We start from the raw sequence: 115343 nt of genomic DNA, 5'->3' as shown, positions 1-115343 counted from the left end.
AATGGCGGCTATGTTTTTCCTGCAGCGTTAACATTCGGAACTACCCTGATCATTCGTCCGAGACAAGATCGTGTTATCGGGTTTGCTTCAACCAATTTGGCACTTCGCAAACAAATTTCCATAGATGACTTGAGCTACCAAGAAGCGGACGACTGGATCAACTATCCTAAAGGTATTTTCGTGCACTTGGCCAAAGAAGGTTTCCCGGTTACACAGGGGTACGACCTTCTATTCCATGGTGAAATCCCGAATGGTGCTGGACTTTCCTCCTCAGCTTCTATTGAAGTGGTTACAGCTTTCGGCTTGCTGACACTTGAAAATTATCCGATTGACACTGTGAAAATTGCTCTTCTCGCACAAAAAACAGAGAACCAATTCGTTGGTGTGAACTGTGGCATTATGGACCAATTCGCTGTTGCAAATGGCAAGAAGGATAACGCGATCCTGCTCATGTGCGACACGTTGGAATATCGCCATGTGCCTTTCCAAAGCGGCAGCTACAAACTGGTTATCGGAAATACGAACAAACGCAGAGGGCTCGTAGATTCTGCTTACAACGAGAGAAGAAGCCAGTGCGAGCAGGCTGTGACTTACTTGCAGAAGCAGTTCCCAGCTATTACATTGCTAGGTCAACTGAACTTGGCGCAGTTTAACGAGTTCAAGCACCTGATTCCGGACGAAACGGTTCGTCGCAGAGCGCAGCATGTTGTAGAAGAAATCGACCGTGTTCTTCAATCAATTGAAGTGCTGGAAGCGAACGATCTTGAAGCATTTGGCAAGCTGATGATTGGTTCTCATGACTCCCTGCGTGACCTCTATGAAGTTACAGGCGTGGAACTGGATACTATGGTCGCTGCAGCGCTCAAAGTTCCTGGTGTGCTTGGTGCACGGATGACCGGGGCAGGCTTCGGCGGATGCACAGTTTCCTTGGTCCATGAAGACAGCGTTCAAACATTTATCGAACAAGTGGGCAAAGAATATACAGACAAAACAGGCCTAACACCAAGTTTCTACGTATGTGATATCGGCAATGGTGTTGAGCAAGTCGGGGAGGCGTTGTAAGATGGCTATTTTGGTAACAGGTGGAGCGGGATATATTGGATCTCATGCCGTAGCAGAACTGCTGGCCAAAGGCGAAGAAGTCGTGATCGTGGATAACTTGCAGCAAGGTCACCGCAATGCTGTGCTGGGCGGCAAGCTTTACGTGGGGGATTTGCGCGATGGAGATTTTCTAGATACGGTTTTTACGGAAAACAGCATTGACGCTATTATCCACTTTGCGGCTAACTCGCTAGTTGGGGAAAGCATGACGAATCCAGCGAAATATTATCACAATAATGTGTACGGAACGCTTTGCTTGCTTGAAAAAATGACACAATACGACGTGAAAAGAATCGTCTTTTCCTCGACAGCAGCCACCTACGGGGAGCCTGAAAATATCCCGATCCTGGAGAGCGATCGCACATTGCCGACGAATACGTATGGCGAAACGAAGCTGGCTATGGAAAAAATGATGAAATGGTTCGATACAGCACATGGCATCAAATATGTATCGCTTCGCTATTTTAATGCAGCTGGCGCGCATGCAGGCGGTAAAATCGGGGAAGATCATAGTCCAGAGACGCATTTGATCCCGATTATTTTGCAAGTGGCACTTGGTCAAAGAGCGCATATCTCCATCTTCGGAGAAGACTATGCGACAGCTGACGGCACTTGTGTAAGGGACTATATACATGTTAGTGATTTGGCTAGCGCCCACGTACTTGCTGTTGAGAAGCTCCGCGGCGGAGCGGACAGCAATATTTATAACCTGGGGAACGGCACAGGCTTCTCGGTCAAAGAAGTAATTGATATTGCCCGCAAAGTAACTGGGCATGCGATTCCTGCTGTGATCGAACCGCGCAGAGGCGGTGATCCCGCTACGCTGATCGCATCTTCCGATCGGGCGAGAACCGAGCTTGGCTGGAAACCGACACGCGATTCCCTGGAAGCCATCATCGAAAGCGCGTGGAACTGGCATCAAAACAACCCGAACGGCTACGAAAAGTAGGGCTGCATATAGATCTGTTAGGCAGAAAGGAAAGTGGCACATGGAACACGCATTGAAAGCGTCGCAGCATACAGCATTAGTGATCGAAAGGCTCCTGCAGTTCGCCAAGCAAAATGGGCTGGTTGAGCACCTTGATGTGTACACATCAAGGAATGCTTTACTCGATCTATTCGGACTTGCTGAGCCCTTTCAAGGGGAGGTGCCGGATGAGAAGTTGGCGAGTCCCGTTGCCGTTTTGGAGGAGCTTTTGGATGCTGCCTATGAAATCGGCCTTCTAGAAGAAAATACGACGACTTACCGTGATTTGTTGGATGCACGCATTATGGGGCTCTTAATGCCCCGTCCTTCCGAGGTTGTTCATCAATTCTGGAATACGGCGAAATCGACTAGTGTTGAAGCGGCCACGAATTATTTTTACAAGCAATCGATTGATTCCAATTACATTCGTATGGACCGTATCCAGAAGAATGCTTATTGGTTAGCCGAAACACCTTATGGCCATCTTGAGATCACGATCAACCTTTCCAAACCGGAGAAAGATCCCAAGGAAATTGCTCTTCTCAAAACGCTGCCGCAAAGCAGCTACCCCTTATGTCTCCTGTGTGTGGACAATTTAGGTTATGCAGGCCGTGTGAATCACCCGGCTAGGCAAAACCTGCGTGTCATTCCACTGGAGCTGGACGGTGAGAAGTGGTACTTCCAATACTCGCCATATGTGTATTACAACGAGCACAGCATTATTTTCCATGAGAAGCACATTCCGATGAAAACGACGGCGAATACGTTTTACCGTTTGCTGGATTTCATTGAGCAGTTCCCGCACTATTTCATCGGGTCCAATGCGGATCTGCCGATTGTGGGTGGCTCGATTCTGAACCACGATCATTTCCAAGGCGGTCGCCACCAATTCCCGATGGAAATAGCGCCAAGTGAGAAAGTATTCTCACATGCGAACTTCGCAGGCGTGAAAGCAGCCATCGTCAAATGGCCGATGTCGGTTCTTCGCTTGAGCGGCCATAACAAGCAGCAGCTGTACAAGCTGGCCAGCAAGCTGCTCGAAGACTGGCGGGCCTACAGTGATGCGGAAGCGGACGTCCTCGCCTTCAGCGAGAAGGACGGACAGCGGATCCCGCATAACACGATTACTCCGATCGCCCGCAACAATGCGCGCGGCGAGTACGAGCTTGACCTGGTGCTGCGGAACAACCGCACCAGTGAAGAGCATCCGGATGGCATCTTCCATCCGCATCAGCACTTGCACCACATCAAGAAGGAGAACATCGGCTTGATTGAGGTCATGGGGCTGGCCGTATTGCCAGGCCGCCTGCAAGAGGAACTCGCGGATATCGCGAAGATCCTCACCGGCGAAGCCGAATTCGGCAGCGAGATCCAAGCGGAAGCCGCTCATCCGCTGCACAAGCATGAGGAGTGGATCGCGTCGCTGCTCGCGAAGCAGGGCGCGTCGCTGACGCAGGATGAAGCCAATGCGCTGCTGCAGGCGGAAGTCGGCAGCAAGTTCATGGACGTGCTGCTGGACGCAGGCGTCTTCAAGCGTGATGAAGCCGGGCAAGCGGCTTTTGAACGGTTTTTGACCGCTGCAGGCTTTGTGCAGCCATAAATAGTTTAAACTCCCTGGTCATGGTGACCGGGGAGTTTTTTGTGCACGCCATGCTTTGAAACTAAGGCCTCATTTTAGTAAACTGAGAAAGTGGTGATCGGGATCAGGATTCGTTGCGAACTGAGGAGGCGAAGTGGATGGAGAGCTTCAAGGCATTAGTTGTTGAGCGCGCAGATGGTCAATTTGCTGTCGAGGTCAAAGAGCTGACATTGGAGGATCTGCCAGCAGGAGAAGTAACGATTCGTGTTAAATATACGAGTATGAACTATAAAGATGCGCTGGCCTGCAGTCCGTCGGGGCGTGTCGTAAGAACTTATCCGATGGTGCCTGGGATCGATTTGGCGGGTACTGTGGTTGCTTCGTCGGACAGCTGTTATCGGGAAGGTGACGACGTGCTGGTGACCAGCTATGAACTGGGCACAGGGCATTATGGCGGCTTCAGCTCATTCGCGCGCGTATCGGCAGATTGGGTAGTTCCTCTTCCTTCGGGACTATCGCATCGGGAAGCGATGATTCTTGGTACGGCAGGCTTTACCGCGGCGCTTTCAATTCAGTGGCTTGAGAACAATGGGCTCAATAAGGACAAAGGGCCTGTGCTGGTGCGAGGTGCGACCGGCGGTGTGGGAAGCAGCAGCGTGTCCATGCTGGCAGGACTGGGATACGAAGTGGAAGCGAGCACGGGGAAATTCGCTGATCATGCGTATTTAGTGGAGCTTGGCGCGAAGCATGTTATCTCCCGTGAGGAACTATCCCCGCAAGTCCAGAAGCCGCTGAATAAGGAATATTGGGCTGGAGCTGTTGACCCTGTCGGGGGCAATTCACTGGCGCATGTGCTCAGCAGGATGCAATACGGCGGCTCCGTGGCGCTGAGTGGTTTGACAGGTGGCGGCGAGTTCAGCGCGTCGGTGTACCCTTTTATTTTAAGGGGCGTGAACATATTAGGCATTGATTCGGTGTACTGTCCCATGGCGATTCGCAAGCCTCTTTGGGAGCGCATAGCGACGGAGTTGAAACCGCCGTTATTGGAGCGGACTGTTTATAAAGAAGTGACGCTGGAGGAAGTCGAGGCGGTCGCCGGCGAAGTTTTGAACGGGCAGGTGAGAGGGAGAGTGCTTGTCCGGTTATAGGGTTATAGGGTTATAGGGTTGCAGGATCGCAGGATACGGCGATAAAAGTGCTTGAAAGGGAGAGGTCGACGTTGAAGATGCGAGTTTCGGCTGTGCAGTACCATTTGCACACGATACATAGTTTTGAGGAGTTTGCCGCGCAAGTGGAGCATTATGTTAAAATAGCCCAGGAGTTTGAGGCGGATTTTGTCCTATTTCCGGAGTTGTTTACTACGCAACTGATGTCCATCGGGGACGACAATGGAAAGGCGCTGCCGATTGAGGCTTTGCCTGCCTACACGGAAGCTTACCGCAGCCTTTTTCAAGGGCTGGCTCAGCAGACGGGCATGCATTTGATTGGTGGCACTCATATTATTGCAGAGGAAGGCAAGTTGTATAATACAGCCTTTTTATTTTATCCAGACGGACGAATCGGGGAGCAGAAAAAGCTGCACATTACCCCTACTGAGGTCAAGGAATGGAATATGGGGGCTGGAGATTCGCTCCAGGTTTTTGATACGGATAAAGGCCGCATCGCCATGCTGGTCTGTTATGATGTGGAGTTTCCCGAAATCGTACGGATGGCAAGGGCTCGCGGAGCGGATGTCCTCTTTGCGCCGTCTTGCACGGATGATCGCCATGGCTTTCATCGGGTGCGTTATACGTGCCATGCCAGAACGATTGAGAATCAAATCTATGTGGTAACGACAGGGACGGTCGGGGCCTTGCCGACAGTTGACTTCATGCGGGGAAATTTCGGGCAGGCAGCGGTACTTACGCCTAATGATGTCCCTTTTCCGCCAAAAGGCATCTTGGTTGAAGGTGAGATCAACGGTGATATGGTCGTTACGGCTGATCTGGATTTGGACCTTTTGACCCTAGTGCGGGAAAAAGGTTCTGTCACCACTTGGCGTGACCGCCGAACGGATTTGTATACGGACTGGTCCTAAACAAGGGTGGGCAATGAGGAGGTGCTTTAGCGGCATGGCAGCGTTTTATATGAAAAAGATGTTCGTCTTCGACGGTGACAAGCCGATTGAGGCTGTCATTCGCACATATGGCCAGGAGGACTTCGCCGCGCTCATTCGGGTACAGCAGGAAAGTTTTCCTCCGCCCTTTCCTTCGGAGCTTTGGTGGGATGAAGAACAACTGACCGAGCATATCACACGGTTTCCAGAAGGGGCGCTCTGTGTAGAAGTGGCTGGCGAGATCGCAGGATCCCTTACAGGTCTTCGTGTTAATTATGAGGAAGCCGATGCCATTGACCATAGCTGGTCTACGATAACGGATGAAGGTTATATTCGTACGCATCGACCGGACGGAGATACCCTCTACATTGTAGACATTTGCATACGGCCTGCGTACCGCAAGCTTGGGCTCGGAAAGTGGATGATGCAGTCCATGTATGAAGTAGTTGTGCATCTGGGGCTAAGCAGGCTGCTTGGCGGTGGCCGGATGCCCGGATATCAGCGATATGCCGACAAGTGGAGCGCAGACGAATATGTCCACGAAGTGATGGAGGGGAACGTGAAGGACCCTGTGCTTACGTTCTTGCTGCGATGCGGCAGGACGCCGGTGCAGGTGGTGCCGAACTATCTAGAGGATGTGGAGTCGCTGAACTATGCGCTTCTGATGGAGTGGCGGAATCCGTTTCGGCCATGAAGCAAAAGCTTTGGACAAACTGAGAGGAGTGACAAGATTAGATGGAGTACATCCGCATAACAAGTATTGATAATCCTTTATTTCGCGCGATGCATGATTTGATGAAGGAGGTATTTCCTCCGGAAGAGGTACTCGAATATTCTTTATGGAAAGAGCCGTTGGAGGACCCGGGCATCCGTGTATTCGTAGCGGTGCATGAAGGTAAAGTGGTGGGTACGACAGAGTATCGCTACTATGACGATTTTCAGGTAGCGATGACCGATTTCACGATTATCGGTCAAGCAGGGCTTGGTATTGGGCGGTTCCTGGCGCGTAAACGCTGGGCTGACTTGGCGGCTTTGGCCTTAGAATCGGGTAAGCCAATGCTTGGGATGTTCGCCGAAATCTATGATCCTTATCGGATCGAGGGGCATGCTTTTGGCGGCGTGAAGCCGATGGATCCGTACGTGCGACGTGAAGTACTGTCGCATCTAGGGTATAAGCGGATCGATTTCCCTTATGTTCACCCGTCATGGGAGAACAATGGCGAAGCCGTAGAGGAGCTTGATCTCTGCTTCCTGCCGACAGATGAGGAGGCTGCGGAGCTTGATGCCGCGATCGTTGTGGAGTTCCTGAAGCGCTACTATGCGATTCTGGCGAACAAGCCGCAGGCCTGGCATGACATGGTCGCTGGTTTGGAGCAGCGGACGGCTTTACCGCTTTTGCAGCTCTAAGAGGCGGCGCGGCTGTCCTGCAAGGTTGGATGGGTCTTGGAGGGCCGGCCCCTATGGCTCCCTCTGTCCTTACCCAGCCTTTACCCTCTGCCCGTTACGAATCCAGTACCCCCAGCCCTTTACGAACTCAGTACCCCCTATTCGAGCAAAAAGGTTCATTTTAAAAAACTAACGAATTCCAGGTGCGTTATTCCCCGCAAAAGCTCACAATCCCGCCCAAAAACTACTACATAACGCCGACTGAGCTCGTTAGATTTTCAAAGTAGCCATTTTCGTACGTATAAGCATCATACGGTTCGTTAACGCATGACATGGTCGCTGGTTTGGAGCAGCGGACGGCTTTGGCGCTTTTGCCGCTCTAAGAGGCGGCGCGGCTGTGCTGCAAGGTGGATGGGTCTTGGAGGGCCGGCCCCTATGGCTCCCCCTGTCCTTACCCAGCCTTTACCCTCTGCCCGTTACGAATCCAGTACCCCCAGCCCTTTACGAACTCAGTACCCCTTATTCGAGCAAAAAGGTTCATTTAAAAAAACTAACGAATTCCAGGTGCGTTATTCCCCGCAAAAGCTCACAATCCCGCCTAAAAACTACTACATAACGCCGACTGAGCTCGTTAGATTTTTAAAGTAGCCAATTTCGTACGTATAAGCATCATACAGTTCGTTAACGCATGACATGGTCGCTGGTTTGGAGCAGCGGACGGCTTTACCGCTTTTGCCGCTCTAAGAGGCGGCGCGGCTGTGCTGCAAGGTGGATGGGTCTTGGAGGGCCGGCCCCTATGGCTCCCCCTGTCCTTACCCAGCCTTTACCCTCTGCCCGTTACGAATCCAGTACCCCCAGCCCTTTACGAACTCAGTACCCCTTATTCGAGCAAAAAGGTTCATTTTAAAAAACTAACGAATTCCAGATGCGTTATTCCCCGCAAAAGCTCACAATCCCGCCCGAAAACTACTACATAACGCTAACTGAGCTCGTTAGATTTTTAAAGTAGCCAATTTCGTACGTATAAGCATCATACAGTTCGTTAACGCATGACTGATGGTTTGTGCCCGCAAGTAACTTACATTTGCGAAGGGGGACAGTCCTCACGCCGAAAAACCCTTCAGTTCCACATACGGTGGTGGACGGAAGGGTTTTTGGCTTGAATGGGGCAATCTCAATCATGTGGCTTACGCGACCAGCCACGATGAATCTTGCGGACGGCAAACAGATAGATGATCAGCGGCGTGGGCATTTGGATGATGCCCCAGATGCCCCAGAACCAAGGATAACGGGCGCTGCGCTTGCGCGCATCAACGAACAACCAAGTGCTTTGACTGAGCAAAAGGATTGCCAAGCTGATCCAAGCCCACAGAGGCAATGCGTCCCAATTAGGATTATTCATGCGTATCCACCTGCTTTCGAAGAATTAACCATGCTAATGGTGCAATTAAGGCGGCAGCTTGCAGCAATGTGAAGGCGATTGGCTGAGCAGTCGCTGTTACATACAAGAGATATAGCAGGACAAGCGCACCCAGCCAAAGTTTAAGCAAATCGCTCAGCAGTTTCGAGCGTTGTTTCTTTGTTGTCGCGGCTACTTGTTGTTCGAACCAAGATGCGGTAGGGGAAGAGGATGGAAACATGCGATCGAGCGTGCTCAACCCTTCTTTTAGCGATTGAACGATTTGTTCATCACTGGGTCCCCCACCTTGCTCAACTCGCGCATGCGCCTCAGCCGCGCCATCCCGCTGCAATTTCCCGGTAAGCCCATCAGAAGCAGCCTCCTCGCCCCGGGAAGGCGGTTTCTTGCTTGTATCCATCTAACCTAACTCCTTCCGTACTTGTTTCAATGCATGATGCACCCTGGATTTGGCCGTGCCTTCGGCGATGGCGAGTATGCTGCCGATTTCTTCATAGGTGTAGCCATAATAATGTTTCAGAATGAGCGGGATGCGGCTATCCTCGGATAGTTCCGTTAAAGCATTCAACACATCAGGCCAATCCTCATGCTGATTCCCTGCCTGCCACTGCATGTAGCGCAAGGACTGCTGCTGCTCTTCCTGCCACAGCTTTTCACGTTTGCGGCGCCTGCCTTGATCAATGTAAAGACGAGTAGCGATGGTCATGAGCCAAGAAGAAAACTTGGAGGATTTCTCATTGTAGAGCGATATTTTCTCAATGCTTTTGATCATCGTTTCTTGTGTGAGATCTTCGGCCATGGCCGGATGCATCGTGATTTTCAGCAGATATTTATAAACAAAATCATAATGCAGTTGGAGCAGCTGAGACAGTGCGGCATGGTCTCCCCGCAGAGCCTGGCGAATAAGTTCATGCTCTTCCAAGTGTTCTCGACCATCCCCTCTGTCCGTTTGAATGCCTAAGTAATACGCACAGCTCCGGTGAATCGTTCACGGTCTGTAAAATATAGCTTTAATTATTTATTAGCTTACCACTTCCGCCAGAAGGCATGTATAATGACAGCAGATCGATAATTGGAAAGTGGAGGACAATCTATTGAAACAAGGCATTTTAGCGAGAGATGGCCTTTCACCTCAGGAGCTGAAGGAAGTTCGGAAGCTTTGGGAGGTATGCAATCGTCAGGAAGATATTGAGATTAAGTTGAACTGGAGCACTTTATCAGATCGACCGCCTGGGGTGACGAATGACTTTTTATTTTACCAGAATGACCGCATTGTCGGGTTCTTGGCCATATATAGCTTTCTGTCTACGGAAGTGGAAATTAGCGGGATGGTGCATCCGGATGCGCGGCGGCAAGGAATTTTCCGTCAATTGGTCCAAAATGCCATGGCGATCTGTCGACAACGGCAGATTCCTAAGCTGATTTTCATTAATGAACGAGGCGCTGAGAGCGGTAAGGCGTTCTTGACGAATCTGGGCGCAACGTATAGTTTCTCTGAGTACGTAATGGAGTTTAAAGGGACTGCACCCGTGCTTCTGCCTGCCGCAGGCGAGCAAATTTCGATACGCTTGGCAAGCGAGGCGGATACGGAACTGCTGGTGAAGCTGAATATGGCGGGGTTCCAGATGCCGGAGCAGGATACGAGAGAGTATGTTAGTCAGACGATTAATGGCGAGAAAGAACGGACCTGGATTGCGGAGGTTGGCGAGTCCAAGGAGCCAGTGGGCAAAATTGGCGCTATGGTAGAAGCCGAGGGCATGGGGTTTATCTATGGTTTTTGTATGCTGCCAGAGCATCGTTCCAAGGGATACGGACGCCTAGTACTTAGTCAGACGATAGCTGAACTGCAGGAGCGGGAGCAAGCAACCTACATCAAGCTTGAAGTAGCTGTGGAGAATGAGAAGGCACTTGGTCTCTATGAATCCTGCGGGTTCAGAACCAAGAATGCGAATGACTACTATGAATGGATTCTTGGCTAAAAGCAAAAGGATAGAGCGGCAGCTTGCGCTGCGTTCTATCCTTTGTCATTATCAATGATAAATAAGTTCCGAAGAGCCGCTAATGATCGTGCCCGTATTTTGCCCCATGCAAATCTCTTTCATAGATCCAGGCTTATCGAAGTTAAAAACATGAATGGGAATGTGATAATCTCGGGCTAGAATGAAGGCGGACTGGTCCATGACCTTCAAATTGTTGTGGATGACATCATTGTAGTGGAGTGACTTGTACTGAACGGCTTCTTTATGATGTTTGGGATCTTTATCGAAGACGCCGTCAACGCCTTGTTTGGCCACGAGAATGGCTTCGCAGTTGACTTCGATGGCTCGTTGGACCGACGGGTAGTCTGTCGTGACAAAAGGCTGTCCGTTGCCGCCGGCGAAGATGACGATGTACCCTTTCTCCAGGTGATGAATGGCTCTAAGCCGGATAAAAGGTTCGGCCACGGAGGCGATTGGAATAGCGGTCATGACGCGTACTTCCGCTTCGGTCTTCGCTTTCAAAACGCCGCGCAGCATAAGGCTATTAATAACTGTCGCCAGCGTACCGATATTGTCGGCTTCGGCTTTCTCGATCCCCCAGCTTTCCCCCATATTGCCGCGGAAAATATTGCCTCCGCCAATGACTAAGCACACCTCGACACCTAATTGAACGACCGTCATAATCTCATTCGCAATGTGATCCAGCTGCGTGGGATCGAAACCAAACTCGCTATTGCCCGCGACAGCACCGCCGCTCAGCTTGATGAGGACCCGTTTGTACCGCATATCCCGTTCTCCCTTCCAATGAGAAAATCTGCGAAAAAAAACACTAAGGCAATGAATGCTCTAGTGTTTCCGTTAAAAATTATTGTACCTGAATCACGAGGATGAATGCAATTTCTGCGGCACACGCATGTGTACGAGTAGCCCAATAATCACGAGGAGCAAGAGGGAGCCCAGCGCTACGCGGCTAGCCATGTTTCCATAGGAGGCAAGCGCCCACGTAATCGATCCGTACAGAGCGGGACCGACGATGGAGGACACTTTTCCGGAAAAGGCGAACAGTCCGAAGAACTGGCCGCGTTTCTCCTCCGGCGTTAATTGCACGATAAGCGTCCGTGAAGTTACCCACATAGCGCCCATAGATACGCCGTACAAGCTGCCTGCGACCCAGAATAAGCTCTGGCTAGTGGCTAGAGACGCTATGGCAATAGCGATAATCAGGATGAAGGCGACGATCGTCACAGCTCTTTTGGGACCGAGGCTGCGGGTCACATAACCGAAGAGGAACGAACCTATGATGCTAGATATCGTAGAAACCAAATAGAGCAGAATGAATTGTCCGGTTGTGAATCCCATGACCGTGTTCGCGTAGATAGCCATCACTGCTATTGCGGTGGCAATGGCATCATTGAAGAAGAAGTAGGCGATCATGAACAGGAAGGCTGCCTTGTAATTTCGTGCTTCTTTGAACGTAAGCCAGATTTCCTTATACCCGCTGAGCAGCGATTTTTTCTCACCGGCCGCTTGAATAGGCTTCTCTTTGTAGAAGAGCATGATTGGCAGGGAGAAGAGCAGGAACATCAGCGCGCTGGGGATGAACGTGTTCTCGAACTGATTCCCGTTAATCAAGGGATAGACGACAAGTCCGACTAAAGTTCCCACGTAGCCAACGGCTACGCCAACACCGGAAATAATCGGGATTTCGCGTGTATTGCCCAAGTCTGAGATCATGGAATCGTAGAAGATTAAGCTGGAGTTGTAAAAGAATTTGGCGATCATAAAAAAGAGAATGACGCCTAGTACGGATGTGTTAAGGCCCAGCCACTGCTGCTCCGTATCCCATATAGCTGAAGCCCCCATAAGCAGTGTGGCTGCTATGGCGATTAGGGTAAAAGGAATCAGATAGGCTTTCTTCTTGCCTGTTCGGTCGATCCAAACCCCGAATAACGGCGAGAGCAGCACGAGGAAGAAGCTGGATATCGCATTGGAGTAAGTGATGAACGTGCTGGCGATCTGGTTTAATTCTTCGCTTTTGCCTAACGTTTCTTTGAGGTAAAAGGGATAAAAGACAGTTACGATATTGGAGGAGAAAATCGTATTCGCGAAATCGTACATCGCCCAAGCGAAGATGGGCAAAGAAAAGAACAGGGTCCAGACATTGCGTGCCTGTCTTTGGTTGGAAGCATATTCGAGCTTTGCCAATGGGTTCACACCTTCTCTCACATACTTATATTTATCTAGTATATTGGCTGCCGGGCAGAGAAATCCCTCTCCTTTTACAATAAAAAAATCTCTCCATCCGAGACACCGGAAGGAGAAATTCGCTGATCTTAGGAGTCTGAATGCGGCTTCTTGATTTCGACCTCGATCATATCCATATTTGCTTTCATTTCGATGATATCAATACCGTTGCGCTGCAGGGTTGTGGATAGCGATGCTTTATCTTGGGTATGGAAGACGTAAGCATTGCTCTGCTTGGTTTCCAACAAGTGCTTCGCCACCTGGACGAGTCGCTCCATGGAGAAAGGCTTTTTGAGATACTTTTGAATATCTTTCTCATGATAATCATGCGGCTGGTCCAGCGCTGTTGAAACGATCACAGGCGTTTGATAATACACGGGATGATGGGATAGATCAGCAATGAAATCCCAACCTGTTTTGGACCCTTCCAGATGAATATCGACGATGAATAGTATAGGCTCTCCTATACAGCGGCTTAGCGCGATAATGCCTTCTTCCGCGGAACGCAGCTGGATAGAGGGAAGATTGAACTTATTCAAAGCGACTTGAATCAGCTTGGCTAGATCATCATCATCTTCGAAAATAACAATTTTCCCATCCATCGTGGATATGTGGAATTGATCAAAGACGACGCGGAACGTCGTGCCTTGCCCCATCTCAGACGTATAGGAGATTTGGCCGTTATGACCTTCGACAATTTCTTTGACAATCGCAAGGCCTAACCCCGTACCGCCAATTTGTCGGCGATCAGAATTGTCGACACGGAAAAATTTCGAGAACATTTGCCCTTGTGCTTCCTCTGGAATGCCAAGACCGTAGTCCTGCACCGATATGATCACTTTCCCTTGTTCCACGGTCAGTCGAATATCGATGCGGTCTGCGCCCGGTGAGTACTTGATGGCATTGCTGATCAGGTTGTGGAACACCTGACGCATCCGATCCGCATCGGCGCGAACCCATAATTCATCTTCCTGCTGATGGATAAGGATGCGATGGTTTTGCTTATCCTGCCACTGATCGGCAATTTCCTGCGCCGTCATCACCAGGTTAATCGGTGAGAAGTGATACAGCTGACGACCGGATTCCATACGCTGCAAGTCCAAGAAATCGTTAATTAAATTCGATAGGCGGTGCGCTTCTTTGTAGATGGTCTCCATGTATTTCTTCTGTTTATCTTGCGATAGCTCACGATGCAGGAGGATCTCAATGAATCCGAGTACGCTGGCCAGCGGCGTCCGCAGTTCGTGGGAAACAATGCTGATGAACTCATTTTTCATCTCATCAATACGTTCTTCTTCGGTACGGTCGCGGAATACGAACAAGAAGCCCTGTTGTTCCGTATCTTCACTTACAACGGTTGCGTACAGCTCCGCATATTGGGGCTGCTCATCCAACATGAAGCTGAAACGCTGCGTCATATGGGAATGGGAGCCGTCAATTAGGGCCTCAATGGATGTAGCAACGCCAATGAAGCTTGTTGTTTCAACCGCGATTTCGTGACAGCTTTCAACCAAATTCTCGCCGATCCGTTCGTTCAGGCCGAAATAACGGTTCATGCGATGATTGGAGAAGAGAATGGTGCCGTGGGAGTCACACATCATCATGCCTTCGTGAGCAGATTCCAAAATATTTTGAATCAAATCACGCTGTCCTTCAATAAGCTGTTTCTCCGCCGTCAGTTGGTCATTCAGGGCAGCCAAATTGGCTGCTTGTTTGAGTCGTTCATCATTCATTACCTGGGAATAGAAAGCTAAGCCGAACTGGCGCACCAAGCCTTTGGTCAGGCGTTCATTACTCTCGTGAAGATAGGAACTCTGGTAGCTGGTTAACAACAAGAAGCCGATGACCGACTGTTTATCATCAAAAAGCGGGATATACTGGTCGATAGCCCGTATCATGCTGCCGTGAATCCCTTGTTCATGCCCTGACACATCGCGTGAGTGATAATTCGGTATGCCTTCATCAAATACGCGCTTCGCAGGACCAAAAAGCTCCTTCTGATGTTGCTTAATGTGATTCTTGGGATATCCAATAGAATGAATGACTTCATAGGACGTATCATCTTCGTTCTCAGGACGTTCCAGCACGACCAAAGCGGCATCCTGGGCCAATGAGTTGAGCAAGGCTGGCAGGGTTTGCTTCAAGAAATCTTTCAGCTCCACATAACCCGTTAACTTCTCCTGGTAGGAGGAAATGAGTTCCAAGTCGCGCTCTCTCTCAGATAATTTGGCCAAGGTGACCTGCTGCTCTTCCTGCTGAGCGATAATCTCCTCATTCTGCGTCTCCAGGCTCTCTGCCATATAGCGGTAGGTTTCCTCGCTTTTTCGCAGCTCTTCCTCCGCTTGAATAGCTCGAAATGAGATGAAGATCGATAGACTGCCTGCGATCAAAGCAATAATACCGCCGACGAGTGTAATCATTCGGGAGGTTTGACCGGCTTTCAGCGAGGCTGTGTAGGCATCTGATGTAATTTGATCGATGGTTTTCTCGATGCTGGTATGAATCATGCGATAGCGGTCCATCATCGTTTTGCCTGCCGCTATTCGAGCTTTGGCTTCCTCGCTTTTTCCGGCGCGTATCAATTCTAATTGCGAATCATAGTGCTTCTGCAAATTCGTAATAGCCGGGATGGCTTGCGTATCCATAATGAGCTGTAAGGTCGGATATTTCTTATCGTAGACGCGAATATTGTCTAAATCATCTTCCAATTGTTTTTTTCCCGTTGTATAGGGCTCTAGATGTTGTTCAATGGAAGTTAGCAGGAACCCACGGATCGCCGTTTCTTGATTAATTAAATCCGTCAATAAACTGTTCGTTGTGGTAGCAATAGGAATCGACTCATTCACGATCGCATTATTTTCGCTTTCCATATTCCGTGATGCAATGTAGTTGGAGACACTTACGAACGCCAGTAAGACTACAATTAAGATAACGTATAGCAGAGAGATCCGAGATTTCGTGAATGTCTTCATAAACGAAGGGTCACCTAGATTCTAATAGGATGGGATGAAATGTATCTAAATTCGACAAACACGAACAAAATCCTCTAAAAAACGATAATGTTATGTTTTCTTCCATGAATCCATTGCAAGAAATGTCGATGTCGTTTACAATACTATTCATTAGAGGATTGATGTTATGTTTGAGAACATTAATCTTTGCTTGAGGAGGGCGCACAACCGTGCAGTTTAAAGACAGCAGGATTCCGCCAAAACAGGAAGTACGTCCATTCTTCCAACCCATCCTTTCCCTGCAAAGCCAAGAAATTATTGGTTACGAAACATTGGGAAGACGGGTACGGGAAGGCCAGGTAGAGAGTTTAGGCCCATTTTTCAAAGATCCCGACATTGCGGAAGAGGAGCATCTTCTCATTGACCGGTACTTAAGAGAGAGGGCGATTGAGCGGATCGCTAGCGTCGATGACGAGAGTTCGCTGTTCATTAACTTAAAGCCGTCATGGATTTACAGAACCTATAAGCGGACGGGCGTTCTACCGACCATTGAATTGTTAAGGAAATACCAAATAAATCCAGCGCGTATCGTAATTGAAGTAACCGAAGAAGAGTTTACCGGGAAGCTTCAGGAGCTAACACAGATCGTAGAGTTATATCGGCAATTCGGCTGTACGATTGCGATTGATGATGTGGGCAGCGGTTTTAGCAATTTCGACCGGATAGCCAGCTTGCAGCCCAAGATCTTGAAGATTGACCTTAATATTTTGAAAAAGAGCGTCATTCACGCTGGCTACAAGGCTTTGATGCAGTCCTTCTCCATCTTGGCGGCTCAAATGGGTGCCTCGCTCCTCGTCGAAGGCGTCGAAACGAAACAAGAACTGCACAGCGCGCTTCAAGTTGGCGCTAGATATGTGCAAGGATTCCTTTTCTCGAAAGCAGAACCTGATTTCCAGAACAAAGCTGTCTTCAAAGCCATGCTGAAAGAAGAGATGAACATCTTTGGCCAGAGCGAATTCCAGCGTTACAGCCGTATCTTGGCTATTCATCAGAGCTTGGATGCGCTCATTCATGATGCCGTTCGAATCGCAACCCCGGAAGATGCGGATCACGTGATCGAGAACATGATCAATAACGTTCCAGATAATTGTATACGAATGTACATATGCGTAGGAGACGGCTACCAAGTCTCTTCTAATTATACCCGCAAAGAGGAAGCTTGGAGTAAAGATGAGAGCTACCGCGGGGCGAACTGGACGTGGAGACCCTATTTTATCTCCAATATCCTCATGATGAACCTGCAGGAGCAGGGCATTCTCTCTCAAGCCTATACAGACTTGGATACGTCGCATCAGATTCAGACGTACTCCTGTGCTTTGGGAGAGGGGTATTATTTGTTTTTGGATCTGGTCATTTAATTGTAATAAGGACTCATGGAGGCTTTCTGTGGGTCTTTAAGTGTTCTACAAAACCTAAGACAATTATTGACTGAAAACCGCTGTCTTAGTATAAATAATTAATTGGAGTATGCCGCTAATGGGAGCGCATTCCCGATTGTTATTGCAAATATGGGCTTTATTGGGACAATAACCGTGGCTGGGCTTTCACAGGAAGAGGATCACGCATTCGAGATCACGGTATTAAAGGGGTTTTTAAACAAGGAAGTGTAAGTAGGGGTTGTCACACCAAGAGATCAACCTGAAGTCAGTCTCTTGCAGTTGCTTTTGCTAACTGGAAAACATCCCGTTAATTTGGACATTTCTCCAAGGGGGGTGGCAGTTACATGGAAAATCTCCTGCTATTTCTGCCGATTTCTCGCCGAATAGGATTTTTCTACCGAATTAGAGGGAGGTTTTCCCACTAGATGACGGTTTATAGCTATTTACAGCGAAATAGCAGGAGGAATTCCTGTTAGATTTAAGTTCGAGGCTGCTCTCGAGGTTTGCACCCTTAAGAGTCAGCCACTTTTTTGTACCATTTTCAAATTGGTTGCAAGATTTCATCAATAAGTTTCAATTCGTTTGCAGTAAACTCCAAGCGATTGAGCGCTGCCACATTTTCTTCAATCTGGCTTACTCTGCTGGCACCAACTAGAGCTGAAGTAACACGATTCCCACGCAAAACCCATGCGAGAGCCATTTGAGCCAGTGATTGCTCTCTAGAAGCCGCTAATTCGCTTAACTGGCGGGTCTTGTTTATAATCTCATCGGTGATTTGTTCAGGTCTTAGAAATCTGTTGCCACTGCCAGCTCTTGAATCAGCAGGTATTTCCTTCAAATACTTATTGGTCAAAAGTCCTTGCGCCAAAGGGAAGAAGGCAATGCTGCCTACACCTTCATCCACAAGCAAATCAAGCAATCCGTCTTCTTCAGGAGTACGATCCAGCATGGAATAAGCGGGTTGATGAATTAAACAAGGAGTGCCTAGCTTATTCAATGCATCGATTGCAGCCTTGGACTCTCGGGCATCGTAGGAGGAAATGCCGACATAGAGAGCTTTCCCTTGACGCACAAGCAGATCGAGTGCGCCCATCGTTTCTTCAATAGGAGTATTGGGATCAGGTCTGTGGTGATAGTAAATATCCACATAATCGAGTCCAAGACGTTTCAAGCTTTGATCCAGGCTCGCTACCAAGTACTTTTTGGATCCCTCATCCCCATAAGGGCCAGGCCACATATCCCAACCGGCTTTCGTTGAAATGACCAATTCATCACGGTGAGAGGCAAGATCCAGCTTAATGATTCTGCCGAGATTTTCTTCGGATGAACCTCCAGGCCAGCCATAGTTATTCGCCAGGTCAAAGTGGGTGATGCCAAGGTCAAAAGCGCAGCGAACCATCTCGCGAGAGTTATTGAAGACAAAGCCGTCTCCGAAATTATGCCACATCCCGAGCGAAATTGCTGGGAGCTTCAAGCCGCTTTTACCCACTCGATTGTATTTCATGCCGTCGTATCTAGTGCTGCTAGGTTGATAATTCATATTGCCTCCTGAAGTAAACAATTTGATGGTTAAGGAGTTCCGTTAATCCAATAAGTAATGAAATTCTGAGTTTCAGTGGCATCATTCATTGCGCCTTCAAACCACCAAACACCAGAGCCCGCAACCTTGGCCCCCTCGGAGATAGCGTTATTAACTGCGATAGAATGATTCAAGGCATTCTCGTAAGGCTGATGCCATTGTGTAAGTCGAGAGACGCCTTGCCCGAGCGGAAGCAGTTCGCAATTCGTCGTGCTTAACGCGTTGCTGATTCTTTTCACATTATCCTTGATCGCTAACTGGTAAGATGCCGCATCGGTTGTATACGGATTTGCAGGATACGGGTTCGTTCCGCTTGTATCGCCCGTATCATAATCCATAAATACGATCATATTCAGCAAAGCGCCAAATTGCGTTAATTCACTGTCCGGCATGTATAAGGAGAAAGGGTTGCCACAAATGGATAGATGTTTCGTTGGACCAATAGCATTTCGGACCTTCTGGATCAAAAGACGATAGTCGCTGCTTCTGGCGCCAGGTCCAAGCGGCTCGAAATCAAGATTAATGCCGTCTAAACCGTAGGTATTGACTAGCTCTGCAGCTTTGGCGGCAATTCGGTCATGCATCGTTGCTTTACTGATCGTTGGTGTATGTAGAACACCATTATTATCGGTGTAAGGTACGGTTTGCACATGAAGGAAGCTGTTTCCATTAATAGAACCGATTAATTTCATAGTGGGATCATAGGCTCTGGATTTCGTTACCCAATTGGCAAGCTGAGAGTAGGCGGCTGAATCAAAGGTTCCGTCTACAGCTCCCCCGACTGTATCCTCATAGGTAGCTGTCCCTGCAACTCTGTCAAAGAAACCGACATCGATCATTTGGTACTTGATTTTATAGGTCTGCATGTTAGTAAGTACATTTTGGATAAATGTATTCGTTTGGGGTGTCATGACCCACTCAGGGTTCGTATAGGTAATATTATTTTGCCTGTAAGCAGAATCAACGGTCCAAGCTTGAACCTCAACATAATGGTTATAGGCGTTAGCGCTGCTTCCATTCGAATAAATCCTTAGATATCTTGCGTTTACCGGAGCGAAGGTAATGGCTTTACCTGCACTTGTCTCGGCATATTCTGCATCTGTTCCAGTGCCTAATGCAGCAGAATTATTGGTATCATTGTTGAAAACGGTTGTTGTTCCAGTACCGAAAGTGGAGGAGTTCGATAATCGAACGATGACATCTTTATAGCTTCGGCCATCGGCATAATAATGCCATAGGTTTACTTTGTTGATGTTATAGCTGGCACCGAAATCAATTTGAATATACTTCAAACCGGTTGCGGCCTCAGCGAATGAATTGGAATTGGTCGTGATCCCGTCAGTAGCCAATGGTTTATTAGTTACTGTTGCATTGGAAGTCAATGTTTTCCCTGCGGCTACATTTTGGCTGGCGGCCGAAGCGTCCGGCGGAAAGAGATTGAAACTAAAAGTGAAAGCTAGAGTAAATACCATAAGTGTGGAAATCGATAAAGATATGAGTTTCTGCATATTATGTACCCTCCATGTTTAGTTTTTGACTACAGCGTACTTGATTTTCGCCCCTCCCCTGACTAAAGTGTATGCGCATTCAAAGTTCGCAATAATTAATTAATCCAATGCACAAATTAAATATAAAATTTGGATTTACATTTGTCAATAGGAAAGAAATTAAGTATTCATGCCGTGCGATTGTGCAAAATAACAAAATTGTGTAGAATAGTCCAGTGTACCAATTAATTAATAAAGCCCGCTATTGCTGAGTTTACGAACATACCAACGTAAGTAATATACAAATAATGACATATGATATTCGTGTTAATAAAATACAAAAGGCAAAGGTGGATTAGCATGAGAGAAGTAACTGGTAACCTACAGTTAATGAAAAAAATTAATAGCTCTTTGATATTAAATTTAATTCACCGCGAAGCGAGTGTGTCGAGGGCGGAAATTTCTCAAAAGTTAAAACTGAGCCCGACGACCGTTTCAGCACTTGTTGACGAGCTCATCAAACAAGACTTAATTGACGAGATTGGAGAGAAGACTTCGCAAGGAGCAGGCAGAAAAGCGATTGCACTAGAGATCAGTCGAGATAAGGGCTATATTATTTCTATTGGTTTGGGGAACAACCACTTTAATGCCGCATTGATCAACTTTCATAATGAAATTGTATTTGAATATCAAGAGCCAGTTCTCAAAGGCAATGAACGCATCCTTCAATTTATTAAAAAAGCAATTGATAAATTATTAGGTTTAAGCATGATCAAAGACCCCGCGCATATTCGCGGGATCGCCATTTCTTCGCCTGGCATTATTGATGAGCCAGGGGAAACAATTATTACATCCGCACTGCTGCAGATCAATAACCTGGAAATCAAAAAAATACTTGATCTTGATTACAATTATCCGGTTATTGTCGTCAACGACGTTAAAGCGGCTGCCTTTTCCGAATATTACAGCGGTGCGAGAAACACGGACAATTTGTTTTTCTTATCCATCGATTATGGCATTGGGACGGGGCTCATCATTGACGGTAAAATCTATAAAGGATATAAGGGCGCTTCAGGGGAAATCGGCCATATCCAGATTGATCCGAATGGACTGCTTTGTCAGTGTGGGCGAGTAGGATGCATAGAGACGGCCTTAACTGAACCGTATATCTTGCTGAGGGCGCAAAATGCGGCGCGGAAAGGTGATTTGACGCGTGTTCCCGAAACCTTCGACGAGTTCTTGAAAATGTATGAAAAGGGCGAAGACTGGGCGGTAGAAACAATGAGAGGAACATGTTTTCTTATCGTCCAAACACTGGCGGCTTTCATTAATTTCATCAGCCCGGAAGTGCTTGTTTTATCCGGATGGGTCACCCGTTCCGAGAAAGTCATGCAGCAGTTGAAATTAGATTTATCCCAGTTTCCCTTCCCGATTCCTTTCGATGAGTCCAGGGTCGTACAAGCTTCATACGGCGAACGAAATTTCCTTATTGGCGGGGCTACGCTAATGCTTCATGAATTATTCAGCACGTACCTTTAAGTGAAACGCATAGGTAGAATGAAATACTCTTCCAGCCAGTGGAGGGGTATTTTTTTCATATTCTAGGTAAAAAAGGACTTGATTTTAAATGAAATTCAGATTACATTATTAATAAGTTTAGTGGACGAATTAATTATTGCGGGAGGGAATTATGACAATTCAAGTTGGGATGATGGATGAAAATCCGCAAATAAATGCTGAGTCTATGACGCTCGAACAGAAGATTGGGCTGATGTGTGTTGTCGGAATTCCTTCTTATCAAGTAGAGAAGTCTTTCTATGAAGCCATAGAGCAGCGTCATTACGGCGGGATCGGACTTTTCCCTCACAATATTACCAATAAAGAGCAGGTCGCTCAAATAAATAGGGATTTACAAGTATACATATCACAATTTGAAAAGGCAGTTCCTTATTTGATCTCCATCGATGAAGAAGGAGGCACACTCTCCAATTTTATTGATTTCTTCCCTACAGTGCCTGGCAATCGTGCGATTGGACTAGCTAATGATCCTCAACTGGCGTATTTGTCTGGCCGATTAATTGGAAGTCAGCTGCATTCGTTGGGGGTGATGATCGATTGGGCGCCTGTGCTTGATGTGAATACGAATCCGCTCAATCCCGTGATTGGCGTACGCTCATACGGAGAGGACCCTGCTATAGTCGCTGAGTACGGCACAGCTTTCATGAAAGGAATGAGAGAATCCGGTGTATTAACGACGGCAAAGCATTTTCCTGGTCATGGAGATGTGCACGCAGACTCCCATGTTGAGCTTCCTTCTTGTGAATTGACGCTGGAGCAATTATACCAAGAGGCTCTAATTCCTTTTCAACATGCTATCGCTAGCGGCATTGATGCCATCATGACGGCTCACTTGGTCTTTCCCAACATTCCGGCATCCAACCAACTGCCAGCCTCCCTCTCACCCTACTTTATTAATCAACTGTTAAGACAGGATTTGGGTTATGACGGCGTCATTTGCACAGATGATATCGAAATGCACGCGATTAAAAATAATTATATTCCCGAAGAAATCGGGGTTATGGCTGTTCAGGCTGGCAATGATCAAATTCTTATGTGTCATACCCCTGAATTTCAAAACAAAGTGTATGACGGGATTCTCCAAGCGGTGCAGACCGGAGTTATTAGCGAAGATCGCATTAATCAATCGATCCGCCGAATCCTGAAGTTGCAACAATCGATGAAGCGATGCCGAGCAGAAGCTAGTCCCATTCCAAGTTCAGAGTGGGAGGAGCTTGCCTTGCGAATTGCGGAATCCTCCATCGTGATTGATCGTGATCCTGCGCAGTTACTTCCGCTGAAAGAACAGAAATATCTACTCATTCTGCCTGAATCGCAGAAGTTAACGCAAGCTGACACCACCTACACGAAGGAACTATCTCTAGCCAAATGGTTAAGTGAAAGCCAAGTGCGCTATGACATTGTATATACATCTATGGAACCTAGCCCAGAAGAGAGACTTGAAATTGAACGACAGCTTGCAGAAGTAGATGCCGTTATTCAGGTAACCAGAAATGCTCACATGTTTCGCAATCAAGTCGCTGTCGCAGAAATGTGTGCACAGAGGAAGCCGCATATTTGTTTGATTATTCGCAATCCGTATGACGCTGAGTATCTGCCAAAGGAAAGTACGGTAGTCCAAATATGTTCGGCAACGGATGAAAGTATGAAAGTTTTGTGTAAGCGTTTTCTAAGAGGGGGATGCTAAGATGGCTTTCGTGCAAGCTACGAAGAAATCCAAAATAAAGGCAAGCGTTGACGATCTAGTAAAGAACAAATGGCTTTACATCATGTTTTTACCGGTCATGGTCTGGTACATCATTTTTACGTATTGGCCTATGTTTGGCGTTGTGATTGCCTTTGAGAAATATAATGCAGTCAAGGGCATATGGGGGAGCGACTGGGTTGGACTTAGGAACTTTCGACAAATTTTTACGGATCCCTATTTTTCGAGAATACTGAAGAACACATTCCTCCTCAACATTTATGGTCTCCTGTTCGGTTTTCCTATGCCAATCATTTTGGCGCTATGCTTTAACGAAGTCAGAAATATGGTTTTTAAGAAAATTACGCAAACCCTTAGTTATTTGCCTTATTTCATTTCCACCGTCATCGTATGCGGGTTCGCACTGACCTTTCTTTCACCAAGCACAGGCGTAGTTAATCTTATGCTCAATAAATTTGGCATTGAAAGCATTTATTTCTTGCAGGAGCCGGGCTATTTCCGAAGTATTTATGTATTTCTTGGCATTTGGCAAGGGATGGGTTTTTCCGCCATTATCTATATCGCCACTCTTTCCGGGATTAGTCCTGAGCTGTATGAAGCTGCGAAAATAGATGGCGCTAACCGTTGGAAGCAGCTTTGTTATATTACATTTCCCAGCTTAATCCCCACGATTACGATCATGCTCATCCTAAATATGGGCAGCATGTTGAGTGCGGATGTTTCCAAAATCATTCTTCTATATAACCCAACTACGTATGAAACAGCGGATGTATTAAATACATACGTTTATAGACAAGGCTTGCTGGGCAGCAATTACAGCTATGCTACGGCTATTGGTTTGTTCCAAGGTCTCGTCGCTTTCATCCTCGTATTTGGCGCCAACTTATTCAGCAAAAAAGTCAGCGAAACATCGCTTTGGTAGGAGGAGGGCAGCGATTATGATGGAGAAACGAAAATTAGATTCGGGAGATTTGCTATTCAGTACCATCATTTATGTGTTAATTATCTTGATTTGTGTCGTTACGGTATATCCGTTCATTTACGTGATTAGCCTTTCGATCAGCAATACAAGCAATGTGATGCACAATGATGTATTGCTTTTGCCCAAAGGCTTCAATCTGGCGGCCTATAAAGCGGTGTTAAGCTACAATGGGATATTTGTTGCCTATGCCAACACACTGTTTTACACCATTTTCGGCACGCTGCTAAGCTTGCTGTTGACCGCATTCGCCGCTTATCCTCTATCACGGAAAGAATGGAAATTTCGCAACGTCGCCACGATATTCTTAGCTATTACGTTATGGTTTGGCGGCGGCATGATTCCTTTCTACCTGATGATGAAGGATATGCATTTGTTGAACTCCCGCTTGGGCGTGCTGTTGTATGCGGCTATCTCAACCTTCTATATCATCGTCATGCGGACGTATTTCTCCAGTCTTCCCAAAGAATTGGATGAATCAGCGAAAATAGATGGCGCCAGCGATATCCGAATTTTTTTCCAAATTGTGATCCCGTTATCCAAGCCGGTTCTAGCTGCAATTGGGCTCTACTATGCGATTGATAAGTGGAACTCCTTCTTCTGGGAAATGATTTTGCTTAATAAAGATTCCATGCTGCCTGTTCAGGCGCTGTTGGTTCGCATTATTCGCGACAGCTCATTTGACAAAGAAATGCAAACAGCTTTAACCCACAATGTTGAAGTACTGCCCATCACGATACAGTATGCCGCTATTATTGTTACATCGCTTCCGATTATTCTAGCTTATCCTTTCCTACAAAAATATTTTGTGAAAGGGGTGATGATTGGGGCAATCAAAAGCTGATCGATTATAAATTTCTGTTCGGTTCCATTTTGTTCAAATAAAAAGGAGGTTGACCATGTTTCAAACGACAAAGAAATGGTTATCAACGGCACTAGTTTTATCGACAGTTACACTGATTGCGGCTGCATGCGGAAGTTCAACGGACTCCCAAGCGGATGTAACCAATTCTCCTTCAGGTTCTGCGTCAGCGGCTGCAACTGCCGGGCAAAAGCCTACTAAGCTTACCGTTTTCATCGCCAGCCGGACGACCGATGCCTTGTATACGAATGAAACATTGATTTGGAAGGAACTTGGTAAAAGGCTGAATATTGATTTTGAATTTATTACCGGAGATAAAAAAACGATGGCCGCCAAGCTTCCGCTTATGGTAGCCTCGGGGGACTATCCGGATATCGTGTCGGGTTCGATTGCTGATTTTAACAAATTTGGCCCACAAGGGGCATTCATTCCACTCAACGATTTGATCGCAAAAAAAGCTCCTACTATTACGAAGTACTTAGTGAATGACAAAGATGCCAAATCGCAGACGATTGCTTTCGATGGCAATTTATACTCCGTCCCTATGTTGTCGGCTGTTCGTTCATCGGAAGGCCCGCTCATTCGTCAAGACTGGCTGGACAAATTAGGGCTCCCACTTCCGGAAACGATAGACGATTGGCATACTGTGCTCAAGGCATTTAAAGAAAAGGATCCTAACGGCGACGGCAAAAATGATGAAATTCCGTTCTCATCCGTAGAAACCTTTTATTTGAATTTCGCTGACGCATGGGGCATTGATTTGAATGCGGACAGCCGGTGGATGCAGGAAAATGGGAAAATGATCTATACGCCGATTGATCCGCGCACCAAAGAGTATTTGACCACGATGAATCAATGGTATAGCGAAGGCTTATTCGAGAAAGAGCTGCTATCCAGGCAGGAAAAGGATTGGCAAACGTTGATTTTCAACAATAGAGTGGGGGCTACGAATCACTGGATTGGGTTTGTGGCTGGATTTAACGACATGCCAGAAGTGAAGAAAATTCCGGGCTTTCACTTTCAAGTTACGAAGCCGCCTGTGTTACATAAAGGAGATAAAGCTTTAACCGATCGTCAACAGCAGATTACGGTGCCTTGGGCATGGGCGATCAGTAAAAATAACAAAAACGTGGACGTAACCATGAAATTATTTGAATACGCCTATAGCAATGAAGGTCAAACGTTGTTGAACTTCGGCGTTGAAGGGGACACCTATACGAAGGGGAGCGATGGTACCCTCAAGTATACGGATAAAATCGCCAAAAATGTGGACGGATCTGCCAAGGCGCTTTATCGTATAGGCGCGCAACCTTTGCTCGGCTTCCGGCAAGATCCACAGTATGAGAAGGCTTCATGCGTAAGTGTGGATAGCTGCAAACAACTGTTTAACTATGTAGACAATAATTATTTTAGAGATGCGATCCCGACTTTGAAATATTCCGATGCGGATATGGATGATTATAATCGGATTACAACGCAAATTAATACGTATGTGGATGAAATGCTCAGCAAGTTCGTGGTTGGTCAAGAACCGCTTAGCAAATTTGATGCTTTCGTAACGAAGGTAAAATCAATGAATTATGATCAGTTGGAAAAGATTCAAAATAAAGCTTATGCGAAGTATAAAGAATTAGCTAAGTAAAGCATAAAGCGTATTTTACCGTGTAGACGATAAAATACGCTTTTTTGCAAGCCTGGATCCCCAAGGCCAGGCTTATGACTAAGAAACTTTGCCGTTTACTTCATTTCCCAATTGGTCACTTGAACAACCGCTGCATCGGCATTTTTCAAATCGGTTTCTCCGTTTTTCAGAAGCGTGCTCCACTGCTTGACGCGGTTCTTGCCATTAGGAGGCTGGTTATAGTCGTTGGTATCTACAATTAAGGTGCGTTTGGCGTAGAAATTCGTCATGAAAGTCTTCTCGTCTTTACTGGTGCCAGAGCGTGAAAGAACACCCTCGAGACTGCCTGAATCCCCAGTGGAGCCTTGATTTAGCGCTGTATCGACAAAGGAGCCGATCGTTAAAGCGGAATTGAAACCGCGCTGACGTGCCTGCTGTACGCTATATTTAATATACACGTCATAGAAGGTGCTCCAGATAGCATCACGCCATTTGCTATTGTTCTGCAACGCATTTATCTTACTAACGAAGGTTTTCTCATTATCGGTAATTTCCAGAATGGCACCTTTCATAGTTCCATGGACGCCCGCTCTCGCCAGTCCGCCCTGAATAGAAGGGTTGCTTGCTCCGCTGACTTCGTCATATTTCTTGAACAAGGCAGGACCATCCGGATTCGGATCGTTGGCTCCGCCTGTAGTAGCGCCGAAAATACCGATGGTGTAACCGCGTTTATCCGTCAGCTTCTCGCAATAACCATAAAACTTGGTCCAATCCAGTGAATCTTGCTCAGGTTTGTTGACAAGCTTCATGATATTGTCCCATTGTTCACCGTCAAGGCCTGTATTGGCCATCAGAAATTGCAGCGTTGCCGGCGAGAAATTAGCATCGTGCGGGTTTGCTTTAGCTGCCACTGTCTCCGAAGCAGGATTCCCTTCGGCAAAGGCTTGCGGTTGAAGCGGGACTGCGGCAGTGAGCAAAGTTGCAATAACGGAAGTGCCTACCAGAATCGAAAAGAGTGATTTCATCTTACCTTTAGCTGATTTTAAATTGGACATTGTTCATTCCTCCTAAGATCATATATAAGTTGTAAGTATCAATTCTTTTCCTTGCCTAGAAAGTTGAAGCGCTTTAACTTTTCAATGCAAAAATTCTTCTGTCTTAATTATTGTAGTGCAGGAAATCATCTTCCTCCTTCCCGGAAGTATAAACGTTTAAACATTTAAAATGAAAACGATGTCATCAAGTTGTAGGATGACCGATCACTTCCTTAATTTACCATAGGCGCAGTCGGTTGGGAAGCATTATTTTCGATGCGTTGGTGAAATCTTTAGGGTGAACCCACCGACCTAACTACCAATCCAGATGGAGCACTTCTTTATCATGATGATTGATGCATCAATGGGAGGGCAGTGCTTATCGGTGTGCTCCGTTGGATAAAACCATTAGAATGGCGTTTTCGGCAGCGGTGAGTGGGCCTTCAGTGGATAAATCCACTGGAATAGCCCAAAATGAGGATTTCACAGCGACATTGGCAATTTTCATTGGATATATCCAGCGTAGGCGGCAAAAAGGTGCCCTTTTGCTTAAAAACGCTGTATTAATCCAGTGTAGCTTGAGAAGGGACTTACATTAGTGGGAAGACAGATTTCCGCAAATGAATAAAGCCCCACGCTATCTGCGGTGAAATAGCACCGAGAAGTGTGGGACTTCAATATCTTACTAGGACAAAGACAAATTCTAAGCCTCGACCCACTCGCGGCGCAGCGAGAACAAATCGCGCAGCTCGTCGGTCGACAGCTCGGTAATCCAGTTCTCGCCGGAACCGACGATCTGCTGACTGAGGCCGAGCTTGCGCTCGATCATCTCATCGATGCGCTCCTCCAGCGTGCCAAGCGTGACGAACTTGTGCACCTGCACATGGCGCGTCTGGCCAATACGGAAGGCGCGGTCCGTCGCTTGGTTCTCGACGGCGGGGTTCCACCAGCGATCGTAGTGGAACACATGATTCGCCGCCGTCAGGTTGAGTCCGATGCCGCCGGCCTTCAGCGAAAGAATGAACACATTGCGCTGCTCTTCCGCCGGCAGGCTTGCGTCCTGGAAGTGCGCGATCATGGCATCGCGCCCCGCTTTGGGTGTTCCGCCGTGCAGGAACAACACCTTCTCGTCAAGCTCTTGCTGCAGCACATGCTGGAGCAGGTTGCCTGTCTCAACAAATTGCGTGAAGATCAGGCATTTGTCACCTTCTTGGCGCAGCTCCTGCACCATCTCGAGCAGGCGCTCGAGCTTGTTGGAGCGTCCGCTCCATGGGGCGCCAAGCCCTTCCTTGAGCAGCAAAGCAGGGTGGTTGCACACCTGCTTGAGCTTCGTGAGCGCGGCGAGAATAAGGCCCCGCCGCTCCATGGCTGAGAGCTTATCCAGCCGATCGAACATATCTTGGATGTAGTTCTCATACAACGAGCCCTGCTCGGCTGTAAGCGAGATGAACGTCTTGGACTCGTTCTTTTCCGGCAGATCCAGCTGAATCGCGGGATCCTTCTTCTCGCGACGCAGCAGGAAGGGACGGATCAGCTTCTGCACTTTGCCAATCGTTTCGCTATCGCGTGTCTTCTCGATGGCGTTCACATAGCGATGCGTGAATTCACGAACCGTGCCGAGATACCCGGGGTTGGCGAAATCGAAGATCGACCACAGCTCGGTAAGCCGGTTCTCGATCGGTGTTCCCGTCAAAGCAATACGGTGGAAACCGTCCAGTCGGCGAATGGCTGTAGCTTGTTTCGTATACGCATTTTTGATATTTTGAGCTTCGTCCAAACAGATCGAGTTCCAGGTTATTGCGCCCAGTTCACTCTCATCCAGATGGGAAAGCGTGTAGGATGTCAAAACCAAATCGGCCTTGCCAACGATCTCTTCCTGAAAAGCAGGTCCCTTCAAGCGCTGAGGACCATAGTGCAAATGCACCTTCAACGACGGTGCAAAGCGCTTGAGCTCCATCTGCCAATTGCCCAGTACAGAGGTCGGGCAAATGAGCAATGAAGGCGTAGCCGGCTTTTCGCTCTCTTTGACCGTGAGCAAATAGGTGATCCACTGGATCGTTTTCCCGAGCCCCATGTCATCGGCCAAACAGCCGCCTAAGCCGAATCGGCGAAGGAATAACAGCCAAGAAATCCCGTCCACTTGGTAGTGGCGCAGCGATCCTTGGAAGCTGGGCGGAGGCTCGATGGTAGGAATCGCCGAGGTCTGGGTCAACTGATCGACCATGTGGCGCAGTTGTTCGTTCAGCTCGACCTCCATCTCGATGTAGCGCATTGCGTCGGGATCGTCTTCGGCGGGCAGTAAGCCTGCGGCATCTCCGGCGAAGTGCAGTTCAAGCACATCGCGGAAGGAGAGGCCCTGCTTCTTCTGCACCTGTTTCATAATCTGCTCGACTTGCGCCATGAACAGCGGGTCGAGCTGAATCCAGTTGCCGCGAATCTGAATCAGCTTGCGCTTCTCCTCGAGCAGTTGACGGAATTCCTCTTCCGTCAGCTCGAGATCACCAACAGCCAGCTTCCAGTCGAACTGCATCAGCTGGCTGAGTCCGAACATCGTCTCCCGTCCAGAACCGACGGAAGACTTGATCTTCGCGCGCAGCTTGGGCCGCAGCTTGCGGATGCGCTCCCACCAGGCCGGGAGGAACACACTCGTCCCGGCCTCTACAAGCCGCACGCTTCCCTCTGCGAGGAAGCGCCAAGCCTCCTCCTCCGTCAACGTCTGACGGAGGACGCCTTCACCCGCATCCAGCCACGGCAGGATGCGGACCCACTTGGCCGCGTCGCGTTCGACGCGGCCGATCTCGGGCAGCCAGGCCTCCGGCAGCGGCTGCTCGCCCAGGACCGGCTCGCCGCTGGGCGTGACGGTGCGCAGCACCTCCGGCGCCAGCCGGTCCTGCAGCAGCACGCGGAGCTGCCAGCCTGCGCTGTGCGCCAGATCGGGCTCCGTGAGCTGCACGCAGGTGCGCATCGGCGTCCGGTCCTGGCGCCATCCGATGGCGACGAGCCAATCCTCCTCGTCGAGCCACAGATCAGCGCCAATCTCGCCGCGGCGCATCAATGGATACGCGGCTTCAAGCTTGCGCAGATTGTCTTTCATGATCCCATCGGCGTCCACCCACTCGGGGATGAGGGCGTGAATCCACCGTGAAACCATCGGCGATTCCAAGGCTTGCAGGTCATCCGGAAGCTGGAGCTTCCAGCCGATCTCACCGGCTTTCCATTTCTCATAATCCGGCATGAAGCTGCCGGAGGCCAGTGCCTCTTGAACAGCCGGCGCCAAGCGAATTAGATCCGCGCAATCCTGCTGCCAGCTTAGCTGCAGATGCTGAACGGGCTGCGGGTCGCTGAAATAGTCGAGCGCTTCCAGCGGTCCCAGCTCGATGCCTTCGCGATTCTGCCATTCACTCGGTTCCATGAAGGTACCGAAGAAGGAGGAGCGATGCCAGGCAAAGAGCATGTTTTTCAAATCAAGAGCATCCCAAATTCCGCCGTTCTCGCGGGTTCCCCAGAGAAATAAAGAACCGTTCGGCAAGGAGCTAACGTGGACGGTCAGCGCGCTGGTTTCGATCATCGAATCCATTTTCCTTTCTTGAGCTCTTCTTGGAAAGCACGCAAGCGCGAAAATTTATCCGCCAAGCGATACACATAATGCTCCCAGCGATCATCTTGGCCTAACTGTTTATAGAGGCTGTGCAGCTTCTTCAGAAGCCTTACAGCCGTTTTGTAAGAAGCTCGGTTTTTCTCCAGAACAGCCCGTTCAGCAGCTTGATGATACAGCGGGAGAAGCAGCGCGGCATCATGTTCTTCAATCGCTTTAAGCTCCATCCCATATAAGCTAAGAGGCGAAATGCGGTTCGCCAACTGCAAATCGACCCATTGCCGGTACCGTTTCGTTTGCAGGAGGTAAGCCGTGTAATAGTAGTAAGAACGAGGCAGCAGTGTCTCCATGACCTGAACCCACTCGCTGTCCGAATCCAAATGTTTGGTTGTATCCAGCCAGAACTGGCAAAATGTGCGGAAATCGTCGTGATTGGCATTCGCAATCGACTTGAACAGAAAGCGAAGCCACACTAACATGAGATCCCACTGTTTTTGGTTGTAGTAGTGATTCAGGTAGAGGAAATAATCCTTGGAACTCGGCTGAGCGAGTTGGTCCAGACGTTCGAAAGCGCTATCGGTATCGCCTTGCATGATGTCAAAATGGGCTCTTGCGGCGATTAACGTATCTTTTTTGCGGGCGGTAAGTTCCTTCTTGGCAAGCAGAGTGTCCAGACGCTGAATTTCCTCTTTTTGTGCTCCTGCTTGAGCCGCCAGCTTCCACCAGATGAAGCGGTAGACGAACAACCAGTCGATAGGGCTATCCTTGCCTTGCAGGGCGAATTCGCCGAGCATTTTGAGGGTAGCCAGCCAGTGCTTAGGCTCTGCCAGGAAGGAAGCCGGAATGTCGATGCGGTCAACGAATTCAACCAGCTTATCCTCGCAGTTCTTGGCGGCTATTTTGCAGCCATTTTCGTGATAAAAGGATAAGTAGGAGCTTTTCGTTTCTTGATAAAACTGCTCGATCTTACGCATCATGAAAAGCACGATATGGCACAAGTAAATCTCGCGGGTCGTACTTTTCCAATTCGCGGCGAAGGGCGGCAGAGACTCGAGCGCTGAGTCATAGAACGTCTCAATGGAATGTTGATGGGAAATGGAGAATCCATGGAATTTCCCCTCGAAGAAACGATGCCAGTCGATAGGCATTGTTTCTTCCATAGGTACGTTAGCCTGTGCGGCAGCTTTCCGTTCCTGCGCCAATGCGGCGCTGCGGATCGGTTTTTTGCGCGTGTTTATTTGTTGTTTTAACTGTTGAAGCACCAGTTCAGGACGGCCATAAGGGGCGTAAAGGCTGAAAAATGTCGCGCCAATATGCTTGCAAAAGCCATCGTAAGAACAGCTGCACTCGCTAGTTGAGAAATTTTCTAAATTCAATGTCGTGGTATTGACCTTCTTGCCAGCGACAGTTGCCTGAATGCTAGTGCCCTTCAGGTCCACTTCGGTCACACGACCTTTATGATAGTACTCCCAGCCCTGCTCCAGGACGACAGCGTCGAAATGCAGCGGGATTTGCTTGATTAGGTAGTTCATTCGATTTTTGGGAATCTGCAGTTTCAGCATGTGTGCTTTCCTACCCTCCGAGCGGTACATTCCTTCTTCCATAGTAACAGATTTTTTCCGAAATTGCCCATTTCCATAGTTTATGCCAAAGGGTATTTTTTTAATCGGGGCAAAAGGGGTTAACCCTGCATTTGGACCTATAATATGATAAAGTAAAGGGATAAGGAAAGTTGCTGAAGGGAGACTGTGCGCATGGGTGTTAAGTTTGGCAGAGAGTACAAAGACATTGTCACAGATTTCGTACGTGGAATTGAACTGGTGAACGGATTTTATGAATTCCTGGAAATGAATGCGGACGATTGGGATGCCCTCGATAAGGATGAACAGGAAGAATGCCTGCGTACGCTGGCTGACGATATTTTTTATGCTTTGGGCAGTACGCCTGTCATGCAGGTTGGGGCGGGCTCTGTGCGCCATGATGCAAGCAATCACGTTCTTAAGGTACATGACGGCGAGAAACTGGTTTCGGTTATTTATTTGGTCTAAAACACGCAGAACTGTGATATAGAAAGGTGTAAAGAAGCTATGCTGGATGGAGCAAGAAAGGTATTGCAGCAGGTCTATGGGTACCCGGAATTCCGGGAAGGTCAGAAAAATATTATCACCAACTTGCTGGAGGGCCAAGATACATTAGGCATCATGCCAACAGGCGGCGGTAAATCGATCTGTTACCAGGTTCCTGCCATGCTGATGGAAGGCGTGACCTTGGTCATTTCGCCGCTTATATCCTTGATGAAGGATCAGGTGGATGCTCTGAATGTGCTCGGCGTTCCGGCGACCTTCATCAATAGCACGCTGGAAGCCAGAGAAGTCGAACTACGGATGCAGGGGGCAATGCAGGGCAAGTACAAGCTGCTGTATATTGCGCCCGAGCGCTTGGAGTCTGAACGGTTTCGCGCGCGGATGGCGGCGCTGAATCTGCCGCTCGTGGCCATTGACGAGGCGCACTGTGTCTCGCAGTGGGGGCATGATTTCCGCCCGAGTTATGTCAGCATAGCTCCGTTCATTCGCGAGCTGCCGAATCGCCCGATCGTGGCGGCCTTTACGGCTACAGCGACAGCCGAGGTTACGGCTGATATTGCAAGACTGCTTGATTTGAATGAGGCGGGTATTTTCATCAACGGGTTTTCCCGGGATAATCTGGAACTGACGATTCTTCGCGGGGAAAACAAGCGGGATTATATTCAGAATTATGTGAAGGAACATACGCACCAGCCCGGTATTATTTATGCCGCTACGCGCAAGGATGTGGAAGAACTATATGAGCTTCTGCGCAAAAAAGGCTACGCCGCCGGCAAGTATCATGCGGGTTTAACGGATGACGAGCGCTCCTATATGCAGGAGGCGTTTCTCTATGACGATATTCGCGTGATGATCGCGACGAACGCCTTCGGGATGGGCATCGACAAATCCAACGTCCGCTATGTCATTCATTATAATATGCCGAAAAATATGGAAGCTTATTATCAGGAAGCGGGACGCGCCGGGCGTGACGGGGAGCCAAGCGAATGCATTCTGCTGTTCAGCGCGCAGGATATTATGACGCAGAAGTTCCTGATCGAGCAGAACCAGCTCTCGCCTGAGCGCAAAGCGAACGAATACAAGAAATTGCAGACGATGATCGATTATTGCTATTCGCCGCGCTGCTTGCGCAACGTCATTCTGCACTATTTTGATGAGACGAATATTAAGGATACCTGCGGCAATTGCAGCTCTTGCAAAGATGATCGCGATACAGTGGACATTACCGTGGAAGCGCAGAAAATTTTCTCCTGCATTCGCCGCATGGGCGAGCGGTTCGGGATCTCCATGGTCGCCTCCGTGCTCAAAGGCTCCAAAGCGAAAAAGATTCTCGACTACCGCTTCGATCGTTTGCCGACCCATGGCATTATGCGGGATCTCGCTGAGAAGGAAATTTCGGATCTGATCAATGTATTGATCTCTGAGGGGTTCATGCAGCTGTCCGATGGGCAGTATCCGGTCGTGAAGCTGATACAGCCGGCAGCCGAAGTGCTGCAAGGGAAGCTGCAAGTCAACCAGAAGGTACGCAGGCAGCCTGTGCGTGCGGCTGCCGCTGTCGACAATACATTGTTCGAACAGCTTCGTCTGCTGCGCCGGGAAATGGCTGCTCGCGAGAAGGTGCCTCCGTATATTATTTTCTCCGACAGCACGCTGCGTGAGATGAGTGAGATATGTCCGACCACCGAGGCCGCCATGCTGCGGATCAAAGGTGTCGGTGAAGTAAAGTATCGTAATTACGGCAAGCCATTCCTGGAACTGCTTCGCACCTATGCGGGAGAGAGCGATGTTGGCGCTGTCGCCTATGATTTTGAATAAGGCTGGGAGGGGAAGGTGCGTGAAGCTAGAGGACACCGACATTGCGGCGAGTCTTGCGCTCTTAACAGGCTGGACAACCGACGATCAGAAGTGGATTGTGCGTAAATACCGTTTTGCGGAGTTTATGAAGGGCATTGGCTTCGTGAATGAAGTCGCTCGCCTTGCTGAAGCCGATGACCATCACCCTCTCATTGCCATTGATTATAAAATGGTGACACTGCGCCTAACCTCGTGGCATGCAGGTGGTCTAACAGAGCTTGATTTCAAGGCGGCTGCTAAATTTGATGCGGCATTCGCAGAGATGAATTAAGGGGTACTGTTGTACACCATGCAATGAAAAGCGGAAATCCCTGTAGGCGTCCATCTGTCATACGTATCGGTTATGATAAAACCAGCTCGCTGGTAAGTCTGAATGGCACGCTCGTTCCAAACGAGCACCTCAAGATCGATCTCCTGTTGTGGCGCTTTGTTCAGAGCTTCCTTGATCAACAGCTGAACAAAGCGGGTACCCAGCCCGTCTCCTCTACCGCAAAGATCGGGACGAAGGCCTAAGCCTAATCGAGTAACTCCGATGATCGGGAAGAATTGAACGAAGCCAACGAGCTGCGCTCTTTCGTTTACAACACCTCTGTACTGCTCGGCTCGAATCTGCAGGTCTGCGAACTCGGTTTGCTCTTGCAGCATCGTGTCCCAGGCTGGCCAGTTGTAGATCTCGTAGGGGGCAGAGTATTGCCATGTACATAGCTCCTCGCAGTAGGCGTCTGTTAACGGTACGATGTGCCAAGGCAAGCTCGATTTGCTGGTATGTGCGGGTTGAATCACGCTGATAGTCACCCTTTCTTTTGGTTGGAGGTTCACATGGATTGGCGTTTAGTTGTTCTGATTCCTACATTCACTGCGTTTTCTATGCTGCTGTTGGGATTAACTCTATTTCGAATTTCTTTATCTAAAAAATGGCCCTTGGTGCTGCTTGCTGCATTCATCCTAGCCAATGTGTTTAGTTTGCCTGTTTTCCTTGCGTATACCGAGGCATTGAATCCGATGCTTATTATTTTATCGCAGGCTATCCTGATTCAAGTTATTTTTCGACTCAAAATTCTCCATGCTCTCATGGTTGTTTTCTTGGGGGCGCTCGGGTACACGATTTATTTGGCCATTGTTCTATTGATCACTTGGAGCCTAACGAATATTCCGCTAGCTGATTATTTTGGCAGGTTGGACAGCTCTTATTTCTATTTTAAAATCGTGGCTGCTTTACTGGCGGATTGCACTGCCTATGTACTGGTTCAGCGACGAATGGGCTTCACCGTGCGTGTGGAGCTTAAACCAACCAAGTATGAGCGTTCCAGAAAAAATATGTTATTGCTTGTCTTGGTGTTTACATTCCTCTTATTTTCGTCAACGTATTATGCAGTTAACCTGGAATTCACGTACATTTTCTATTTCATCGCCGGCTTCTGCTTATTACTGGGGTGGATCCTCTATCTCCTTTATCGCAAAGAAATGGAGGACATTTAGTAAGCGGAATATGGGGTACAATGATAAATAGGCAATTAGAAACAGGAGGTCAGCGTTATGACTCAGGTTACAGTTCGCGAAGCGGTTATGCAAGATATTCCGCAGTTAAAAACGTTAATGCTCGCTTATATCGTGGATTTCTACCAGTATCGCCAGCCCGAGGACGACAAGCTGAGTGGCTTGATCCATACGCTGCTGGAACAGAAGGAAGGCATTCAATTCGTCGCGGAGACAGAAGACGGCACACTGGTCGGCTTCGTGACTCTATACTTCACATTCAGCACCTTGCGTGCTTCCAGAATTGCCATTATGAACGATCTGTACGTTGTGGAGGCTGAGCGTGGACAGGGAGCGGCGCAGAAGCTGTTTGCAGCTTGCAAAGGCTATGCGGCCAGAAACAGCTATGCGAATCTCACTTGGACAACAGCCAAGGATAACTTCCGCGCGCAAGCCTTTTACGATAAAATAGGTGGAGATCGAAGCGATTGGCAGACCTATTCCGTTAATCCGACAAGTGGGATAGGCGATTAATTAAGGGATGAAGGAAGGTGGCATGCACCAGTGGAAAATATCGTAAGCCAGACCTGGCTGCTTGGACAGCTAGGTGATGCAAACATCGTCATCGCGGATTGCCGCTTTGCGCTAGGGAAACCGGAATCAGGCAGACAGGATTATGAGCAGGGTCATATAGCAGGAGCTGTGTACGTCGATCTGGAAAAAGATTTATCCGGTGCCAAAATGGCGCACGGAGGCCGGCATCCGCTCCCTGATCTGGGAGCCTTCTCCATCCTCGTTGGCAACCTCGGCATCGATGGAACGAAGACCGTCGTGGCCTATGACGATCAAGGCGGCGCCATGGCTTCGCGCCTATGGTGGATGCTGAAATTCCTCGGCCATTCCGAGGTGTATGTCCTTGATCAAGGGTACACAGCTTGGCAATCCGCCGGTTACCCGGTAACGGACGAAGTGCCTGCGGTGTTCCCGCGGATGTTCTCACCGAAAGTGCAGCGTTCCATGCTGGCGAGCATGGATGAGGTCAAGGACAAGCTCGGTCGTCCTGGCACCGTGCTTGTGGACTCGCGCGAAGAGCGCCGCTACCTCGGCTTGGAAGAGCCGATTGATGCGGTTGCCGGACACATCCCCGGCGCGCGCAATTACTTCTGGAAAGGCGTGCTCGGCGAGAACGGCGCATGGTTGTCCGCCGCGGAGCAGGAGCAGCACTTTGCCGGTTTGCGCGATGCGGAAGACATCATCGTGTACTGCGGCTCGGGCGTGACGGCATGCCCGAACGTGCTGGGACTTAGCGAAGCTGGGTTTGATAATGTGAAGCTCTACAGCGGAAGCTGGAGCGACTGGATCTCATGGGAAGACAACCCGATTGCGACGGGGGAAGAGTAATAACGTAAAGATCGCGTCCGATGGGCATTGGGTGAACAATGAATGACAAAACAGAATCTGTTCTCTACCGGGACGGGTAGCAGTATGATGTACCAGCGTTTATTCAGTTTTTGGATAAGTCATTGAGCTTCCCTGTGTTCGATTGAAACCCAAAAGTTCAATCTATATTTGTTGGTGCGTGGTGCGGCAGAGGTGGAAACGAGTTACTTGGTGCGGTGAGCGATACTAACTGGTGGTGCGCGCGGCTAGCAGCTGCGCCCCTTTGCTGCCGCTTCTTCAGCTGAGGGAAACATTGGACTTATCCAGTGTTTCCCTCGTTTTTGCGCTTCAAAACCTTATTTCATTGGGTTTTTCCAATGGAATTTGCAGAATCGGCCCTTATTCTACTAAAAGATTGGATAAATCCAGTGAAAGGTTGATTTCAGCAGCTTTAAAGCCGATTTCATTGGATTAATCCAATGAAATCGGCTTTAATAGTCTGAACTAATGAAGCGCTGTAAAAAGCGTTCTCCCGCCAGGTGGTGGGAGAACGCTTTTTGGAGTTTACCTGTGTGAACGGTTACGTTCTCTCCACTAACAACGCCAATTAAGGTGCCTGGGATAACGCCCGCAGTTTTCGTTCCATCCTATACTTTGGAGTTTGTTAATGTAGGTGCTGAAATCGTCAATTGTTTGGCTGTTATTACGCCTGTCTGTACTGTAATGTTAGCAGGCGGCAAATAATTTCCTGCATCTCCCCCCGAAAGGGCATAGGATACGGTAATCAACTTGTCTGTTCCTACCTGTGTATCATTATAAGCTCCTGCACCTTTACTGGGGTTGGGGGGGATTAATTTGTCTGTCTGTCTATCTGTCTGGATTATCCTAACGAACTGTATGATGCTTATAGGTGAGAAAATGACTCCTTTGAAAATCTAACGAACTGAATTGGCCTTATGAGGTAGTTTATAGGCAAAAAGGCGAGCTTTTGCGTGGAATAGATAATCTGGAATTCGTTAGATTTTTTAAATGAACCATTTAGCTCGAATAAGGGTTATTGAGTTCGTAAGGGCAACTCGCGCTGGCAACTCGCGTAAGGACAGCTTCAAAAGATCAGCTCTTGAAGAGGAGCTCCCATAGGGGCTTCTCTCAAATTCCCGAGAGGTTCGCCCCTTTGTTTGTCAATCAGGTGAGCCGATCATCTTCAGCTCCCTAGTTATTCTCATTGATTTCGTGAACACCGCCGGCGAATACTTTCTTGGACAGGACGCCTTGGGAGATGAAGGATAGAAATAACAAACTCAGCAACCCCCACCATCCGAACGACTTGAAAATATCCTCTGGAACGATCAACGTATTGCCCATATAAACAAGGAACAATGCCCCTTGAAGCACTCTAAATGATCTGGCGTCGATCGCATGCTTCCATGCCACGAGCCTTTCATCCACTTCTTGAACCATCGTTTTTCTCATCTTTTTTGGGGATCTCTTTATTCTGGTGAGCTTAATAAAATAGGCAAATGCTGCACTAAACGGTATGACTGACAATCCGATCAGAGCCTTGTAATTGGTTACAGGACTATGATCCATAAGACCGAAAAGGATACCGAGTGCCAAAAGAAGGATACCTACAATCAGTGCCGCGCCCGTAATGACTTTCGCTTCTTTAACTACTTTTTCCGTATTCATCCATCATTCCTCCCAGAATAAGTCGTTCAAAGTTTTATTGAGAGCCTTGCATATTGCCATACATAATTTGAGGCTTGGATTGTAGTTGCCTGTTTCGATTAAATTGATTGTTTGCCTTGTCACTCCCACAATCTCAGCTAATTGTTCCTGAGACACATCGGACTCGATTCTGGCGATCTTCATTTTTTTGTTTTTCAAGAAACTCATTCTCCTTTCCACTCAATTGTATGTATCGCATTACTAAATGTCAAATATAGATTACATTTTGTAACAAAAATAAATGTCGTTTTCGTCGGAGCCATAGGCGAGTTTTTGTGTTCACTTTTCTCGGACAAGCAATTGGCTTCATGCAAGTGCTATAATCAGGGGTAGACTGACGCGAGTAGAAAGGTGATAGCGATGAGTGTAATTCGGCTGGAGAACGTTACTAAGAAATATGAAGATTCTATGATCTTTCGCGATATTTATTTTCGAGTAACCCAAGGTGAGCGTATTGGTCTCATCGGACGAAATGGTGCCGGCAAGTCGACGGTTTTCAAGTTGATTATGGGGAAAGAAGAGCCAACGGCTGGCAAGGTGGAAATAGATCCACAGGTTAAAATAGGGTATTTCTCTCAATTCTCCGAACTGCGCGGAAGCCTGTCCGTTCAACAGGAGCTAGAAATGTGCTTTGAGCAGGTTGCTCTTATTGAGCGTGAACTGCAGGAAGTTGGAGACAAGCTGGGTGTGGTGACCGATGATGCTGAAATGGAGCAGCTGTTGACTAGACAGGCTGAGCTCTTCGAACAAATGGAGCATTTGGATGGCTGGAATGTACCTGTTGAAATTAACACAGTTCTAACGAAGCTGGGGTTCAACGAAGTGATGCGCAATCAGCCGATTGATGAATTGTCGGGAGGTTGGAGAAACCGCGCAGCGCTCGCTAAGATGCTAATTGAGCTGCCGGATGTTGTTTTGCTGGATGAACCGACGAACTATTTGGACATGGAAGGCATAGCTTGGTTGGAGCAGTGGCTGCATCGTTTCAACGGCGCTATGATTCTGGTTTCACATGATCGACAATTCATTGATAAAGTAGTTACCCGCACTATCGAGATCGAGAACTATCATTTTCAGGAATATGAAGGGAATTACACCGACTACATCCGCAAAAAGAAGATGCGCAAGAAGGAGCTCGACCGCCAATTCGAGTGGGAGGAAGAGCTGCTCCTTATGGAATCAGAGGCGATTGACAGCCGTGCAAGCAGGAAGTCTTCGAAGGATCGATTATCCCGCCAATTGGCCGATAACAAAAAGCGGATAGAACCTCATCCCGTCAATGTGCTAATCACGGATATTTATGAAAGATTGCGATTTCCGGACAAGCTGTGCGAAGTCCAAAAAATCAGCCAGACTTACGACGGTCGGTCCATCTTTGAGAATGTGAGCTTCGACATTCAGAAGGAAGATCGCCTAGTCATCGTTGGTCCTAACGGAAGCGGGAAGTCTACGCTCATCAAGGTGCTGACAGGGCAGGAGCAGCCAGAGTCCGGCGGGGTGGTCTGGGAGAAGGGCGTCAGCTACGCTTACTTCAACCGGATGTGGGATGAACTTAATCCTAAGGATACCGTTAGTCACGCTGTGAACACGTACGGATTGGGGCTGGATGCCCCGCGGAAAAAGGTGAACAAATTTCTCGCCATGCTGCAATTCTCGGAGATGGATCTCAGCAAGTTCATCGGGAACCTATCCGGCGGGCAGAAGGCCAGGGTTGCCTTAGCCAAATGCCTGCTCTCCGGTGCAGCGGTGATCATCTTAGATGAGCCAACCAACCATCTGGATCTAACGAGCATTCAGGTCATGGAGCAGGCTTTGATCCATTTCCCCGGCGCTGTCATCACGGTAAGCCATGATCGGTTCTTTATTGATAAAATCGGGACGAAAATGTTGGTCTTCGACCCGGTTACGGGGGTAAGCGAGCAGAATCTATAGATCAATGTTTCACATATTGGGTTGTTGGGTTGGGGCAGGTCAGCGCAGGCTGGATCTGTCGCAGCCTTTTTTTTGCGTTGTTTTGTGCTCTTCTCTGCCTTGCTCTGCGGAGTTTGGTTTTTCTTGGTTTTTTAAGGTTTTATGTGGTTTAATTTGGGCTGGATTGAATTGTCTTGTCTTGTCTTGGAGCTGCTACACGTCGATGCCCATTGGAAAATGTACAGTAGAATTCCTCGAGTAGGTGACTGTCAATGCTCTACATTGGAAAACATCCATTCAAATAGCTGATTAGCACGAGTATTATTGGTTTTGGGGAGATTCTACTGTAGAAATTCCAGTGACGCAGATCTATCTTGCATATTCCTCATATTTCACTGCACAAAATCCAATGGGTCCAATATTTCCTCCGCAGACAGCTATACTCACATTAGATGCTCCAGTGTTCCAACGAAAGATTGCAATCCAACGTACAAGTTATTTACAAAATCAACGTATGAAGCAAACAATCCACAAACAAAGGGCAGATATACTTACTTTTGTATGAGTAAATGTATGATTTATTTTACTATTGTGCGTCCGTCGTTAGTTTGGCACCAAATCATCACCAAACAGAGGAGCGAGTACAACCATGTTTAAGCGGCAAGTTTCCAAACGATTCAAATTAGCGGTGAACAAGGCAACACTGATTTTTCTGTTGCTCTCTGTCATCATAGGTGTTCTTCCGCCTGAAGGTTTAGTCACAGCGGAGAGTGTTGCACCTAAGAGTGTGGTTATAGAAGATTTTGAGAACAACCTTAGCGATGATGTTTTGATCCAGAAAAGAAATTTCTCCGGTGCGATGAGCTTGGAGTCCGATCCCAAACATGTCCGTTCCGGCAATAATTCCGTCCGGATTGATTATGATTACATAGGGGTTAAGGAAAATCCTTCTTACGTCTACGTGGGGCCAGCAGCTGGCGCTATTCCGATTACAGGGGCTCCCAAGAAGATCGGTATGTGGATTTACGGCAACAATGATGGTCATCTTATTTTCAGCAAGTTCAGAGATAGCGCAGGCAAGTCATTTGAAGTGGAGTATTTGGACGAGAATGTCGGTGTGAATTGGACAGGGTGGAAATATATCGAAGGCGCACTGCCAACGAATAGGCCAACTCCGTTTACGCTTGAAATTTATATGCGAATTGAGCAATCTATTTTTGATAAGAAAAACAAAGGTACGGTATGGGTCGATAACGTTCGTCTTATTTATGAAGATGATGCGAATGAAGATATGACGGTTCCCAAGCTTGACATGCAATCGCCGGGTAATAACGCGGTCTTAGAAACAAACCGCCCGCTTATTCAATTAAACGCAACAGATGATAAATCAGGTATTGATCCGAGTTCAATCCAAGTGGATATCAATGGTCATCCTGTTAACGCTGCATACGATGCATCATCAGGCAATATTCAATATCAATCAGCAACTGCAATGGCAGGCGGTTATCATACGGTTCATGCGGCTGTGTATGATCGATCTGGCAATCCAGCGGAAATCAACAGCACTTTTTTCATTCGTGATGGTGTTCAGTACCAACTAGAAGCACCTAATGAAGTTATCAGCAACAAGTCGTTCCAGTTGAAGCTTCAGGTCAAAAACGCAGATGAGTTAAAAAACTCTTATGCGAAGCTGAACTATGATCCCCAAACATTGGAAATCAGCTCGACGGAACCCAAAGTGACGGAATCCTTGATCACTCGCAATGAGATTGACAATGCCAGGGGAGAATACCAATTCGAGCTTAAGGGATTGAGCAAATCTTCTATAGCAGCGGATGGCACGCTTGTTTCGTTGAATATCAAGGTTAAACCAAGTGCCAAGATGGGACGCGGCGAGCTGTTCAAATCGATTGGAATGAGTGATGGCAGTGTTCAGCTTACCGTAGGAGAAGCGGTCTATGCATTGGCGCAACCTCATAGCTATACCATTGGATTTCCCTATGTGCTCACAGTCAAAGGGAGTTCCTTAAATACGAGCAGCACCATTCGTGTTACCGATGATGTCGGTGTGCCAGTGGAAGGAGTTTCGGTAATACTTCCTAATTCACTTAACCCTAAATCCTACGTTAAAGTGAAAGCAGCGGAATCCTTTTTATATGCAAATGCTGATGCTAGTTCAACTAAGATTTCTTCCGCTTTGCAGGCAGCGCAGTATTTTTCGAGTGGAGTTACTAGTGCAGGATTTACTGCTGTCAATTTACCTAATGGAAAAGGCACAGCTTGGATACCTAGCGCTGACGTCGAGCTCGGGCTCTTAACAGAGAAATGGGGCAAAACGGACGCAAATGGCGAAATTCGGACGAATTTAACGACGCTTGCTTTACTCAGCCTAGATCTTCAAGCGGTGAATGGGGATAAAGTCAGCAAAGTACTAACCCTTCCCATCGTCCCGCAAATTGGCGCAGATGAGCCAGAGTATGTTAGAACTTATGTGACAGAAGATATGAAAACAAAGATGAGTATCGTTTGGAGAACAGCCCCGCGTGCAGGGGAAGGGTTCATTCAATATGTGAAAGACAGTGAATTTAAAGATTTCGAGCAATCTAATATTTTGCAGCAAGCGGCTGCACCGGAACTGCTATTAGCACCTGATCGCACAGGCGAAGCTTTATTTCATAAGGGGCTTCTGCAAGGTCTTACGCCAGGAACATCTTATCGTTATCGTGTAGGTTATCCAGGGCATTGGAGCGCACCGCAAGTTTTTAAAACGGAAGCGGCCAAAGCAGATTCATTCTCATTCTTATTTGTTACTGATTCACACACGAATAGTGAAGAAGCGCTTCTGATTCACCAGAATTTGATGCAAGGCGCCTTCTCTGTCTTCCCCGATACGCGATTCGTTATGCATGGCGGCGACATTGTGGATGATGGCGGGATTATGAGCCAATGGGAACAGGATATGAAGGCTTCTGAAAAGTATAGTGGAAGTGTTCCCTCTGCTTATACAATGGGGAATCACGATGTTAAAAATGGTGGCAAGCAAGTGTTCACCTCGGCCCTTGGACTGCCTGGCAACGGCATGGAGACACAGGAGCATTTGACGTATTCGTATGATTACGAGGATACGCACTTTATCGTTTTGAATTCGGAAGCGGATGAAGTTGATATGAAAAAGCAAGCTGCATGGCTTCGCGAAAATATCAATGCCAGCAAGAAAAAATGGAAGGTAGCCATGTTCCACCGACCTGCTTATCATACAGAAGATGGACGCGGTCCTGAACTCGTTACTTATTATCTGGCACCTGTTCTTGAAGAGCTTGGTGTAGATTTGGTGCTTGTAGGTCACGATCACGCCCTAGCTTGGACGTATCCGATGAAAAACGGCTTACCGCTAAAAGATGGCAGCAAGGGTACGATCTATCTCGTTGGGGGATCCTCAGGCTGGAAATTCTACGATGCTGTAAAGCATGATTACTTGAACTATTTATATGATGATAATTTACCCGTATATTCAGCCATCAGCATCAGTAATGACCGAATCTCGATTGAAGCAAGAACGACAGATGGGACCAAGCTGCAAGCTACGACCATTGAAAAAGCGAGGACGCAAGACCCCGATTCGAACCTGGGCACAAATCCAGGTACAGGTACAGGTCCTGTCGTGCCTGTTACACCTGATCCGACTGTCAAACCTAAGCCTGATGAAAAGCCTTCAGCACCTATTTTCGCTGATGGCGTTAAATCTAATCAAATCAAAGAAGCCTACGGTGCTCGTTTGGCACAAGAAAAAGTTAATCCTACGAAGTTGGCATTTACAGATGTCTCCAATCTATGGAGCACCAAAACGATTACCACCTTCTTGAAACTAAAGGTTATTGACGGTTATCCAGACGGTACCTTCCAACCTAACGGAAGCATTACCCGGGGCGAGTTTGCGACAATTGTAAGCAAAGCATTTGGTGTAGTGAAGTCAGCTTCAACTGCTAACCAATTAAGTGACGTAGAACAACATTGGGCTAATGAGGCTATTGCTGCGTTATCTTCTAACGGGATCATTTCGGGTTATCCGGATGGCACATTTAAGCCGGATAGAGAAATCAGTCGTGCTGAGATCATTGCGATTATTTCGAAAATTGTCAATTTTAACAATGCGAAGAAACTAAACAGTGGTGTGGCATTTACGGATACCGCGAATTCATGGAACAAGGAGCAGATTGCAAAAGCAGCTGAAGCGGGTTTAATTCAAGGCATCGCTGCGAATACATTCGCGCCGGAGCAGTCCGCAACTAGAGCCGAAGCGCTCACAGTTATGTTTAATGCGATTTGTCTGGACCCTGAACTCAAAGCGATTATGGATCAATTGAGTGGAATGTAAGTTTTGGCGATGACATCTAAATGACAAAGAAGCTAAGCAGCTATTATAGTGCTTAGCTTCTTTGTTTTGGAGGTTTTCGGTCTTAGGTGGCATCTAATGAACTGTAGGATGTTTATCGACGAGAAAATGGCTACTTTGGAGATGTAATGAACTGGATTGGCGTTACCCGGCAGTTTATTGGCCGAATGGGTATCAATTGCTTGAAATAGCGCATCTGGCATTCATTCGATTTTCAGAATGAGCGATTTTGGCCGAATAAAGGTTATTGAGTTCATAAGGAAGCTTGCGAAGGTGCAGGCAACAAGGCCCGTGTGACTTCCATTCAGCGAGAAAGGCAGCTTCGGATTGGGTGTAACTCAAGATAAGAGTCTCCAAAGGCTTCTATTATCCCAAATGAGTCGGTTTTGGCGCGCTTAAGAGCTTCCAGGGGCTCTTATTTCTTGGTTTGGAGGAGGTTTGAGGGAAATGGACGGGGATAAGAGTCTCCAAAGACTCCTATTCCCCCAAATGTGCCACTTTTGACGGGTATAAGAGCTTCTAGAGACTCTTATCATTGTAGGAGGGCGGTGGCACCAAGCGGCACTAGCTGCAGCTAATGAACCGTATGATGCTTATCGGCGAAAAAATGGCTGCTTTGGCGATCTAATGAACGGAATCGGCGTTATGGAGCTGCGTAGGAGCGGGATTGTGAGCTTTACTCGTCATAGCGCAGCTGGAGTTCGTAAGATATTTTGATCGAAAAAGGGCTGTTGAGCTTCTAAGGCATATATAAAAATTGACATATAAATCGTCTTGGAGCATAATACTTCGTATACGAAGTAATTGGAGATGAGGAGGACCTCTTGAACGAACAACAGCGTGTTATGCAAATTTTTCAGGCTTATCGGGAAGTAAATCAGGCTTTTTTTCAAGTGATGGCTAAGGTTGCTCAGAAGCATGGTCTGACACCCCTGCAGCTCATCGTGCTCCGCATATTGAAGGAATTCCCAGATATTAAGTTAATGGAGCTGTCTGAGAAGCTTAATCTGGGCAATAGCACCACTAGCGGGATTGTCGATCGGATGGTTAAAGCGGGGATCATAACGCGTGAACGCACCGAGTCGGACCGCCGGGCTATGACATTGAAGCTATCGGACAAAGGTACAACGCTATGGGAGGAGTCCAACGATACGCGACTGATGCTGCTCAGACCCTTGTTAGGTTTGTCGGAGGAGGACCAGCAGCAGTTTCATCGTATACAGACTGAGATTTTGACGATTTTAAAGACTATTAAAGGAGATGTGCTGCATGACTAGCATGACTAACCCTGCGCTGCGCAAAGGGCCCATTATGGCCTCTCTGCTCATCGCCGCATTCGTGGCGCTATTAAGTCAAACGGTATTGAATGTTGCGCTGCCCAAAATGATGGCGGACCTGAATGTGAATGAAGGCACCATTCAATGGCTGTCCAATGGCTACATGCTTATGAACGGTGTACTCGTTCCAATTAGCGCCTACCTGCTTAACCGCTTTACGACGCGAAAGCTGTTTCTTACGGCCTCATCTTTATTCGCTATCGGCACGATTATTTGCGCATTATCAGGCAATTTTGGCTGGCTGCTCGGCGGAAGACTCGTGCAAGCTGTCGGTGCCGGCATTCTGATGCCGCTGATGTCGGTCGTGGTCCTAACGATCTTCCCAGTCGCGGAGCGCGGTAAAGCGATGGGCATGATGGGCATTGCCATGATCTTCGCCCCAGCGATCGGTCCCACGATGTCGGGGTGGGTTGTTGAGCATTACGATTGGCGGGTACTATTCTATATCGTTCTGCCGCTTGCGATCCTCGCCGTTGTGTTCGGCGCTTTCTCCATGAAGGACGTTATCAAAACGTCCAATCCTAAGCTCGACGTGCTGGGTGTCATCCTGTCCACCATCGGTTTCGGCGGTATTCTTTATGGATTCAGTGATGCCGGATCATCGGGGTGGGGGAGCGGAAGAGTTGTTGCCTGCCTCGTTCTGGGCGGTCTATCGCTGCTGCTCTTCATCATACGTTCACTAAGAGGTAAGACGCCTTTACTTGAGTTCCGTGTCTTCAAGTTTCCAATGTTCTCTCTCACAACATTGATTAATGCGATTATCACAATGGCTATGTTCTCAGGTATGATTTTGCTGCCGATTTTCCTGCAAAACATTCGGGGCTTCTCACCGCTGGAGTCTGGCTTGCTCTTGCTCCCGGGAGCTATTCTGATGGGGATTATGTCTCCGATTACGGGGATGATTTTCGATAAAGTCGGGGCTCGCTGGTTGGCTGTCATCGGTCTTATCATTATGACCATCACCACATATGAGTTCACCCAGCTTACGGCGGAATCGACGTATAACCACTTGATGTTGATTTACACGCTGCGGATGTTCGGGATGTCGATGCTCATGATGCCGATCCAAACAGCCGGTATGAATCAGCTGCCGCGGCGCCTGAATGCGCACGGTTCGGCCATGTCGCAGACGCTGCGAAACGTTTCTGGCGCGCTGGGAACAGCGCTGCTGGTCACGTTCATGACCAACAAAGCGGCTTCTCACGCCAAAGAGTTAATCATTTCAGGACAGATTGATCCAAGCAATAAGGCCAAGATGGCGGAAATTTCGCAAGCCGCGACCATCTATGGGATCAATCATTCCTTCGTCATCGCCACATGGCTGAGTGTTGTCGCTCTCATACTCGCTTTCTTCATTCGCAAGGTTCAGCCGCATGATGAGTCCGTGGAAGCAGTTCCTGTGCCCAGCGCGGCAAAATGACAAAGAGGCTTCTCACCAGGTTAATCTCCTGGTGAGACAGCCTCTTTTTTATTGCCCGCTCATGCGGAAGTAATACAGGTTAGCAGTTCAATTCTACCGATAATCATTCTCAATGGCAATGACCTTGTCCACATAAGGCGCTCTCCGGTCTACGCAAGGAAGCCGCAGAGTTACCGAAGTCCCAATACCTAACCGGCTGTGAATCCGAACGCCATATCCCTTGCCATAGTGCAATTGTATACGCTGCCTCACGTTGCGAATGCCATAGCCGGCCTTCTCTTGATCCTCATCTTCTGCATGCAATCGCCGCAACGTGTCAACCGTCATGCCGACCCCGTCGTCGATAACGCGAAACTCCAGATCATCACCGATCTTCTGACCTGTGATTCTAATGTGGACGCGGTCTCCACACCAGGCATGTTTGAGTACGTTTTCCAAAAATGGCTGCAGGATTAACTTCACCATCTCATATTTCAACATAGCCGGATCAACCTCGAAGAGCACGTCGAGCCGGTCTGTATATTTCGCTTTTTGAATGTCCAAATAAGCTTTGGCTTGTTCCAACTCGTTAGCAACAGGAATAATCGTACGACCTTCATTTAACGACAGCCGATAAAATAGGGCCAAATTGCTAACCATCTGATGCAGCTGCTCGACATGGCCGAACTTCGCCAGTAGGCTGATGGAAGAGAGGGTATTGTAGAGGAAATGCGGATTGATTTGCGCTTGCAGGGATTCGAGCTCGGCTTCTTTCTTCTTTAACCGGGTGACATACACCTGTTGGATCAAGGTATCGATATGCTGAACCATATCATTAATGGACTCAGAAATCGTCGAGAACTCATCGCGGCCCTTGAAGCGTATACGTTTACGGAAATCTCCGTTGCGAAAGGAGTCCAGCACCATCACGATGCGGGAAACCCGTCTGGAGAAGTAGCCGGACAGGAAGATGCCGACACAGACAAAAACCAAGAAGCTTACGGAGCCAATGCCCGCTGTTAGCAATTTGACTTTGCGCGCATCCTTTTCGACCCATGCTTTGGGGATGCTGGTGATGAGCTGCCAATCCATATCCCCGAAAGGTTCTCTGATGGTAAGGAAATCGGCCTCTTTGGCTCTCTGCCCAGAAGCGGAAGCGGGTGCTGTGCCGCGCTCAAAGAGGACTTGACCGCTGCCAGTTTCAATTCGAACCGATGTGCCCTCGCCAAAATCAGGCGAAACCGTCTCGAACAAATCCGACAATTTGACGGTAAGCCGCATGAAACCAATATCCATCGTCGATTTGGATTTGGCTGTGTCAATGATCCGTCGCAGCAGCGAAATATTGCCGAACTCCGTATCTCGCTCCACTTGCTGCCACACCATAGTCTCGCCGTAGGTCTCAGCGGGGAATTCTAGGTACCATTTGCGATCCTCGATACGCTTCAAATGGTACAAATCGTAGCTTTTCCCCGCATACGTTAACGGATCGCTGTCGTTGTAATGATTGTAAATCTCGGGCAGCGTTTCGTTGCGCAAGTAAACAACAAGTGATGTGCGGCGGTTCGTCGATTTCAAAACACTGTTGAATTTGGGCACCAAATATTGTGTCGTGGATTCGTAACTGTACCAACCTTGCTGATACTGCCTTAATCGCGCTGCAATGGTGTCGTCATAGTACATCATGTCGGATAATCGTACGGTATCCATCATTTTGAAGCGGATATTGTCTTTCATTTGGCTTAGAGCAGCCTGCACGTTGTCGCTCGTTTTCTTACGGGCGGAGTCGACGAATATCCAATTGGCAAAATAGCCGAAAACGAGGACATGAATCAATGTTAAAACGAGATAAGAGATCATTAATTTGTAGCCAAACGGGATGAATTTATGTTCTTCGGCCGATGCTTTATAACCCATTGCGGAATTCCACCGGAGTCATCCGGTACGTTTCTTTGAACTGTTTGCTAAAATAGGGCATATACCGGTAGCCGACCTGATCGGCCACCTCATAAATCCGCAGCTTGGGATTGCGCAGCAGTTCTCCAGCTTTCTCCATGCGCAGCGCCACCAGGTATTCGTGAAAGGTCTGGCCTGTGGCTTCCTTGAATAATTGGCCTAGATAATTAGGGGAGAACTCGATGCGGTCCGCCTCTTCTTTCAGTGTCAAGGCCTGATCCAGACGTTCCCGCATCGAGAGGATCATTTCCTGAATCAGCTTCATATTCTTGCCGCCAACAGCTGACTTGAAGAGAGGATCTGTCTCGGGCAGTCCCTCAGAACCAAGTGTATTGGCTGCCAAGAGTCTTTGGGTATCCACCTCGAATTGGCCACGCCGGACCGCTTCATCCAGATCGGAGCGAATAAGGGTCAGCGAGCCGATAAGCTCCTCTTCATTCATCGGTTTCAGCACGTAGCTGTAAGCTTTCAGCGCCAATGCTTCCTTGACATAATGGAAGTCTCGGTATCCGCTAACAAAGACGACCCTGACCTCCGGAAATCGTGCTCGAACGCGTTTGGCCAGCTCCAGGCCGGACATATTCGGCATATTCACATCTGTTACGAGCACGTCAACCTTCTGATGTTCGATCAGTTCGCAAGCCGAGAACCCATTCGTTACCGCACCGACGATTTCCATACCAAGCGATTCCCAAGGGATGAAGGTTTGCATACCCTCCAAATCCAACGTTTCATCGTCCGCAATTAATACTTTATACATAAGGTGTCCCCTTCCGAATGATAGAACCTTTCATCCTATGGAAAGGGGGTGCGCCAGTTGGCGCACCCTGTCCATTCCTTATTTTTTCTTCATCTTGGCCTCGTTTTCCTTCCATTTCTTGGTCAAATAATCATGCAGTTTCTGAACGCCCAGAGATTGGGCATCTTTCTCGCCCTTGGCAAGGATTTCACCGACTTCTTGCTCACTTTTCGCCAATATGGCTTGGCCGCGAACTTTTTTGTACAATTCGATCCAACGTTCGCGGATAATGCCTTCCTCACTGTCTTGCGGTGGCTCGATACCGCGCATTGCCGTTAAATCCATATGGGTTTTCCAGGTAATCGCATCTTGATATTTCGTTTCCCAGGAACGCTTCTCTTCAGGCAAGGACAATTCGGCTTTGACTTTGATTTTATCATTTAAGGTAGCGTTTCCAACGAATTGGAGGTCATTCGTGGCATTCATGTTTTTGGTGCGGTCCTCCGGTTCAGCGAAAAACTTGTCTGTCAGGTTCGGCAGACCGTCAGCATCCGTGCCTTTCCAGTACGTTCCTTCGGGTCCCCAGATGATATCCCGCGTGCCTTCTGGACCCGTCATCCAATCCAATGCAGCGAAAATCTTCTCAGGTTCTTTGGCCTTAGCTGTAATGGCCGCAGCATTCCAACCTAGACGATCATAGTGGGCAACCATGATTTTGTTCTTATCCAAACCGCCTTTGTGAATCGGCCAGATCATGAAATAACCGGCGTTTGGATCATTTTTGATCAATTGCGCGTGGCCTTTGGACGCGTATTCAATAGCCGTCACGTCGGCGTACACGGCAACGCGACCTGTATTGATTTTCTCGCGGACTTGATCGACGGTTTGCGTCAGAGCATCCTGCGTCATTAATCCTTCGCGATGAAGCTTGTTCACATAGACCAACGCTTCTTTGTAGACAGGATCAGCGAAGAGCGAAGTGAATTTGCCGTCTTTGGGCACGGCACGCAGCGTACCGGCAAAGCTGGCCGGGTTATTCTCTGCGAACGCTGAGTACAGAATATCGACACCCTTGCCTTCTTGCGCTTGCCCAGGCTCGAATGGAATGATGGCAGGATATTTCTCTTTCACCAATTTGAGATACGCATACAAATCATCGGTCGTTTCCAGTTTAGGTTTGCCGAGTTCATTATAGATCTTTTTGTTAACGACATACCCGGCATTGCCGGTCGGTTTATTCGTGTACCAGTTCGGGAACATGTAGAGCTTGCCGTCTTTGGCGCGGAGCATATTGAGAATCTCATCTCCGGCCCATTTCTTCAAATTCGGATATTTATCCAGATAGGGATCGAGAGGGACTAATGCGCCATTCTCTCTCAAGCGTTCGAACTTATCGCGGTCTCCCCAGATAACATCCGGCAAGTCTCCGCCGACAATCAGGGTGTTCAGCTTGGCTTCCGCATTCCCGCCGGAGTTAACCGAAGTAATGGTAAGCTTCTTGGCCTCTGCCACGCTTTTGGAGAACATGTCTTTTCCCCATTGCGGCATCGTATACCAGTCATAATGTCCATACACAGAGAAGCTGAAGGGTTCACTGCCCAGTTGCCAGGCGGCTGACGCTGCTTTCGTGGTTGGCGCCGTTGTTCCGGTTGTTCCTGGTGACGTACTAGCCCCGGATTGCGGCTTCTCGGCGCTGTTGCACCCAGCGATAAGGGCCCCAAGTGCGACCAGTAAAGCAAGTGATCCAGTACTCTTTTTCAATGTAATCTTCATGTACGTTATACCCCTTCCCATTCTTTAGTGTTCTATGCTCAAAGCGAAATGCCCTGCAGCCTTCTTCAATTACTCTTTTAACGAACCGACAAGCACGCCTTTTACGAAAAAGCGCTGCAAGAAAGGATAGACAATAATAATGGGAAACGTGGTCACCATCATCGTCGCCATAATGAGCGATTTGGTTGTATAAGTTTGTGTCTTGGCTACAAAGCTTGCCGCAGCGCTATCTGAGACCAATTCCCGTGAAATGTTGGAATCAATGGTTCTTTTCAGCAACGTCTGTACAGGAATTAAATGCTCATTATTGATATAGATGGAGGCCACAAACCAGTCGTTCCAATGGGCGATGGCCGTAAAAAGCGCAAGGGTTGCTACAACAGGCCCCGACAGAGGAAGGACAACACGCAGGAATGTGCCCCAATAGCCGCAGCCGTCAATACGGGCCGCATCTTCAAGCCCTGCCGGAATTTCCCGGAAAAAGGTGCGAAATATAATCATGCTCCACACGCTGATAATCGAAGGGATGATATAGACCCAGAACGTATTAAACATGCCTAGGCCGCGAATTAGAATGTAGGTAGGGATGAGTCCGCCGCCAAAATACAGGGTGATAATGGCGAAAATCATATAATAGCGGCGGCCGATTAGCTCCTTGCGGGACATGCCGTAGGCGAAGATGGCCGTTCCTGCAATGGTAAGTAACGTTCCCGAGATCGTCCGGGCGATAGAGATACCGAAGCCTGTCAGAATACGGCTGTCCTTGAGCACATACCCGTAATTCTCGAAGGTAAATTTACGCGGCCAGAAGGTGATACCGCCCAAGGTTGTATCCATCCCTTCATTAAAGGAAACGATCAGCGCGTTCCAGAACGGATAGAAGGTGACGAAAGCGAGCAAGGCAAGGGCGATATGTACAAGAATTTGAAAAATGCGATCATCCATAGCTGTTTTCATCATAGGCCTCCTTTTACCATAGACTGTTGCCGGATCGTCGCGCCCAGAAGTTAGCAAGCGTAAGCAGCCCGACACTGACCACGGCCTTAAAGAGTCCAACGGCGGTTGCAAAGGAATAGCGGTTCAACCTAATGCCCAGACGATACACATAGGTATCGATAACGTCCGATACATCGCGCAGGGCAGGATTGACACCTAGCAGCAATAAATCATCGAAACCAGCGTTGAGCAAGTTGCCAATGGCGAGAATGAAGAAGATCACGACAACGGGCAGAATACATGGAAGCGTTATCAAATACATCATTCGAAAACGGCTTGCCCCATCCATCGCAGCAGATTCGTATAAATGCGGATCGATGGAGGCGATGGCAGCCAGATAAACGATGGAGGCGAACCCGATTTCCTTCCATACGTTCGTAGTCACAATAATTGTCCAGAAGTAATGCGGAACGGATAGATAGGGAATTGGCTGATCGATCACGCCTATGCCTTGCAGCAGCATATTCAGACTGCCGTTATCGGTAGAGAGCAGCGTGATGGCGAAGTTGGCTACGATGACCCAGGAAATGAAATGCGGCAGATAAGTGATCGTCTGAACGATCTGTTTGAACCATTTGTACCTCACTTCATTCAGGAGAATCGCAAGCAGAATCGGCGCCGGAAATCCAAAGAAAAGTTTCAGGAAACTGATCACAAGTGTGTTTCGCATGACAACATAAAGCTCAGGTGAGTGGAAGAAGTCACTGAAATGCTTGAGACCGACCCAAGGGCTGACCCAGAATCCTTTGAAAACGGAGTAATTCTGAAAGGCGATAATTACACCGTACATCGGGAAATAACTGAATACGAGAATAAGTGCGAGTGCGGGAAGCACCATGAGCTGCAAGGACCATTGGCGAAGCCATGCCGCAACTAGCGATGTGCGGAGGCGGGCCGGTGGTTGATCCGTGCGGATCATAGCTGGGGGTTCTCTCAAACCGACCACCCTTTCTATTGGGTTGATGTTGATATGTTCCCATCTTAACGGGTAAGGGGAAGCCCCGCCTACTGGTATAAACAATGAAATCTGATACAAATCAATGAACCGAATGAATTTGTATGGATGCACAAAAGCGGAGGGCTGATTCGCTTTTTTCGATACGGCGTATTCATAATTTCAATTTTACTTATTCCAGCCCTGCATCTATAATCTAATTAAACCTAGTTGTATACGGGGGATTAAATATAATGCTACCGACTGAGGCAGAGTACACTTCGTGCAAACTGATCAGGAAAGGTCCTGGGAGAATAGGGAGGATAAGAAAATGAAAAAGAACTGGAATTGGAATTATGCCGCTGTGGGGTTGTCATTATTAGCTATAACGGTGCTTTCCGCATGTGGAAGCAGTACGAAGGTCAACACAGCTGCAAGTTCGGCCGCCGTCAGCGCAGCGCCAAAGGGGAGTGCGGCGCCGTCTGCCGGTACAAGCTACCCAACAAGACCGATTCAAATCTTGGTGCCATTCTCTGCGGGAGGAGCAACGGATTTATCCCTTCGCGCATTGGCGCCCAAGCTGGAGAAAATTCTCGGACAGAAAGTTGAAGTCATTGATAAACCGGGCGGAGCAGGCGCATTGTCTATGAATGAAGTCATCAAGGCTAAGCCGGATGGCTACACGGTTGGTTTTACATCCGTTGGTCCAGGGATCATTACACCACTAACAACTGAAGTTGGTTATACGACCAAAGACTTCGATGCTGTGGGAGGCTATATGGATAACCCGTATGCATTGGCCGTTTCTGCCGATAGCAAATACGGCACGTTAGAGGAACTGGTTACAGATATTAAGGCAAATCCCAATAAGGTGAAAGTCGGAACAACTGGACCCTCCTCGCCATCTTACATTGGCCTTCAGCAATTCGCCAAGACGCAGGATTTGAAGTTCCAGCTAGTGCCGTATAACGGTGGGGTTGATGCTGTTAATGCGCTGCTAGGGCACAATTTGGACGCTATTGTTAACGTAGATTCCGAAATTCTTTCTTACGTGAAAGATAAGAAGTTCAAGGCGCTTGCGATCGTAACGAAGAAACGCTCGGCGATTCTGCCGGATGTGAAAACGTCCGATGAGCAGAATTTCAAAGGCTTGACGTTCGCTCCGCCTCCAGGAGGCTTGATCGTTCCTAAGGGAACGCCGGCTGATGTAGTCGCGAAGCTGAGCGATGCGTTGAAACAGGCAACCGCTGATGCGGATGTGAAAAAGAGTTTCGATAATATCTTCATCGAACCGATCTTCAGCTCTGCAGCGGAATTCCGCAAGGCCTACGATGAGACTGCAGAATTCTATGCGCAAAATCTGAAGAAATAACGCTGCCATACATGCGGCGATAGGAGCGGGAGTAGGGCGCTAGAAGCCTCTGCTCCGCTTCTTATTCCTAGAGAGGATACTTCCTATGAAAGCTTCTCGCTATGCTGCGCTAGCCAAAAGCGCTGTCCCCTTCGCAGTGGGACTCTTTTTTTTCATTTTATCGCGTCGATTATCTTTCGGTACCTGGAATGACCCGGGGCCGGGCTTCTGGCCAACCTGCTTGAGTGCGCTTATTATGCTCGTCTCGCTGCTGCTGTTCTTTATGGATAGAAGGGTTGAAGAGGAAGAGTCGTTCACCTGTGATGCGCGATTCCCGCTGTATGGCTTGATTAGTTTGGCCATCTTTATTCTTCTTTTTGATCAAATTGGACTTACTTTGCCTTGTTTGGCTGCCTTTTTGTTCTGGATTCGATTTCTCGGCAAGGAGAGCTGGCGCAGTTCCATTCTCGTCTCGCTTGGACTAACGGCTGCTATCTATGCCATTTTCGCCTGGGGTTTGGACATTCCTTTTCCCGATGACAAGCTGCTTCATTTATTTGGATAAGGGGGTCCCTATGGATACATTACATGCAATGCTTTCTGGCTTCCAAGATGCCATGACCTTTCATAATCTGCTGTACTGCTTGATTGGGATTCTCGTCGGCAACGTCATTGGCGTACTGCCAGGGCTGGGTCCAACTGCGACGATTTCGCTATTGCTGCCTTTCGCCCTCACGCTTCCGCCGGAGAGTTCGATCATCATGATGGCGGGTATTTATTACGGTGCCATGTATGGCGGTTCGATTACCTCTACACTGCTGGATCTCCCAGGCGAAGCTGCGTCCGTCGTGACGACGTTAGACGGCTATCAGATGACAAAGCAGGGAAGAGCGGGGATTGCTCTAGGCATCGCTGCCATAGGGTCCTTCGTTGCAGGAACGTTCTCTGTTATCGGACTAAGCTTCCTCGCACCCGGACTTGCCAACTTCGCAGTGCGCTTCGGGGCTCCCGAGTACACCGTTCTTACAACGCTGGGCATTCTACTGGTGGCCTATTTAGGGACCAAATCGTTTATCAAAAGCGCTATCTGCGCCTTACTAGGTTTACTGATTGCCACCATCGGTCAGGATCCGATTACAGGATCGATTCGATTGACGTTCGGCTCAACGAACCTGTTGGGCGGCATAGATTTCGCGGCTATTGCGATGGGCGTGTTTGGTGTTGGGGAAATTCTATACAACTTGGAAAATTTGTCGAAGGGAACTACGGTCACTACGAAAGTAGGTCGGATCTGGCCGACGATGAAGGATTTTGCGCAAGCCAAATGGGCGATAGTGAGGGGATCGATCATTGGCTTCCTGGTGGGCATTTTACCCGGTGGCGGCTCAATTATTGCGACAGTGGCGTCCTATGGGGTAGAAAAACGTTTGTCCAAGACGCCGGAGCGATTCGGCAAAGGGGCAATCGAAGGTGTAGCTGGACCGGAGTCTGCGAATAATGCCGCAGCAGGGGCGGCTTTCATCCCCCTCTTAACGTTGGGTATTCCTTCGGATGCCGTTATGGCGCTCATTTTTGGAACATTGCTGTTGAACGGTGTGACACCTGGACCTCAGCTGATTTCGGATCATCCCGATCTATTCTGGGGAGTCGTGTCTTCCATGTATATCGGCAATGTCATGCTGCTTATCCTGAATCTGCCGTTTGTTGGCCTGTTCATTCAACTCCTGCGGGTGAAGAGCAGCATTCTGATGTCCTTCGCGGTCATTCTTACCATGATCGGCGTCTACAGTCTAGGCAACGACAGCTTCAATATGTGGGTAGTTTTGTTCTTCGGCATTCTGGGGTACATCATGCGGAAGGCCGGCTTCGATCCTGCTCCGATGGTGCTTGCGTTCGTGCTTGGGAAAATCCTCGAGAGTTCTTTCCGACAAACGATGCTGTTGTCCAACGGAGACTGGGGCATTTTCGTCACTCGGCCGCTTTCTGGAGGTTTAATTGGACTCATCGTTGTTTTGATTGGTTATTCTGTCTTCCGATGGTTCTGGCACAAAAGGCGCAGCGCCTAGCCGTTGCCAGCGCTTGCCGTTGTTCCTTGGGCAGCCAGCATGCTCAGCTCCTGACGCAGGTAGGAGGCCAGTTTACGGGCAGCTGCGCTGAGAAGCTCGGTATCTTTTTTGATCAAAAGTCCCGTAATCAGTCCCCCATCGAGGTTCTCGATTCTTTTCAGAACGGTGCCCTCCGGTGGCGGAGTGACCGTGATCATGGGTACGGCGGCAAGACCGTATTGGACTTGGACATAGTATTTGAGCGCAGCCATATTGCCGATTTCGATTTTGCGGTATGGCGTGGCACCTTTCTCATGGAGCGAAGTTTCGAGCTTCCGCCGGAAGGGGCAGGTCGCATTGGTCAGCAGAATGTGTTCATTTTGCAAATCGCTTAAATAGACGCGCTTCTTCTTGGATAAAGGGTGTACTTTGGGCAAAAGGAGCACGATCTCTTCCACAAACAGCGGTTCGAAATTCGTGCCCAACCCGCTTTCCGGTGTAGCGCAAATGGCAAAATCGACCGTGCCGTCGCTAACCATTTGATTGAACATATGGCTGTTATGAATTTTGATATTGATCTCGACATTGGGATATAGCGCAGCGAACTCCTTGATAAGCATAGGGATGCGATAGCTGGCGGTAGGCTCCATAATACCGATATTGACGGTACCTTTCTCGCCATCGTTCAGATCAGTCATCGTTTGTTGCAGATCATAGAAATCTCGGATTAGTTGATCAGCTTTCTTGATGAATACTTCCCCCGCATGGGTTAGACGAATGCTTTTCCCTCGTTCCAGGAGCTTGACGCCGAGGTCGTCCTCTAGGTTCTGGATTTGTTTGGTGACAGTGGATTGTGCATACTTGAGCTCCTTCGCGGCTTGCTGAAAGCTGCCCGTACGAACGATGACTTGGAAAGTGGCTATGCCTCGAATGTCCATGTGATGTGGTCCTTTCGTCAAGAAGGATTCGATAAAAGGAAATCGACTCATTCCTTTTTTCAATTATACAAAACTAGTTAACAGTGCTATTATAGCACCAATAACAATTAAACACACTGATTTACTGGGATATAAAATTGCGCGCATGGAGGAATGCACATGTCTACAACACAGAACAAGGACAGCTTATATTTAAGGTCCAATTATGCCAAATACGCCGGTAAATTCGTACCGTATGCTCCAGAAACGTTCAAGGCGTTCTCGGAATTCAATAAGCTAGCTATGCAGGAAGGCGCATTATCCGCCAGGTTCAAAGAATTAATTGCGATTGCCGTAGCGCATGCCACTGGTTGTCCCTATTGCATCGATATTCATGTCACAACAGGGCATAAGCTGCAGTTGACCAAGGAAGAGCTGTTCGAAGCGATCGCAGTGAGCGCCTTAGTGAAGGGTTATTCTGCCTTCTATCACGGCATCAATACGTTGAATGCCTTGCAAGAGAACCCGAGAGATGAACTTTACAGCCGCTCCAGCTTGCCGTTGTTGGAACAATTCGAGAACATCAACGAGCAGTTGTATACCTCTTTACTTGAATTCCGTCATCAAGTGCTGCAAGGTCAACGCGTTAGCCGCAAGGAAAAAGCCATTATCGCTGTCGCTATCTCACATATTACGGATTGTCCGTATAGCATTGAATTCTCCACGCAGCTAGCCAAAGAGGAAGGCGCCACAATCGCAGAAATTGCCGAGACGGTTCTGGTTGCTACTGCTTTGAAGGCCGGCTCGGCGCTGGCCCATCGAATTAATACCTACAGTGCCTTCGTTCGGGAAGATGAGAAGAGCCATTAAGGGAAGGTGAGCGACCATGTCGGAAAAGCAAATGAAGCTGGGGGCAGCGCTTCTGGCGACGGGAGAGCAGATGGCTTCTTGGCTGTATCCAAGCACGCCTGCAGATGCTGCTACAAGCCTGACTCATTATAAGCATATGGTGCATAAAGCCGAAGAGGGCAAGTTGGACTTTGCCTTCATTGCGGACGGACTGTTCATCAATGAGGTGACGATGCCGCAGTATTTGAACCGCTTGGAACCCGTCACCGCCTTGTCCGTGCTCTCCGCCTACAGCAGCAAAATCGGTCTTGTAGGGACCGTCTCTGCAACCTATAGCGAGCCGTTCACGGTGGCTCGCCAGTTCGCATCGCTGGACCTGCTGAGCGGGGGGCGAGCCGGTTGGAATCTGGTGACATCGGCGCTTGACGGCGCTGCGCTTAATCATAGCCGGGAGCAGCATCCGGCTCACGATCAGCGCTATCAACGTGCGGATGAGCATCTTCAGGTGGTACGCGGGCTGTGGGATTCGTGGGAAGAGGAAGCATTCCTCCACGACAAAGAGTCCGGCGTATTCTTCGATCCCGAGAAGATGCATCGCCTGGATCACAAGGGCAAGCATTTCGCGGTTCAGGGTCCGCTGAACATCGGCCGCTCCCCGCAGGGGTACCCGGTTGTGTTTCAGGCGGGCTCGTCCGAGGCCGGGAGAGAGCTGGCGGCCAAGGGCGCAGATGCTGTGTTCACCGGCATGGGCGGCGTGAAGACCGTAGAAGAGTCCAAACGATTCTACGATGATGTCAAAGGCCGTCTTGCCCAATACGGCCGAAGCCCCGACGAGTTGCTGATCCTGCCAGGCATCGCGCCTGTTGTCGGTGCGACGGAAGCTGAGGCAGAAGCCAAATACGAGAGGATTGCAGGCCTCATCAGCATCGAGAATGCTCTTCGTTATCTCGGAAGGTGGTTCAACCATTTGGATTTCTCCACCTATCCACTGGATGAGCCTTTTCCCGAGCTTGGGGACGCGGGCAGCGAGAATTACAAGAGTGTCACGGACAATATCAAACGCACGGCCAAGGAAGAGGGGCTAACGCTCCGTCAGGTCGCGCTGCGCAATGCAACGCCTAGAGGACCGTTGGTCGGCACGCCCGAGCACATTGCAGATGTGCTGGAAAGCTTTTTCCGGGCAGGAGCTGTCGATGGGTTCATCCTGTTAGGCCATGTTTTGCCTGAGGGCATTGATGATTTCGTTCATCATGTTGTGCCCATTCTGCAGCAGCGAGGCCTGTTCCGTCAGGAGTACGAGCACGATACGCTGCGCGGGCATCTCGGCTTGGCTATTCCGGAAAATCGATATGCGGCGAAGAGATCGGACAAGGATTTAATCGATGCCGTTGGCATCCATTCGGCTGAATAAAGGAGAAGGATTAAATATGAAACATGTCGTTACGAATGAATGGCTGTTAGCTCATTTATCAGAGGCTAACTTAATTATTGCTGACACCAGATTTGTTCTTGGACAGCCTGAAGCGGGTCGGCTAGCTTATGAAGAGGGCCGTATTCCTGGCGCTGTCTATCTGGATTTGGAAAAAGATTTATCCGCTCCCATCGAAGCGCATGGCGGCAGACATCCGCTGCCGGCGGTGGACATTTTGGCTGAGCGGTTGGGTCGGGCAGGGATAACGAATACCTCGCGGGTTGTTGTGTACGATGATCAAGGCGGAGCGATGGCCTCCCGGCTATGGTGGGTGCTTCAGTACCTGGGCCACGATGAAGTGTATGTGTTGGAGCGTGGTTTCTCGGCATGGAAGCAGGCGGGCAACCCGGTGGATGCTGAACCGAAAGCATCCGCATCCGGGGTGTTCGTGCCTAATCCGCGGAAGCAGTGGTTGGTCAGCATGGAAGAAGTACGCGCTAAGCTAGGCGCATCTGGTACGGTGCTGATCGATTCCCGTGAGGCCCCGCGCTATCGCGGTGAATCGGAAAGCATCGATAAGGCAGCGGGTCATATTCCCGGAGCCATCAACAAGTTCTGGAAGGATCTTCTGGATGAGCAGGGACAGATTAAGTCGGCTGCCGAGATTGCCAAGAATTTCGCTGATCTGCCGCGCGACCAAGAAATTATTGTGTACTGCGGCTCTGGTGTGACGGCGACACCGAATGTGTTGGGCTTGAGCGAAGCGGGGTTTGAGCAGGTTAGGCTGTATGCGGGGAGCTGGAGCGATTGGATTTCCTATGCGGAGAATCCGATTGCTACGGGTAACGAAGATTAGCAGAGAGATCGCGTCCTACGGGCACTTAGCAGACAGACTCCTTACCTCTGTATGCCCTTTTCTGATGTTTTCATGCGGTTCGAAGTCAACAAGGAGTACCCTCTGCGCGATTTGCTAAGCTTGCACACGCTAGACTCATTGGTTCAAAGACAAAGAGCTGTACTCAGCAAGCCCCATTTCATATGATTGTCGTGTAGAGTGCCATTCACGCGACCCATGATACAAACACTAGTTTGTATGACTTGACACAGCGAAAGGGAACCCCAACTGATCAATGTCATTAAGATAAGTTCAAAGACAAAACACGGAATAAAGATGGATCCGAAAACGGCATGGGAAAAATCCCTGTGCCGTTTGTTTTTTTATGCAAACAAGGAAAAAAGCGCACAGCAAACAAACGGATGGAATATCCGCTAAGATTTTGCGCGCTTTTTGCTGTCCTGGGTGGATGGGTTGAATCGGCAAAATGTTTTTGTGAATCAACGCTTCAACATCGGGCGGGGGTTCATTATCTTTTGAGCGCAGGAAATGTCTACAAACGTGAACGGCAACCGTGAAGTCGACTTGGTAGTGGTGCCGTTTATCCATTTGGGAAATGACGACGTGCGAGGTCATCATTTCAGCGAAATTGTACATGATCATTCTTGCGAAAATCTCTTGGATGATGAACTCTTGTTTCTTTGCGTGAAAACTCGTCAACCCGACGGTGTATTTCAACGCTCTGAAAGAGGTTTCAATTCCCCATCGCATGTTATAAATGGACTCCAGTTTATCGGGTGGGAAATCTGCGGCAGAAAGATTCGTGATGACAGTTTCATAAGCGCCACTTGGCAGGACGAAACGAATACCCCGAAAGGAAATCGTGATTTCTTTGTTTTGTTCTTCAAGCAGACTGCCACAAGAAGCCCTATAGCTACTTTTGTAACATACACATTAGCAGATGCAAACCTGAAACAGAAAAATTTATTGTAATTACATATAAGTAAGGATTAGTAACAATTTATTGCATTTGTACTTATTAATTGAATATTAATCTCATAAAGTTTTCTTAATTTAATAGACGAAATATTCTAATATATTGTAATATTCTTACAGTGAAACACATTATGAGACTTATATATTATTGTAGCGGTCAGTAATATAAAAGATGGAGAATTCGGCAGTTTTTAATTTATCGAATAATCAAGGAAGAAATGTCTATAAATCGTATTTTCACTTGTTTAACTTACCTAACTATTATTAATTTTTTTTGCAGAAAAAGGAGAAAAAAAGTATTTCTATAACAATTTAGGTTCCAGTAATTGGAAATTCGAAAACGTTTGATGGTGCCAAAGTACCGTCTAGGGGACATCTTGTAACAAATTCTTCAAGCACCAACACACCAACAACGACTTCACAAAACGACTCAACTACCTATAAACCTTCCTATACATTGGAAAATACGTCACCCTCCAGCAACACAACTTACAGTGTCAAATAAACAATCCCACGTCAAGTAATAACTTGTCCTTCTCTCCATTTAGTTCCAACAATGATGTACACATTCATTGGACAAGATTGGAAGGGCACAAAAGGACAAAAGCGGGGGCATTCTGATCGGGGAACACGATCCCTGCTGTGCCGTTTAAATCTTAGCTTCACGAAGTCAACTTAAACACCTAGATTACAAATATCTAACTATACCGAAGTTTTTAAATCTTATATACAAGCTATAAGAAAGTATTTTGAAATGCCGAAAATTCTAAGTGCTCATCATTCTACGATGGCTAAAACGATTACAGTAATTGTACTGGGGAGGAGAGTTTTTTTGTAAATGTGAGTTAACAATGATTGGTTTTTAAAGGAGAACCAAAGGAAATTATCTTTAAGAAAATCTAATACAAAGCATTTTTAGAGCTATAAAAAAGAAATAAGGTGGATATTTTTGAAAGAAAAAAGAAAAAAAATGATCTTTTCATACTTACTTTTATTCATTTGGCTTATTTGTAATCTTGGCAATTACTTATTAGGTGGACATCCAATAGTATTTATTTTTGTTAATATACTTTTTTTTATGGTGTTTCTTCTTATGGCTTCTTTAATAATCACCTATAAGCGGAAATTGATGAAGAAAGAAAAGATTGTTATAAGTTTGCTGGTTTCACCATTGATTTTATTTATTGTAATTCTGAGTGGAGGAAATTATTGGTCATCATACAAATTAAAACATACGGTTCCAACACAGAATATTGTTATAAAGTCGATGACAGATTCTAGTCATATCTTTCCTCTAGATCTAGAATTTATAAATACCGACAACCTTGTTTCCTTTGATAAAGAAAGCAAAACAATACAAATTGTTTTGAAGCTGAAATCCGAGAAGTTTCTACAGAATCTGGAATACAGATTTAGCAGAAATAATGAAAGTGAGGTTCCAAGTAACTACGTAAGAGAGATTCGAAGATACTATGAGTTCCCTAAAGTTTTATCAGACTATACAACTATCGGAGATAGGATAATACTACTAGGTTACTGGGGGGACAATTTAATCTATGAGGGCAAATATATACTCGATAGTAAATCAAAGTACTATGTTAGAGAAAATGATTCCATCAAACTATCTAGTATTAATGACGAATGGTATCTTAAAGGAAATCTAGCTACCGTGTTTCTTAGGAAGTCCACAAAAAGTGGAAATTATGAAATTCAATAATAAATTTATGAAGGAATGTTCTTGTTCATTAAAAAAGCAGAGCTATTTCGCGCAAAGTTGCTCTTTTCGGAGTCAAAAGAGCAAAATAAGGAATCCACGATCCGCAGTAGTCCCATATTACATGCTTTTCGCCAAAATAGAGGATCTACGATCCCTTTGCAGTAAAAGTGCTCAGATTAGTTGGCTTAGATAGAGGAAGCGGAGAATGCAGGAGAGTAGCTGCAGCCCTAAGCGGGCCTTCTCACGTTCCTCCGGCTAACCCAAAGTCCCGCAAGTCCCGTTAAAGCCATGGCCAGAAGTCCCTCCGGACTGGGCATGGCGAGATATTTAAAGGTCTCAGGAACAGCGATGAATTTCTGCAAAATAAGTGTATCGATGCAGGCATTTCCCATTGTATGCATCAGGACAGCAGGCCAAACACTTGTGGTAATGAGTCGTATTTCACCATACAGAACAGCCATTGCGATGACCCCGATCATTAGGCGAAGGAGGAACATCAAGGTCATATCATCGGTGAACAGAAATAAATAAGGGAAATGCCAAGCCCCCCAAATCACACCGACGAGGATGTGTACGAGAAAGCGATTATACCCCAGCGCAAACAATTTAGGTGCTAAAAAACCACGCCACGCCAACTCTTCGCATAAATTCTTGATGAAGCTCGGAACGAGTGCAGCCCCGAAAGCTGCTGCAAATAAAGTAGGAGATAGAGAAACATTCGTCCACCCCGCGCAAACGCCGATGCCAACCACAATAGCCGCCAGTAGAGGAAAAAACAGGATGCTTAGACCATAGAGCAGCAGATTTCCCTTGAGATGCAGCCTAAATCCACAGTCCTTCCATCCATCTCCCATCCAGGTGCGCATGATCATCATGGACAGAAGTGGTGATAAAATCCAGAGCAGCTGCCCGAGACTGCCTGTCGCATCTCTGCCTGTTTGGAGGTCTATGGCCCGCCCGATCCAACCGCAGGAGACTGCAATGAGCGAGAACATAACGATATTTCGCCAGGCTTGATTGTTCATTAATGCCACAGTTCACGCCCCCTTATGAAAAAGATATGAAAGTAAATAAAATCATAGTACAATGGCAAGAACACTAGTTCTCATGCAGAGGAGCGCATACCCATGTACAATGATTTCCCCAAAAAAGGTGAACAAGGCGTGAGATTTCTTTATTTCTCTGAAGATCCTACAGTTTCATGTGTCTCTGTAGCAGGGACTTTCAATTGCTGGAATCATGATAGAAATTATATGACGAAGACGGGGGAGAACGAGTGGGAGCTCGAATTGAGTCTTCCGAAAGGTCGGCATCTGTACAAAATTGTCGTGAACGACGAGCAGTGGATACTTGATCCGCGAAACAGCAATATTTCGGAGGATGAACAAAATAACTCGTCTATCACGGTGACGGAAGATGGCGAAGTGCTGATCAGAACTACGGATATATCAGAAGACAATCCGGGTTACCTCTATGAGAACCTTCGGGCTATCGAGAGTCCAGATTGGATCAAAAAAGCAGTCATCTACGAGCTGCACATAAGAGCTTTTACCGAGAATGGCTTTCGTGGTCTTACGGATAAATTAACGTATTTCAAGAAGCTCGGCATTAATGTGCTGTGGATCATGCCTTTTCAAGAAGTAGGAGTAGAACAGCGGATAGGGCGGTATGGCGACCCCTACGCAGTGAAAGATTATTATTCGTTGGATCGTAGCTATGGCACGATGGAAGAACTCAAGACGTTCATTCGTGAAGCGCATAAGCAGGAGATCAGAGTTATTATGGATTGGGTCATGAATAGAGGCAGTGTTGACCATGTATGGACGAAGGACCATCCAACCTATTTTACGCAAAATGAAAATAAGGAAGTGTACTACGAAGTCCCGAATCGCTCCTACTTTGCTGGGCTGAATTTTTCAAATAGAGAGATGAGAAAGGCTGTTATTCAGGCTATGTCCTATTGGATTTCTGAATGCGATTTTGACGGGTTCCGGTTGGATGATTCAGATATAACGCCGTTTGATTTTCTTTCCGAAATTAGAACGGAGCTGAACAAGGTCAAAGACGACCTCGTTATCATCTCTCAGTCCTATGATGAGTACCATCATTTGGAATCCTGTGATCTCACTTATGACGGCAATCCAAGACTATTGCTGAATGAGATGAAAGAGGGCCGACTGACGCAGAGGGGCTTTGCTCAAATTTATCAATCCTATACATACAGCTTCCCCCAAGGAGCTTTAAGGATGAGTTGGCTGGAGGAGAAGGAGCTGTCTCGGGTAGGCAGTTACTTGCGCCAGATGGCTATGCCGGCAGCGACAATATTACTGACGCTTAAGGGGATCCCCATGCTTATGATGGGGCAGGAATTCAATGAATCGACGTACCAAACGTGGATCTCATTGTTCGAAGAGTACAAACTGGATTGGGAACATTTTGATGAAAGCATGTATGAGCATTATCAATTTTTGATTGCGTTAAGAACGAATTGTGAAGCCTTCTGGCAAGGAGATCTACGGTTTATTCCTAATCCAGAAGAGAAGGTTTTATCGTATATGAGAAGCAGCCGAGATGAGCGATATTTGGTTCTGGTTAATTTATCGGAAGAGGACGTAGGGGTTGCTTATCTTGGTGAAAGCAGCAGCCGAATTGATCTGAGTCTGAATAAAGAAGTGATCTACCGAACAGGAAAAGCGCAGGCAGCTGCTCTGAATCATAAAGAAAGCCTGTTTATACAGGCCTTTGAAACGTTGATTTATAAGCTGGTCTAGCCATTCGGCGATTGACGAGCCAGTGAGCGAATAGCAAATTGGGAATCCAGCAAAGCCAAGCGATTACGATGAATGAATCATTCGTATCGGTTACACCGAAGAGAACAACTGCAAGAGGGATATAAATTCGCAGCGTAATTGCCGCGCAAGAAAGCGCGTAGTTGCGGATCATCCAATTGCCGTGTGCAACGGGGTTGCGAAGGACAATGATGCTGCGGAGGCTGTGGTAAAGGGTGTACAGCCACATCAGCGAAAGCATTCCGAAACCGATTCGGCCGATCCAGCCGCCGTCCGCATAGAAAGCGAGATAAAGGCCAGTAATCCCGGCAACGGTGATGAGCGCTGTGTACAGATAGCCGATGGAGCGGTGAAGAATAGGCATGCTTTGGCGCAAGCGCTTGATGAACTGGATCCACCCAATGCCAAGAGCGAGACCTGCGGAAACCGCATGTGCCCATAGAACGTTGTACCATAATTCCGGGAGAGGGCCTTTGTCGGTTACGAACATTTGCTTGCGAAGCCCATCTGGCAGCCCATAAAGAATTAATGCATACAAGCTGATAGCCACAGCAAAAAAAGCCAAAATGCCAAATGCCCATTTACGACCCGTATTTCTTTCTTTCATGATTCGTATCATCCCCATTCCTTGGAAAATGTTTCTAAACTGATCATAGCATCGGGGAGCCGCTGCTTAAACCGACCTTTGATGGGGGGCAGCTCCGTCTTAAGGCTGAGAAAGGGAGTGAGCGCAAAGAAGGCATCTTCCTAAGATAAGGTAGATGCCTTTTGTTTTGGAATACTCAAGGTTGTTCACTGGTCTTCATGATCTTCTAAGATGTTCTGCGACAGGTTTCTCTTCCCCGATTGGATGAAAAGACTTTAGAAATAAATCTACAAGATAAGAGTCAAACTGTTTCCCGCTATGGAGCAGGAGCTCTTGTTCGGCGGCTTCGAAGGAGAGGCCTTTGCGATAAGGCCGGTCCGAAACCATGCTGTCGAACGTATCGATAATGGCGCAAATTCGCGCGAAAATAGGAATTTCCTCGCCTTTTAAACCATTCGGATACCCTTCACCATTCCACCGCTCATGATGAAAATGAATAATCTCCATAATCTCCTTATCGGTATGCGCATGTTCCTGCATCATCTGTGTGCCGATAGAGGGGTGCAGTCGCATGAACTCCCACTCTTTTGCTGTAAGTGCTGAATTTTTATTAAGGATTTCATCGGGAATACCTACTTTGCCAATATCATGCAGGCATCCTCCCTGTACCAATTGAAGAGTCTGCTTCTTGTCCAAATGTAAATGAAGGGCCATTCGTCTGCACAATGCCCCGACCCTTAAACTATGCTGGTAAGTCTGGATATCCTTCTCCGCTAAAAGGCGCATTTTTCCATAAAACAACATGTTGTCTACAATCATTCACCTCATTTGGTCCTATGAGAACTTGGACAATAATGCGTTACAACTATACAATTAACTAAGCGTTAATCACTTGCAGGGCGCATTTCCAATAATGGGTATGGGAAAAGCTGTCGAAATAAGGCTTGAAGGGGTGCTTCCTTCTTTCGCTTTCGAAACATAAGCTTCGCACAATAATAGTTGTTCGAATGATACAAGGAGGAGAAAAAAGCACTCATGGCAACGCAGTCTAGCCTAGTTCAAGTCTCTATTCTGGCGGATAATCATCACATGTTTTCTGACGACCAAATCGTACAAATGTTTTTTGCAACCTGTCAGAGGTCCAAATACACCATCAGGAATTATCAAAGTGCAATTAACAAGTTCCGAAATTTCATAGGCGATAAGTCCCTAACTGAAGTTACCTGGAGAGAGGTTGAAGTATATAGAATTGGGTTGATCGAGGGGCTTTTCTCAGAGCAGGATAGACCTAAAGCGCCAGCTACTGTCGCCATTCACTTAGCGCCACTGCGCTCTCTTTACAAATGGGGGAGTGATCCGAACATCAAAATTTTCGCGATTAACCCGATGACCTGCATACAGACGCCAAAAATCCCAATTAACAGCAGAAATAACTACTTAACCAAAAGGGAAGTGGTCGCTCTGCTCGATCAATTGAAGCATCAAGGACCTAGGGACTATTTAATTGGAGCAACGCTCGTTATGCTTGGATTGCGTGTTTCTGAACTTATTTCAATTGAAAGAGGGAATTTCCATACCGACCCCGAGGAAACATCGATGTGGCTAACCATTACTGGAAAAGGGGGGAAAGAACGAGAGGTAAAGATTCCACAAATGCTTTGGAAGCTATTCACAGAGTATTTCCAATATCTTTCGGAAAAGTTCATACCTGCCCCTCAAAGGGTCTTTCCAATGTCAGTCAGGCTTGTCGAACAGATTATCAAGAAAGCTCGTGAACAAAGCAATATCGAGAAAAAGGTCACCCCTCATTGGCTTAGACACACGAATGCTACTCTAGCCCTACTTCGCGGCGCAACATTACAACAAGTGCAAGAGTCACTCGGACATACGCATATTAATACGACTCAACGCTATCTTCATACCGTGCAACAGATCACCAAAGCAGCCCCAGACTTCGTAGAGGACTATTTAAAAGATAGCCTGTAGTAAAAATTTCCTAGTAACCTTGTATTATGTAGCTCTATTTACTATAATACAGAAGATACATAAATTGTAGAATAAAAGAGTTTTAAGTAGGATTTAGCGGAAATTTGTCGAACAACTATTATTGTGCGAAGCTTATGATTTATGAACTCTATCAGGTAACGATGAGAACAGTATTTCCTAAACTATGTTATTTTAGCATTTTTCTCAATCAAATAACGGACTCCATGACCTCTAAATGTTAGGATTTAATTAATAATAAAAAGCAGCCCGATCACTCCTTCGAGTTCGGGCTGCTTTTCTTTGCGAACAGCATGGATGCTAAACCTCACCCAGCGATTTTACATACTCCTCGGGAGACTTGCCAATCATGGACTTGAAGGTCTTAATGAAGTGTGCTTGGTCATAGTAGCCCAAATCCTGCGATAGCTTGGACCAGTCGGGCATACCGCCTTTTTCCATCAGTTCAGCAGCCTCCTGCAGCCGATACCGTCCAATAACCCACTTAGGACTTACACCGACATAACGGTTGAAAAGACGCTGAAGCGTCCGCTTGTTGATGCCAAAGGTGTGAGCCATATCCTCGACCTGGAGAATCTCCTTGTTCGTAATCGCCGCCTGTACAATTCGACGAATTAGAGCCACTTGCTCGTCTGGTTCCGGGAGGCGATCCCGCAGAAATTGTTCCACCAAGGGGATCATATCCTCGCCATGCTCCATGGCAAACATCTTTTGGGTCATATCGGTTGTTTCAACGCCAAAAGCTTCCTGTATGGACAGGATCTCGCCAGTAAGCATGGAGACCGGTTGTTTCCAGAACGGGTAAAAGCCGCCAGGGTGGAATTTAACGCCAAACACGATGCCAGTATCTTGTAAAAGGCGAGCATAGGTTTTTTTGGGAACACCGTACACACCGGCATAAATGCCCTGCTGCTCTTGTTCGAATGAGATATTCACATTGGGATAAGATAGAATTACTTGTCGGAAGGGATCTTGTCCTCGCAGGTCCCACCGCACTACCCAATAATGCTCGATATATAAGGCCAAATCTGGGGAAGGCTGATATCGGTTGAGGGAAAATTTTTGCTTGCCGGCCTCCGCTTGTAGAATACCCTTATCGGTTCCATGTACATGAGTTGTCATAATCACGCCTCCAAACGGTGATGGATTTGTCGCGTTTTTACAATACATTCCAATCGCTCTACGCTACTATTGAGACTAGCAGTTCGATAAGATTTATGCAATGAAATTGCGATAAATGGAGGAGTAGAAATGGATCTTAAATATGAGTTTTATATCAATGCGAACCCAGAGGCTGTATGGAAGGTATTCATTGAGCCGGAAGCGACCAAAGCAATCTTTTTTGGCAGCGTATTAAACTCTACCTTCGAAATCGGAGCTCCTTATTCGTATGTGGGACCTGGCAATGATGGGGATGAAACCGTGCATGTTTATGGAACAGTATTGGCTTTTGAGACGAATAAAAGTATGAGCTACACGGAGCATCCAGGGCCGTCTTATCGGGAGAATCACGCAGATTTGGAAACAAGAGTGACGCTTACGTTGGATGTCGTTGGCAATTGCACGAAGCTTACGCTGGTGAATGATCAATGGCCGGCCAATCATCCTTCTTATGAAAGCACCCAGTCTAGTTGGCCGATGATTCTGAGCAATATTAAAAGTTACGTGGAAACGGGGAAGACTCTCGATTTCGGTTGGTAAGCGGTCCTATGTAACATGAGGGTTGTAGCAGTGCGCCTGTCGGCGCAAGCTGTTGCAGCCCTTTTTTGGCATATAGAGGGTGCTAAAAACTTTGTAGAATTTTGATCAATCCTGTCAAAGATTATGCTAGAATGATAGGTGTCAGTGGAAATTTTATACAGAGGGGTTTCTAGTCATGCGGAATAAAAGCAGTATTATGGTTATCGGTTGTTTGGGTTTTGTGGGGATCTTCCTGCTGATTGCGATTATTAGTGCAGCTATGTTATGGTCCCATCGCAATACAGCAATTGCCCTAGATGAGCAAATTAAAGCGCAACACGTATCGAATAAATCGAACTACGATAATATGTGGAAACGATTTAAGGAAATGGCGCAAGTCACAGATATGCAAGCCGATGATATCAAAAAGGTATATACCGATCTGATCGCAGGGCGTTACAACGATACAGGGGCTCTCTTCAAGATCGTGCAGGAACAGAATCCTACCATGAACAAAGATTTGTACGCCAAGCTTCAAAATGAAATTTCCGCAGGGCGTACCGAGTTCGATCGGAATCAGAAGAAAATCGCAGATCTGGTGCGGGAATATAATACGCATATTCGCAAGCATGTCCTGATGAACAGTATTTTTCATTTTCAAACGATGGATGCGGACAAGTTCATTATTACTTCAGAGCGGACGAGCGATGCTTATCAAACCGGCAAAGATAATGAAGTAAAGCTGAGGTAGCAGATGGCATACTGGGCAGCGTTCTTTCTTGTTCTGATCGTCGGTTTTGCGATTGAACTATTTTTGGGCAGAAGATGGTGGCGCCTGGTCTGGGTTACGGTTGTGGCAACTCTCATCTTTGGCGGTGTGATTGCAGCTGATTATTACTGGCGAACACTGGATCAGGAAGTCTGGTCGGGTTCGATTACAGGCTGGGAGCATAAAGAGGAATGGGATGAGTGGATTCCGGGTAAGGAAGATTGCGAGACGGACAGCCATGGCCGCAAGAGCTGCACCAAGGACCGCGGGCATTGGGAGCATCACGAGGCGAAGAACAAAATTCAGACCTCGGACAACGGTTGGATGACCGTCGACGAATCCTTGGATGGGAAGGTTGATTTCAATGATCGCTTTCCTAACTCGACAGCTGATCTGGCCAAATATTTCCCGCTAGGCATGCCGTCAGCGTCTACACATATCTACACTAATAAGGTGAAGGGATCGTATAGTCTTTTTAAACACACAGAACTTGATCCCAAAGACTATCCTGATCTACCCTCGTATCCAGGTTATGTGAGAGATCTAATTAAAGTGGATCGTATCGTCGGCGCTGTTCCCAATAAAGATAGAGCCTTGGATATCCTGGCTGCTTGGAATACGAAGCTGAATAAAGAGATACCTGATCCGGATCATCCGGGGAAGACGCGGTCCTGGAAGCAAGTGAATCTGATTTTTGTTAATGTGGGGACGGACAAGCCTAGAGAATATGGCTATGCCCTTCAGGACCGCTGGCAAAACGGCAACAAGAATGACCTTATTGTGAGCTTCAGTCCTGCGCTGGATGGAACGATGAAATGGGTTTATGCATTTTCATGGAGTGAAGTCGATATTCTGAAGCTCGAGGTTCAGGACTATCTGAGCGAGATGGGTTTCGGGAAGGATTTTGCGCCGATCGTTGATCATGTTGCGCAGATGGTAGCGGATAAGTTTGAGAGAAAACAGTTCGCAGAATTCAGCTATTTGCAAATTGAACCGAGCAATACCTCGACAATCATTATCTGGGTGCTTGAGCTAATGCTGCTTGCTTTTTATGGGTATAAGGCAATTAGATCCTACATGCGGGGACGGGGACGATCTTCGTATGATCGGAGCTTCGAGTATTAGATTCATAGGGGTGTGGTTATTTCCTTAGGGAATGGCCGCAGCCTTTTTCATTTTGCTGGGATGAAGTTGGAATTGGAATAACTTATATTGGGAAATCTATATAGGCTATGGAGGATGGAGAGGAGGGTGAAGCAACTGGACATAGGGTCTTTGCAAGGTGAGGAAAAGATTCGCAAAGCCGGCGAGTTTTTTAAACAGATCGCTGATCTTAACAAAGAGTATTTCACCTATTGGTATCATCATACCTTTCTGCATTGGGATTTTATACTTTCTTGGGTACTAGCTATTGGTCCTTGGATCTTTTGGGTCAAATATAGAAAGAAAGACAGCACAGGCCGATTATTGTTTGTCGGTTTCTTTGCAATTATTTTCTCATCCTGGTTGGATTTTCTGGGCAGTGAAATAGGGCTTTGGTATTACACAGGGGTAGCGATACCCACAATTCCGAGTTATGTGCCATGGGATTTCTCGCTATTTCCGGTTGCGGTCATGGTGTTTTTGCAAATGAAGCCGGGCTGGTCGCCCTACCTCAAAGCGGCTATCTATTCCACCTTATGTTCCTTCGTGGCTGAGCCTATTTTCCGATGGTTAGGCTACTATGTGCTCGTTCATTGGGCCTATTGGTGGTCGTTCCCCATATATTTTTTGATGTATATCCTCTGCGACAAGATTAGCAAGATGACGACGTTTAGCAAGTTGGATCCATGACCAAAGAGCACCTGCCCGCTTATTTGTGGCAGGTGCTCTTTGGTGTAGATCGTGTGCGGATATAGGGTGCTATCGAGCCCAATCGAGTTCTAAAACGACAGGGCAGTGATCGCTGCCCAAGATGTCGCAGTCGATGGCCGAATCTACGATTTGAGGGCGCAGCCGTTCGGAGGCGAGAAAATAATCGATGCGCCATCCGACATTCCGTGCCCGGACCCCTGGCATGTTGGACCACCAGGAATAGACATCTGTCCGGTCCGGATAGAGAGAGCGGAACGTATCGATGAAACCAGCGGCCAAGAGTTCCGTCATTTTGCCGCGTTCTTCAAGGGTGAAGCCAGAATTGTTGTGATTCCCTTTGGCGTTCTTCAAATCGATTTCGTTGTGCGCTACATTCAGATCTCCGCAGACAACAACAGGCTTCAGAGCATCCAATTGCAGAAGATAGCTGCGGAAACGATCTTCCCACTCCATCCTATAGTCCAGGCGTGAAAGGTCGCGTTTCGCATTCGGCGTATATACCGTGACTAGGTAAAATTGCTCGAACTCCAGTGTCAGGATTCGCCCTTCCGGCTCTTCATCCACTTCCATCCCATAGCGCACGGAAATCGGCTGCACCTTCGTGAACACAGCTGTTCCAGAGTAGCCTTTCTTAACGGCATAGTTCCAGTACTGCGCATACGCCTCGCCGATCTCGAGGTTAATCTGTCCCTCTTGCAGCTTGGTTTCTTGCAGACAAATAATATCAGCATCCTTCTGCTGAACGTAATCAACAAACCCTTTATTCACACATGCTCTTATCCCATTCACATTCCAAGATACTAATTTCATACTCGTAGATTCCCCTTGCTGCTGACGATAGATTCTTATGCTAGTGTAGCATAGAAGGCATGTGTTGCTCCATGTTGGGCTTCTCCGCATGTAGGTTGACCACCGCTATGCGGCGGTGCTGCAACGCCTACCCAAGATTTGCGCAAGAGGTCGCTATAGGCAGCAATTCTCTAGTACCCTCCACTAGGCCATTGGATAAATCCAGTGGAATGCTGATCTAGGCGCACCAGAGGGGGCTTTCAGTGGACAAATCCAATGGAATGCTGATGTAGGCGCACCAGAGGAGGCTTTCATTGGATAAATCCACTGGAATGCTGATTTAGGCGCTCCGGAGGGGGCATTCATTGGATAAATCCACTGGAATGCTGATTTAGGTGCTCCAGAGGGGGCATTCATTGGATAAATCCAGTGGAATGCTGATCTAGGCGCTCTAGAGGAGGCTTTCATTGGATAAACTCCAATGGAATGCTGATGTAGGCGCACCAGAGGAGGCTTTCATTGGAGTAAATCCAATGGAATGCTGATTTAGGCGCACCAGAGGAGGCTTTCAGTGGACAAATCCACTGGAACGCTGATTTAGGCGCTCTAGAGGAGGCTTTCAGTGGACAAATCCACTGGAATGCTGATTTAGGCGCTCTAGAGGAGGCTTTCATTGGATAAATCCAATGGAATGCTGATTTAGGCGCGCCAGAGGGGGCATTCATTGGATAAATCCAATGAATGCTGATTTAGGCGCACCAGAGGAGGCTTTCATTGGATAAATCCAATGGAATGCTGATTTAGGCGCACCAGAGGAGGCTTTCATTGGATAAATCCAATGGAATGCTGATTTAGACGCTCTACAGGAGGCTTTCATTGGATAAATCCAATGGAATGCTGATGTAGGCGCACCAGAGGAGGCTTTCATTGGATAAATCCAATGGAATGCTGATGTAGGCGCACTAGAGGAGGCTTTCATTGGATAAATCCAATGGAATGCTGATTTAGGTGCACCAGAGGAGGCTTTCATTGGATAAATCCAATGGAATGCTGATTTAGGCGCTCTAGAGGAGGCTTTCATTGGATAAATCCACTGGAATGCTGATTTAGGCGCACCAGAGGAGGTTTTCATTGGATAAATCCAATGGAATGCTGATTTAGGCGCACTAGAGGGGGCTTTCATTGGATAAATCCAATGGAATGCTGATGTAGGCGCTCCGAGGAGGAGCTGCATTCCAGCATCGTTAGTTACGGACTATAGATGTTCGAAGGAACCCGCCTTCAATTCATAGTGCCGAACGTCCGCTCCTCTGACGATGGGAGAAAGGCAACCTCGCTCTACCAAGGTGTGCAACAACTTCCGTGCTGTCCGGAAATCGACGCCAAGGTTGTTGGTGACATCTTTGGGACGAATCCACCTTCCAAGCTGCCATGCTAGACGAAGCACTTCTCTTTCCATGATACTGGTGGCAGTCAATGGGGTTTTTCTTGCGATGCCTGGGCCAATGGCGATTTGCAGCAGCATTCGGCAAACCTCCGAACGATTTTGGATATCATCGAAAGAAAAATGGAGCATTTTCCAACCTAATGCGGTTAGAAACGTGTCACGGTTAAGCGCATAACTAAACCTCTCTCGGTCCATGTCTTTGACATGGCTCTGGTAACCATCGCATTCAATTCCAAAGCGGCCAAAAGGTGTTATATAAGCAAAATCGATGAATTGTGATTTGCGATTCCAATCATAAACCTCATATTCGGGATGAAGATGATCTAAATGCCCAAACAAGGGATACCACACTTGCTTGAGAAAACTGGTTTCTGCGTAAGAATGCCCTCTAATCAGACGCCCCTTTCGATCTCCTTGTCTAAGCTCGATATGACGCGCAAGAAATGTTTGATGTGCAGTTTCGAAGTCCATTCGTTTAAACCTCCTTAAATAAAATAAAAAGAACGCCCTCTCGCCAAAAGGCAAAAGGACGTTCTTCGTCTATAGTCATTATAACAAACCGCCCATATATAAGAAAATAGCCTACTCTTTCATCAGCATTATTGATTTAATTTTTCACCGTTCAGCAGGTATACTATAGTTATCCGACTAAGTTCATTGGTTTAATAAATGAGGAGGCTATCGCATGACCAAAATATATAACAATCTCACAGAGTTAATCGGCAATACACCGCTGCTTGAGCTCTGGAACTATAGCAATAAGCTTAACCTAGAGGCCAGAATCTTGGCGAAGCTGGAATACTTTAATCCGGCGGGCAGCGTCAAGGACCGAATCGGCTTCGCGATGATCAAGGAGGCAGAAGCCTCAGGGAAGTTGAACAAAGATACGGTGATTATTGAGCCAACCAGCGGGAACACCGGAATTGGACTTGCTTTTGCGGCGGCGGCGCTGAAGTATCGGTTGATTATTATTTTGCCGGATTCCTTTAGCGTGGAGCGGAGGAAGTTATTGAAAGCGCTGGGCGCTGAGCTTGTTCTGACACCAGCCGCCGAAGGCATGCTTGGGGCGATTAAGAAAGCGGAAGAGTTGGCGGCACAAATGCCGAATTCCTTCATTCCGCAGCAATTCAGCAATCCGGCTAACCCTGAGATTCACAAAAGAACGACAGCCGAGGAAATCTGGCGTGATACCGAAGGCGACGTTGATATTTTCGTTGCTGGCGTTGGTTCGGGTGGAACGATTACAGGTGTAGGAGAGCTGCTCAAACAGAGGAACACAGCCGCCAAGATTGTTGCGGTAGAGCCAGCGGATTCTCCGGTTCTTTCAGGCGGCAAACGCGGTGTGCATCAGATTCAGGGAATCGGAGCCGGATTTATTCCGGACAATTTCCACCGAGAGGTGGTCGATGAAATCGTCACGGTTAACAATGAGGATGCCGTACAGACATCGCGTGAATTAGCCAAATCCGAAGGACTGCTTGTGGGCATCTCTTCCGGTGCTGCTGCATTCGCAGCTACGGAAATTGCGAAGCGGCCTGAGAATAAAGGGAAGACGATTGTCGTACTTTTGCCGGATACGGGGGAACGGTATTTGTCTACGTCACTTTTTGACGAATAACAGAACCTATCGCTGTTCGCAAAAAAGGCCAGAGACCCGCAAGGGCTCTGGTCTTCTTTTTGGTCTTTCTTAGTGCGAAGCCACGAACTTCTCTGTCTCTGCTTCCAAAACGAACTTCTCTCTGCTCATCGCAAAAGCCGCAACAAGAGCGAGTACAGCCGGGATAATCGCCCATGCAAAAGTAAGCGCAATGGAGGACGACAGTCCCGCGGAGATTTGCTCCAGAGCCTGCCCCGGAATTTGGGTGCGGGTTGCTGGATCCAATAGTGCATGCGGGTCCTTGAAATCCAACCCTGCGGGCATCGCAGATTGCCCATTACTGGAGAAGGCATCTGTCAAATGCCGGGTCAGTGAATGGCTTTGGATAATCCCGAAAATGGTGATCCCAATCGTCATACCGAGCGAACGAAGGAAATTGAGGGTAGAGCTCGCCGCCCCCCGTTGACTAGGGTCAACCGAATGAATAACCGCGTTGCTTAGCACCGAGAAGGAAGCGCCTATCCCCAAACCAATCAAGATCATATACAGGGTGATCAGCAGTCGGGATGATTCCGGCGTAATCGTCGTAAGCAGAGCTATTCCGATTAGTAAAAGCACGAGTGTCGACATCAGAATGGCACGATACGTAAATTTACTGATCAGCATTCCACCTGCTGTAGCCGTAACAACTGTCCCCAGCATCATCGGCAGCAGCACGAGGCCGGAATTCGTTGCGCTTCCGCCGAGGACGCCCTGAATGAAGATTGGAATATAAACAGAAGCCGTAATGAAAGCTGCACCGCTTAACATGGCGATGGCATTGCTTGCTGAGTAGAGGCGATCTCTGAACATTTTAAAAGAAATAATAGGTTCCTGAGCCTTCGTTTCTGCATAGAGAAAACTGATCGCAAGCACGGCGAATCCAGCGAATAAACCAAGGATAGGGGCAGAGTTCCAAGCATACTGCTTACCACCTAATTCCAAAGCAAACATGAGACACACAATTGCGCCTACCAGTGTCAACGCACCTGTCCAGTCGATTCTTTGTTTGGCATGCTGAAGGGACTCTTTATAATTGAAAGCAACCAAGGCGAAAGCGATAAGACCTAGCGGTAGATTGATGTAGAAAATCCACTCCCACTTGATATAATCCGTCATGTAGGCGCCAAGCAAGGGGCCGAAGATACTGGACATACCGAATACAGCTCCGAACAAGCCCATCAGTTTGCCGCGATTCTCGGGTTTAACAGCATCGAACATAATGGTGAAGGTGATGGGCACTAAAGCCCCGCCGCCTATCCCTTGAATGGCCCGGTACAAGCTCAGTTGGACGATGGAGGTCGCTGTCCCGCATAAAGCAGAGCCGATCATGAACACAATAATGCCGAAAATGAAGAATCGCTTGCGTCCATACATATCCGACAGTTTGCCGAAGATCGGCATGCCAGCCATTTCAGCAACCATGTAAGCGGATGTGACCCATACAAATTTATCGAGCCCTCCCAGGTCAGCGATAATCGAGCCCATTGCTGTTGCAACAATCGTATTATCCATCGAGGCCATCAGGATAGCTAGCAGGAGTCCGGCTAGAACGAATCCGGTTTGGTTTTTTGATTTCATCTTTCATCCATTCCCTTCTTTATTTCAATGTTTGGTATAACTTGATTATAAAGAAGCAACCCTGACAATAGTCTGTCAGGGTTTGAAAGCCGTACAAAGAAATATTTCTGACATGCTATACTAAAGGAAACCAAAAACAAGGAGGAATGTCACATGAACAAGAGATCCTCTTCTACAGATGAAGCAGCGGTTAAAGCGCTTTATCATAAGCTAATAGCAACATGGAATGAGAGGAACGCCGCCGACATGGCAGCCAATTTTGCTGAAGATGGCGAGATTATTGGATTTGATGGGAGTCAGGTGCGAGGACGGGCATTGATTTTTGAACATTTGGCACCTATATTTGCGAGTCACCCAACGCCTCCCTATTATGGGAAGGTCAAAGAGGTGCATATGTTAACGGAAGGTGTCGCGGTCCTGCGCGCGGTTGCGGGTATGGTGCCGGAGGAACAAACTGATATTGCGCCTGGGCTAAATACCCACCAAACCCTGATTGCGGTTAAAAAAGAGAGCTCATGGGAGATTCTTCTTCATCAGAATACACCAGCTCAATTCCACGGAAGACCAGAACTGGTTGAAGCGCTGACGAATGAACTGCGCGAGCTGCTGTAACGAAAAAATGCCCCCTTTCCGGCAAGCTCCGCCGTTGGTTGGCATGAAGCGGGCTGAATGACCGTCAAGGTTAAGCATTCGGACAAAATCCGGGATTCTGACTGCATAACCGCTGCGAGTAGCGAGGGTCCAACTTCGTCAATTCGGCAAAATAATTGCCGATGGCATGGTTCGCAGCAACAGAGCCTGCTTGGAAGGTAAGTTCGACCGCCTTTTTCACATGAAGGTAGTGATAAATCTTGTCGGTTCGTAAGGATTTATAGATGACGGGTGGAAGATCAGGAACGATATCGTTGGTATTGTAAATGCGATAATGAGGACCTGTTCGGCGGTTAAATAGTCCCGCGAATGACGGATTTCCGACGCGTGGGGATGCAAAGGTGTAGACGGATGGCGACTTGAATTTGGTGTTAGTGGCTAAATCGGCAGCACAGAGAGCGGCAAGGGCTCCACCGAGACTGTGTCCTGTGATGTAAAGGGTTTTGTCGGCAGAGAGCTTGCGCAGCGCGGCAAGGATTTGCTTGCGAGCGGACGCATAGATATCAGTAAATCCTTTATGGGAAAGCCCGCCCTCTTTGGCATAGGGGTACACGATTTGTCTGGCAATACTGTCAGAGATCCAGTCGGATGTGGAATGCGTGCCGCGGAAGACGATGACGATTTGCCCGTCCGATTCGGCAATGAAACCGAACAGTTCTTTTTCACTCAGAATGGAGTTCGCTGTAAAAGAAGAGACCAACCGATAGCGTTGTGGCAAAGCAATGCCTTCTGGTCCATATTCAAGTAGTTGATAGCCTTGGCTGCACATAGCTGCAAGGAATATTGCCGTTCGTGTGTCTAACGAGTTACTGAGCATAGGTCGATACCTCCACACACAAGATGCTGTTCATCTATATATATGAAAGTAGGGGATACCTGTCCTCCGACAGAAGCCTATTTATTAGAGCACCATGATAGAGAGGTTCGCTGCGGGCTAACTAAAATATTCCACTTTTTACGACCCTTTCAGGTATAATAGTCGATGGGAGGTGGGGACACGTGTTAAAACGCTTCTTTTCATATTATAAGCCCTACAAACACTTATTCATTTTAGATTTCACCTGTGCGGTTGTGGCTGGACTTCTCGAACTGGGATTCCCGCTTGCTGTTAATCAAGTCGTAGACAAGTTGCTTCCGGCTGGCAATTGGTCCTGGATTCTATGGGCTTGTGCGGGGCTGCTTGCTGTTTATGGGATAAACACCGTTCTGAATTTCGTTGTGACCTATTGGGGACATAAGCTGGGCATTAATATTGAGACGGATATGCGCAAAAAGATGTTCGATCATCTGCAGAAGCTGTCATTCCGGTTTTATGACAATAACAAAACAGGCCAATTGATGTCTCGTATGTCCAACGACTTGCTCGAAATTGGTGAAGTCGCGCATCATGGACCGGAAGATCTGTTTATCGCGGTGATGACGCTGATCGGTGCTTTGCTGCTGATGCTGCAAATAAATGTGAAGCTGGCGCTGCTGACGTTCGTTATCGTGCCATTCTTGCTGTGGATTGCGGTCTATTTCAATCAGAAAATGACCAAAACGTTCCGCCGTATGATGGGCGATCTTGCTGATATCAATGCAAGAGTCGAGGATAATATTGGCGGGATTCGTGTGGTTCAGGCGTTCGCGAATGAATCTTACGAAAGGAAGCTGTTTGAAGTGAACAACGGACGCTTCCGGTTGACCAAACTGCTCTCTTATAAAATTATGGCTTGGAATATTTCGTTAAGCTACATCTTAATGCGTTTGGTTACGGTGTTCGTCCTCATCTGCGGAACTTGGTTTGTCATTGATAAGCAAATTAGCTATGGCGAGTTTATTGCCTTTGTTCTCCTAACGAATGTATTCCTGGGTCCGATTCAGAAAATTAATAATGTCATTGAGAGCTATCCCAAAGGAATCGCTGGTTTCAGAAGGTACGTTGAAGTTATCGATACGGAGCCGGAAGTTTCCGACCAGCCGAATGCGGTGAAAGTAGACCACCTGAATGGTCAAATTACGTTTGATTCGGTCTCCTTTGGCTACGGCGAAGAAGCCAGGGTATTGAATGATATCAACTTATCCATTCGAGCGGGAGAAACGGTTGCTTTCGTCGGCCCGTCCGGTGCAGGGAAGACAACGATTTGCAGCTTGCTGCCGCGCTTCTACGATGTAAGCGAGGGCAGCATTGCCATCGATGGCCGCGATATTCGCGGTATCGAACTGGAATCGCTGCGCCGCCAAATCGGCATCGTGCAGCAGGATGTGTTCCTGTTCTCCGGCACCCTGCGGGAGAACATCGCGTACGGCAAGCTGGGCGCGACGGACGGGGAGATCTGGGATGCTGCGCGGCGCGCGCAGCTTGTAGGCTATATCCAGTCGCAGCCTAAGGGACTGGATACGATCGTCGGCGAGCGCGGCGTCAAGCTGTCCGGCGGTCAGAAGCAGCGCCTTGCGATCGCGCGGATGTTCTTGAAGAATCCGCCGATACTCATCCTCGATGAGGCGACATCAGCGCTCGACACAGAGACAGAGGCAGCGATTCAGCAGTCGCTCGCCGAGCTGTCGCAGGGGCGCACGACATTAGTCATCGCGCACCGACTGGCGACGATCAAGAATGCCGACCGCATCGTCGTCGTGACGGAGCACGGCATTACCGAGCAAGGCGGGCACGAGGAACTCATCGCCGTAGGCGGGGTTTACAGCCGCTTGCACCAAGCGCAGTTTAGCACTTAAATCAAAAGGCTGTCTCCCCAGGTTGCACATCTGGGGAGACAGCCTTTTTTCTTCGATGGACGATAGAAACTGTGCATCATTATGATAGAAAAATGAACATTGATGGGGGATCTGTTGATTTATTATAATTGCTCTACAACGTGAAAGTGAGGTTTTCACATGTATTGTCCTCTTGTCAGTAACAAACAATAACAACCATTACCGGCATGTTGAGGAAGAGTGTTTAGATGACTAAATGATTCGAAAGAGGTGAGCAGCATGGAGTTGACAGCAACCAAGCAACAGAATATAGGCAAAATCGGATCCATTCAATACTTGCCGGTGAATTTATTCGCCGCTGTTATGGGGATTTCAGGTTTTTCCTCATCATGGAGACTTTCCCACGAACTTTTTCACACGTCGGCTGTATTAGCTGACCTGACAGCAGCCATAGCCATTATCGTATTCATTCTACTATCCATAGGGTTCTTGGTGAAAGGGATTCGTTATCCTCAGAAGGTAGCAGCAGAGTTCACACATCCGATTGTGGGGAATTTTTTCGGTACCATACCCATTGCGATTTTACTGTTGTCATCTATTTTGAATCCATATCAGAAAGTTCTTAGTGAATATGTTTGGATAATAGGCATGATTCTCGCATTAGCGTTAAGTTACATTGTCATATCCCGCTTGCTTAAAGGTAAATTGGATCTATCCCATGCGGTTCCTGCTTGGTTAATTCCCTGCGTAGGCGTATTAGATATTGCGGTAACAGGAGGAACAATGCCTTTTGCTTGGGCGCATGAAGTCAATTTAATGAGTCTTGCCATTGGTGGCTTTGCCGCACTCCTATTTCTGCCGCTAATTATTAATCGTTTAATCCATCATGAGGCGCTAGGCATTGGCCTGATGCCTTCGATGATTATTTTGATCGCACCTTTTGAAGTAGGCTTCTTGGGCTATAGCAATTTCTTGCAGCGGATTGATAACTTTGCAGCTGTATTGTTTTATTTCGGTCTTTTTCTCTTTATCGTGCTTGCTTTTAAAGTATTTAAGAAAAGCGTTACCTTTGGAGCATCGTGGTGGGCTGTTAGCTTCCCTATGGCTGCACTTAGTAATGCCGCGTTAAAATATGCGATACATGTGAATACGTGGCCATTAAAAATTATTGCAGCGTTGATCCTTTTGATTTTAACGATTGTCATCATCGTTTTACTTGTTCGGACGCTCATTCATTTGTTCAACGGAAAGCTTTTACAAGGGTGAAAACACATCGGTTGTAGCGGTATAATGAAGAAACCGGAGGTGAATGAGGATGGAACTAAGGCAGCTAGAATATTTCATGACGACCTGTGAAGAACTCCATTTTACTCGAGCCGCAGATAAGCTTGGTATTACACAGCCTACGTTAAGTCATCAAATAAAGGCACTGGAGAACGAACTTGGTGTTCGCTTGTTTGATCGAATCGGTAAAAAGACGATGATTACAGAAGCAGGTATGATTTTGTACCAACAATCCCATAAAGCTATAAAATCTTTGACGAGTGCACGCGAGCAAATTCAAGAACTGCAAAAAGTTGAACGCGGCACCTTATCTATTGGCGCCTTGCCGGGAGAATTGAATGAACTCGCTTCATCACTGTTAATCGATTATCATCGCAATTTTCCAAATATACGCATAAAGTTGATTACGAATGAAGATATTGTTGAGCGTGTTCTGCAAAATGAACTGGACTTTGCTTTTTCCATTTTACCTGTAGAAGATGATAAGCTGACGGTTAAGCCTCTCTATAGAGAGGCCTTCTTTTTCGTGACTACCGCCAACCATCCTTTGGCCAGCTATGCTCAAATTCAATTAGAGGAATTAGTTACAACGCCGATTGTGATGTTTCCTGAAACGCACCGATGCCGGCAACTGATTGACTCTACCTGTCGAAATGCAGGTCTAGAAATAAAGCCATTTATTGAAACAACAACGATCGATTCTTTGTTTAATCTAGTCAGGTCCGGGATAGGGGCCACTATTCTTTCTAAAACACTAATCGAGATGTATCAATATGAGGATTTACTCATCATTCCAATCGTAAACCCAACGCTCATCCGAGAAGTAGGAATTGTTTATCATAAAGATAAATATTTGGGACAGGCAGCAAGTGGTTTTATCGATTTGGTTATTTCTTATATTAAGTCCATTAAGAAAGAAGAACCTTCAGCATATTGCGATCAAGCCTCTGACGTCACATTTACAATAAAGAGCTAAGTCGAATATCGAGTCTTGCGGCTACTCCGGCAGGATTATCTACAGTCCGCTGTCCGTTCGCATTAAAGGCGATAATAACGATGTCATTACGGCCCCGGCGGAGGAACTGACGGATATTGAAGCTGCGTCCGGTATTATAGAAAGCTGGCGTATTCTGAGGTGCGTCATACACGAGCGGAACACCATTGATGATGACAGTGGCGTAGTTGTCGACAGAAAGGAACAGGGAAGCGGCGAGAATGTTTCTGCGCTGTGAAATCGAGAAGCGTGTTGAGACGATGGCGGTTTCATTGCTCAGGTTGCCAGAGTACCATACATAGTTGGCCCCGGGAACATCCACCCATGCAGGGTTGCGAGCTATGATCTGGGCGTTGAACCAGGAAGTATCAGTTCCAATAGAAACGGTGCGTTGAGCAACAAGACGGCCTGCTCCTAATTGGCTGTGTTTCTTGACTCGCGCGTGATACAGCAGCAAGGCTTTTGCTTTGGGCATACCTGCACTTTTTGGGAGTCGAAAGATTGTGGTTTGTTTTCCTGCAATACGTGGCTTTCTAATCATGTACCCATCTCCTATCAAACTATGAATTTACTTGCATGGTATTCTATGTTTGATAGAAAGATTTGCGAAGGTTACTAGCTGATAGATTCATAAAAATAGCTGCCTAAATTTCAAAGCCGGCCGATAATGATGTGTGTCTGGTCGCGGCGATTAGCGTTGGGCAGGAACTTAATGACCAGAAGTAAATTTAAGGCCGAGAACACCGACCAAAATAAGGATCATGAACAAAATTCGGGTGAGGCTGATCGGTTCATCGAGAAACAGTGTGCCAATGATAATGGCGCCGACAGCGCCAATTCCGGTCCAAGCCGCATAGGCGGTGCCGATCGGAAGGGTTTTGGTTGCAGCAGCCAGAAAGTAGAAGCTAACGACCATCCCAGCCAAGGTAATAGCAGAAGGGACCAAACGTGTAAAACCGTTGGAAAACTTCAGCGAGATGGCCCAAACCACCTCAAAAACACCTGCAATAACGAGATATAACCAAGCCATGCTACACCACTCCTTTAGATAAAATAATCAGACAGAGAAAAGCCCGGAAGCTATCGCATCGCGATAAGACTCCCGGGCTTTTCTCCCTCCGTGACCACAGCGTATTCGCTGCGTGTTTTCTCTTGGACCAGACCGGCGGGTGAACGCCGCGGAACCCTAGAAAACGACATGCCGTTATTATAGAATGGCTTACATGTGATGTCAAGTTGCAGTTCTGGGAGCCGCTAATCTTCCTCAGAATTACCGAACTCAACGGTAGGTTTGCTTTTCAAAATATGTTTGTAAACCTCGATCGCGGCTGCTCTGGACTGCTTCAGATCAACGATGGCATGGGCTTGAGGCTGATGAATCTGCTTGTCGCTTAGTCCGGTCATCTGCGGCAGCCATCTGCGCAGGTATTGGCCGCTCGGATCATAGGTGATCGATTGCGTCACGGGATTCATAATGCGGAAATAGGGCGACGCATCGAAGCCCAAAGAGGCGCACCATAACCACCCGCCGCGGTTAAGGGTATTGTCGTAATCACTGAGTTTGTAGCGGAAATACTGCTCGCCCAGCGTAAATGGACACAGCAAGTTCTTCGTGAGGAACATGGCTGTAATCATTCGCAGCCGATTGGGCATGCGGCCGGTATCATTGAGCTCTGTCATCGCTGCATCAATGATGGGCACGCCGGTTTCAGCTTTGCGCCAAGCCTCGAAATGCCGATCACTCAGGTTGGTGAAGTCAAACGTCTTCTCATAGCTGAAAAAGTTCTCATCGTAGATAGATTGATACAAATAGAAATCCCGCCACACCAGTTGGCGCACCCACGCGGCCGAATGTTCCTGCTCCATGACTGCCTCGTACACCTTGCGGATCGAGATGGCGCCTGCATTAATCGCGGCACTAAGTGAGCTTGTGCCATCATAAGCGTAATAGTCGCGGCGTGCCGCATAGAAGGGGAGATGGTCCGTCAGGAAATCTTCCAGTGATTCTATAGGATTTTCAGCAGGGAAATAATCTTCGAGAGAGAAAGGGGGAACCCAGCTTTGGAAGAGCTCCAATAAGCGTTGGCTGCCCTCCAACTGGGCGAGATCCACCGTCGACAAATCACCCAGATGAAGCGGCGAAGAAGGACGATAGAAAGTTTGCAAGTAGGTGTTTAGCTTTTTATAAAAGGGGGTATAAACTTTGTAAGGACCGCTTTTGCCAGAGGAAATCTGGAAATCGGCTAAATCCGCCAAGGTGTGATCAACGAATTCCGTGAACGGTACACCTCGTGCTCGAGCGGCTTCACGAAGCTTCCGATCGCGTGTTTTGGAATAAGGCGTGAAATCCCTATGTACGATAACCTCATCTATCGGTGCGTTGTGCAGCACTTGTTCAAGAACAACTTCCGGCTCTCCGTACACCACATAGATCGTTTTACCATATTGCTTATAAAGGTTCATCAACCGTCTCACATACCGCAGAAATTGCTTGCCGCTATGGGCTTCATGTCTAGAATGGCGCAGTAAAAACGGATCGAGAATAAGCATATGCAGACTAGGTCCGCCACTGCTCAACAAGTAGTTGAATGCAGCCAGATCATCTACCCGCAAATCCTTCCGATGTAGGAATAATTTCATTATAGACTAGGCCTCCCGACAGAATAAAAGCCTGGAAAGCGGCTCTTTCGAGCTGAGGCTTGTCCAGGCTTTATTCATAGTATTGCAGGAAAATTACTTGGATTCAGCAGTCAGCTGATTGTAGATATCATCCCACAGAACGCGTCTGGCGGATACATACCGTTTCGCATAATAGGATTCGCTTAGTTTGTTTTTCACAATACCTTCATTGGATGCGGAATGAATGAATTCACCGTTTCCAAGGTAGATACCTACGTGAGAAACACCTTTGCCACCTGTGTTGAAGAACACAAGATCACCTTTGCGAAGATCACTTTTGTCAACCCAATAGCCTTCTGTATTTTGAGAAGATGAACTATGAGGAAGGTCAATGCCGAACTGGTCGAAAACGTATGCGGTGAATCCAGAGCAATCAAAGCCCTTTGTTGTCGTTCCCGCATCTCTGTACGGAACACCGAGCAATCCGTCAACCGTTTCATCCAACTTAGATTGTGACGCTGATACACTTCCTAAAGCTACACTCAAAAACAAAACAAGACTAAAAACAAGAGCAACAATCTTTTTCAACTGCTTGTCTCCTTCCGGTGCCTACGAGGTTAGCTGGAGGGTTCGGTTGAAGGTTCCCTATGATCCCTGTCTTGCAAGATCAATTCACCCGGGTAGTGGTTCCCCCGTTTCCCCATGAAATGGAGAATTCGGCATGAAATATTTGGTTTTTTTGATGCTAGTCCTTGTAATTCGTCATAAAGATCTAAATTCCTCTTTTTATGAACGCTTTCTTTTGAAAAAGTGTGGAAAACACAGCTAAACAGACAAAAAAATCCCCATTCGCTGAGGAATGAGGAAATTTAAGTCAGTATAAGCTTTTTTTGTTGATTTTAACCGTTCAATTTAGCGGAAAGCAGTTTGAATTGTGACGTGATCGCCCAAATTTGCAGGAATATGTGGAAAAGTGGGAATAGCTGATAAATGATTAGCGCTACCAGACCTGCCCATAGGTAAGTAGCCGTAATCGTGAGCCCTGCCAATAGTCCCGAGCTAAGCAAAAGAAGGAGCGCCAGTCCGACAATAGGAAACGAATAGCGAATAAAGGTAATGACGGTGGAGAGAACACCCAGATGGCCGGCAAGCGCGAATTGCACATACATGAAGAGCAGATGCAAGAGAAATCCATAGACCAGCATGCCGATGAACCATGGCAGCAACTGCAGGGCAGCCTGCTCATAAGAGGTGCTGTGCGCCAAGGTTGTTTGCGCTTTGGGCAGCAGCCAAATGAGCGGCAGCAAGGTAAGTGCAATTCGCGCGATATACGCAAGGAGGAAAGGGAGCGTCAGCACCTTGATGCCTCGGAAGAAGCGATAGCCGGCATTTTGTTCAGAATGCGTGAGCGAGTAATACACGCCGCTGCTGAGCACCGGCGTGAGCAGCATGCGCAGCGCCAGCAGAGCTCCGAGCCACCAGAGATAGGAATGGCTCAGATCAGTTTTCATGAGCTGAAACTGGCTTTCAGCCAGGAACACCTGCAGCGCTTCTTTGGGCTGCTCACCGCCTGGAAAGCGGTGCATAAGAGGGACAAGCACCCCCTGCACCAGCTTATAGAGCAGAATGCTCCAGCCCATTTGATACACGAACAAGATGATCGTGGCGAAAGGCTGCGCGAAAGCTGCCCTTAAGCCGGATTTGAGATAGGATGTCATGGAGGTCCCTCCTTAAGGGTTATGCTTTACCAGGAAACCCAGCCGAAAATGGCTTGCAAGAATTGAATGATGCCGAGATTCCAACGGATTTTCCACTTCGGATTCACTTCTGTTTGCAGATAATTGTTGATGTGCTTGTTTTCTAGAATGAGTGAATACTTAGGATCAATGCGAACCCAATCTACAGGTGCCGTGTGGGTTAATTTGAATTCAATCCGGCTTTCCTTGCCATCCCACGTTTTGTCGAGCGAGGTGCCGTCAGCGAAATGGAAGTGGATAGGAACCTCCGGTGAATTGCCGCCTTTCTTCGAAATGACAATCGTGCTGTCATAGGAGGGCTTCTCTTTCATTCCGCTGGCTTTCACTTGGATACTCTCCACGGAGTAATCCATCATCATCGCGCCATACACATATTCATTGAAGAAATCATCCCATTTGGTTTTGGTCACGTCCTCAACGACATTTTGAAAATCCTTCGTCGAAGGGTGTTTGAACTCCCATTTCTGGAAGTAGGTGCGCATGATGCGGTCCATTGTCTTCGTACCGACTTGTTTCTCAATAGCTTTCAGCACAAGTTTCCCTCGTGTATACACATTTTCCGCATACTGATCATGTCCGGTGTAGGCCCATGCATTCTGATTCAATGTATTAGGGGAAGTAATATAGCTGGACTCGACCGCCAGATTAGGGGAAACCCCATAATCCATTTCCATGACCTTGTCCTCCGCATAGGAGGTAAAGCCTTCATCCAGCCAAGCTTCCTCGAATTCATTGCTGGCGACAAGTCCGTAAAAGTACTGATGGCCGATCTCGTGAACAACGACGCGTTCCAGTTCCAGATCAGGTGTTTTGTCGTCGGCTCCCCACGCGGTGACGAGCGTAGGGTACTCCATGCCGCCAGCGCCATTGCCGCCCGGGGGAGGCACCACGACTGACAGCGTTGAGTACGGATACGTTCCGTACCATTGGCTGTAGCGGGAAAGGGCTTTTTTCGCTGCATTCATATAGCGGTCTTTCAAATCCTGATGGTTGGGATCGAGGTACAGCTTAATCTTCACGCCGGGAATTTGCGGCGTCGAGAAGGGCTCTTCCACATAAACGAAATGCGGCGAAGCGGACCAGGCAAAATCATGCACATCATCCGCGTAGAACTGATACGTTTTCATGCCTTTATCCGTCACTGCCGGTTTAACAGGGAATCCGGTCGCCGCTACCGTATAGTTCGACGGCACTTGGATTTTCACGTCGTACAAGCCGAAATCGGCATAAAACTCAGAATTGCCATGGTATTGATGGAGATTCCAGCCAGGTTCCGTGCGCCCCCTTGTTCCTGCCCGTTCATAGGCAGCAACCTTAGGGAACCATTGCCCTGCCATTACGAAATCATCGACATAGCCCATTCTGGCGAAAACAGCAGGCAGCTTGACGAGGAATTCCGTTTTGATCGTCACTTGTTCACCGGCACCTACCGGTTTCGGCAGCGGAATTTTGAGCAGCGTATGATCGTCTTTATTGCCGTCGTCCGGTTGAACGAACGTCATTCGGGGACTAAGATCTTCGCCATCCACGGTTTTAACGGATAGCAAGTCCATACTGCCGCTGGTGCCTGTCCGGGCTTCATCTTGTCGCAGCTTCCCGCCGGATTCGCGCATGAATGTCGTTTTCTTGGACGCGAAGGCATTCGGATACAGATGAAGGTAAAGCTCTTGTACAGGAACGGATCCCGGGTTTTCCCATGTTAGCGTTTGTTGCCCCTGGAGCTGTCTTGATTCCGGTGTATAGGCAACGTTCATGTGATACTCCGCAATGCGGTAACTAAGTGGCGCCGTTGTTTGATTATCCAATGGTTTGCCGCGATCAGCAGGCTGCATGTCCGGCGCCGGAGCAGACGGTTCTTCTTTGGAGACGACCGGAACCGCCAGTCTACTTGCAGATGGGAGCAAAGTTTCAGACAGCAAGACAGCGCCTGCTGCAAGGAGCATGACAACGAACCATTGTACCTTGCGGTTTTTGAATAGAACACTCAATAGATTCACCCCGCCTAACAAGCATCTACAGCATGTATATGTAGACAACCTGGGGAATATTTCTGCGAGTGGAAAAGAATTGTTGAAAAAGGCGGTTTAGACGCCCATTCCTGGGATCTGGCGATCTCGCCCTTGTTCTGAGGGGTGACTTTCGCTACAATGAAGCAAAGTGTCATTTTATTATTACGAAGAGTGGATGGTGCCCTTATGGAAGCGGATAAAAAGAAGCTGGCCTTAAATATAGTAAGCTCCAAAGTGAATCACAAAGGCTTTGGTGCCGGAGCGATCGATTTAAGCAATGTGTCGGGTGTCATTATTGATGGCGATGAAGCTTACCTGGATGAAGGTACCCTTCATGCGAAGAGTAAAATTGAGAAAGGCATCAAATTCTCGACGAACAAAGAAGATGTGCCCAATGGCCGCAAAGCCTGGATAGTGTGGGTTGCGGTAGACCGGACGGAAGAAGGCGCTTATTATGCCGGGATGTCCGCATGTGAAATGCTGGTCGATACAGAAGCACGTCGTGGATGGAAAATCCTAGCGGATCATGTGAACAAAATGGATGGCGCGATGAAACGCAAATTCATCCTCGAAGGTTTGTCAGACGGGGAGAAGGCCGCGCTCAAAAAACAGCTGATCAGCCACAACGAAGAATGGTGGAATCGCTCGGATCAAGTGCTGAAAGATGCGCTATCTTAATCAATTCGGGGCTTAATTTGAGAATATGAACATTATGTGTCATCCATTGTTACACAATGGTGAACCGAGTATACTAGACCCTAGTGTATGTTACCTCATATACTAGGACAGCAAAAAGGCAGACTAAGACGCGCTTAGTTCTGCCTTTTTGTGTTTACTGGGACGTGCCCGGATCAGTCGTTCCACCAACGTTTGAGATCGTTCCACCAGGAGCCGTTTTGACCTTTTGGCGTGGCTTTATTATCATCGCCCGAAGCGGGCTTCGCAGGTTTGCCCGTGCAATAAGTCGTTGGCTCCGTGCCGGCAAGAAATGTCTCCAGGTGAGCATTCGGGCAATCTTCATTGGATAACTTGCCGCTCACCGGATCAATATAAACGCTCTTGACGCCTTCGGGTACAGGGAATAGCTTAGGCGGGATCGCCTCCAAGGTTTGTTCCGTGAACTCGGCGAAAATCGGTGAGGCCAGATGCGATTCCACCGTAGAGATATCCCGGTTCTTGTCATAGCCGACCCAGACAGCCGTCGCAAGCTCTGGTGTAAAGCCGACCAACCACGCATCGGTATCCGTTGTGCCGGTTTTGCCGGCAATCGGCCGCTTAATGGTGCTGGCAACCCGATTTCCAGTGCCGCCTTCCTCGAACACACTCTCCATTAAATTGGTCATCACATAAGCAACAGCAGGATCAAGCACGGTCTCAGTCTTCGGGCTTGCTTCATATAAGACATTCCCACTGGCATCTTCAATCCGCACAATCGCCGTCGTCTCATGGTGAATGCCTTGGTTGGCAATCGTCCCGAAGGCGGAGGCCATCTCGAAGGGGCTGACGGGGAACGATCCTAGAGCCAGCGATGGCAGCGGCTTCATCGGAGAATCGATGCCAAGCTTGCGGGCCAAGTCGATGACCTTCGCGGGGCCGACATCCAGAATCGTGTGTACGGCATAAATGTTATCCGATTTCGAAATGGCTTGGCGCATATCAATATTGGCGTTGACGTACTGGTCATTGAAATTTCTCGGCGTGTACTTCTGCCGTCCTTCATCGTAAGTGAACACTGTTGGTTCACTTTTTACCAGCGTAACTGGCGTGTACCCATTTTGCAGGGCAACCATATAGACGATCGGTTTAAAGGAAGATCCTGGCTGTCTCGTATTGGAGAGTGCGCGGTTGAACTGATTCTCAGCGTAGTCACGCCCGCCGACCATCGCTTTAATTTCACCGGTTCGCGGGTCGATGGCGACGAGGGCTGCTTGCAGATCCGGTTTATCAGCGAGCTGCTTGGTGACAACACGTTCTGCGATGTCCTGCGCTTTTTTATCCAGAGTCGTGTAAATCCGAATGCCGCCTTCATCGAATTGTTCTTCCGAGATCCCCAGCTTCTCAGTCGCCAGAGAACGTACATAATCGCGGAAATAGGGAGCGGCCGCCGGTTTCTTCTTCATTAGCGGTTGAATGGTCAGCTTTTCCTTGCCTGCGGCATCTGCAGCAGCTTGTGTAATGAACCCGCTGCGCACCATGGTTTGCAGGACGATCTTTTGGCGATCCATCGCATTTTTCAAATCATAGTACGGTGAATAATAGCGAGGGCCTTTCGGAACCCCGGCAATCATGGCGCTTTCGGCCAACGTTAATTCACTGGCATGCTTGCCGAAGAACAGCTCAGAAGCCGTTTCGATGCCATACGTGGAATGACCGTAGTAGATTTGATTCAGATAATTCGCGAGAATTTCATCCTTGCTAAGCTGCATTTCCATCTGTATGGCATAGACGGTTTCTTTTATTTTACGAGACCAGGTTCGATCATGATTTAGATATAAATTCCGAGCTAATTGCTGCGTTATTGTCCCTGCTCCTTGCACCTTGGCCATCGCTTGCACATTGACAACGGCAGCCCGGGCCACCGCTTTAACATCGACCCCGAAATGGTCATAGAAATGCTGATCTTCGACGGCCAGCGTCGCATTGATTAGATAGGGTGATATTTCCTTCAGTGTAACGACCTGCCGATTTTGCCCCGAATAGAAGGTGTCAATCAACTCGCCATGGGTATCATACATTTGAGAGGTTTGCAGCATTTTGGTGACAGGCAAAGTTTGGGCGCGTAAATAGACGAAGAAGCCGGCAGCCAGAATGAGCAGCAGAATGCAGGACGTGAAGAAGAAGGAAAACATTTTCTTAATGCGACGCATCCAGCGCATAGAAGCGGGAAGTTCTTTATCTCTTGGTTTCTGAGGTGTGCCTGAGGCGGGCGGGCGGTTATTATTTTCATTCTCGGACATCGTGCTCTGCCTCCTTTCTCCTTGGCCACGAAGGCTTTACTATCCAGTATGGAAAAGCATGGCAGTCCGTATTCAACAAATTGTAAATATTTTTTGTGAAATATGTAAAATGGCTAGGAAATTATTGCATTTTGAGGGTAATGAACTATAATACAATTTGTGCGTAGAAAGGGACAGGAAATGTTAGACTCCCATCGCATGACTTTTCCAACTGGTGGCACACTGTTAGAGATAACGAATATCAGTATTTATTCATCCCAATATAGTCTAGCGAAAGAAGGTATGAACATGGATTTGTGGTACACAGAGAAACAAACGGATAGCTTCGGCATCACAGCCAAAGTGAAAGAAACTTACGTAAGAGAACAAACGGATTTTCAAGACCTTTCGATGATTGAAACCGAAGAATGGGGAACGATGCTGACTCTCGATGGCATGGTCATGACGACTGTGAGAGACGAATTCGTCTATCATGAAATGGTGGCACACCCAGCGCTTGTTACTCACCCGAACCCAGAGTTCGTTCTTGTTGTAGGCGGCGGCGACGGCGGCGTTATTCGTGAAATCATGAAGCATCCCAAGGTGAAAAAAGCGGTGCTTGTGGATATCGATGGGAAAGTCATTGAGTATTCCAAAAAGTACCTGCCGACAATTGCCGGCGAATTGGACAACCCTCGTGTTGAAGTGATCGTGAACGATGGCTACATGCATATCCACGACCACAAGAATACGTACGATGTGATTATGGTCGATTCCACGGAACCTGTGGGTCCGGCTGTTGAACTTTTCTCCAAAGGTTTCTATCAAGGGATCTATGAGGCACTCAAAGAAGACGGGATTTTCGTTGCTCAAACGGACAACCCTTGGTTCAAAGCAGACCTGATCCAAACAGTTAACCGGGATGTCAAAGAAATCTTCCCTATCGTACGTGTATATAGCGCGAACATTCCTACGTACCCAAGCGGTCTGTGGACGTTCACTCTGGGCAGCAAGAAACATGATCCGCTGCAAGTTGAAGAAGCATCAATTCCGGAATTCCCGACGAAGTACTACACACCACGTCTACACAAAGCGGCATTCGTATTGCCGAAGTTTGTGGAAGATTTAATTAAGTAATCAGGATATGAGAGCCGCCAGCTGATCTGTGCTTGTCACGGAATGGGCTGGCGGTTTTTGTTTGTATCGTGTCCTCATCCATTGAATTCATCGACCTTATCATATAAACTAATACCTAACTTGCCTTATCTTGACATCAGGTGCTTGAGGACCTGCAGAATAGGAGAATGACGGACCATGACGGCAAAAACGCCCGTGCGCATTCGAATTGAGAGTCGGAGCGGAAGCGAGACGACGGTGCAGAAGGCACGGGGAGATCTCTATCGCAAAGGCAATCACACGTATATTCGCTATGAAGAAGAGCCTAGCGAGCTAGGACGAACGGTAACGCTAATTAAGCTGGAAGAGAATTTAATACGCATCGTCCGTCAAGGAGATGTACAAGCCGAGCAGACGTTTGTGGCCGGTGAGAAGCGGATCGGCTTTTATCAAACCCCACAGGGCCGGTTGGAACTCGAAATCGAGACTCATGAGCTGACATTGGAGGCCGATCATGGCATCGGCATTACGAGGTGGCGCTATGATTTATATGCATCAGGCTCACATGCGGGGACATACAGGATCAAGTTGTTAATTCAGGAGGAGTAAGACGAATGGATGTACTAAACGAAGTCAAAAGTATAGTGAAAGAAGCGATTGTTGAAGCAGTACTGGCTGCGGGTATCGTGGAAGCGGATCAATTGCCGGAAATTATTCTTGAGGTTCCGAAAGAGAAAACGCACGGGGACTTTGCTACGAATGTCGCGATGCAGCTGACGCGTATTGCCAAGCAGAATCCAAGACAGATCGCAGAGAAGATCATCGCGGGCCTGAATAAGGAAAAAGCAAACATCGCAGAGGCGGAAATTGCTGGACCGGGCTTCATTAACTTCAAAATGAACAAAGTGTACTTGTACCCGGTGATCGCTAATGTTCTTGAGCAGGGTGAGCGTTACGGGGCATCGAACGTTGGTCAAGGGCTGAAAGTTCAGGTCGAGTTCGTCAGTGCGAATCCGACGGGTTCATTGCATTTGGGACATGCCCGTGGAGCGGCTGTTGGGGATGTGCTTTGCAATGTGCTTGATCTGGCCGGATACGAGGTTTCCCGCGAGTATTACATCAATGATGCAGGCAACCAGGTCGTCAACTTGGCGAAATCCATCGAAGCCCGTTATTTGCAAGCATTGGGGCAAGAGGCGGAGATGCCTGAAGATGGCTATTTCGGAGAAGATATCAAAGGCTTTGCTGCGGATCTTGCTGCCGAAGAAGGGGATCGCCTTTTGAGCTTATCGGACGATGAGCGTCGCGCGTATTTCCGTACGTACGGATTGAAAAAAGAACTCGACAAAATCAAACGCGATTTGGGTCGCTTCGGTGTCCATTTCGACAACTGGTTCTCGGAAACGTCGATTTATGAAGATAACCTCATCCCACCGGTGCTGCAAGAGTTAAGGGACAATGGGCACATCTATGAAGAAGAAGGCGCAACTTGGCTGAACACAACGCCGCTGGGGGATGACAAGAATCGTGTGCTTATCAAAAACGACGGTTCGTTTACTTACCTTACACCGGATATCGCGTACCATCGCAACAAATTCGGGCGCGGCTTCGAGCGCTTGATTAATATTTGGGGCGCAGATCACCATGGTTACATCCCGCGGATGAAAGCCGCCATGACCGCGCTTGGCTTTGAGTCGGATCGACTGGTTGTGTTGATCGCGCAGATGGTGAGCCTTTTCCAGAATGGTGAAAAGGTGAAGATGTCCAAGCGTACTGGCAAAGCGGTTACGATGGAAGATCTCATGGACGAAGTTGGCGTCGATCCGATCCGTTATTTCTTCGCGATGCGCAGCATGGATTCGCATTTGGATTTCGACATGGACTTGGCGGTTTCCCAGTCCAATGAGAACCCGGTCTTCTATGTGCAGTATGCCCATGCACGGATCTGCAGCATCTTCCGCCAGGCGGAAGAGCAGAACATCCAGCTGCTCCCGCTGGAGCAGGTCGACCTGACACAGCTTACGTCTGAAGCTGAGTTTGACTTGCTGCGCAAGATTGGCGAGCTGCCGGAAGAGATCGCCATTGCGGCTGATCAATATGCGCCGCACCGTCTTATCCGCTATGTATACGAACTGGCGAGCCAGTTCCATAGCTATTACAGAGGCCACTACGTCATTTCGGATGACGCAGCTTTGACGCAGGCGCGCTTCGCTTTGCTAGGCGCTTTGCGCACGACCCTCGCCAACACGCTTCGCGTTGTAGGCGTATCGGCTCCGGAGCGGATGTAGGCTCCGCTCCCGCACATACACAAAAACACCTCCCACTCCACTTGCGTGAATGGGAGGTGTTTTTGTGTACGTATAAAGAATTTATATGTTTTGGAGTGAAAGCGGAGTTGCTCACGCTGCCTCGCGCGGAGATAAGGGAACTACAGTGCGCTATTATAGAAAAAATCGCTATTATTACAGGCTTGAGGGAACTACGATCCGCTATTTTGCTGTTTGATGGGAAATTTAGCTTATTTCGTGGAAATAAGGCACTGTAGTTCCGCTATTGCTCTAGTATATCTCCTTTTTGCTCAATTAGCGTACTACAGTTCCCTTTATAGGATTTGTCGCTTTTAAGAGGCTCATTTCTCAGGGCGGCGAAGCCGGTTTTCTTACTTAGGGGCTGGCCACGGGACACTTGTGCGTGTTGCAACGGCCGCGCCCGTACCGCCCCGCTCTGCCGCACCGCGCCCCGCCCTAGCTCTGCCGCGCCGCCCGAATCGCCCGCCGGGCGTTCAAATGCCCCGGCTGCCAGCGTGAGCTCTGGCGCTTGCTCAGACCGATTGCGCAGCGGCGCAGCGCGCTTTTGATCTGCAGCGGCGACATCGGCTTGATGGACAGCATCAACGCGACTACGCCGCTGACATGGGCCGTCGCCATCGAGGTGCCGCTCAGCTCATTGTATTTGCCATGCAGCCAAGACGAGTAAACACGTTCGCCTGGCGCATAAATATCAATTTGCTTCCCGCGATTGCTGAAGGGAGCAATTTTGCCCAAGCGCGTTGTTGCCCCAACGGAGACGACTTGCGGGAAACGGGCAGGATAATCAACCGTTTTCTTCTTGCCATCGTTACCGGAGGAGGCGATGATAATTTTGCCTCGGTAATAGGCATTCATCACGGCTTGTTCGAGAGAGCGATTGTAAGATTTCATGCCGAAGCTCATGTTAATAATATCGAGATCATTGTGCACACACCAATCGATGCCGGCGATAATATCCGAGACATAAGCACTCCCGCTATTGTCGAAAGCTTTGACAGGATGAATAATCGCTCGAGGAGCGACACCGACAATGCCGGAATGGCGGCCTGTAGCCGCAATCGTGCCCGCGATATGCGTGCCATGGCCGTTGTCATCAAAGGGAAGCATACTCCGGTTTAATAAATTAATACCGCGCGAAATCGAATTGCGCAAATCGGGGTGATTGTAATCAATGCCTGTATCGATAACGCCGACCCGAATGTTTTGTCCAACGGACTTATTCCAAACTTCCGGGGCGCCTACTTGATCAATGCCCCATGGGATGGTGTGGGAGCCTGATAAAATGCTTGCGCGTTTCGTGGTGATTTTGCTGCTGGCCATTTGATGCACGGTAATCTTGGTGTCCGCTTCAATGATGGGGGCACCGGTTAAACCTCGGAGCTTGGTGTCAGGACGAAGCATGCAGGAGAAAGCGTGAATAATGTCGAGATAGCGCACCTTAGCAAGATGGTGGAACGTGGACTTCATTCGCTTCAGCTCTGATTTGCAGGCATAATAGTCCTTAGCCTTTGCGAAATGGATGATATGCTTTTTGCCGGAGTGCTTGGTGAGGCCGATTTCCTCGTGAAGCAATTGAAGAAAGGTGGCTATATCCATCGTGCCATCCCCCCATGACAGCTTAGAATCGAATCTCCCCTATCTTATGTACAGGTCACCCCTTCTGACCGTGTCATAGCCTTTAAAGAAATAAATGGGTGCGAAGCCGTGTCAGATGCGTAGGTTTTACATAGGATAGATAGAGAGGCGCGGGCAGGAGTGTCTCTTTCTCAGGTAATGGAAGCGGCTGCGGCCTGTACGCATCGCTTCCTTAGGGTACAGTCGCGAGCGGAGGGGGACCTTCGCTTGTATTCTATTTTAGGGGGATCGCTTTCTTGTTCAGAAGGCCCGAATGGGTCATGGTTTCCGCGGATTCGAAGGGGTAGTTGCATTTTTAGAAAAAATAGGTTTTACTTAATGAAGATATTGGATAAGGTAGATAGAAGAAGCGAAGAAGACGATCGAAAGGGATGTGCCTTAGATGAGTAGCGAATACACACTCAAAATCACCACAGAGCAAGCACGCGAAATGCCCATGGTGGATTTGGCGTTTGAATTACTGAAGTCGGCGAATACGCCGTTTTATTACCGTGACCTGATGGCGGAAATTGCGAAAATAAAAGGGTTGTCTGAGCAGAATGTCATGCAAGTGATTGCCCAACTATATACGGAAATCAACATCGATGGACGTTTTGCTTGTGTAGGTACGAACCTATGGGGCCTCAAACGTTGGTATCCTGTTGAGAAATCGGATGATGCAGTAGGTAACGCTAAGCGTCCTAGAATCATCAACGACGAAGACGACGACCTGGATGAAGACATCTATGCGGAAGAAGAAGATACATACGCTGAGGAAGACGAGTACGATACATTTGGTACCGAAACCGAAGAGGAAGAAGCGGAAGAAGATACAGAGTTCTTCGAAGATGAAGAAATCGAAGAGGATCTTGGTGAAGCGGGTATCGAAGAGACAGACGATGAAGATGACGATTTAGACGAGGATTCCGATGAGGAAGCCGAAGATGAAGAGTTGGATGATGAGGATGACGACGACAAATAACTTGTCTTGACAGCCCCCGTCTATTCAGAGTAAACTATTGCATGGGCTTTAAAAGAATCTTAACATTTTGCGCAAGCATTCAAAAAGTGCCCCGTCACTACGGGTGTCACTTTTTTTGTTTTTTTCGGTGTTTTTTCACCGTATTTTCATGAAAACCACCATTTAGTAGACACTAAATATGAGGTTAATTGCAGCGAGAGCGAGAGCTTGCGACGTGAGCTTTTTGCATACAAACAAGGGAATTCATGTTTCACCAAAAAAATCTTAGGAGGCGTACATAGTGACAAAATACATTTTCGTTACGGGAGGCGTAGTTTCTTCCCTTGGCAAAGGAATTACAGCAGCTTCCTTGGGAAGATTGCTCAAGAACAGAGGTCTAAAAGTTACGATTCAGAAGTTCGACCCTTACATCAACGTGGATCCAGGAACCATGAGTCCTTACCAGCATGGTGAAGTTTTCGTAACCGACGATGGGGCAGAAACGGATTTGGATTTAGGTCATTATGAGCGTTTTATCGATATTAATCTGTCCAAAAGTTCGAACGTAACATCAGGCAAAGTCTACTCTTCCGTTATTACCAAAGAGCGCAGAGGCGAATATCTGGGCGGCACTGTCCAAGTTATCCCGCATATCACGAATGAAATTAAGGATCGTGTTATTCGTGCTGGCCGCGAAGCGGGGTCCGATGTTGTTATTACAGAGATTGGCGGAACTGTCGGTGACATCGAGAGTTTGCCGTTCTTAGAAGCTATTCGTCAAATGAAAAATGACATCGGCCGCGAGAATGTCATGTACATTCACGTTACGCTGATTCCTTATATTAAGGCGGCTGGTGAAGTGAAAACTAAACCAACGCAACACAGTGTGAAAGAGCTGCGCGGACTGGGAATTCAACCGCACGTGATTGTTTGCCGTACCGAGCATCCGTTGACGGAAGACATGAAGCGCAAATTAGCTTTGTTCTGTGATATTGATCCAGCGGCAGTTATTGAATGCAGAGATGCTGAAACGCTATATGAAGTACCGATGATGCTTCGTGAGCAAGGCATGGACGACTATGTTGTTAATCACCTGAAGCTTACAACGAACGAGCCGAACATGACAGAGTGGGAAAGTTTGGTTCGCAAAGTTAAATCCTTAACCAAGAAAACAGAAATCGCTATTGTTGGAAAATATGTTGCTCTGCATGACGCTTACCTCAGTATTGTGGAAGCTCTAGGTCATGCTGGCATTGATAATGATTCCGAAATTAATATCCGTTGGGTAAACGCTGAAGATATTTTTGATCATAACGTGCATTCTCTGCTTTCCGGAGTACAAGGGATTCTTGTTCCGGGTGGATTCGGTGATCGTGGGATCGAAGGGAAAGTATCCGCCATTCGTTATGCCCGTGAGAAAGAAATTCCATTCTTCGGTATTTGTTTGGGTATGCAAGTGGCTGTTATTGAATATGCACGTTCTGTTTCAGGTTTGGACGGGGCGAACAGCTCTGAGATTAATCCGACGACAGCTTATCCGGTTATTGATTTGCTTCCAGAGCAGAAAGATATCGAAAATCTGGGCGGTACCATGCGTCTGGGCCTATATCCTTGCAAAATTGTTCCAGGCTCCCTTGCTGAGCAATGTTACAACGATGAGCTTGTCTACGAGAGACATCGCCATCGGTATGAGTTCAATAACGAATACCGCGAGACGATTGAGTCCGCTGGACTGCGTATTTCCGGTACTTCACCAGATGGCCGCTTGGTCGAAATGGTCGAGCTTCCGGGTCACCCGTGGTTCTTGGCGGTACAATTCCATCCAGAATTTACTTCGCGTCCGAATCGTCCGCAGCCGCTTTTCCGTGAATTCGTGAAAGCAGCGCAGCTGATTGCCCGTTAATATTTTGCGCGGCACCGGCGTGGTCTCCTGTAAAACAACTTATTTGTAAAAGTTTTCAATTAAGTCTCTCTCTCAGAAGGAAAACGAAAATGGATAGCGAATATCTTTACTTATCGTGTAGAAGATACGAATCGCTATTCGTTTTCGGGAGGGAACTAGGCTCATGAAGAAAAAAGTATTGATTGTCGACGATCAAAATGGGATTCGCGTATTGCTAATGGAGGTATTCAGTAACGAAGGGTACGATACCTATCAAGCCTCGAACGGTAAGTTGGCTTTAGAAATCGTGAAAAATTCTTCGCCTGACCTGCTGCTATTGGATATGAAAATTCCAGGTATGGATGGTTTGGATATTTTGAAGCATGTGAAAGCAATCGACGCCTCGATTAAAGTGATCATGATGACTGCTTATGGCGAACTTGATATGATCAAAGAAGCAACCGATTTGGGCGCCATCATGCATTTTACCAAGCCGTTTGATATCGATGAGTTGCGAATGGCGGTCAATATGCAGCTTAATAATGAATCCAGCAGTGGTTTTGCCGTAGGATCCTAGTCATAGGGTCTTTTTTTGTTGCCGAAGTCAGGGCTTGGTTATCATTTGAAAATTTATGTGCTATAATAACTCAGGTATGACAAAGAGCGGTATACGCAACTACTACAGGTTCTAGGAGGAAGAGAAACATGGCATTGGTTTCAATGAATGAGTTTTTACCTAAGGCAAAAGCGAACAAATACGCGGTGGGTCAATTTAACATGAACAACCTTGAGTTTGCTCAAGCGATTGTAGAAGCTGCAATCGAATTAAAGTCCCCGTTCATTTATGGTGTTAGCGAAGGCGCACTGAAATATATGGGTATCGAATTTACAGTAGCTATTGCAGAAGCAGCAGCGAAAAAATCCGGTCTGCCGATTGCTTTGCACTTAGATCATGGTAGTTCCTTTGAAGTAGCAATGAAATGTATCCGTGCAGGATTCAGCTCCGTAATGTTTGACGGTTCCCACTATTCTTTCGAAGAAAACATTCGTTTGACGAAAGAAGTTGTTAAAGCTGCTCGTGCAATGGGCGTATCCGTTGAGGGTGAGCTTGGAACAATCGGTGGTGTTGAGGATGACATCTCGGTAGACGAAGAGCACGCAAACCTTGCAAAACCTGAAGAAGCAATCCGTTTCTACGAAGAAACAGGTGTTGACTGTCTGGCTATCGCTGTAGGTACTGCACATGGGATGTACGCAGGCGAGCCTAACATTCACTTTGATATTATCGAAGCGGTTTCCAAAGCGATTCCAGTTCCAGTTGTTCTACACGGCGGATCCGGCGTACCTGACGAAATGATTCGTAAATCCATCGCTGCTGGCGTTGGCAAAATTAACGTAAACACAGAGAACCAAGTGGCTTGCACAGAAAGCATCCGCGCAGCTCTGAACAAAGATGCTAAAATTTATGATCCTCGTAAATATCTCACCCCAGCTCGCAGTGCTATGATCGAAGTCGTAAAATCCAAAATTCAATTGTTCGGAAGCAGCAACCAAGCTTAATTCCAATTGTATAGATAGGATAGGAAATGCAGTATGACGCATACGGAAGACAGATTAATAAATGTCCAACGTATGCGTTCTTACGGGCGTTTCCTTCTTCTGTTTTTATCTTAGATTCACTCCACTGGACAGCAGTGTTGTATTTGGCATGGACTTTTTATTTTTTTTGTAAAGGTAGAATGGGGAATTGCTGACGTTTTGGATTTTATTTGGTTGTAGTTAGGAAGGCACCTGGATTTAGGGGGAGAAGCATGTTGGAGAAATTAATGGTGGTCGGGGGACGTCCACTACGGGGAACCGTTCAAATTAGCGGAGCTAAGAATAGTGCAGTAGCGCTCATTCCAGCGGCAATTCTTGCAGAAACATCGGTAACTTTGGATAATCTTCCACATCTGAGTGATGTGGCTATATATACAGAAATTTTGACAGATTTAGGCGCCACAATTGATTGGAATGAAGATCGGATGACGATCGATCCCAGTCGCATGAAATCCTTGCCGATGCCTAATGGCAAAGTGAAGAAGCTGAGAGCATCCTATTACTTAATGGGAGCATTGCTAGGGAGATTTGGAGAGGCAACGATTGGTTTGCCAGGTGGTTGCAACTTCGAACCGCGCCCGATTGATTTGCATATCAAAGGGTTTGAAGCTTTAGGCGCTGAAGTTAGCAATGAAAACGGTGCGCTGAAGATACGTGCCAAAGAATTGCGCGGCGCTAAGATTTACTTGGACATGGCAAGCGTAGGAGCAACGATCAATATCATGTTGGCAGCCTCGCGGGCCAAAGGTGTTACCATTATCGAAAACGCGGCCAAAGAGCCTGAAATCATAGATGTAGCTACACTATTAAACTCCATGGGAGCAAGAATTAAAGGCGCTGGAACCGAAACGATCCGAATCGAAGGGGTAACCGAAATGCATGGTTGCCGCCATTCCATAATTCCTGACCGCATCCAAGCAGGTACCTATATGATCGCTGCTGCGGCTACCCGCGGTGATGTTACCGTGGATAATGTCATTCCCAAACATATGGAAGCTCTAACGGCCAAACTTCAGGAAATGGGTGTACATATCTACGAAATGGATGAATCCATTCGAGTTGTGGGTCAGCCTGAATACGAAAGCGTTGATGTGAAAGCTTTGGTTTATCCTGGTTTTGCAACCGATTTACAGTCTCCAATGGCGAGTCTGCTGTGCCAAGCCAGAGGCGTTAGTATATTAACCGATCATGTTTATAGTAATCGTTTCAAGCATATCCCTGAGCTTGTGCGCATGGGAGCTAAGATGAAAGTGGAGGGACGCTCCGCGATCATCGAGGGTTCACAGCTCAGCTCAGCCAAAGTGCGTGCAACGGATTTACGAGCAGGAGCTTCGCTTGTGCTTGCAGGTCTGAGTGTTCGGACAGGAGGCATCACGGAGGTGTCTGGCGTCGAATTTATTGACCGCGGGTATGAGAACTTGGTGTTTAATTTATCTTCACTGGGCGCTGAGGTTTGGCGCGAGAGTGAGGAATAAAGTTCCAGACAACAGGCAATGCTAGAATCCAATTGAAAATTTAATAGTTTGGTGGTCGAAACATGAGCATGCAGCTTGCTGAGCTTGAAGTACTCAAGCTTACTGAATTATATAAACTAGCCAAGAAACACCAGATTCCTTATTACGGTACGTTGAAGAAAAAAGAACTCATCTTTGCGATTTTACGTGCACAAGCTGCTGAAAGTGGTCTAATGTTCATGCAAGGTGTCCTCGAGATTCTCCAAGAGGGCTTCGGTTTCTTGCGTCCCATTAATTACTTGCCAAGTTCGGAAGATATTTATATCTCGGCATCGCAGATTCGCAAATTTGATTTGCGTTCAGGCGATATTGTTTCAGGGAAATGCCGCCCTCCCAAAGAGAATGAGCGTTATTTCGGTCTTCTTCAAGTAGAAGCGGTGAATGGCGAGAAACCAGAAACCGCTGCGGAGCGTCTTCACTTCCCGGCGTTGACGCCTTTATACCCGGACAAGCGGGTTACGCTTGAAACCGAGCCTAACAAAATTTCCATGCGGATCATGGATTTACTTGCCCCGGTTGGACTGGGTCAACGTGGTTTGATTGTTGCTCCTCCCAAAGCGGGGAAGACGCTGCTTCTCAAAGAAATCGCGAACAGCATATCTACGAACTATCCGGAGATCGAACTTTTCGTTCTGCTCATTGATGAACGTCCGGAAGAAGTGACGGATATGCAGCGTTCTGTCAAAGGGGAAGTCGTTGCTTCTACCTTCGATGAACTGCCTGAGAATCATATCAAAGTTGCCGAACTCGTGCTGGAACGCGCCATGCGTTTAGTTGAGCATAAGAAAGACGTCGTTATTCTCTTGGACAGTATCACTCGTCTAGCCAGAGCGTACAACCTCGTCGTTCCGCCGACAGGCCGGACACTCTCCGGTGGTATTGATCCAGCAGCCTTCCATCGCCCTAAGCGGTTCTTCGGCGCAGCCCGTAATATTGAAGAAGGCGGCAGCTTGACGATTCTTGCTACAGCCCTAGTCGAAACAGGCTCGCGTATGGATGATGTCATCTACGAAGAGTTCAAAGGTACTGGTAACCTAGAGCTGCATCTGGATCGTAAAATGGCGGAACGCCGCATTTTCCCTGCGATCGACATTCGCAGATCCGGTACGCGCCGCGAAGAGGCCTTGCTGGGCAAGGATGAGCTCGAGAAGGTATGGGCGCTTCGCAAAGGGATGAATGATTCGCATGAATATACCGAACAATTCATCAAAAAGCTCGCCGATACGAAGACCAATCAAGAGTTCCTGGATTCTCTGGCTTCTCCAACGGCAGGGACTGGGAATACAACGAATCACAAAAGCAAAGTGAAGAATTCTGCTTCTTAATTTCAACCTTGACAAACGCGGTCGTCCTTATGGACGACTTAAGTCGTTTATCCTTTATGTACAAGAGGAGTACCCGTTATGAACTTGGTTTATTCAGATTCGCAAGGCAACGTCTTCGACCACCCCGATTTCTTGGCGCTTGGTCGTAACGCAGAAATGATAACAGAAATATTAGACGAAGAGTTGATTCCTCTGCCTGAGGGATCAACCCTTGTCAGCCTTCCGTTCACGCGACCGGTAGGTATTGACGCGGCGACCGGCGATATGAAGCTGGTAGAAGGCGACTACCATGCGGTTGGCGCTTTGCTGCCGCAAGGTTTTACCCGACTCTTGCTGCCAGGCTATGTCAAATCGGACAAGACCAAAGCACTGCCGCTGTTCGGTTATACCGCCGTCGTTTGGAAAGAGGACGGCTTCTATGTAGCGGCCCGCCTAACGGATAACCCCTACTACTGGAATCCCATTCATTGTGATCCGAATGAGCTGGAAGTCGAGGTTAAGCGACTGGTTGCCAAGTATCCGGACAATCGGCTTTATGCGCATTTGTCCAATTGTGCGCTCGGCTATGAGTGCCTCACAGCCTCGAACACATTTCTGCAGCGCTGGGAAGGGGCTGTTCCGGTCTCCTACTCCTGCAATGCTGGATGCTTCGGCTGTATCTCTGAACAACCGGATGAGAGTGGCTTCGTAGCTCCACAGACTCGAATGAACTTCAAGCCTAAGGTCGAAGAGATTACCCAAATCATGCTGGAGCATCTGCGAACGCCTGAGAGCATTATCTCTTTCGGACAAGGTTGCGAAGGCGAGCCTAGTACGCAAGCAGTAATCATCATTGACGCTATCAAACAAGTGCGTGAGCAAACCAAGATGGGGTACATTAATATTAATACCAATGCCGGGCTCACAGATCACATTCGCGGCATCGTGGATGCTGGGCTTGATCTTATGCGCGTAAGCACCATCAGTGCGTTAGATGATCATTACAATGCTTACTACAAGCCAAGAGCTTACACGCTCAAAAATGTAGAGAAATCTCTGCGCTATGCAACAGATAAAGGCGTTATTACCTCGATTAACTATCTCGTATTCCCAGGCGTTACGGATCGGGAAGAGGAAATCGAAGCCATGATTGAATTCGTACGAAGAACCGGATTGAAATTGATTCAATTGCGCAACCTGAATATTGACCCCGAAAGCTATCTGGGGATTATCCCTAAGGCACGGGGCGAATTGCTGGGTATGAAGCAAATGATCGAAATCTTTCAAGAGGAACTTCCAGATGTTATTCTGGGTTCTTACTCGCACACGCCTAAGTTCTATACCAGCGATCGCAGTACGGCTGCGATGGTTTTATAAGGCAGTTGGCCTTCGAGCGTTTCATCTTGCATAAATGCTTTTGACTATGCTAAAATGTAAAGGTACGTCCATTAACTCTGTTTCAGCAAATGATTCAGGGCGGAAAGAGGTGACCCAACATGAAAGCAGGTATTCATCCTACTTATCATGCAACCACAGTGACTTGCGCTTGTGGTAATGTGTTCGAAACGGGATCAATCAAGCCAAATCTGCGTGTTGAGATTTGCTCCAATTGCCATCCTTTCTACACTGGTAAACAAAAGTTTATCGATGTAGGCGGCCGTGTCGACAAGTTCAAAAAGAAATACGGAATCTAATTGGCATCAATTGCTTTGCTGCCAATCAGCATAAGACAACCTCCCTTGGTCATCCTAAGCTTAGGCTTAGAGTCCAATGGGAGGTGTTTTTATGTTTAGGGGTATGCTTAGGTTTACCGGAGCGTTACTGCTTATCATGAGCTTAGTTGGCTGTGGCATAAGTTCTGGCAACAAGAACCCGCCGCAGACAGCTGATGCGAAGTACAAAGCGCAGCAATATAAGCAGGATGGGATGCTTGGAATTACGAGTGTCAATCCGAATGATCCGCTGAACCCTACGTATCATCATTATGAGGATGATGCCAATTTAATGAAAGCGGTGCTCGCTCAGCTGCAAGGCATAGAGAAATCGAACATTGCAATTAACGGACCCAAAGCGAAGGTGAGGATAACACCTAAAGCTTCTTTAACGGCAGATCAGGTAGAGGAACTCCGTTCACAAGCCCAGATGGCTCTAAATACGAATATGCCGCGCTACAAAGTAACCGTCAAAATGATGCGTTAATTAGCAGATTTTGCCTGTGGTTGCTATTTTGAAGTGAATCAGCTATACTATTTTTACTGTGCTAGATGGGGAGGTAGCGGTGCCCTGTAACTCGCAATCCGCTGTAGCGAGGTTGAATTCCTGTTAGCGGTACTGTGATGTGAGGTCTGGCTTTTACACGTGGTGTTGAGAGTCGGGTCCTTCGCAATGGATGCCCATGAACCCGGTCAGGTCTGGAAGGAAGCAGCCGTAAGTGGGATGTTTCATGTGCCGAAGGGTTGCCTAATTTGAGCTAACGATAAGAGTTCGCTTGTATCACTTTATCAATAACAGGTGCACGGTTTACCTATTAACTTCATGAATGAAACTACGAAACGCCAGCAATTTGGGCGTTTTTTCTTTTGTCTCCAGAAGGGAAATATTTACTTAATAGAGAATTCATATACGATCGGAATCAGCAGATAATTGGGATGCCTAATGCAAATTGAATAGAGAATGTGAAGGAGCTGCTCTGTATGTCCATTCATGATCCTCAAGATTACACGGTTTCTATGGAAGAAATGCGCAAGCTTTTCACCCTTAGTGTCCATGCAGGTATGCTCATTGTAGATGAGGATGGCAAAATTAACTTAGCGACCGATCATATTTTGAAACTTTCAGGCTATTCAGCCCAAGAAATAACGCAAACCCCGTTCTCGCAACTAATGAAAGTGCGGGCTAGCTTGCGTGAGCTGTACGAATTTTATTTCAGCAACGAAACGAATTTAATGGAATGGCCGCATGGCTTTCTCATCGCCAAAGACGGGGAAGCACACTTCTACCAATTCTCAATTCTTCGACTTATGTTAGGTCGGAAGGTTATGTATTTACTGGCAATGCGGGATCGGCAAGAGGGATTGCAGTTGAATTTATTGCAGCGCTTTTCGGATGCTTTTTTACGAGATATCAATTTAGGTGTCCTATTAATTAATATGGATTTTACACTCGTGGATGTTAGTGATCGTGCAACACAGATTCTAGGTATGGAACGCGAGCATATTTTGAATAAATCGCTGGATGATATTTTCTCCTCCGTGCCGAGTCAGCACCAATTGGTGCAGCGGACGATCCTGCATGGCGGGGTTATGCGCAATCATGCCGTATCCTGGACGAATCATACAGAACGATTTGAACTGCTGTTAGATTCCAATGTGCTCAAAGATAGCTTAGGCAACATTGTCGGGGCCTATGTTATTTTCAAAGACGTTACGAATATGCGCTCATTGGAAGAGATGGTGCAAAGAAGCGACAGACTGGCGATGATAGGGCAAATTGCTGCCGGCACAGCACATGAGATTCGCAATCCGCTAACGTCGATCAAAGGTTTCCTTCAAGTCTTGCGGCGCACATTTGAAGTTCAGGGGATGATTAAAGAGCGGAGCTATGCGGAAGTTATGTTAGAGGAAATTAACCGAATCAATGAATTGGTCAATGAATTTCTGCTGCTCAGCAAGCCTAAACATGTCTCCTTTGAGCGGATCGATGTGCCGGAAGTGCTCCGAGGTATTTTACCCATCATCAATAATGAGGCTATTCTATACAATGTTCATCTCCAGTACGAAGCATCCTATCACCTGCCGGAAGTCATTGCGGATAAAGAAATGTTGAAGCAGGTCTTTTTGAATATTTGTAAAAATGGGATAGAAGCCATGCCGGACGGCGGAACCCTAACCATCGTAGAGAAAGTCGATACCTTGGAACGATTTGTCTGTGTGGATATTCATGACACGGGCTCTGGGATTCCGATGTTCGTCATCGATAAGATTTTCGATCCCTTCTTCACGACGAAGGACACGGGAACAGGACTGGGTCTTTCCGTATGCCAAAGAATCATTCACGATATGGGCGGGACGATCCGGGTATCCTCCAAAGGTTTCGGAACCACTTTTACAATATCCATTCCCTATGCTTGATCATCTATTTCATCCCTAGGTGGGTTATAGTATAATGGATTCAGTCATTCCATACAGGGATTATTGGAGAGGAACACTATGGCACATATTGCTCTGTATCGAACGTGGAGGTCTCAGACGTTTCGTGATGTTGTCGGTCAGAAACATATTACACAAACGCTGCAGAATTCTTTGCGGGAAAATCGTCTTACCCATGCATATTTATTCAATGGCCCTAGGGGAACAGGGAAAACCAGTACGGCCAAAATTCTGGCCAAAGCAGTGAACTGTTTACATGGACCCGCTGAAGAACCGTGCAATGCTTGCTCGGCCTGTGAAAGAATCACCGAAGGCGCAGTGATGGATGTTGTCGAAATCGATGCTGCCTCGAATCGCGGCGTGGAAGAAATTCGGGATATCCGGGATAAAGTGAAGTATGCCCCTACGGAAGTTAGACAAAAGGTCTATATCATAGATGAAGTACACATGCTCACGACCGAAGCGTTTAATGCCCTGTTGAAGACATTGGAAGAGCCTCCGGCTCATGTCATGTTCATCTTGGCGACCACGGAACCGCACAAAATTCCAGCTACGATAATTTCCCGGTGCCAACGTTTTGACTTCCGGCGGGTTTCCATGGATGATCAAGTGCAGCGGCTCAAGTATATTTGTGAGCAGGAGCAGATATCCATTAATGAGGAAGCTCTCCACTATATAGCTAGATTGTCCGATGGGGGAATGCGGGATGCGCTAAGTCTTCTCGATCAGGCGACCTCATTCGCCACTGGCGAAGTGCAGCTCGCGGATATTCTATCCATCACTGGCGGAGTTGCTTCCGATCAGTTCAAGAAACTCGTTCTTTTCATCAAAGAGAAGAATCTGGGTGCCGCGTTGGAGCTTATCGATACGTTCATGCAAGAAGGCAAAAGTGCTGACAAATGTATTGAAAATTTGATCAACTACTTCCGCGACTTGCTCATGGTGCGCATGGTTCCCAATTCGCCGGTGATTACCGAACGCGTGTTTGATATGGGTGAGCTCAAAGAAATTGCTGGTCACTTCTCAGCTGCTGAGATGATGGCTATGATCGAGACGCTCAATCATTACCAGAGTGAAATGAAGTACTCCGTACAGCCACAGACCCTGCTAGAAATTTCAGTTATGAAAATGTGCGGCGGTCATATTGGAACCGAAAGCGGCTCATCAGTTGGTCTTGCTGAAGTCGGAAGTCGTGCGCCGCAAGGTGATCTTTTGGCGCAAATGACCAAAAAGCTGCAACAACTTGAAGATCAGGTAGCTGGACTGGTAAAATCGGGAGTAGCGGGTGCCTCTGCGGATGCGCAAGCGAAATCGGCGACCTCGGCCAAAGCGCCAGTGGCTTCAGCGCCATCGAAGAAATCCGGCATCAAGCTTGATGGTTATTTGAAGGCGGCAGAAAGTGCGGAAACCAAAACTGCGCTGATGAAGTGGAGCCAAGTATTAGGTGATGTGAAAGAAAAGAAAATTACCGTTCATGCCTGGTTTGTGAATGGTGATCTTGTTTCCATGCTGGATGACGTTGTATTGGTAGCTTTCAAAAATGATATGCACCGCAATACAACGGAGAAACCTGAAAACAAAGTCATCATCGAGCAAGTTCTGGCTGCTGTGCTTGGTAAGCCCATGCGTTTGCTGACGATTATGCGCAAGGAGTGGGATGATGCAAGGAATGATGCAACGAGCGCCGCTCCTGAGGTTATGGAATTAGAAACGCAAAATGCAGACGGTACAGCAGTAAAAGAAGAATGGATTTCGGAAGCCATCCAATTGTTTGGCGAAAACTTAGTGACGATCAAAGAAGACTAAATATAAGGGAGCTACCTGCGATGAATAACATGAACCAAATGATGAAGCAAGTGAAGAAAATGCAAGAACAAATGATGAAAGCACAAGAAGAGCTTGGAACTAAAATGATCGAAGGTACAGCAGGCGGCGGTGTTGTCACTGTTATTATCAACGGGCATAAAAAAGTGCAAAGCATTAACATCAAACCAGAGGCTGTAGATCCGGAAGATGTTGAAATGCTGCAAGATCTCGTGCTCACAGCTGTTAACGACGCAATGACCAAAGCGGAAGAAATCGCGAACAAAGATATGGGCAAATTCACAGGCGGCATGAACATTCCTGGTTTGTTCTAGGACATCAAGAGCAACGATTCTGATCAATGAAGGAGAACTCCTTTGTATTACCCCGAACCGATATCCAAGTTAATCGATGCTTTCTCCCGTTTGCCGGGAGTAGGCCCTAAGACAGCAGGACGTCTGGCATTTCATGTTCTTCGTATGAAAGAAGAGGACGTTATTGATTTCGCCAAAGCACTTGTTAATGTCAAAAGGAACCTTCACTATTGTTCGGTTTGCTGTAACATCACGGACGTGGATCCTTGCCGTATCTGTCAAGACAAGAGCAGGGATGGATCTGTCATCTGTGTGGTACAGGAGCCCAAAGACTTGGTCGCCTTGGAACGGACCAAAGAATTTGAAGGCTACTATCATGTTCTTCATGGTGCAATCTCGCCGATGGAGGGAATTGGACCCGATCAGATTCATATTGCCGAATTGCTCAAGCGTTTGGGTGACGAAACGGTGCAGGAATTGATTCTTGCAACAAATCCCAATATTGAAGGCGAAGCAACAGCCATGTACCTATCCAGATTGATTAAGCCATTCGGGCTCAAAGTGACGCGTATTGCGCACGGATTGCCTGTAGGGGGAGACCTGGAGTATGCGGATGAAGTGACGCTGACCAAAGCAATGGAAGGCCGCCGAGAAATATAAGTGATCAAGAGGGAGCTGCGAAGCTCTCTTTTTTGCGTTATTTTTAGGCAGCCACCGCAGTTCTAAATGTTCCATTTCTTCCATATGGATAAGGATAGATCAATCCGTAAGTTATGAAATGGAGGGTTAACACATGAGACCAGCGCTACTGGGTATATACGGGAGGAAAAGTCCTCAATTAAAGCAGGCAAAGGAAGAGTTGCTGAAGGACAAGCAACTGCTGATTCAAGAAATCCGCACTGCGCATCAGACTTGGGTAGCCGCGCAAGCGCATTTTGAGTTTGCGCTGGACAAGGATCAGATTGATTATGCCATCTTTGCGATGGAGGCTGCCGAGAAGAGATTTGAAATGCTCATCAAG

At 47.6% G+C, this 115343-nt stretch carries 100 protein-coding genes, 1 other RNA gene and 2 riboswitches (2 of these 103 running past the window's edge); of the genes, 62 read left to right on the top strand and 39 right to left on the bottom strand.

Translation table 11 applies throughout. The features are described 5' to 3' along the window. The 7 genes from LOZ80_RS29810 to LOZ80_RS29780 all read left to right on the top strand — a co-directional run. Nucleotides 1–1062, top strand: the 3' portion of a protein-coding gene (locus LOZ80_RS29810) for a galactokinase (RefSeq protein WP_238168002.1). The gene continues 120 nt to the left of window position 1, outside the view; the window shows 1062 of its 1182 coding nt (coding positions 121–1182); its start codon lies off the left edge, out of view; its stop codon occupies nucleotides 1060–1062. A 1-nt stretch (nucleotide 1063) separates the two neighbouring features. Further along, on the top strand, nucleotides 1064–2050 hold the full coding sequence (gene galE / locus LOZ80_RS29805; protein WP_238168001.1) for a UDP-glucose 4-epimerase GalE: 987 nt from the start codon (nucleotides 1064–1066) through the stop codon (nucleotides 2048–2050). 40 nt (nucleotides 2051–2090) lie between these two features. Further along, nucleotides 2091–3668 (top strand): UDP-glucose--hexose-1-phosphate uridylyltransferase, encoded by a 1578-nt coding sequence (locus tag LOZ80_RS29800; protein WP_238168000.1) that lies wholly within the window; start codon nucleotides 2091–2093, stop codon nucleotides 3666–3668. Nucleotides 3669–3805: 137 nt separating this feature from the next. Continuing rightward, nucleotides 3806–4795 carry an acrylyl-CoA reductase family protein gene (locus LOZ80_RS29795; RefSeq protein WP_238167999.1) on the top strand — a complete coding sequence of 330 codons (990 nt, stop codon included), beginning with the start codon at nucleotides 3806–3808 and terminating at the stop codon, nucleotides 4793–4795. A gap of 71 nt (nucleotides 4796–4866) precedes the next feature. Then, nucleotides 4867–5724, top strand: coding sequence for a carbon-nitrogen hydrolase family protein (locus tag LOZ80_RS29790; protein ID WP_238167998.1), 858 nt, complete (start codon nucleotides 4867–4869; stop codon nucleotides 5722–5724). A 34-nt stretch (nucleotides 5725–5758) separates the two neighbouring features. After that, the gene (locus tag LOZ80_RS29785) at nucleotides 5759–6436 is read left to right on the top strand and encodes a GNAT family N-acetyltransferase (protein WP_238167997.1); all 678 of its coding nucleotides are present in this window, start codon (nucleotides 5759–5761) and stop codon (nucleotides 6434–6436) included. Nucleotides 6437–6477: 41 nt separating this feature from the next. After that, nucleotides 6478–7149: a GNAT family N-acetyltransferase gene (locus tag LOZ80_RS29780; RefSeq protein ID WP_238167996.1), complete on the top strand. Its 672-nt coding sequence runs from the start codon at nucleotides 6478–6480 to the stop codon at nucleotides 7147–7149. A 1153-nt stretch (nucleotides 7150–8302) separates the two neighbouring features. Here the strand turns inward: LOZ80_RS29780 and LOZ80_RS29775 are convergent. Genes LOZ80_RS29775 through sigY form a run of 3 tightly spaced genes read right to left on the bottom strand, consistent with a single transcriptional unit; the run spans nucleotide 8303 to nucleotide 9467 of the window. Further along, entirely contained in the window at nucleotides 8303–8530 is a 228-nt protein-coding gene (locus LOZ80_RS29775) for a sigmaY antisigma factor component (RefSeq protein WP_238167995.1), read from the bottom strand. Beyond that, on the bottom strand, nucleotides 8523–8945 hold the full coding sequence (locus tag LOZ80_RS29770) for a DUF5345 family protein (RefSeq protein WP_238167994.1): 423 nt from the start codon (nucleotides 8943–8945) through the stop codon (nucleotides 8523–8525). The genes LOZ80_RS29775 and LOZ80_RS29770 overlap by 8 nt, the downstream gene beginning before the upstream one ends. Further along, entirely contained in the window at nucleotides 8946–9467 is a 522-nt protein-coding gene (gene sigY / locus LOZ80_RS29765; protein WP_238167993.1) for an RNA polymerase sigma factor SigY, read from the bottom strand. Between the two features lie 172 nt (nucleotides 9468–9639). On the opposite strand from sigY, the gene LOZ80_RS29760 reads away from it, so the two are divergent. Continuing rightward, nucleotides 9640–10524, top strand: a complete 885-nt coding sequence (locus LOZ80_RS29760; RefSeq protein WP_238167992.1) for a GNAT family N-acetyltransferase — start codon at nucleotides 9640–9642, stop codon at nucleotides 10522–10524. A 51-nt stretch (nucleotides 10525–10575) separates the two neighbouring features. Here the strand turns inward: LOZ80_RS29760 and pyrH are convergent, their stop codons facing one another. The 3 genes from pyrH to LOZ80_RS29745 all read right to left on the bottom strand — a co-directional run bounded on the left by pyrH (nucleotide 10576) and on the right by LOZ80_RS29745 (nucleotide 15740). Continuing rightward, the gene (gene pyrH, locus LOZ80_RS29755; protein ID WP_238167991.1) at nucleotides 10576–11310 is read right to left on the bottom strand and encodes a UMP kinase; all 735 of its coding nucleotides are present in this window, start codon (nucleotides 11308–11310) and stop codon (nucleotides 10576–10578) included. A gap of 93 nt (nucleotides 11311–11403) precedes the next feature. Further along, entirely contained in the window at nucleotides 11404–12729 is a 1326-nt protein-coding gene (locus tag LOZ80_RS29750; protein WP_238167990.1) for an MFS transporter, read from the bottom strand. Between the two features lie 128 nt (nucleotides 12730–12857). Next, nucleotides 12858–15740, bottom strand: coding sequence for an ATP-binding protein (locus LOZ80_RS29745; protein WP_238167989.1), 2883 nt, complete (start codon nucleotides 15738–15740; stop codon nucleotides 12858–12860). Nucleotides 15741–15949: 209 nt separating this feature from the next. On the opposite strand from LOZ80_RS29745, the gene LOZ80_RS29740 reads away from it, so the two are divergent. Next, nucleotides 15950–17137 (top strand): EAL domain-containing protein, encoded by a 1188-nt coding sequence (locus tag LOZ80_RS29740; protein ID WP_238167988.1) that lies wholly within the window; start codon nucleotides 15950–15952, stop codon nucleotides 17135–17137. Nucleotides 17138–17239: 102 nt separating this feature from the next. Next, complete coding sequence (locus tag LOZ80_RS29735; RefSeq protein ID WP_443146986.1) at nucleotides 17240–17389, top strand: heme-binding protein; 150 nt, start codon at nucleotides 17240–17242, stop codon at nucleotides 17387–17389. Between the two features lie 310 nt (nucleotides 17390–17699). On the opposite strand, the gene LOZ80_RS29730 is transcribed toward LOZ80_RS29735, so the two are convergent. Together LOZ80_RS29730 and LOZ80_RS29725 are read right to left on the bottom strand one after the other, a co-directional pair. Beyond that, nucleotides 17700–18698 carry an aldo/keto reductase gene (locus LOZ80_RS29730; RefSeq protein ID WP_238167987.1) on the bottom strand — a complete coding sequence of 333 codons (999 nt, stop codon included), beginning with the start codon at nucleotides 18696–18698 and terminating at the stop codon, nucleotides 17700–17702. A 29-nt stretch (nucleotides 18699–18727) separates the two neighbouring features. Continuing rightward, nucleotides 18728–20245, bottom strand: a complete 1518-nt coding sequence (locus tag LOZ80_RS29725; RefSeq protein WP_238167986.1) for a galactose-binding domain-containing protein — start codon at nucleotides 20243–20245, stop codon at nucleotides 18728–18730. A 339-nt stretch (nucleotides 20246–20584) separates the two neighbouring features. Here LOZ80_RS29725 and LOZ80_RS29720 point away from each other — a divergent pair, with 339 nt between their 5' ends. The 5 genes from LOZ80_RS29720 to LOZ80_RS29700 all read left to right on the top strand — a co-directional run bounded on the left by LOZ80_RS29720 (nucleotide 20585) and on the right by LOZ80_RS29700 (nucleotide 26990). Next, nucleotides 20585–21763 carry an ROK family transcriptional regulator gene (locus tag LOZ80_RS29720; RefSeq protein WP_238167985.1) on the top strand — a complete coding sequence of 393 codons (1179 nt, stop codon included), beginning with the start codon at nucleotides 20585–20587 and terminating at the stop codon, nucleotides 21761–21763. Nucleotides 21764–21914: 151 nt separating this feature from the next. Further along, nucleotides 21915–23489 carry a beta-N-acetylhexosaminidase gene (gene nagZ, locus LOZ80_RS29715; RefSeq protein ID WP_238167984.1) on the top strand — a complete coding sequence of 525 codons (1575 nt, stop codon included), beginning with the start codon at nucleotides 21915–21917 and terminating at the stop codon, nucleotides 23487–23489. 1 nt (nucleotide 23490) lies between these two features. Continuing rightward, a complete protein-coding gene (locus LOZ80_RS29710; protein ID WP_238167983.1) occupies nucleotides 23491–24429 on the top strand; it encodes an ABC transporter permease in 939 nt (312 codons plus the stop codon). Between the two features lie 16 nt (nucleotides 24430–24445). Beyond that, nucleotides 24446–25330, top strand: coding sequence for a carbohydrate ABC transporter permease (locus tag LOZ80_RS29705; RefSeq protein WP_238167982.1), 885 nt, complete (start codon nucleotides 24446–24448; stop codon nucleotides 25328–25330). A gap of 55 nt (nucleotides 25331–25385) precedes the next feature. Next, nucleotides 25386–26990, top strand: coding sequence for an extracellular solute-binding protein (locus LOZ80_RS29700; RefSeq protein ID WP_238167981.1), 1605 nt, complete (start codon nucleotides 25386–25388; stop codon nucleotides 26988–26990). A gap of 95 nt (nucleotides 26991–27085) precedes the next feature. On the opposite strand, the gene LOZ80_RS29695 is transcribed toward LOZ80_RS29700, so the two are convergent. From LOZ80_RS29695 to LOZ80_RS29685, 3 genes are all read right to left on the bottom strand, one after another. Then, a complete protein-coding gene (locus LOZ80_RS29695; protein WP_238167980.1) occupies nucleotides 27086–28024 on the bottom strand; it encodes a chitosanase in 939 nt (312 codons plus the stop codon). Nucleotides 28025–28706: 682 nt separating this feature from the next. Next, a complete protein-coding gene (locus LOZ80_RS29690; protein ID WP_238167979.1) occupies nucleotides 28707–31580 on the bottom strand; it encodes a DEAD/DEAH box helicase in 2874 nt (957 codons plus the stop codon). Next, a complete protein-coding gene (locus LOZ80_RS29685) occupies nucleotides 31568–33160 on the bottom strand; it encodes an SWIM zinc finger family protein (protein ID WP_238167978.1) in 1593 nt (530 codons plus the stop codon). Before LOZ80_RS29685 ends, LOZ80_RS29690 begins: the two co-directional genes overlap by 13 nt. A 192-nt stretch (nucleotides 33161–33352) precedes the next feature. Here LOZ80_RS29685 and LOZ80_RS29680 point away from each other — a divergent pair, with 192 nt between their 5' ends. From LOZ80_RS29680 to LOZ80_RS29670, 3 genes are read left to right on the top strand one after another with little or no spacing between them, the layout of a single operon-like run. Next, complete coding sequence (locus LOZ80_RS29680; protein ID WP_238167977.1) at nucleotides 33353–33646, top strand: hypothetical protein; 294 nt, start codon at nucleotides 33353–33355, stop codon at nucleotides 33644–33646. A gap of 39 nt (nucleotides 33647–33685) precedes the next feature. Further along, a complete protein-coding gene (recQ, locus tag LOZ80_RS29675; protein WP_238167976.1) occupies nucleotides 33686–35497 on the top strand; it encodes a DNA helicase RecQ in 1812 nt (603 codons plus the stop codon). Nucleotides 35498–35516: 19 nt separating this feature from the next. Beyond that, nucleotides 35517–35807, top strand: a complete 291-nt coding sequence (locus LOZ80_RS29670) for a 4a-hydroxytetrahydrobiopterin dehydratase (RefSeq protein WP_238167975.1) — start codon at nucleotides 35517–35519, stop codon at nucleotides 35805–35807. On the opposite strand, the gene LOZ80_RS29665 is transcribed toward LOZ80_RS29670, so the two are convergent. Further along, nucleotides 35804–36319 (bottom strand): GNAT family N-acetyltransferase, encoded by a 516-nt coding sequence (locus tag LOZ80_RS29665; protein WP_238167974.1) that lies wholly within the window; start codon nucleotides 36317–36319, stop codon nucleotides 35804–35806. The genes LOZ80_RS29670 and LOZ80_RS29665 overlap by 4 nt on opposite strands. A gap of 36 nt (nucleotides 36320–36355) precedes the next feature. Between LOZ80_RS29665 and LOZ80_RS29660 the strand changes: the two genes are divergently transcribed. Genes LOZ80_RS29660 through LOZ80_RS29650 form a run of 3 tightly spaced genes read left to right on the top strand, consistent with a single transcriptional unit; the run spans nucleotide 36356 to nucleotide 38413 of the window. Further along, nucleotides 36356–37015: a hypothetical protein gene (locus LOZ80_RS29660; protein ID WP_238167973.1), complete on the top strand. Its 660-nt coding sequence runs from the start codon at nucleotides 36356–36358 to the stop codon at nucleotides 37013–37015. A gap of 57 nt (nucleotides 37016–37072) precedes the next feature. Then, on the top strand, nucleotides 37073–37546 hold the full coding sequence (locus tag LOZ80_RS29655; protein ID WP_238167972.1) for a GNAT family N-acetyltransferase: 474 nt from the start codon (nucleotides 37073–37075) through the stop codon (nucleotides 37544–37546). Between the two features lie 30 nt (nucleotides 37547–37576). Then, the gene (locus LOZ80_RS29650) at nucleotides 37577–38413 is read left to right on the top strand and encodes a sulfurtransferase (protein WP_238167971.1); all 837 of its coding nucleotides are present in this window, start codon (nucleotides 37577–37579) and stop codon (nucleotides 38411–38413) included. 626 nt (nucleotides 38414–39039) lie between these two features. Here LOZ80_RS29650 and LOZ80_RS39230 read toward each other — a convergent pair. The 3 genes from LOZ80_RS39230 to LOZ80_RS29635 all read right to left on the bottom strand — a co-directional run bounded on the left by LOZ80_RS39230 (nucleotide 39040) and on the right by LOZ80_RS29635 (nucleotide 40279). Next, on the bottom strand, nucleotides 39040–39243 hold the full coding sequence (locus LOZ80_RS39230; protein ID WP_337951039.1) for a YDG domain-containing protein: 204 nt from the start codon (nucleotides 39241–39243) through the stop codon (nucleotides 39040–39042). A gap of 361 nt (nucleotides 39244–39604) precedes the next feature. Then, the gene (locus LOZ80_RS29640; RefSeq protein ID WP_238167969.1) at nucleotides 39605–40081 is read right to left on the bottom strand and encodes a hypothetical protein; all 477 of its coding nucleotides are present in this window, start codon (nucleotides 40079–40081) and stop codon (nucleotides 39605–39607) included. A 3-nt stretch (nucleotides 40082–40084) separates the two neighbouring features. Beyond that, entirely contained in the window at nucleotides 40085–40279 is a 195-nt protein-coding gene (locus tag LOZ80_RS29635) for a helix-turn-helix transcriptional regulator (protein ID WP_238167968.1), read from the bottom strand. Between the two features lie 201 nt (nucleotides 40280–40480). Between LOZ80_RS29635 and LOZ80_RS29630 the strand changes: the two genes are divergently transcribed. The 4 genes from LOZ80_RS29630 (at nucleotide 40481) to LOZ80_RS29615 (ending at nucleotide 49181) form a co-directional block, all read left to right on the top strand. Continuing rightward, a complete protein-coding gene (locus tag LOZ80_RS29630) occupies nucleotides 40481–42052 on the top strand; it encodes an ABC-F family ATP-binding cassette domain-containing protein (RefSeq protein ID WP_238167967.1) in 1572 nt (523 codons plus the stop codon). Nucleotides 42053–42680: 628 nt separating this feature from the next. Next, nucleotides 42681–46406, top strand: coding sequence for an S-layer homology domain-containing protein (locus tag LOZ80_RS29625; protein WP_238167966.1), 3726 nt, complete (start codon nucleotides 42681–42683; stop codon nucleotides 46404–46406). Nucleotides 46407–47248: 842 nt separating this feature from the next. Beyond that, complete coding sequence (locus LOZ80_RS29620) at nucleotides 47249–47701, top strand: MarR family winged helix-turn-helix transcriptional regulator (RefSeq protein WP_238167965.1); 453 nt, start codon at nucleotides 47249–47251, stop codon at nucleotides 47699–47701. Then, nucleotides 47694–49181 (top strand): DHA2 family efflux MFS transporter permease subunit, encoded by a 1488-nt coding sequence (locus LOZ80_RS29615; protein ID WP_443146985.1) that lies wholly within the window; start codon nucleotides 47694–47696, stop codon nucleotides 49179–49181. The genes LOZ80_RS29620 and LOZ80_RS29615 overlap by 8 nt, the downstream gene beginning before the upstream one ends. 93 nt (nucleotides 49182–49274) lie before the next feature. Here the strand turns inward: LOZ80_RS29615 and LOZ80_RS29610 are convergent, their stop codons facing one another. The 5 genes from LOZ80_RS29610 to LOZ80_RS29590 form a co-directional block, all read right to left on the bottom strand. Beyond that, nucleotides 49275–51077 carry a sensor histidine kinase gene (locus LOZ80_RS29610; protein WP_238167964.1) on the bottom strand — a complete coding sequence of 601 codons (1803 nt, stop codon included), beginning with the start codon at nucleotides 51075–51077 and terminating at the stop codon, nucleotides 49275–49277. After that, a complete protein-coding gene (locus LOZ80_RS29605; protein ID WP_238167963.1) occupies nucleotides 51067–51876 on the bottom strand; it encodes a response regulator transcription factor in 810 nt (269 codons plus the stop codon). Before LOZ80_RS29605 ends, LOZ80_RS29610 begins: the two co-directional genes overlap by 11 nt. A 78-nt stretch (nucleotides 51877–51954) precedes the next feature. Next, nucleotides 51955–53628 carry an extracellular solute-binding protein gene (locus LOZ80_RS29600; protein WP_238167962.1) on the bottom strand — a complete coding sequence of 558 codons (1674 nt, stop codon included), beginning with the start codon at nucleotides 53626–53628 and terminating at the stop codon, nucleotides 51955–51957. A gap of 69 nt (nucleotides 53629–53697) precedes the next feature. Further along, nucleotides 53698–54588, bottom strand: a complete 891-nt coding sequence (locus LOZ80_RS29595) for a carbohydrate ABC transporter permease (RefSeq protein ID WP_238167961.1) — start codon at nucleotides 54586–54588, stop codon at nucleotides 53698–53700. A gap of 10 nt (nucleotides 54589–54598) precedes the next feature. Next, entirely contained in the window at nucleotides 54599–55462 is an 864-nt protein-coding gene (locus LOZ80_RS29590; RefSeq protein ID WP_373291326.1) for an ABC transporter permease, read from the bottom strand. Nucleotides 55463–55889: 427 nt separating this feature from the next. Here LOZ80_RS29590 and LOZ80_RS29585 point away from each other — a divergent pair, with 427 nt between their 5' ends. The 3 genes from LOZ80_RS29585 (at nucleotide 55890) to LOZ80_RS29575 (ending at nucleotide 58975) form a co-directional block, all read left to right on the top strand. Then, nucleotides 55890–56930 (top strand): tripartite tricarboxylate transporter substrate binding protein, encoded by a 1041-nt coding sequence (locus LOZ80_RS29585; protein ID WP_189016170.1) that lies wholly within the window; start codon nucleotides 55890–55892, stop codon nucleotides 56928–56930. Nucleotides 56931–57015: 85 nt separating this feature from the next. After that, nucleotides 57016–57474, top strand: a complete 459-nt coding sequence (locus tag LOZ80_RS29580; RefSeq protein WP_238167960.1) for a tripartite tricarboxylate transporter TctB family protein — start codon at nucleotides 57016–57018, stop codon at nucleotides 57472–57474. Between the two features lie 10 nt (nucleotides 57475–57484). Next, nucleotides 57485–58975, top strand: a complete 1491-nt coding sequence (locus LOZ80_RS29575; RefSeq protein ID WP_238167959.1) for a tripartite tricarboxylate transporter permease — start codon at nucleotides 57485–57487, stop codon at nucleotides 58973–58975. On the opposite strand, the gene LOZ80_RS29570 is transcribed toward LOZ80_RS29575, so the two are convergent. Then, nucleotides 58972–59892, bottom strand: coding sequence for a LysR family transcriptional regulator (locus tag LOZ80_RS29570; RefSeq protein ID WP_238167958.1), 921 nt, complete (start codon nucleotides 59890–59892; stop codon nucleotides 58972–58974). The genes LOZ80_RS29575 and LOZ80_RS29570 overlap by 4 nt on opposite strands. Before the next feature lie 159 nt (nucleotides 59893–60051). Between LOZ80_RS29570 and LOZ80_RS29565 the strand changes: the two genes are divergently transcribed. Genes LOZ80_RS29565 through LOZ80_RS29555 form a run of 3 tightly spaced genes read left to right on the top strand, consistent with a single transcriptional unit; the run spans nucleotide 60052 to nucleotide 62987 of the window. After that, the gene (locus LOZ80_RS29565) at nucleotides 60052–60741 is read left to right on the top strand and encodes a carboxymuconolactone decarboxylase family protein (RefSeq protein WP_238167957.1); all 690 of its coding nucleotides are present in this window, start codon (nucleotides 60052–60054) and stop codon (nucleotides 60739–60741) included. Between the two features lie 16 nt (nucleotides 60742–60757). Further along, nucleotides 60758–62131 carry an LLM class flavin-dependent oxidoreductase gene (locus tag LOZ80_RS29560; RefSeq protein ID WP_238167956.1) on the top strand — a complete coding sequence of 458 codons (1374 nt, stop codon included), beginning with the start codon at nucleotides 60758–60760 and terminating at the stop codon, nucleotides 62129–62131. A gap of 16 nt (nucleotides 62132–62147) precedes the next feature. After that, entirely contained in the window at nucleotides 62148–62987 is an 840-nt protein-coding gene (locus tag LOZ80_RS29555) for a sulfurtransferase (RefSeq protein ID WP_238167955.1), read from the top strand. A gap of 291 nt (nucleotides 62988–63278) precedes the next feature. Here LOZ80_RS29555 and LOZ80_RS29550 read toward each other — a convergent pair whose 3' ends face one another. Then, a complete protein-coding gene (locus LOZ80_RS29550) occupies nucleotides 63279–63854 on the bottom strand; it encodes a transposase (protein ID WP_337951038.1) in 576 nt (191 codons plus the stop codon). A gap of 1237 nt (nucleotides 63855–65091) precedes the next feature. Between LOZ80_RS29550 and LOZ80_RS29545 the strand changes: the two genes are divergently transcribed. Next, entirely contained in the window at nucleotides 65092–65679 is a 588-nt protein-coding gene (locus LOZ80_RS29545; protein WP_238167954.1) for a lysozyme family protein, read from the top strand. Nucleotides 65680–65906: 227 nt separating this feature from the next. Here the strand turns inward: LOZ80_RS29545 and LOZ80_RS29540 are convergent, their stop codons facing one another. Then, a complete protein-coding gene (locus LOZ80_RS29540; protein WP_238173153.1) occupies nucleotides 65907–66704 on the bottom strand; it encodes a CPBP family intramembrane glutamic endopeptidase in 798 nt (265 codons plus the stop codon). A gap of 102 nt (nucleotides 66705–66806) precedes the next feature. Between LOZ80_RS29540 and LOZ80_RS29535 the strand changes: the two genes are divergently transcribed. Then, on the top strand, nucleotides 66807–68450 hold the full coding sequence (locus LOZ80_RS29535) for an alpha-amylase family glycosyl hydrolase (RefSeq protein WP_238167953.1): 1644 nt from the start codon (nucleotides 66807–66809) through the stop codon (nucleotides 68448–68450). Here LOZ80_RS29535 and LOZ80_RS29530 read toward each other — a convergent pair. Together LOZ80_RS29530 and LOZ80_RS29525 are read right to left on the bottom strand one after the other, a co-directional pair. Further along, entirely contained in the window at nucleotides 68410–69075 is a 666-nt protein-coding gene (locus LOZ80_RS29530) for a DUF2306 domain-containing protein (RefSeq protein WP_238167952.1), read from the bottom strand. The genes LOZ80_RS29535 and LOZ80_RS29530 overlap by 41 nt on opposite strands. Before the next feature lie 195 nt (nucleotides 69076–69270). Beyond that, nucleotides 69271–69840: an HD-GYP domain-containing protein gene (locus tag LOZ80_RS29525; RefSeq protein WP_283214803.1), complete on the bottom strand. Its 570-nt coding sequence runs from the start codon at nucleotides 69838–69840 to the stop codon at nucleotides 69271–69273. A 249-nt stretch (nucleotides 69841–70089) separates the two neighbouring features. Between LOZ80_RS29525 and LOZ80_RS29520 the strand changes: the two genes are divergently transcribed. Then, nucleotides 70090–71040, top strand: coding sequence for a tyrosine-type recombinase/integrase (locus tag LOZ80_RS29520; RefSeq protein WP_238167950.1), 951 nt, complete (start codon nucleotides 70090–70092; stop codon nucleotides 71038–71040). A gap of 318 nt (nucleotides 71041–71358) precedes the next feature. Here LOZ80_RS29520 and LOZ80_RS29515 read toward each other — a convergent pair whose 3' ends face one another. Next, nucleotides 71359–72180 carry a helix-turn-helix domain-containing protein gene (locus LOZ80_RS29515; protein ID WP_238167949.1) on the bottom strand — a complete coding sequence of 274 codons (822 nt, stop codon included), beginning with the start codon at nucleotides 72178–72180 and terminating at the stop codon, nucleotides 71359–71361. Nucleotides 72181–72309: 129 nt separating this feature from the next. Between LOZ80_RS29515 and LOZ80_RS29510 the strand changes: the two genes are divergently transcribed. From LOZ80_RS29510 to LOZ80_RS29495, 4 genes are all read left to right on the top strand, one after another. After that, nucleotides 72310–72759 (top strand): SRPBCC domain-containing protein, encoded by a 450-nt coding sequence (locus LOZ80_RS29510; RefSeq protein ID WP_238167948.1) that lies wholly within the window; start codon nucleotides 72310–72312, stop codon nucleotides 72757–72759. Nucleotides 72760–72934: 175 nt separating this feature from the next. After that, nucleotides 72935–73489 (top strand): hypothetical protein, encoded by a 555-nt coding sequence (locus LOZ80_RS29505; RefSeq protein WP_189016133.1) that lies wholly within the window; start codon nucleotides 72935–72937, stop codon nucleotides 73487–73489. A gap of 3 nt (nucleotides 73490–73492) precedes the next feature. Then, complete coding sequence (locus LOZ80_RS29500; protein WP_238167947.1) at nucleotides 73493–74632, top strand: hypothetical protein; 1140 nt, start codon at nucleotides 73493–73495, stop codon at nucleotides 74630–74632. 126 nt (nucleotides 74633–74758) lie between these two features. Continuing rightward, nucleotides 74759–75340 (top strand): CBO0543 family protein, encoded by a 582-nt coding sequence (locus LOZ80_RS29495; RefSeq protein WP_238167946.1) that lies wholly within the window; start codon nucleotides 74759–74761, stop codon nucleotides 75338–75340. A 69-nt stretch (nucleotides 75341–75409) separates the two neighbouring features. Here LOZ80_RS29495 and LOZ80_RS29490 read toward each other — a convergent pair whose 3' ends face one another. From LOZ80_RS29490 to LOZ80_RS29480, 3 genes are all read right to left on the bottom strand, one after another. Beyond that, nucleotides 75410–76171: an exodeoxyribonuclease III gene (locus LOZ80_RS29490; RefSeq protein WP_238167945.1), complete on the bottom strand. Its 762-nt coding sequence runs from the start codon at nucleotides 76169–76171 to the stop codon at nucleotides 75410–75412. 700 nt (nucleotides 76172–76871) lie between these two features. Beyond that, a complete protein-coding gene (locus LOZ80_RS29485; protein WP_238167944.1) occupies nucleotides 76872–77333 on the bottom strand; it encodes a hypothetical protein in 462 nt (153 codons plus the stop codon). 72 nt (nucleotides 77334–77405) lie between these two features. After that, complete coding sequence (locus tag LOZ80_RS29480; RefSeq protein WP_238167943.1) at nucleotides 77406–78068, bottom strand: hypothetical protein; 663 nt, start codon at nucleotides 78066–78068, stop codon at nucleotides 77406–77408. Between the two features lie 214 nt (nucleotides 78069–78282). On the opposite strand from LOZ80_RS29480, the gene cysK reads away from it, so the two are divergent. Then, nucleotides 78283–79215: a cysteine synthase A gene (cysK, locus tag LOZ80_RS29475; RefSeq protein WP_238167942.1), complete on the top strand. Its 933-nt coding sequence runs from the start codon at nucleotides 78283–78285 to the stop codon at nucleotides 79213–79215. Nucleotides 79216–79284: 69 nt separating this feature from the next. Here cysK and LOZ80_RS29470 read toward each other — a convergent pair whose 3' ends face one another. Continuing rightward, on the bottom strand, nucleotides 79285–80814 hold the full coding sequence (locus LOZ80_RS29470) for an MDR family MFS transporter (RefSeq protein WP_238167941.1): 1530 nt from the start codon (nucleotides 80812–80814) through the stop codon (nucleotides 79285–79287). Nucleotides 80815–80967: 153 nt separating this feature from the next. Here LOZ80_RS29470 and LOZ80_RS29465 point away from each other — a divergent pair, with 153 nt between their 5' ends. Next, complete coding sequence (locus tag LOZ80_RS29465; RefSeq protein WP_238167940.1) at nucleotides 80968–81426, top strand: SgcJ/EcaC family oxidoreductase; 459 nt, start codon at nucleotides 80968–80970, stop codon at nucleotides 81424–81426. Nucleotides 81427–81496: 70 nt separating this feature from the next. Here LOZ80_RS29465 and LOZ80_RS29460 read toward each other — a convergent pair whose 3' ends face one another. Continuing rightward, nucleotides 81497–82282: a lipase family protein gene (locus LOZ80_RS29460; RefSeq protein WP_238167939.1), complete on the bottom strand. Its 786-nt coding sequence runs from the start codon at nucleotides 82280–82282 to the stop codon at nucleotides 81497–81499. A gap of 182 nt (nucleotides 82283–82464) precedes the next feature. On the opposite strand from LOZ80_RS29460, the gene LOZ80_RS29455 reads away from it, so the two are divergent. The 3 genes from LOZ80_RS29455 (at nucleotide 82465) to LOZ80_RS29445 (ending at nucleotide 86419) form a co-directional block, all read left to right on the top strand. Continuing rightward, the gene (locus LOZ80_RS29455) at nucleotides 82465–84180 is read left to right on the top strand and encodes an ABC transporter ATP-binding protein (protein ID WP_238167938.1); all 1716 of its coding nucleotides are present in this window, start codon (nucleotides 82465–82467) and stop codon (nucleotides 84178–84180) included. 258 nt (nucleotides 84181–84438) lie between these two features. Then, entirely contained in the window at nucleotides 84439–85425 is a 987-nt protein-coding gene (locus LOZ80_RS29450; protein WP_238167937.1) for an SLAC1 anion channel family protein, read from the top strand. Nucleotides 85426–85474: 49 nt separating this feature from the next. Beyond that, nucleotides 85475–86419, top strand: a complete 945-nt coding sequence (locus LOZ80_RS29445; protein WP_238167936.1) for a LysR family transcriptional regulator — start codon at nucleotides 85475–85477, stop codon at nucleotides 86417–86419. Here LOZ80_RS29445 and LOZ80_RS29440 read toward each other — a convergent pair. The 6 genes from LOZ80_RS29440 to LOZ80_RS29415 all read right to left on the bottom strand — a co-directional run bounded on the left by LOZ80_RS29440 (nucleotide 86403) and on the right by LOZ80_RS29415 (nucleotide 92756). Then, on the bottom strand, nucleotides 86403–86978 hold the full coding sequence (locus LOZ80_RS29440; protein WP_238167935.1) for a hypothetical protein: 576 nt from the start codon (nucleotides 86976–86978) through the stop codon (nucleotides 86403–86405). The genes LOZ80_RS29445 and LOZ80_RS29440 overlap by 17 nt on opposite strands. 168 nt (nucleotides 86979–87146) lie before the next feature. Beyond that, nucleotides 87147–87467, bottom strand: coding sequence for a quaternary ammonium compound efflux SMR transporter SugE (gene sugE / locus LOZ80_RS29435; protein ID WP_238167934.1), 321 nt, complete (start codon nucleotides 87465–87467; stop codon nucleotides 87147–87149). Between the two features lie 67 nt (nucleotides 87468–87534). Next, nucleotides 87535–87638, bottom strand: a riboswitch (guanidine-I (ykkC/yxkD leader). A gap of 53 nt (nucleotides 87639–87691) precedes the next feature. Further along, nucleotides 87692–89077, bottom strand: coding sequence for a cryptochrome/photolyase family protein (locus LOZ80_RS29430; RefSeq protein ID WP_238167933.1), 1386 nt, complete (start codon nucleotides 89075–89077; stop codon nucleotides 87692–87694). Nucleotides 89078–89170: 93 nt separating this feature from the next. Continuing rightward, complete coding sequence (locus LOZ80_RS29425) at nucleotides 89171–89644, bottom strand: C40 family peptidase (RefSeq protein WP_238167932.1); 474 nt, start codon at nucleotides 89642–89644, stop codon at nucleotides 89171–89173. A gap of 3 nt (nucleotides 89645–89647) precedes the next feature. Next, a riboswitch (cyclic di-AMP (ydaO/yuaA leader) is annotated at nucleotides 89648–89788 on the bottom strand. A gap of 167 nt (nucleotides 89789–89955) precedes the next feature. Then, nucleotides 89956–90774, bottom strand: coding sequence for a hypothetical protein (locus tag LOZ80_RS29420; RefSeq protein ID WP_238167931.1), 819 nt, complete (start codon nucleotides 90772–90774; stop codon nucleotides 89956–89958). A 26-nt stretch (nucleotides 90775–90800) separates the two neighbouring features. Further along, nucleotides 90801–92756, bottom strand: coding sequence for a M1 family metallopeptidase (locus LOZ80_RS29415; RefSeq protein ID WP_238173152.1), 1956 nt, complete (start codon nucleotides 92754–92756; stop codon nucleotides 90801–90803). A gap of 204 nt (nucleotides 92757–92960) precedes the next feature. Between LOZ80_RS29415 and LOZ80_RS29410 the strand changes: the two genes are divergently transcribed. Then, nucleotides 92961–93500: a YwhD family protein gene (locus tag LOZ80_RS29410; protein WP_373291324.1), complete on the top strand. Its 540-nt coding sequence runs from the start codon at nucleotides 92961–92963 to the stop codon at nucleotides 93498–93500. A gap of 173 nt (nucleotides 93501–93673) precedes the next feature. Here LOZ80_RS29410 and LOZ80_RS29405 read toward each other — a convergent pair whose 3' ends face one another. Next, a complete protein-coding gene (locus LOZ80_RS29405; protein WP_443147090.1) occupies nucleotides 93674–95698 on the bottom strand; it encodes a transglycosylase domain-containing protein in 2025 nt (674 codons plus the stop codon). Nucleotides 95699–96067: 369 nt separating this feature from the next. On the opposite strand from LOZ80_RS29405, the gene speE reads away from it, so the two are divergent. The 3 genes from speE to argS all read left to right on the top strand — a co-directional run bounded on the left by speE (nucleotide 96068) and on the right by argS (nucleotide 99162). Continuing rightward, a complete protein-coding gene (speE, locus tag LOZ80_RS29400; protein WP_189016086.1) occupies nucleotides 96068–96895 on the top strand; it encodes a polyamine aminopropyltransferase in 828 nt (275 codons plus the stop codon). A gap of 177 nt (nucleotides 96896–97072) precedes the next feature. Then, nucleotides 97073–97483 carry a YwiB family protein gene (locus LOZ80_RS29395; protein ID WP_189016083.1) on the top strand — a complete coding sequence of 137 codons (411 nt, stop codon included), beginning with the start codon at nucleotides 97073–97075 and terminating at the stop codon, nucleotides 97481–97483. Nucleotides 97484–97488: 5 nt separating this feature from the next. After that, the gene (gene argS / locus LOZ80_RS29390; protein ID WP_238167930.1) at nucleotides 97489–99162 is read left to right on the top strand and encodes an arginine--tRNA ligase; all 1674 of its coding nucleotides are present in this window, start codon (nucleotides 97489–97491) and stop codon (nucleotides 99160–99162) included. Nucleotides 99163–99618: 456 nt separating this feature from the next. On the opposite strand, the gene LOZ80_RS29385 is transcribed toward argS, so the two are convergent. Beyond that, a complete protein-coding gene (locus LOZ80_RS29385) occupies nucleotides 99619–100779 on the bottom strand; it encodes a S8 family peptidase (protein ID WP_238167929.1) in 1161 nt (386 codons plus the stop codon). Nucleotides 100780–101200: 421 nt separating this feature from the next. Between LOZ80_RS29385 and rpoE the strand changes: the two genes are divergently transcribed. The 15 genes from rpoE to LOZ80_RS29310 form a co-directional block, all read left to right on the top strand. Further along, complete coding sequence (gene rpoE / locus LOZ80_RS29380) at nucleotides 101201–101779, top strand: DNA-directed RNA polymerase subunit delta (RefSeq protein ID WP_238167928.1); 579 nt, start codon at nucleotides 101201–101203, stop codon at nucleotides 101777–101779. A gap of 280 nt (nucleotides 101780–102059) precedes the next feature. Further along, the gene (locus LOZ80_RS29375; protein ID WP_189020699.1) at nucleotides 102060–103661 is read left to right on the top strand and encodes a CTP synthase; all 1602 of its coding nucleotides are present in this window, start codon (nucleotides 102060–102062) and stop codon (nucleotides 103659–103661) included. 163 nt (nucleotides 103662–103824) lie between these two features. Continuing rightward, nucleotides 103825–104217: a response regulator gene (locus LOZ80_RS29370; protein ID WP_079418635.1), complete on the top strand. Its 393-nt coding sequence runs from the start codon at nucleotides 103825–103827 to the stop codon at nucleotides 104215–104217. A gap of 128 nt (nucleotides 104218–104345) precedes the next feature. Next, nucleotides 104346–105200, top strand: a complete 855-nt coding sequence (fba, locus tag LOZ80_RS29365) for a class II fructose-1,6-bisphosphate aldolase (protein WP_238167927.1) — start codon at nucleotides 104346–104348, stop codon at nucleotides 105198–105200. Nucleotides 105201–105454: 254 nt separating this feature from the next. Then, on the top strand, nucleotides 105455–106714 hold the full coding sequence (locus LOZ80_RS29360; protein ID WP_189020712.1) for a UDP-N-acetylglucosamine 1-carboxyvinyltransferase: 1260 nt from the start codon (nucleotides 105455–105457) through the stop codon (nucleotides 106712–106714). A gap of 62 nt (nucleotides 106715–106776) precedes the next feature. Beyond that, entirely contained in the window at nucleotides 106777–108078 is a 1302-nt protein-coding gene (gene rho / locus LOZ80_RS29355; RefSeq protein ID WP_189020703.1) for a transcription termination factor Rho, read from the top strand. 78 nt (nucleotides 108079–108156) lie between these two features. Continuing rightward, entirely contained in the window at nucleotides 108157–109434 is a 1278-nt protein-coding gene (locus LOZ80_RS29350; RefSeq protein WP_238167926.1) for a radical SAM family protein, read from the top strand. A 119-nt stretch (nucleotides 109435–109553) separates the two neighbouring features. Next, nucleotides 109554–109751, top strand: a complete 198-nt coding sequence (gene rpmE, locus LOZ80_RS29345; protein WP_056621960.1) for a 50S ribosomal protein L31 — start codon at nucleotides 109554–109556, stop codon at nucleotides 109749–109751. 91 nt (nucleotides 109752–109842) lie between these two features. Beyond that, nucleotides 109843–110256, top strand: a complete 414-nt coding sequence (locus tag LOZ80_RS29340; protein ID WP_238167925.1) for a hypothetical protein — start codon at nucleotides 109843–109845, stop codon at nucleotides 110254–110256. 56 nt (nucleotides 110257–110312) lie between these two features. After that, an RNA gene (gene ffs, locus LOZ80_RS29335) (signal recognition particle sRNA large type) lies at nucleotides 110313–110576 on the top strand. 174 nt (nucleotides 110577–110750) lie between these two features. After that, nucleotides 110751–112187 (top strand): ATP-binding protein, encoded by a 1437-nt coding sequence (locus LOZ80_RS29330; RefSeq protein ID WP_238167924.1) that lies wholly within the window; start codon nucleotides 110751–110753, stop codon nucleotides 112185–112187. Nucleotides 112188–112265: 78 nt separating this feature from the next. Beyond that, complete coding sequence (dnaX, locus tag LOZ80_RS29325; RefSeq protein WP_238167923.1) at nucleotides 112266–114011, top strand: DNA polymerase III subunit gamma/tau; 1746 nt, start codon at nucleotides 112266–112268, stop codon at nucleotides 114009–114011. A 20-nt stretch (nucleotides 114012–114031) separates the two neighbouring features. After that, entirely contained in the window at nucleotides 114032–114343 is a 312-nt protein-coding gene (locus LOZ80_RS29320; RefSeq protein WP_238167922.1) for a YbaB/EbfC family nucleoid-associated protein, read from the top strand. Nucleotides 114344–114385: 42 nt separating this feature from the next. After that, nucleotides 114386–114982, top strand: coding sequence for a recombination mediator RecR (gene recR, locus LOZ80_RS29315; RefSeq protein ID WP_079418619.1), 597 nt, complete (start codon nucleotides 114386–114388; stop codon nucleotides 114980–114982). 133 nt (nucleotides 114983–115115) lie between these two features. Continuing rightward, a protein-coding gene (locus LOZ80_RS29310) for a DUF2508 family protein (RefSeq protein ID WP_238167921.1) crosses the window boundary here: on the top strand, nucleotides 115116–115343 show its 5' portion. It continues 57 nt past the right edge of the window; 228 of the gene's 285 nt are visible here — the first part of the coding sequence; the start codon lies at nucleotides 115116–115118; the stop codon falls past the right edge of the window.

It is taken from the genome of Paenibacillus sp. HWE-109 (genome assembly GCF_022163125.1).
Classification (GTDB): Bacteria; Bacillota; Bacilli; order Paenibacillales; family NBRC-103111; genus Paenibacillus_E.
This window is presented reverse-complemented; position numbering and strand designations above follow the sequence as displayed.

What these genes read in the sequence shown, in the direction of transcription:
- dnaX (WP_238167923.1), top strand. Translation starts at nt 112,266, where the DNA reads ATGGCACATATTGCTCTGTATCGAACGTGGAGGTCTCAGACGTTTCGT.
- LOZ80_RS29580 (WP_238167960.1), top strand. Translation starts at nt 57,016, where the DNA reads ATGAAAGCTTCTCGCTATGCTGCGCTAGCCAAAAGCGCTGTCCCCTTC.
- LOZ80_RS29505 (WP_189016133.1), top strand. Translation starts at nt 72,935, where the DNA reads ATGCGGAATAAAAGCAGTATTATGGTTATCGGTTGTTTGGGTTTTGTG.
- LOZ80_RS29625 (WP_238167966.1), top strand. Translation starts at nt 42,681, where the DNA reads ATGTTTAAGCGGCAAGTTTCCAAACGATTCAAATTAGCGGTGAACAAG.
- LOZ80_RS29585 (WP_189016170.1), top strand. Translation starts at nt 55,890, where the DNA reads ATGAAAAAGAACTGGAATTGGAATTATGCCGCTGTGGGGTTGTCATTA.
- pyrH (WP_238167991.1), bottom strand. Translation starts at nt 11,310, where the DNA reads ATGCGGTACAAACGGGTCCTCATCAAGCTGAGCGGCGGTGCTGTCGCG.
- LOZ80_RS29590 (WP_373291326.1), bottom strand. Translation starts at nt 55,462, where the DNA reads ATGGTGCTTCCCGCACTCGCACTTATTCTCGTATTCAGTTATTTCCCG.
- LOZ80_RS29340 (WP_238167925.1), top strand. Translation starts at nt 109,843, where the DNA reads ATGTTTAGGGGTATGCTTAGGTTTACCGGAGCGTTACTGCTTATCATG.
- LOZ80_RS29410 (WP_373291324.1), top strand. Translation starts at nt 92,961, where the DNA reads ATGAAGCAAAGTGTCATTTTATTATTACGAAGAGTGGATGGTGCCCTT.
- LOZ80_RS29515 (WP_238167949.1), bottom strand. Translation starts at nt 72,180, where the DNA reads ATGACAACTCATGTACATGGAACCGATAAGGGTATTCTACAAGCGGAG.
- recQ (WP_238167976.1), top strand. Translation starts at nt 33,686, where the DNA reads ATGCTGGATGGAGCAAGAAAGGTATTGCAGCAGGTCTATGGGTACCCG.
- LOZ80_RS29690 (WP_238167979.1), bottom strand. Translation starts at nt 31,580, where the DNA reads ATGGATTCGATGATCGAAACCAGCGCGCTGACCGTCCACGTTAGCTCC.
- LOZ80_RS29565 (WP_238167957.1), top strand. Translation starts at nt 60,052, where the DNA reads ATGTCTACAACACAGAACAAGGACAGCTTATATTTAAGGTCCAATTAT.
- LOZ80_RS29445 (WP_238167936.1), top strand. Translation starts at nt 85,475, where the DNA reads ATGGAACTAAGGCAGCTAGAATATTTCATGACGACCTGTGAAGAACTC.
- LOZ80_RS29370 (WP_079418635.1), top strand. Translation starts at nt 103,825, where the DNA reads ATGAAGAAAAAAGTATTGATTGTCGACGATCAAAATGGGATTCGCGTA.
- argS (WP_238167930.1), top strand. Translation starts at nt 97,489, where the DNA reads ATGGATGTACTAAACGAAGTCAAAAGTATAGTGAAAGAAGCGATTGTT.
- LOZ80_RS29525 (WP_283214803.1), bottom strand. Translation starts at nt 69,840, where the DNA reads ATGCGCCTTTTAGCGGAGAAGGATATCCAGACTTACCAGCATAGTTTA.
- LOZ80_RS29405 (WP_443147090.1), bottom strand. Translation starts at nt 95,698, where the DNA reads ATGCGCTGGATGCGTCGCATTAAGAAAATGTTTTCCTTCTTCTTCACG.
- galE (WP_238168001.1), top strand. Translation starts at nt 1,064, where the DNA reads ATGGCTATTTTGGTAACAGGTGGAGCGGGATATATTGGATCTCATGCC.
- LOZ80_RS29520 (WP_238167950.1), top strand. Translation starts at nt 70,090, where the DNA reads ATGGCAACGCAGTCTAGCCTAGTTCAAGTCTCTATTCTGGCGGATAAT.
- LOZ80_RS29450 (WP_238167937.1), top strand. Translation starts at nt 84,439, where the DNA reads ATGGAGTTGACAGCAACCAAGCAACAGAATATAGGCAAAATCGGATCC.
- LOZ80_RS29535 (WP_238167953.1), top strand. Translation starts at nt 66,807, where the DNA reads ATGTACAATGATTTCCCCAAAAAAGGTGAACAAGGCGTGAGATTTCTT.
- LOZ80_RS29500 (WP_238167947.1), top strand. Translation starts at nt 73,493, where the DNA reads ATGGCATACTGGGCAGCGTTCTTTCTTGTTCTGATCGTCGGTTTTGCG.
- LOZ80_RS29600 (WP_238167962.1), bottom strand. Translation starts at nt 53,628, where the DNA reads ATGAAGATTACATTGAAAAAGAGTACTGGATCACTTGCTTTACTGGTC.
- LOZ80_RS29490 (WP_238167945.1), bottom strand. Translation starts at nt 76,171, where the DNA reads ATGAAATTAGTATCTTGGAATGTGAATGGGATAAGAGCATGTGTGAAT.
- LOZ80_RS29420 (WP_238167931.1), bottom strand. Translation starts at nt 90,774, where the DNA reads ATGACATCCTATCTCAAATCCGGCTTAAGGGCAGCTTTCGCGCAGCCT.
- LOZ80_RS29570 (WP_238167958.1), bottom strand. Translation starts at nt 59,892, where the DNA reads ATGGACATTCGAGGCATAGCCACTTTCCAAGTCATCGTTCGTACGGGC.
- LOZ80_RS29710 (WP_238167983.1), top strand. Translation starts at nt 23,491, where the DNA reads ATGGCTTTCGTGCAAGCTACGAAGAAATCCAAAATAAAGGCAAGCGTT.
- LOZ80_RS29630 (WP_238167967.1), top strand. Translation starts at nt 40,481, where the DNA reads ATGAGTGTAATTCGGCTGGAGAACGTTACTAAGAAATATGAAGATTCT.
- LOZ80_RS29530 (WP_238167952.1), bottom strand. Translation starts at nt 69,075, where the DNA reads ATGAAAGAAAGAAATACGGGTCGTAAATGGGCATTTGGCATTTTGGCT.
- LOZ80_RS29705 (WP_238167982.1), top strand. Translation starts at nt 24,446, where the DNA reads ATGATGGAGAAACGAAAATTAGATTCGGGAGATTTGCTATTCAGTACC.
- LOZ80_RS29480 (WP_238167943.1), bottom strand. Translation starts at nt 78,068, where the DNA reads ATGGACTTCGAAACTGCACATCAAACATTTCTTGCGCGTCATATCGAG.
- LOZ80_RS29655 (WP_238167972.1), top strand. Translation starts at nt 37,073, where the DNA reads ATGACTCAGGTTACAGTTCGCGAAGCGGTTATGCAAGATATTCCGCAG.
- LOZ80_RS29680 (WP_238167977.1), top strand. Translation starts at nt 33,353, where the DNA reads ATGGGTGTTAAGTTTGGCAGAGAGTACAAAGACATTGTCACAGATTTC.
- LOZ80_RS29430 (WP_238167933.1), bottom strand. Translation starts at nt 89,077, where the DNA reads ATGAAATTATTCCTACATCGGAAGGATTTGCGGGTAGATGATCTGGCT.
- LOZ80_RS29595 (WP_238167961.1), bottom strand. Translation starts at nt 54,588, where the DNA reads ATGATGAAAACAGCTATGGATGATCGCATTTTTCAAATTCTTGTACAT.
- speE (WP_189016086.1), top strand. Translation starts at nt 96,068, where the DNA reads ATGGATTTGTGGTACACAGAGAAACAAACGGATAGCTTCGGCATCACA.
- cysK (WP_238167942.1), top strand. Translation starts at nt 78,283, where the DNA reads ATGACCAAAATATATAACAATCTCACAGAGTTAATCGGCAATACACCG.
- LOZ80_RS29605 (WP_238167963.1), bottom strand. Translation starts at nt 51,876, where the DNA reads ATGTATAAAGTATTAATTGCGGACGATGAAACGTTGGATTTGGAGGGT.
- sugE (WP_238167934.1), bottom strand. Translation starts at nt 87,467, where the DNA reads ATGGCTTGGTTATATCTCGTTATTGCAGGTGTTTTTGAGGTGGTTTGG.
- LOZ80_RS29785 (WP_238167997.1), top strand. Translation starts at nt 5,759, where the DNA reads ATGGCAGCGTTTTATATGAAAAAGATGTTCGTCTTCGACGGTGACAAG.
- LOZ80_RS29700 (WP_238167981.1), top strand. Translation starts at nt 25,386, where the DNA reads ATGTTTCAAACGACAAAGAAATGGTTATCAACGGCACTAGTTTTATCG.
- LOZ80_RS29730 (WP_238167987.1), bottom strand. Translation starts at nt 18,698, where the DNA reads ATGAATTATCAACCTAGCAGCACTAGATACGACGGCATGAAATACAAT.
- LOZ80_RS29540 (WP_238173153.1), bottom strand. Translation starts at nt 66,704, where the DNA reads ATGAACAATCAAGCCTGGCGAAATATCGTTATGTTCTCGCTCATTGCA.
- LOZ80_RS29555 (WP_238167955.1), top strand. Translation starts at nt 62,148, where the DNA reads ATGAAACATGTCGTTACGAATGAATGGCTGTTAGCTCATTTATCAGAG.
- LOZ80_RS29560 (WP_238167956.1), top strand. Translation starts at nt 60,758, where the DNA reads ATGTCGGAAAAGCAAATGAAGCTGGGGGCAGCGCTTCTGGCGACGGGA.
- rpmE (WP_056621960.1), top strand. Translation starts at nt 109,554, where the DNA reads ATGAAAGCAGGTATTCATCCTACTTATCATGCAACCACAGTGACTTGC.
- LOZ80_RS29610 (WP_238167964.1), bottom strand. Translation starts at nt 51,077, where the DNA reads ATGGGTTATAAAGCATCGGCCGAAGAACATAAATTCATCCCGTTTGGC.
- LOZ80_RS29350 (WP_238167926.1), top strand. Translation starts at nt 108,157, where the DNA reads ATGAACTTGGTTTATTCAGATTCGCAAGGCAACGTCTTCGACCACCCC.
- LOZ80_RS29575 (WP_238167959.1), top strand. Translation starts at nt 57,485, where the DNA reads ATGGATACATTACATGCAATGCTTTCTGGCTTCCAAGATGCCATGACC.
- LOZ80_RS29460 (WP_238167939.1), bottom strand. Translation starts at nt 82,282, where the DNA reads ATGCTCAGTAACTCGTTAGACACACGAACGGCAATATTCCTTGCAGCT.
- LOZ80_RS29465 (WP_238167940.1), top strand. Translation starts at nt 80,968, where the DNA reads ATGAACAAGAGATCCTCTTCTACAGATGAAGCAGCGGTTAAAGCGCTT.
- LOZ80_RS29385 (WP_238167929.1), bottom strand. Translation starts at nt 100,779, where the DNA reads ATGGATATAGCCACCTTTCTTCAATTGCTTCACGAGGAAATCGGCCTC.
- LOZ80_RS29330 (WP_238167924.1), top strand. Translation starts at nt 110,751, where the DNA reads ATGTCCATTCATGATCCTCAAGATTACACGGTTTCTATGGAAGAAATG.
- LOZ80_RS29510 (WP_238167948.1), top strand. Translation starts at nt 72,310, where the DNA reads ATGGATCTTAAATATGAGTTTTATATCAATGCGAACCCAGAGGCTGTA.
- LOZ80_RS29800 (WP_238168000.1), top strand. Translation starts at nt 2,091, where the DNA reads ATGGAACACGCATTGAAAGCGTCGCAGCATACAGCATTAGTGATCGAA.
- LOZ80_RS29745 (WP_238167989.1), bottom strand. Translation starts at nt 15,740, where the DNA reads ATGAAGACATTCACGAAATCTCGGATCTCTCTGCTATACGTTATCTTA.
- LOZ80_RS29720 (WP_238167985.1), top strand. Translation starts at nt 20,585, where the DNA reads ATGAGAGAAGTAACTGGTAACCTACAGTTAATGAAAAAAATTAATAGC.
- LOZ80_RS29780 (WP_238167996.1), top strand. Translation starts at nt 6,478, where the DNA reads ATGGAGTACATCCGCATAACAAGTATTGATAATCCTTTATTTCGCGCG.
- LOZ80_RS29775 (WP_238167995.1), bottom strand. Translation starts at nt 8,530, where the DNA reads ATGAATAATCCTAATTGGGACGCATTGCCTCTGTGGGCTTGGATCAGC.
- LOZ80_RS29470 (WP_238167941.1), bottom strand. Translation starts at nt 80,814, where the DNA reads ATGAAATCAAAAAACCAAACCGGATTCGTTCTAGCCGGACTCCTGCTA.
- LOZ80_RS29485 (WP_238167944.1), bottom strand. Translation starts at nt 77,333, where the DNA reads ATGAAAGCCCCCTCTAGTGCGCCTAAATCAGCATTCCATTGGATTTAT.
- LOZ80_RS29545 (WP_238167954.1), top strand. Translation starts at nt 65,092, where the DNA reads ATGAAGAAAGAAAAGATTGTTATAAGTTTGCTGGTTTCACCATTGATT.
- LOZ80_RS29395 (WP_189016083.1), top strand. Translation starts at nt 97,073, where the DNA reads ATGACGGCAAAAACGCCCGTGCGCATTCGAATTGAGAGTCGGAGCGGA.
- LOZ80_RS29795 (WP_238167999.1), top strand. Translation starts at nt 3,806, where the DNA reads ATGGAGAGCTTCAAGGCATTAGTTGTTGAGCGCGCAGATGGTCAATTT.
- LOZ80_RS29660 (WP_238167973.1), top strand. Translation starts at nt 36,356, where the DNA reads ATGGATTGGCGTTTAGTTGTTCTGATTCCTACATTCACTGCGTTTTCT.
- LOZ80_RS29770 (WP_238167994.1), bottom strand. Translation starts at nt 8,945, where the DNA reads ATGGATACAAGCAAGAAACCGCCTTCCCGGGGCGAGGAGGCTGCTTCT.
- LOZ80_RS29415 (WP_238173152.1), bottom strand. Translation starts at nt 92,756, where the DNA reads ATGCTCCTTGCAGCAGGCGCTGTCTTGCTGTCTGAAACTTTGCTCCCA.
- LOZ80_RS29685 (WP_238167978.1), bottom strand. Translation starts at nt 33,160, where the DNA reads ATGCTGAAACTGCAGATTCCCAAAAATCGAATGAACTACCTAATCAAG.
- LOZ80_RS29615 (WP_443146985.1), top strand. Translation starts at nt 47,694, where the DNA reads ATGACTAGCATGACTAACCCTGCGCTGCGCAAAGGGCCCATTATGGCC.
- LOZ80_RS29440 (WP_238167935.1), bottom strand. Translation starts at nt 86,978, where the DNA reads ATGATTAGAAAGCCACGTATTGCAGGAAAACAAACCACAATCTTTCGA.
- rho (WP_189020703.1), top strand. Translation starts at nt 106,777, where the DNA reads ATGAGCATGCAGCTTGCTGAGCTTGAAGTACTCAAGCTTACTGAATTA.
- LOZ80_RS29725 (WP_238167986.1), bottom strand. Translation starts at nt 20,245, where the DNA reads ATGCAGAAACTCATATCTTTATCGATTTCCACACTTATGGTATTTACT.
- LOZ80_RS29320 (WP_238167922.1), top strand. Translation starts at nt 114,032, where the DNA reads ATGAATAACATGAACCAAATGATGAAGCAAGTGAAGAAAATGCAAGAA.
- LOZ80_RS29695 (WP_238167980.1), bottom strand. Translation starts at nt 28,024, where the DNA reads ATGTCCAATTTAAAATCAGCTAAAGGTAAGATGAAATCACTCTTTTCG.
- LOZ80_RS29640 (WP_238167969.1), bottom strand. Translation starts at nt 40,081, where the DNA reads ATGAATACGGAAAAAGTAGTTAAAGAAGCGAAAGTCATTACGGGCGCG.
- fba (WP_238167927.1), top strand. Translation starts at nt 104,346, where the DNA reads ATGGCATTGGTTTCAATGAATGAGTTTTTACCTAAGGCAAAAGCGAAC.
- rpoE (WP_238167928.1), top strand. Translation starts at nt 101,201, where the DNA reads ATGAGTAGCGAATACACACTCAAAATCACCACAGAGCAAGCACGCGAA.
- nagZ (WP_238167984.1), top strand. Translation starts at nt 21,915, where the DNA reads ATGACAATTCAAGTTGGGATGATGGATGAAAATCCGCAAATAAATGCT.